Genomic DNA, 110,789 nt, shown 5'->3' with positions numbered 1-110,789 from the left:
GAGCCTGGTCCAGCGTGCCCCACGAATGAGCACCGTCCACGACGTCGTGCACGGCGTGACGCATCGTCGGGAGGACGCCAGGGGCCGTCATCGTCGGCTCTGGTGGCGGCGCAGACGCCCGACGGTGACGTCACCCGGGCACGGGACCGCCAGGAGGTCGCCGATGCGGAGGTCTCCGGGGAGGTCGGCCACGGCGAGATCGGGCCCCTCGTCCTGGAGGCCGATCACCATGGCCACGTCGTGGGCCGTCGAGATCCGCCCGATCAGACGGAGCTCCCGCATGGCGACGGGCACCGCACCGAGTCGGGCGTCCACCTGGACGACGATCGCGCCGGAGGTGTGGCGACAGACGTCGCTGACGGTGACGACGATCGCCGTGGCGTCGTCGACGGTCGACACCCGGCCACCGGAGCGGGGCACGAGGGCAGCGCCCGTGTGGACGCACGGCGTCTCGCAGATGCTCGCCAGACGGACGAGGGACACCCCGCCGATGACGACGTCGTCCAGGGTCGGACGGGTCCGTTCCGGCCAGGCGTCGGGAACGAACGGGTCGGCGATCACCCGTCGCATCGAGGGAAGGATGTCCGTGAGGGTCATGAACGGACCTGACGCGCGACACGGCGGATCGAGGCCGTGTCAGGGGTGGGCGACGAAGAGTGCATGGAACAGTCCTAAGCGGCCCAGCCGCTGAAGTCGGGGCCCCTTGCGACATCCGAACGCCGTGGCCCCACATCCTGACGCAACCAGTGCGGGAGGACCTCGTCACCCCTCGACGCGGGCCGCCATCCGGGCCGCCCAGGAGGTCCGTCATGACGTCATCCTCGCAGCCGCTCGTCGTCGTCCCGGGTCAGTCGTAGACGCGGCCGAGCACCCAACCGCCGTCGGTGCCGAGGACGACCTCGAACATGTGGGTGGTGCCGTCGTCGTCGGTGGCCTGGAAGCGCCAGCCGACGAAGCGCCGGGGCGGGTGCGTGATGAAGGCGGGTGTGACCGCCGGCTCGACCCGCAGCTCGGTCGGGGTGTCGCTCACCCGCCAGCGTCGGCACGACCAGACCAGCCGCGCCGGCAGGTCGCGCTCGAACCACAGCGCGACGGGCTCGTGGGTGGTCTGGGTGCTCATGTCGTCCTCCTGCACGTTCGAACGTGTGTTCGAACGGATCGAGTGTAGGTCAGGCCGAGGGGGCGGGCAACCAGATCACGGTCGTCTTCCCGGACAGGGGGTCGAGCGGGGTGCCCGGCGCTGGATATGATCCGGCGTGACCCGGCGATCCGACGGCCCGGTCGACGAAGGGGAACGACCGTGAGCACACCGATCGAGCCGGGCGTGCCCGACCAGCAGCCCCGACCGCAGGGGTGGCGGAAGCCCGAGCAGCAGCCGCAACCGCAGGGGTGGCCGCAGCCCGAACAGCAGCCGTCCGGCTGGCAGCCGCAGGCCCACCCCCAGCCGCAGTCCCAGGCGCCCTGGCAACCGTGGCCGACGCAGGACCCCTATGCCGCGCCTCCTGCGTTCCTCCCCGCCTTGCCGGTGCAGCCCTCGAGGACGCCGTGGGTCCTCGCGATCGTCGGCGCGGCCGTCGTCGCCCTCATCGTCGGCGGCGGGGCCGGTCTGCTCGGCGGGATGACGCTCGCCGCCGGCTCGGCCGGCTTCGAGGACGGCTACTCCTCCGGCGGGGAGGACCCCACGACGTACTTCGGTTCGGACGCGGTCTACGGCGACTACTACTACGCGCTCGACTTCTCGGGGGTGACCGGCGTGGACGGGCTCGACGTCGGCACCTGCTTCACCGTCGGCGACCTCGGCCGCGAGGGCACCGGCGACGTCGAGACGGCCTCCTGCGACGAGGCCCACGACGAAGAGGCCTACCTGGTGGGCGAGCTGGACGGCGGCGCGTTCCCCGGCGGCTTCGAGGTCCTCGACGAGGCGGCCGCCCTCTGCGACGCGGCCTTCGACGACTACGTCGGGGCCTCGTACGACGAGTCCCTCGCCGACTACGGCGTGCTCGCCCCGACCGAGAAGGGGTGGGCCGACGGCGAGCGCTCGGTCGTCTGCTACGTGTACACCTACGGCACGACCCGCGTCGGAAGCCTGGCGGACTCGGGCGTCTAGGCCGGGACGCCGGGCCCTGCGCCTCTCTCGCAGTGTGTGTCGGCGGCATCGGCACCGACCAGCGACGTCACCACGGTCGGCGCGATCGCCTGCCCCCACCGCCGGTGCATGGTGGCCCACGACAGCAGCTCCTGGTGGTACAGCCCCTCCGAGCGCCACTCGGGGAACGGCACCCACGAGGCGCCGGGCGTGGTGAGGGCGACCCGCGCCGTCAGGGCGTTGAGTCGCTCGATCTGCCGCGTCAGCAGGCGCTTCGCGACCGGGGGGATCGGCCGGAACTCCGCCATCGGCGGGATGCCGACGTAGACGATGCGGCAGTCCGGGCCGGCCGTCTCGCGCACCCGGACGGCGAGTCGACGGAGCGAGGCCTCCCACGAGCTCCCGTCGGTGGCGAGCAGGACGTCGCAGATGCCGAGCAACACCACGGCCGCGTCGGAGGGCTCGGCCGGCAGCTCGACCCGAGCGGCCTCCGCGGCCGTCAGCACCGGCGACGAGACCTCGTGCCATGTGACGCCGCGGCCCCGGCTCGAGCCGACGAGGCGCGCGGTCTGGCTGGCACAGGTGAGGTCGTGGGCGAGCACGCCGAAACCCTCGACGGCGATGCTGCCGACGAAGAGCAGGCGATCGGGGTCGGGGCCGTCGACGGTCATGCGGCGGGCGTCGCGGGGGAAGGGCGCGCGGGCCACCTCGCGCCGGTAGAGCGCGAGGTGCAGGTGGAAGAGGGGCTTGGTGGCCCGGACCACCGCCGCGATGAGGCGGCCGTGTCGGCCGGGGGTCGGGGTCTCGACCAGGGGCATGTGTGTTCGCAATCCGTCCAGAGCAGGAGGCGCGGCCTCCGTCGGTCTCGTCCTGAGGCCTGGGACAGTCTGCCGGTCCCCCGAAAGGAGGACAGGCCCCCGTTGGGGGAGGAACGACCCGCATCGGCCTGGCAGCGGGCCCGGAGGCGCGGCGACGGGAGGTCGAGACGGCTCGGTTGTCCGCAATGCGAACAGCACCGTCGAGTAGCTAGATGAACTAGCTATCCCGTGCTTTCATTCATGTGTACCGACTTCACGGGCGGTACGGGACGCGTGCCATGAGCCGCAGACCACCAGTCCAGCACCACGGGCAGGCAGCACAGGGCTGCCGAGAACGGAACACCATGACACTCCTCACGCCGTCGCGTCGCCGCTCCGACACGGGCAGCAGCCCCTTCTCCGAGGTCCGCGAGACCGAACGCCAGGCGACCCTCTTCGTCATCGCCACGGCGGCCGTCGGCGCCAGCGCCAGCCTCGTCGCCGCACTCTTCCTCAGCAACGGGCTCTTCCTGTGAACGACGACCTGACGTACGTCGAACTCGCCCCCACCGAGCCCCTCGACCTGTCGATGCTCTTCGAGGCCGACGCGGCCTGACCCGGCAGGGACGCGACGTCCATGCGGTTCCGAGCCGGCGCCTCCTACCCTTGACGCCATGCAGACCCTCGACCCGGCGCGCGTCAGCCCGGCCTCACGGCTCGACGACCGCTACGGCCGACGCCCCGGCCGAGCCCGGCGTTCGCGGCTGATCGCCCTCGTCGCGGGCGGTGTCGTGGCGGTCGTGGTCGCTGCCTGGGTCGTGCTCGTCGCCTTCGACGGCGACTCGGCCGAGCTCGAGGTGAGCCACTACGGCTTCACGGTCGCAGGCGACGACGCCGTCGAGGTGCAGTACACGATCAACGTCGCGGGCGGCACCGACGTCGCCTGCGCGGTGCAGGCGCTCAACGAGAACCGCGCGGTGGTCGGGTGGAAGGTCGTCGACCTGCCCGCCGTCGACACGTTCACCCAGACCTACACGACCTCGCTCGTCACCAGCGAGCGTGCCGTCACCGGATCCGCCTACCGCTGCTGGGTGCCCTGACCGGTCGCGAGGCCGACCGGCACCTCCACGGACGACGCGACCCGCGCCTCCTGCAGGAGGCGCGGGTCGCGTTCGTCGGGCGGCGTCACCGCCCGGCCGGGTCAGGAGGCCTGCGGCACCCGGTTCGCCTTCGCGAGGTTGGCGACGAGCTCGTCCTTCGTCTGGCGCACGACGTAGGCCGGACGGTCACGCTCGACGCGCCAGCTCTCGGACAGCGGGCTGACGTCGACGGTGTCGAAGCCGAGCTCGTCGTAGAGGTCGGTCATCAGGGCGACGGCCTCGGGCGAGTCGCTCGACGTGGCCAGGGCGCGGCGGTCGGGGGTGCCGGCCGGGGCGACGTCGGTGGTGATGTCCTTCGCCATGATGTGGTTGAAGCCCTTGACGACCGTGCTGGTCGGCAGGTGGCGCTGCAGCATCTCGGACACCGTGTCGGTGCCGTCGTCGAGGGCGGCGATGTGACCGTCGCGCTCGAAGTAGTAGTTGTTCGTGTCGATCACGGTCTTGCCCGCGAGCGGCTCGACCGGCACCTGGTCGACGTTCTTGAGGGGGACGGTGACGACGACCACGTCGCCTGCCGCACCGGCCTCGGTCGCCGTGGCGGCCCGGGCCTTCGGGCCGAGGTCGGCCACGAGGTCGGCGAGGGTCTCGGGCCCGCGCGAGTTGCTGATCACGACGTCGTGCCCGTGGGCGATGACCGCCCGGGCGACCTGGCTGCCGATGTTGCCTGCTCCGATGATTCCGTAGGTTGTCATGCGCAACTCAACCGGCGGCCCGGTCGATGCCTTCCCGAGGATGCCGTTCTCCCAGGGCATCGCAAGGTCCGGGTCGCTCGCCTCGAGGTCGCGGGTGGTGCTCGCGGGTGGTGCTCGTGACCCCGTCGTGATGCGATCGTCACCCGCGCCACCGTCACCTGATGGCCCCGCATGCGACAGGATGGACCCCACACCAGTCACGAGGGGGAGGCGATGGCCGCGCCACAGCAGGACGACGCGCTCGATCGCGTCCTCGCCGAGCGCTACCGCCTGCAGTCCGTCGTGGGCCGAGGGGGCATGGCGACCGTCTACAAGGCCGTCGACGAGAGCCTCAACCGCACGGTCGCGATCAAGGTCTTCCACAGTGCGATGGTCGACCCGGCCCGGCAAGAGGCCGAGCTCGGCGTGCTGTCCAGCCTCGAGCACCACGGACTCGTCGGTCTCTTCGACGCCGGGGTCGAGCAGGGTCCGAACGGTCCCCAGCGCTTCCTCGTGATGCCGCTGATCGCCGGGCTCAACCTCGAAGACCGTCTGCGGCACGGCGCGCTCGCCGCGCGGCACATCGCCGAGATCGGCTACGACATGGCCGAGGCGCTCGACTACATCCACGGCCACTCGGTCGTGCACCGCGACATCAAGCCGTCGAACATCCTGCTCGTCGACTACGGCGACCACGAGGCGGCCCGTGCCCGGGCCAAGCTCGCCGACTTCGGCATCGCCCTCACCGAGGACGTCGAACGGCTCACCGCCGAGGGGGTCACCACCGGCACCGCCGCGTACCTCAGCCCCGAGCAGGCCGTGGGCGGCGAGGTCGGCCCCCCGAGCGACGTCTACAGCCTCGGCCTCGTCCTGCTGCAGTGCTTCACGCGCCGACGCGAGTTCCCGGGGTCCCTCGTCGAGTCGGCCGTCGCGCGACTGTCCCGCGACCCGGTGCTGCCCGAGCCCCTGCCCGAGCACTGGCGTCACGCCCTGCGCGCCATGACCAGCCGCGATCCCGCACAGCGGCCGACCCGCGCCGAGCTCGTCGCGATGATGCGCGACGTGGTCATCACCGAGACGACGGACCACCGCGACGGTGTGGGCGACCTGTCGACCGGCGACGGCTCGATGCGTGGGGGCGACACCGAGCCGTTCGACCACAGCGAGGTCCTCGACACCCTGCCCAACGAGGCGCTCGACCGCGTCACGGCCATGGCGGCCCGCCTGTTCTCGGCGCCCATCGCGCTGGCGACCGTGATCGACGACGACCGCACGTGGTTCACGACCCACTACGACCCGGCCGTGGGCGACATCGCCCGGCACATCGACCTCTCGCTCGGCGCCGTGCACTCGTCCGAGCCCCTCGTCATCGAGGACGCCGCGACCGATCGACGCGTGGCGAGCAGCCCGCTGGTCACCGGGCCGCTCGGCATGCGGTTCTACGTCAGCGTGCCCCTCACCCGACGTGACGGCCACACGATCGGCACGCTCTCGGTGATCGGACGCGAGCCCGGTACGGCGAGTGACGAGCAGGTCGCCAACCTCACCGACCTCGCCGCGCTCGTGGTGGCCCAACTCGAGCTGCGACAAGAGAGCCTGCGGATCGCCGGCACGACCACCGGCAGCGTGCCGCACGCCTCGCGCGTCGACCTCGACACCGAGTCCTGGAGCCCGTCCGACCGCTGAGCGGGGCGAACGCCGTGGGTGCGGAGGTGCGGCAGACTTGCCCGGTGACCGTCGAGCTCGTGCCCTCCGTCGCGAGCGAGACCACCGCCTCCGTGTCTGCCGCCGTACCCGCCCGCGTCGCGGCCTTCCCCCGCCTGCGCTACATGGGCTCGAAGTACGCGCTGCTGCCCGTGCTGCACGACGTCTTCTCCAGCGTCGCGCCCGTGCCGGTCGGCGACCCCGGAGGCGAAGGAGGCGCGGTTCGGCCCTCGACCGCGATCGACGCCTTCAGCGGGTCGGGCGTCGTCTCGTACCTGATGAAGGCGGAAGGTCGCCGGGTCGTGAGCAACGACTTCCTGGCCTTCCCCGCGGTCATCGCCCGCGCCTCCGTCGTCAACGGGTCGACGACGCTGTCGGACGACCTCGTCGACGCGATCTGCGGCCCGCCCGCCGACGACCGCGACGTCGTCCGCCGCACCTTCGACGGCGTGTTCTTCTCGGCCGACGACCGGGCGTTCCTCGACTCGGCCTGGTCGCACGTCGACCGGCTCGACGGCGCCGAGCGCGACCTGGCGATCGCCGGCCTCGTCCTGGCCGCGGCGCGCAAGCAGCCCCGGGGCGTCTTCACCTTCACCGGGGCGCGCTACGACGACGGGCGTCGCGACCTCCGGATGACCATGGCCGAGCAATTCCGGGCGGCGGTCCGGGCCTACGGCGCGACCGTGTTCGACGACGGCCTCGCGCACGAGGCCGTCGAGGGCGACGTGGCCGACCTGAGGCGAGCGCCCGCCGACCTGGTCTACCTCGATCCGCCCTACGCGCCTCCTCGGGACGACGCGGACTACATGAAGCGGTACCACTTCCTGCAGGGGCTGGCCGTGTACTGGCGGGGGCAGACGATCATGACCGAGACCAAGACGAAGAAGATCGCCAAGCTGTTCACGCCGTTCGCCTACCCTCGGACGGTCGACGACGCCCTCGTGCGCACCTTCGAGCAGTTCGCCGACGCCGGGGCGCTCGTCCTGTCGTACTCGTCGAACGCCGTGCCGAGCCGCGAGCGCATCGAGCAGCTGATGCGCACGGTCAAGCCGCACATCGAGGTGCGCGTGGTCGACCACACCTACAGCTTCGGCACGCACCGCACGGCGACCCGCACGGCGGCCACCGAGTACGTGTTCGTCGGGAGGGACTGACCGTGACGATCCCCACCTTCGACGAGTACGTGGCGTCGCTCGGCCGCATGACCCCGCACGTCGACCCGACGGCCCCCTCGGCGGCGGCGACCGACCTCGGACGGGCCGCGGCGAGCCTCGGTGAGCTGCCCGTCGTCGACCGCGACCACCTGGCCGAGTGGACCCGGCAGCACCCGGCGTGGGTGCCCGCCCTCGGCCTGGCCGTCGGGCTGTCGCAGGAGAAGCTGCGCAACTCGCTGCGGCACGCCTTCGACACCCCGAGCTGGCTGACGCTCGCGCGGGGACGGGCCGACGAGCTGGTCGCCCACCTCGACGACGAGTTCGAACTCGTGCGCCTCGTCGCGTCGCAGCGGCACCGCACGTACGACTTCGGCGACCTGCTGTCGGCACGGGCCGGCACCCGGGCGTCGGCGATCCGGGCCGGGGTGTCGGGCCGCCGGCTCGAGGACGAGATCGAGGCCATCGCCCGCGATCTCGGGCTCGCCTGCGGCACGCGGACGCGGTTCACCGGTCGGGCGAACCGCACGGCGCCGTGCGACCTGGTGATCCCCTCGGCGGAGGAGCCCGCGATCGTGGTCGCGGCGAAGGGGTTCGACTCGACCGGCTCGAAGCTGACCGATGCCGTGCGCGAGATCGAGGAGATGGCCGACGTCCGGCTGCCGCGCCAGACCGTCATGGCCGTGATCGACGGCATCGGGTGGAAGAGCCGCCAGGCCGACCTCAAGCGCATCCACCAGCTCTGGGTCGACCAGCAGATCGACGGGCTCTACACGCTGTCGACGCTCGACCGGTTCCGGGCCGACCTGGCCGACGCCGCACGGCTGCGCCGCCTCATCCCATAGGCCCGGCGCCGAGGCGGCCGAGGCGGTCAGGCGGCGGCGGGGGCGGCCGGGCTCGTGCCGACCCCGTGCCGGTCGAAGGCCCGGCCGAGGTCGAGCAGCGTGTCGGCGAGGGCGCCGTGTTGCGACGCCGGCACGACGTCGGCGAACGCGGCGGCGTAGGCGCTCGCGATGGCGGTCGTGACCTCGACGCCGCGCGGCGTGCGGCTGACGATGACGCTGCGACGGTCGTCGGGGTTGCGGCGACGGTCGAGGTGGCCGGCGTCGACCAGGCGGTCGACGAGGTTGGTCATCGCGCCCGACGACAGGTCGAGCTGGGCCGCTGCCCGCTTGGGGGTGACCAGGTCGTCGGTGGCCCACACGTAGAAGAGGAACCGGATGTCGGTGTCGCCCAGCCCGAACAGGTCGCCCTGGTGGTCGAGCACGCGTGAGTGGTTCAGCATCAGCAGACGGAACGAGTCGAGCAGGCGGGGGAGGTCGCCGGGGGCGAGGTCGGCGCGGCCGGAGCCGGCGGGGCCGGGATCGGCAGGGGTCGTGACGAGCATGGGGTCCTCCGTGACGCGTGTGGGCGTGCCGTCCATGGCACCGGCTCAGTCAACAAGAATCTCGACGATCGTGACACCCCCACCACTGGGGACATGGTTCGGCTTGCGTGCCTCTCCAGCTGCAAGTAATTTGATTGTCGTACCACTTGAGAACAACGATCACTCGAAACCAGAACGGTTCGGGAGGTGAGCTTCTCACCGGCGAGGCTCCTGAGCCTCCTCGCCGGGGTGGCCCCCGACATCCCTTCGTCCCCCTTCTCGCCCTGGAGCACACCATGTCCCGTCCCACCCCCCGCATCGCCCGCATCGCCGCCTGGATCGCCATCCCCGCCGCCCTCGTCGCCTCGGGCATCGTCGTCTCGACGGCGTCGTACTCGGCCTTCTCGTCGACCACGGTCAACCCCACCAGCAACTGGACCGCCGGCACCGTCGCCCTGACCGACGACGACAGCAACACCGCGCTCTTCACCGCCACGAACCTCAAGCCCGGCCAGACCGGCAGCAACTGCATCGCCGTCACCAGCACCGGCTCGCTCGCCTCGGCCGTCAAGCTCTACGGCACGGGCGCCGCCACGACCAACAACCTGGCGTCGAACATCACGCTGAGCGTCGTGCAGGGCACCGGCGGCGGCTTCGGCTCGTGCACCGGCTTCACCCCGCTCTCGTCGGGCTCGAGCCTCTACAGCGGCACGCTGGCCGCCTTCGGCACCAGCTACACCAACTACTCCAACGGCGTCGGCACCTGGGCCCCCACCGGCACCGCGTCCGAGACCCGCACCTACCAGGTGACCTACACCGTCTCGAACACCGCCCCCAACACGACCCAGGGCGGCACCGCGAGCCTCGGCCTCACCTGGGAGGCCCAGAACAGCTGAGGCCCGACCCCCGGCTGAACACCGCACCACCGCACCAGGCGGCCCGACACCGCACCACCCGCACCATCCCCGAGCAGAGGCACCCATGAGCACGATCGACCTGAAGCTGCGGCCCGCCGCCGCAGCCGCGGCCTCGATCACCGTGCCCCTGGGTGCCTCTCGTTCGTGGTTCGACTGGACGCGCCTGGCCCTCGGCACCGCGTCGCGCGTCGTGCTGTACTCCCTGCTCGGCCTGATGGTCTACGCGGCCGCTCCCGCCGCCCTCGGCTGGAGCCCCACCACCGTGATGACCGGCTCGATGGAGCCCCGCATCCACCCCGGCGACGTCGTCGTCGCGAAGCCCGTGGCGGCGTCCGACGTGCACCGCGGCCAGGTGCTGCTCTTCGACGACCCCGACCAGGCCGGGCACCTGCGCCTGCACCGCTACCACGACAACGGCCAGGCCGGGCAGATCGTCACCAAGGGCGACGCCAACCCGAGCGTCGACTCGACGCCGATCGACCGCAGCGCCGTGATCGGCGTCGGCTTCCTGCGCGTGCCCTACGTCGGCACGCCCTTCGTCTGGGCGGCGGGCCACCAGTACGGCCACCTGCTGGTCACCGGCGGACTGCTGATCCTCGTCGTCCTGCTCAGCCGCAACGACCGGTACCTGTTGCGTGACGACCGTGACGAGCGCCCCGCGTCGCCTCGGGTGACCGCCCCCGCCGGCCGCCGCGTGCAGCGACGACGCGAGCGGCGCCTCCGTCGCCTCCGGACCGCAGGAGGCGCGATCGGCCTGGCAGCGATCGGTGGCGGTCTCGCGCTCACCCTCGTCGTCTCGGGCGGCGCGCACGCGGCGTTCGCCGCGCCCACCGCGAACCCGACGTCGAGCTTCGGTGCCGGGAACTACGACTGCCTGCAGGACACCTACAACTCGCAGACCTCGTACGGCTTCGCGTACAACGAGACGTCGGGCACGACCACCGCCGACGGCAGCTCGTTCGCCCGCGTGGGCACCCTGAGCGGCGGGGCGACCTTCGTCGCCGGCTCGTGCGCCACCAACCAGAGCCCCTACCTGCAGCTCGACGGCACCGGGCAGGTGACGACCGCGGTCAACCTCACCGGTCAGGCCGCATTCACGATCGAGACCTGGTTCCGCACGACCAGCGCCGCCGGAGGCACCCTGGCCGCGTTCACCGCTGCGCAGACGGGCACGAACACGACCGCCGACCGTGCGCTCTACCTGACCACGGCGGGCAAGATCGCCCTCGGCGTGCGCCCCACCTCGACCACGACGAAGGCCACGACCACGTCGGCCTCGTACAACGACGGCGCCTGGCACCACGTGGTCGCCACCCTCTCGGGCTCGAGCACGATCATCTACGTCGACGGTGTCGCGGTCGTCACCGACACCACGAACAAGACCGTGCCGACGGCCACCGGTTACTGGCGCGTGGGCTACGCCCCGCTCGGTGGCCTGCCCTCGGCTCCCACGAACGGCTTCTTCGCCGGCTCGGTCGACGGCACGACGATCTACAACAACTCGGCCCAGACCGCCTCGGCCGTGCAGGCCCGCTACGCGGCCGGCCGCTGACCCACCGCAGCCGCCCGGTCAGCCGGCCAGCGCCTCCTCGATGACCGCGACGACCTCGGGGGCGTCGGGTTCGGTCGTCGGACGGAAGCGGTGCACGGTGCCGCCCGGGGTGATGACGAACTTCTCGAAGTTCCACTTGACGCGGCCGGCCTTGCCCTCGGCGTCGGTGGCCTTCTTCAGCTCGGTGTAGAGCGGGTGCTCGCCCCGACCGTTGACCTTGACCTTCTCCATCATCGGGAAGGTCACGCCCCAGGTCGCGGAGCAGTACTCCTCGATGGCCTCGCCGCTCGAGAGCTCCTGGAAGAACTGGTTGCTGGGGAAGCCCAGCACCGTGAAGCCTTGCTCGCCGTACTGCTTCTGCAGCGCCTCGAGCTTCTCGTACTGGGGGGCGAGGCCGCAGCGCGACGCCACGTTCACGACCATCACGACCTTGTCGGCGTAGGCGCCGAACGTGGTGGACTCGCCGCGGATCGTGGTCAGGGTGATGTCGTCGAGGCTCATGGGGTCGACCGTAGGCCCGCCTGCTGCGAGCCCGCTCGCCGACCCGCTCGCTGGCCCGCTCGCCGGCGTGCTCGCTGGCCCACTCGTCGGCGCGCTCGCCGGCCCGCTCGTCGGCGCGAGCCTGCTCGGTCGCGCCTCCGTTCCTTCCTGCTCCGTCCCGCCGCGAGCTCCGGGCGACGGCCACGTGTCCCCCCCCCCCCCCCCCCCCCCCCCCCCCCCGGTCGCCGCCTTGCGCCCCTCGCCCTGTCTCGTCAGCCTGCCGCAGTCGGCAACTCCTGACCCGTGTGTCGCCGAGGTGAGGCGAGCCGCCAGGCCCTGCGTCCTCGTGGTCCGAGCACTCGCGGCAGTGAGGAGTTCCCGACACCTGCGACGGGTCGCGGACCGCCCGCCGTCCGGATAAGAGCCCTGATCGCGCTGACCGTCACGCCCCACATGTCTTGCACCATCACCGTCCCCGCGCGGAACGGGACAAGACCGTCGCGAGCGATGTCGGCGTCCTTGAGTCGGTCCTTGTCGAAACGTGTCTCGTGGTGCGCTCGTCCATCGGTCTCGAGACCGATGATCCCGTCGACGACCATGTCGATGATCTTCGCGGTGCCGGAGATAGGCACCTGGCGGGCGACGTGATGCCCAGCCCGCCGCAACCTCGTGCCCGCCGCGCTCTCGAGGATGCTCTCGGCGCCCGGATCGCTCCAGGCTACGAGGCCGGCAGCGTCGGCACGTCTTCGGGACAGCACCTCGGCTGCGTCGTCGTCGTCTTCGACGATGCCGGCCCGTCTGGCCCAGTCGACGAGGATGACCGCATCCTCGAACGATCGGGTCTCGACGACTGCCCGAGCCAGGGCGTCACGAGGGTCGACGGCCCAGGTCGAACCCCGATCAGAGAGTTCGAGCGGGTCCCACACGACTCGGACTCCACGCCGCCGTCGCAGCCGCGAAGCCGTCACGGGTACCGACACCGTGACCGGCGGACGGGTCCACGTCCATGCCCCAAGCTGATGCAACGCGGATGCGCCGGTGAGTCGACCACCCACGGCGACCGCGACGTAGCGAGGGTCTCCACGCTCCCAGGTGGAGTACCACCCACGCCGGGGTCTGCTGACCGTGCGTGAACGGACCGCGACGGTCAGGTGTCGGTCGGTGGCGCCCAGGGCGACCAGGTCGTGTTTGTGGAGGAGTCCTCCGGCGGCTGAGACGAATTCGGCGATCGTTGTCATGGTCCACGAGCGTGTCGACGACACGGGCCTCGGGTGGCGCCGGAGTCCGTTGATGTTGAGAGACATCCCGGCGACGCCGTCCGGGAGGATGCGTCGCCCGAGTCCAGGCGAAGGTGCGTCGCGTCGCCCGGGTGACCGGCGCTCCTGCTCCGGGTTCCGAGAACGCCTGACGCGCGCTTCGACCTCCGCGGCTTCTGCCGACTGCGAGGTTGCCGGCCGACGCGACCGGGTCGACCCCTCGTCGAGAAGTCCTGCCTTCAGCCGCGGATCGCAGTGGAGCGAGGGATGGTCGTGCATGCGTTGCAGCACGGGTCAGGAGTTGCCGCCGCTTGCGGGCGAGGGCGCGGGCGCGGGCGCGGGCGCGGGTGTGAGTGGGTGCGGGTGTGGTTGCGGGTGCGGGTGCGGGCGTGGTCACGGAGGAGGGCTGGCTACTCGGGACGGCAGTCGCTGTCAACCCCCCTCCGACCGACTGGTGCGGCATTTGGAGCGCGTGCAACAATTCGCTGAGATGGCTGCCCAGGACGACAAGATCCGCTTCGACGCGCGCGGACGAGATCTGGACGAGGCCGTCGAGATCATGAGTGCCGGGTACAACGGTCGTGGTTTCCAGGTCGCCCCCACCGAGGCGCCTTTCGCGTTCCGGCACACCATCGTCGGCGACGGGGCCATGACCCTGCGCTCGACGTTGTTCATGGGGCGCGTCGACGGGCAGGCCGCCGCGGGGGACGAGCACGTCGTGAACTGGCTGCTCGACGGACGCTCGACCGTCGACAACGGTCGCGACGAGGTGGCCGGCTCCGTCGGGCGACCGATCCTCTTCCCCGAGGGGCGCGAGTTCGAGTTCACCACCGAGGACGTCAACCAGAGCCTGCTGCACCTCTCGAAGTCGGTCGTCGACGAGGTCGCGGCCGAGCGTCACGGCATCATGCCCGGCACGATCCGGTTCGACCACGCCGCCCCCGTCTCGTCCGCCGCCGTGCAGGCCTGGCACGCCACCGTCCGACTGATCGGTCGCGCCTACCTGGGCTCGGGTGAGCCCAGCGACCTGATGCGCACCGAGATGGCCCGGATGGCCGCCGGCGCCCTGCTCGACACCTTCGCCCACACGTCGAGCCCGATGCCCGCAGCCCTGCTCGCGCCGCGCAACGCGAGCCTGCGCCTGGCCGTCGAGTACATGCACGCCAGCGCGCACCTGCCGATCTCGGCCGTCGACATCGCCCGGGAGGCGGGGCTCACCCCGCGGGGGCTGCAACAGGCTTTCAGTCGTCACCTCGACACCACGCCCACGGCCTACCTGCGCGAGATCCGCCTCGAGCGCGTGCACGAGGCCCTGCGCGAAGCCACCCCGGACGCGACGACCGTCGCCGACGTCGCCCGGCACTGGGCGTTCGCCCACCTCGGCAGGTTCTCGGCCGCGTACCAGCAGCGGTTCGGCGAGTACCCCCGCGAGACGCTGCACCGCGGCTGACGTCGGGGGTGCCCGGAGCACGTGGTCCCCTCGCTGCCGAACGCGCCTCCTGGGCTGGTGCCGACGGTCAGCGACCGAGCGCGGCGTAGACGCGCAGCGCACCGGGGACGACCTCGACCGTGACCGGCAGGGGCCCGACGCGCTCGCCGTCGGCGTAGGCGGCGACCCCGTCGGCCTCGATCACGGCCCGACGCACGCGGTGCACGGTCACGTTCGGGTGGCTCAGGTGGGTGCCGCGGAACACGCTCGGGAACAGCCGCACGAACTGCCAGCGCGTCAGCCGCTCGACCACGAGCACGTCGAGCAGTCCGTCGTCGAGCACGGCGTCGGGCGTGACCTTCATGCCGCCGCCGAGCGACTGGCCGTTGCCGACCGAGATGAGGGTGCCCTCGACGGTCGAGGCGACCCCGTCGAGCTCGAGGCGGTAGGCGATCTTCGGCAGACGCACCAGCTCGATCGCGAGGGCGACGTCGTAGCGTCGGCGACCCTTGGGCCAGCTCAGCCGGTTGGCCCGCTCGTTCACGACGGCGTCGAAGCCCGCCGAGACCATGCAGGCGAACCAGGTGGCCCGGCCGTCGGCCTGCAGCACGCGTCCGGCGTCGATGGTGGTCGGCTCGCCCTCGAGCAGTCGGACGAGGAGGCGCGTGGCAGCCTCGGCATCGTCGTGGGGCAGCCCGAAGGCCCGGGCCGTGTCGTTGCCGGTGCCCGTCGGCACCAGTCCCAGCGGCACGTCCGTGCCCGCGACGAGGTTGGCCCCGAGGTTCACCATGCCGTCGCCGCCGACGACGATCAGGGCGTCAGGGCGTCCGCCGTGGTCGGGGTCGAGTTCGCGGCGGGCCGCGGCCACGAGGTCGTCGTAGCTCGACTCGGTGAGCGGGACGACCGTGTGGCCGGCGTCTCGGAGCCCGGCGAGCACCCCGTCGGCGAGGTGCTTCCGGCCGCCGGCGGAGGCGCCGGGGTTGATCGCCACGACCAGGCGGAGGGGCGTCGGGGTCATGGGGTCGATCTTGCCAGCCCCGAGCCCGCACGGCTCGGGCGGCCCGCCGCGGGTGGCGGGCATACTGGACGCTGACCACCTGACGAGAGGCACCCTCACCATGAGCAGCACCCACGGCACCACGACGACCGCGACCCCGGCCCCCTACGAGCCGACGATCCGCGAGTCGCCCAACCGCGGGGCCGGCCTGTTCGTCGGCACGGTCTTCCTGCTGCTCGGCGCCATCGGGTTCCTGGTCGAAGACATGGGCTCGTTCTTCTCCACGCAGGGCGCGTCGCTCTGGTTCGTCTGGAACCTCAACCCCGCGCTGGTGGTCGTCTGGGTGCTGGCCGGTGCCGCGCTGATCATCGCGGGAGCGTCCTCGCGAGCCAGCGCCCGCTACATCAACACCTGGATCGGCCTGATCTTCGTGGTCTTCGGCATCGCCGGGTTCTTCCTCGAGGGCACCGACGTCAACTTCCTGGCGTTCAACCTCGGCGACAACGTCACGCACCTCGCCGGCGGCCTGCTGCTGCTCGCGACCGCCGTGGGGGCCGAGCGCCGCCGCCGCTGAACCGGGCAGCGCCGCACCCCACGGCGCCGCACCCCGCTGCGCCGCGTCTCGTCGCTCTTCGTCGCGCCTCGCAGGGGGCTGCGGGCTGGCTGCACGTCTACCGGGATCGGCCCCGGGGGCTACCGGCACCGCGCCTCCCTGGCTAGGGTTAGGGTCACCTAACCCAGGTCACCCAGGAGGTGCGCACCATGACCGTCGTCATCCCCTTCTCCGAGGCGGTGCGCGAGCGCACCGCCGAGCGGGTCCCCGCCGACGTCGGCTGCTCGTTCATGACCGACCTGCTGATCGGCCGGGGCACACGTGACGACTACGTGCAGTTGCTCGCCCAGCACTACTTCGTCTACGCCGCCCTCGAGGACGCCGCCGTGCGGTGGTCGGGCGACCCGGTCGTGGCTCCGTTCCTCGCTCCGGGGCTGACCCGGCTGCCGGCCATCGAGGCCGACCTGGCGTTCCTGCTCGGTGACGACTGGCGGGCCCGCATCTCGCCGCTGCCGACCACCCGCGCGTACGTCGACCGCATCGAGCAGGCGTCGAGCTGGGCCGGTGGCTTCATCGCTCACCACTACACGCGCTGCCTCGGCGACCTGTCGGGCGGGCACCTGATCCGCAGCATCCTGCAGCGCCGGTTCGGCTTCGACACGAACGGCGTCGGGTTCTTCCTGTTCGCCGAGATCGCCGAGCCGAAGTCGTTCAAGACGACCTACCGCCGCCAGCTCGACGCGGTGGCCTGGTCGGCCGACGAGCGCGAGCACGTGCTCGACGAGGTCTGCGCCGCGTACCGCTTCAGCACCGACCTGTTCACCGACCTCGCGGCCGCGAAGGCCGCCGCCTAGGCGATCGCCGACGGGCCGAGCCGACGGGCCGAGCCGACGGGTCGGGCCGTCGGGCCGACCCCCCAGGCCGCCGGGCCGACCCCCCGGGCCGACGCTTGGTCGGACCGGACGCTCAGCCCGTGGCAGCAGTCGTCGTGTCGTCGCCCACGCGGGCGTCGGCCGCGGCCTCGATGGCCGGCACGCGCGACGCCTCGCTCATGAAGCGGCGCACGTCGAGGTCGACGATGATGTCGGCCGGCCGCAGCGGGCGCGACAGGTACAGCCCCTCGAGCGAGGTGATGCGGCTGAGGGCGACGTAGGTCTGCCCCGCGCTGAACACCCGCGAGCCGAGGTCGACGATGGCCCGGTCGTAGGTCTTGCCCTGGGACTTGTGGATCGTGACGGCCCAGGCGAGACGCAGCGGGAACTGCGTGAACTCGGCCACGACGTCTTTCTTGAGCTGCTTGGTGGTCGCCGAGTACGAGTACTTGTGCTTCTCCCACACGACGGGCTGCACCTCGTGCACCTCGCCGTCGACCTCGACGAAGACGGTGTCGCGCACCCGGGTGACGACGCCCGTGGTGCCGTTGACCCACCGTTGCTCGGAGTCGTTGCGGAGGAACATCACCCGGGCCCCGACCTTGAGCTCGAGGGCCTCGTCGGCCGGGTAGGCCCGCCCACCGAACTCGCCGCTGACCTCGGCCTTGGCGGTCATCACCTTGCCCGACAGGCGATCGAGCTCGACCTTGTTGATGCGGTTGACCGTGTCGTTGCGTGTGGCCAGGGTGATGGCCCCGCCGTCGGTCGGCACGGGGCGTGCCCCGGCGCCGTTCAGCGCCCCGGCGATCTCGGCCGTGACCCGGCCGTGGCGCACGGCGTTCAGCATCTCTTTGAAGTCGCCCTCGGTCTGACGGTGGATGAAGGCCAGCTCGTAGATGCGCAGGCTCGCTTCGGCCCACACCTTGGCGTCGAAGAACCACATCGAGCGGTAGTTGTCCCGGAAGTACTCGCGCTCTTCGGCGTCGCCCGGCACCGGCGGCAGTTGGTACGGGTCGCCGAACAGCACGACCTGCACGCCGCCGAACGGCTCGTGCTTGCGCTGCCGGGCCTGGCGCAGCGAGCGGTCGATGGCGTCCATCAGGTCGGCGTTGACCATCGAGACCTCGTCGATGACGAGCGTGTCGATGGTGTTGAGCAACTTGCGCAGCTCGGCGTTCTGCTCGATGTCGTGATCGGCGATGAGCCCCACCGAGAGGCGGAACAGCGAGTGGATCGTCTGGCCGCCGACGTTGAGGGCGGCGACGCCCGTGGGGGCGCAGATGACGATCTGCTTCGAGGTGTTCCACGACAGGTGGTTCAGCAGCGTCGACTTGCCCGTGCCGGCCCGGCCCGTGACGAAGATGTGCTCGCGGGTGTTCTCGATCGCGTCGTACAGCGCCTGCTGTTCGGCGGAGAGGGCCACGCTCACGACGACGAGCACCTTTCGGGAGGGGGTGGGGGAGGCCACCAATCTACCCGCGACGGCGGTGGTGCTCGGCAGTTCGTGACCCGCGCCTCCTATTGTTGTCGTCATGTCGTCGTCTGTGGGGGAGGAGACACGTCCACCGCTCGGCTGGCCGTTCGTCGCGATCTGGGGCGGGGCGCTGCTCTTCGTGCTGATCGGTTTCTGGGTCACCGTCGTGGCCCTGAACGCCACCGTCTACAGCGCCGCCGGGTTCGCCCGCGGGTACGTGGCGGCGGTCGACCGCGGCGACACGTCGAGCGCGTTGACCCTCGCGGGCGTCACGCCGACCGACCAGCTGGCCGACGCGCTGCTCGAGGTGCCCTCGCTCGGCGGCGTCGACGACGTGACCGAGGTGGGCGACGTCGACCTCGGTGACGACACCCACGCGATCACGCTCTCGTACTCGATGCAGGGCACGTCGGCCACGGCCGAGGCCCCGGCGCAGTCGCAGTTCGTCGTGCAGCGGGTCGGCACCCGGTTCGGGCTGTTCCACTCGTGGCGCTTCGTGCAGGCGCCCACCGCGCAGCTCGACGTGACGCCCCAGCACGACTCCCGCTTCACGGTGGACGGCCGCGACGTCACGACCGACGCCCCCGACGTCGCGACCCGGTTCACGGTGCTCGCGCCGTCACGGTTCGAGCTCGACCACTCGTCGCGCTACCTCGAGGCGCCGACCGTCGAGGCCGACGTGCTCACCGTCGGGGCGACGTCGGGGGTGTCGATCGAGGTGCAGCCCCGGGACGCGTTCGTCCAGGCCGTCCAGGACATGGTCGACCAGCAGCTCGACGAGCAGTGCGTCACGCAGCAGGTGCTGTTGCCGGCCGGGTGCCCCTTCGGCCGCCAGGTCGACGACCGGGTCACGGACGACCCGACGTGGACGGTGCCGGTGCACCCCGTCGTCTCGATCGTGCCGGGCCCGTCGGGCCAGTGGCAGGTGCCCGGCGTGGCCGGCACGGCCCACCTCGTCGTCGGTGCCCAGTCGCTCTTCGACGGCAAGCGCTACACGATCGACGAGGACGTCCCCTTCACCGTCACGTACCTGATGCGCATCAGCACGTCCGACGAGCTGACGTTCGAGTAGACGAGCGGCCCGGCGGGTCGGCCCGACCGCAGGAGGCGCGGGTCGCCTGCGACGGTCAGCGGACGGAGGCGCGGCGCAGGAACGCGAACGTCCCCGCGATCGCCGCCGCCGCCAGCAGCGCGGCGCTGAGCGCCGCCCACCAGCTCTCGTAGTTCGCGAACACGGCGGGCAGCGAGGGGCCGGCGGCCAGGAGCGCCACGGCCAGCACCAGGACGACGCCGATCGAGATGCCCAGCGGGCCCCGCGGCCCGAACCGCAGCCAGGCCGCTCCGAACACCCCGCCGGCCGTCTGGGCGACGAGGGCGCCGAGGAACACGATCGGGACGAGCACGCCCAGGTCACCGGCACCGAGGACGTTGACGTCGAAGACGTAGAAGCCGCCGAACCAGTGGTCGGTCAGCACCTCGAGCGCGAGCAGGGCGGCGAACACCCCGGTCAGGTAGAGCGAGACGAGGGTGTGGGTCACGGCGGTGCCCAGCGCGAACGCCCGTCGCGTCGCCCCGAACGAGGCGGCGAGGGGGAAGGTCGAGGCGACCGAGGCCACGCCCATGGCGACGAGGTACCCGGACTGGGCCCACACGACGCCCGGATTGAAGCGTGCGCCGGTGGCGTACGAGGCGCCGTCGTCGTAGGCGCCCGAGCGCTGCAGCGTGACCTGGATCACCACGGTGACGGCGAACGTGATGGCGACGATGAGCAACGGCACGAGCAGGACGCCGCGTCGGCGGGCGAACTGCAGGCGGACGACGGGCGGGACGCTCTTCACGAGGTGGCTCCTTCGAGTTCGGTGTCGCGCGAGCCGAGGGCCGCGACGACCTGTTGCAGTGAGACCCCCGAGAGCTCGACGCCCGCCGCGGCGGCGTCGGCTCGCGCGGTGCGGTCGGTGGCGCCGTCCACCACCGCCGTCTTCAGTCCGCCGACCGCGTGCCGGGACAGGAGGCGGCGCCCGACGGCGAACCGGTCGACGGCGGATGCCGTCCCGGCGACCTGGTAGGCGGAAGCCCGGGCCTCGTCGACGTCGGAGTCGAGCCGCACCCGGCCCTCGTCGAGCACGACCACCCGTTCGAGCAGGGCCTCCATCTCGTCGATCAGGTGCGTCGAGAGCAGGATCGTGCGCGGGTGGGCCGAGTAGTCGGCGAGCAGGCGGTCGTAGAACAGCTGACGGGCCGTGGCGTCGAGCCCGAGGTAGGGCTCGTCGAAGATCGTCAGCGGGGCCCGCGAGGCCATGCCGATCACGATCGACGCGGCGGACAGCTGCCCGCGCGACATCTTCTTCAGGTCGGTCTTCTCGGGCACCCGCAGGTCGGCGGCGAGATCACGGGCGAGCGCGGCGTCCCACCCGCGGTGGAAGGCCGGTGCCACCGAGAGCACGTGCTTCAGCCGGAAGCCGTCCGGGTACCGCTGGCTGTCGCGCACGAACGACACCCGTGACAGGACGTCGGCATGGTCCGCGGGCTCTCGGCCGAAGACCCGCACCGCGCCTCCCGACGGCCGTTCCTGGCCGGCGACGCAGGCCATCAGCGTCGTCTTGCCGGCGCCGTTGCGGCCGAGGAGGCCGCAGATGACCCCCTCGTCGACGCTGAGGTCGACGCCGTCCAGGGCGCGCGAGGAGCCGTAACGACGGCTCAGGTCGGTGATCTCGATCACGGGGCTCATGACTGGTCCTCTTGTTCGATCAGGTGGTGGAGGGCGGCGGCGTCGATGCCCAGCGCGCGTGCCTCGGCCACCAGCGGGCGCACGTACTCGTCGGCGAAGCGGGCCCGGCGATGGTCGGCCAGGCGCTCGCGGGCACCGGTCGCGACGAACATGCCGACGCCCCGGCGCTTGTAGAGGATGCCGCGGTCGACCAGCAGGTTGACGGCCTTGCCGGCCGTGGCCGGGTTGATCCGGTAGAACGCGGCGAGCTCGGTGGTCGACGCCACCGGTGCCTCGTCGGCGTAGGTGCCGTCGAGCACGTCCTTCTCGATCTGCGCAGCGAGCTGCTGGAAGATCGGCGTCCCGTCGTCGAGCACGACTGCTCCTTTGGTTAGCTACTTGAGTAGTTAACCTAGGAGGCGCGGGTCGGCCTGTCAAGGACCGTCCCGTTCAGGCGCTGGCGGCTCCCGCCCGCTCGAGGTCGCGCACGTCGTCGACGCCGCCGAAGGTCGTGCGGTAGGCACGCGGGGTCGTGCCGAGCACGCGCGCGAAGTGGTGTCGCAGCACGGCCGCCGAACCGAAGCCGACCTCGTCGGCGATCGCGTCGATGCCGAGCCCCGTGGTCTCGAGCAGCTCCTGCGACCGCAGGAGGCGCTGGCGGGTGAGCCACGCCCCGGGCGTCGCCCCCAGCTCGGCCTTGAAGCGACGGGCGAACGTGCGCGGCGACATGTGCGCCCTCGCAGCCAGCCCCTCGATGCTCAGGTCGTCGCGGAGGTGCCCGAGCATCCAGTCGGTGAGCGGCGCGAGCGAGTCGTCGACCTCGACCGGGAGCGGGGTCTTGATGAACTGGCTCTGGCCGCCGTCGCGGTGCGGCGGCACGACCATCCGACGGGCGATCACGTTCGCGGCGGCGGCGCCGTGCTCGCGGCGGACGAGGTGCAGGCAGGCGTCGATGCCGGCGGCCGTGCCCGCGCTCGTGATGACGCGGCGGTCCTCGACGAAGAGCACGTCGGCGTCGACCTCGACCGCGGGGTGGTCGCGTTGCAGGGCGTCCGAGTAGCGCCAGTGGGTCGTCGCCCGGCGGCCGTCGAGCAGCCCGGCCTCGGCCAGGACGAACGCCCCGCTGCACACGCTGAGCAACCACGCCCCGCGGGCCTCGGCCGCGACGAGCAGCTCGCGCACGGCCGGCGAGACGAGCTCGGCCTGATCGGGCCGGTTCCAGAGGGCCGGCACGCAGATGACGTCGGCGTCGGCCGCGGCACCCAGGTCGAGGTCGACCGTGATGGAGAAGCCCTGGTTCGTGCGGACGAGCCCCGGGTGCTCGGTCACGATGCGGTGCTCGAACGGAGGCGCGCCCTCGTCGGTCCGGTCGAGGCCGAACACCTCGCAGAGCACCCCGAACTCGAAGGGCGCGACGCCGTCGGCGACGATCGTGGCGACGGTGCGGAACGGGGGCATGGGGTCTCCTGGGCGGGCTGGCTGACCGGGCTGGCGGTGTGGCGGGATCTTGACGAGTGATGGCCAGACTGCCACTCGTGGCAGGACCTGTCCACTCGTAGAGTTCCTGCCATGACCGCCGAACCCCGACCGACCGCCGCCGTCCTCGACGACCTGCTCGCGCCTCCTACGCCCGTGGCAGCCCGCGCCCTCGAGGCGGCCGCCGTCGTGTCGAGCCCGGCCCTCCTCGCGCACAGCCGACGCTCGGCGGCGCTCGCCGTGGCCCTGGGGCGACGCGAGGGGCTGGCGTTCGACCACGAGTTGCTGTTCGTGGCGGCGGCGCTGCACGACGTCGGGCTGGCCGGCCCGTTCGACAGCCACGCCGAGCCCTTCGAACGGGCCGGGGGAGAGGTCGCGCGCGTGTTCGCGACCGGGGCGGAGTGGTCGTCCGACCGGTCGCAGCGGGTGGTCGACGTCATCGTGCGGCACATGTGGCCCGCGGTCTCGCCCGGCCTCGACGTCGAGGGGCACCTGCTCGAGCGCGCGACGAGCCTCGACGTGTCGGGGGTGGGCGGCGACGACTGGCCGGTCGAGCTCGTCGGCGCCCTCGTCGAGCGGGTGCCGCGCGACGGCTTCGGCGCCGAGTTCGGCGGGCTGATGTCGGCGCAGGCGCACCGGAAGCCCGGGTCCGAGGCCGGCCGGACGATCCGGGGCGGCATGCGCGACCGGATCGTCGCGAACCCGCTCGACCGCCTCTGACCCCGCCGTCCGCGCACCCGGAGCCCCGGCGCCCGGGCCCCTCCCGCGATCGCCCTCCATCGGTTAGAATGATGCAAACGTATGAATTTGGAGAGCACCCGCATGGCACACCCCCTCGAGTTCGGCCTCGACACCTTCGGCGACATCACCGACCGCCTCGACGGCAGCCCGGTCACGCACGCCCAGGCCATCCGCAACCTGGTGGAGCAGGCCGTGCTCGCCGATCAGGTGGGCCTCGACTTCATCGGCGTCGGCGAGCACCACCGCGAGGACTTCGCCGTCTCGGCCCCCGAGGTCGTGCTCGCCGCCATCGCCGCCCGCACGAAGACGATCCGCCTGGGCTCGGCCGTCACCGTCCTCAGCTCGGACGACCCCGTGCGCGTGTTCCAGCGCTTCGCCACGGTCGACGCGATCTCGAACGGCCGCGCCGAGGTCATCCTCGGCCGTGGCTCGTTCACCGAGTCGTTCCCGCTCTTCGGCCTCGACCTGCAGGACTACGAGGTGCTCTTCGAGGAGAAGATCCAGCTCTTCGCCGAGCTGCTGAAGGAGGGCCCGACGACCTGGTCGGGCACCGTCCGGGCCGGTCTCGACGCACAAGAGGTCTACCCCAAGACCGAGGGCGGCTCGATCCGCACCTGGGTCGGCGTCGGCGGATCGCCGCAGTCGGTCATCCGCGCCGCGCACTACGGCTTCCCGCTCTTCCTCGCGATCATCGGCGGCCAGCCCGCCCAGTTCGCGCCCTACGCCGACCTCTACCGACGTGCCCTCGGCGAGTTCGGCCACGACTCGCAGCCGATCGCGATGCACTCGCCCGGTTTCGTGGCCGAGACCGACGCCGAAGCCAAGGAGGCGCTGTTCCCGTATCAAGAGGAGCAGACGAACCAGCTCGGTCGCGAACGCGGCTGGCCCCCCTACAGCCGTGCGCAGTACGAGGCCAGTGCCAGCTCGACCGGTGCGCTCTACGTGGGGTCCCCCGAGACCGTCGCCACGAAGATCGCGCAGAACATGCGCCTCCTCGGCGCCACGCGCTTCGACATGCGGTACAGCATGGGCCGCCTGCCGCACGAACTCATGATGCGCAGCATCGAGCTGTACGGCACGAAGGTCGTGCCGCTGGTGCGCGAGATGCTCGCCTGACCCGACCCGCGCCTCCTCGGGGCGTCAGCGGGTGCGCTCGCGCTGGTGCGACAGTGCCTCGAGCTGCTCGTTGTAGGCCCTGAGCTCGGCGTCGTCGTCTCGCTCGGCCTGGCGGTCCTTGCGGACGGCTTCACGACCGTCGCTGCGGCTCCACATGATCGCCACCGCGACGGCCATGACGATCGTCGGGATCTCGCCGACGCTCCAGGCGATGCCGCCGGCCACGTACTGGTCTTGCATCGGGGTGGGCCCCCAGGTGCGACCCATGGCGCCGTACCAGTCGGCGAGGAAGAGCCCCGTGGCGCTCATGATGCCCAGGCCGAAGAACGCGTGGAACGCCATGGTCCCGAGCAACACGACGAGTCGGGCGGGGTAGGGGAGTCGACCCTTGACCGGGTCGATGCCGATCATCGACTGCACGAAGAGGTAGCCGGTGATCAGGAAGTGCACGATCATCCAGTAGTGGCCGATGTGCGTGGTGGTCGCCCAGCTGAACAACGGCGTGTAGTAGAACGCCCACAGCGAGCCCGCGAACAGCACCGCCGAGATGATCGGGTTGCTGACGAACGTCGCGAACCGCGAGTGCACCAGGATCATGATCCACTCGCGACCGCCCCGCGTGCCGTCGCTGCGCTTCTTGATGGTGCGCAGTGCGAGCGTGACCGGGGCGCCGGGCACGAGCAGCACGGGCACGAGCATGCCCAGCGCCATGTGCGCGAGCATGTGCGTGCTGAAGAGGTACTCCTCGTAGACGTTCGGTGCACCGCAGGTGATGTAGAACAGCACGACGAGGCCCGCCACCCACGAGACGGTCCGGCCGACCGGCCAGCGGTCGCCGCGGCGGTGCAGGCGCACGACGCCGGCCAGGTAGAAGAAGACGCCGAAGGCGCAGAGCAGGCCCCAGAGCAGGTCGACGTTCCACTCGGTGAGGTAGCGCAGGGGCGTCAGCTCGGGCGGCAGGGCCTCTTCGGTGAGGATGACCGCGGCGGTCGGATCGGCGAGGTCGCTCGCGGCGACCTGCTCGACCGGGGTGGCCGTCCGGGCGAGGGCGGCCGCGACGCCCGAGGCGAGCCCCATGAACGCGAGCTCGGCGGTGACGAACCACCAGAAGAGCTTCGCCGTCGCGGTGGGGTGGGTGGCGAGGCGGCCGACGAGCCAGCGGCGCTGCACGACGCCGAACAAGCCCAGCGCGACGAGGGCGAACGTCTTGACCAGCACGAGCACGCCGTAGCCCGACGTCAGGGCCGACCAGTCGCCGATGCGGATCGCGGCGCTGCCGATGCCCGACACCGCGACGACCACGAAGCAGACGATGGCCACGCTCGAGTAACGCGCGAGCACGACCGCGAGGCGTCCGCTCGAGAGGTGTCCGCGCAGCAGCACGATGGCGAGCAGGCCACCCAGCCAGACGGAGGCCCCCACCAGGTGCAGGGCGAGGTCGGTGACGGCGGCGTCGTGCCCGCTCGTGCCGGCCGCGTGGCCCTGCTCGGCGATGGGGATGAGCCCACCGGCGGCGAGCACCGTCACGGCGACGATCAACCAGATGTTGCGGACGATGAAGCAGAGCACCGTGACGGTCGCCGCGATCAGCGTCGTGATGAGCCAGGCGGTGCCGAGCTCGGTGTTCGTCAGGAAGAACGCGAGCGTCCGCCCGAACTGGTCGTCGAAGGTGACCGGGACGTTGGCGACGCTGAGGAACGTGAAGAAGGTGGTGATCGCCGAGGCGACGGCCCAGAAGCCGGCGGCGGCCGCGGCGACGTCCATGGCGCGGTCGTACTCGGCCTCGCGTCGCGTGAGTGCGAAGCAGGTCAGGAAGAGTGTGCCGATGGTGAGGGCCGCGCCGATGTTGCCCAGCATCTTGGCCATGGGCAGGCCGTAGCGCACGACCTCGCCGGGGTCGACGACGAGGGGCGCGTCGGCCGCCCCGCCGAACTGCAGTGCGGCGAGGAGGGACGCGAACGCCACCAGCACGAGCAGTGCGGGCGCCGTGGTGCGAGCGAGTCTGGGCATCGTCTACCAGGGTAAGTCGGATCGCCTGGTGAACAGGCGGGGGTGAGGGTCGTCGCTCGACGTCGAGTGATCGGAACGAGAGAAGGGGCGGGACGACCGATGGTCGTCACGCCCCTTCTCGGGTGCTCGTGAGAGCGAGGACTACTTGACGGCAGCCTTGAGCTTGCTGCCGGCGCTGACCTTGACGCTGTCGCTGGCGGCGATCTCGAGGGCCTCACCCGTCTGCGGGTTGCGGCCGGTGCGAGCGGCGCGGTGCGTCTTCTCGAAGGCGATCCACCCGGGGATGGTGACCTTCGTGCCGTCGGCGACCGACTTCGAGACGACGGAGAAGAACGCGTCGACGACGCCGCTGACGGCGGCCTGGCTCTGGCCGGACTCGGATGCGACAGCTGCGACGAGCTCGGTACGGTTCAGTGACTTGTCAGCCATGTAAATGTCCTCCTCGGACTTCATTCGGTGTGACGAGACACGGCGTTCACCATGCCTGTGCGATCGAGACCAGAGAGCCGAGGGCCCTGTGGAACCGGTTGAAACCTACCAGGAAGACTTCGTGATGCCCGGCAACTCGCCACGGTGGGCCATGTCGCGGAAACGCACGCGGCTGATGCCGTAGGCCTTGAGGTGACCGCGGGGGCGGCCGTCGACCGAGTCGCGGTTGCGGAGGCGGACCGGCGACGCGTTGCGCGGCAGCTTCTGCAGACCGAGGCGAGCGGCCTCGCGGCTCTCGTCGGAACCGTTCGGGTCGATCAGGGCCTTCTTCAGCTCGAGACGCTTCTCGGCGTAGCGGGCCACGATCTCGGCGCGCTGGTTGTTCTTGGCGATCATGCTCTTCTTGGCCATTTTTAGCGCTCCTCGCGGAATTCGACGTGCTTGCGAATCACCGGGTCGTACTTCTTCAGCACGAGACGGTCGGGGTTGTTGCGACGGTTCTTCTTGGTCACGTACGTGAAACCGGTGCCCGCCGTCGAGCGGAGCTTGATGATGGGACGGACGTCCTGTTGACGAGCCATTAGATCTTCTCCCCACGAGCGAGCAGGTCCTTGACGACCGACTCGATGCCACGAGCGTCGATGACCTTGATGCCCTTGGCGCTGAGCTGCAGCGTCACGTTACGACGAAGCGACGGCACGTAGTACGTCTTCTTCTGGATGTTCGGGTCGAAACGACGCTTGGTGCGTCGGTGCGAGTGCGAGATGTTGTGTCCGAAGCCGGGAACGGCTCCGGTCACCTGGCAGGTTGCTGCCATGGTTTTCCTCCGTAGATACCGTGAGGGCCGGAGCCCTCACCCAAGGTCACTTGTCGGCGCGCCGGTCCCCCTTGCCCGATCGAAGGATCGGGCGATGGTGCCGGGAGGCGGTGCACATGGGCGCAGAGAGCACCCAACCAAAGGGAGAGCTTACGCGACACGCCCGGACCCACGCAACCCGCGCCTCCTCGGCCTGACGGATCGGGGACGAGGAGGCGCGGCTCAGCGGATCGCGGAGGCGTCGGCGGCCGCGCGGGCCTCGGCCGTGCACGCCGGGCACAGGCCGAACACGTCGACCACGTGCTGCGCCTCGGTGAACCCGTGCGTCGCGGCGACGTGCTGGGCCCAGGTCTCGACCTCGTCGGCCTCGATCTCGACGGTGGTGCCGCAGTTGCGGCAGATGAGGTGGTGGTGGTGCGTGCCCGGGGTGCAGGCGCGGTAGAGGCTCTCGCCCTCTTGCTGCAGCGAGTCGGCCGAGCCGTCGGCGGCGAGGTCGGCGAGGGCCCGGTAGACCGTGGCCAGGCCGATGCCGGTCTCGCGCAGGTGGGCGTGCAGTGCCTGGGCGCTGACGAACCCCTCGCTCGTGCCGAGTGCTTCTCGCACGGCCTCGCGTTGCCACGTGTTGCGTCGGACCACCACGTCGTCCTGCCTCTCTGTGTCAGACCCCGGTCGAGTCTCGGACCCCGGTCGGGGCCAAGGGTACCCGCGGGCCCCTGCGCGGCTTCCCGGCGGCGGTCGTCCGACGCCAGCCGACCAGGCGGCAGACGAGCCAGATCGTGAACGAGATCGTGGTGACGTAGGGGCTGATCGGCAGGCCGCCGCCGAGGGCGAGCAGGATGCCGCCGACGACCGAGACGACGGCGAACGTCACGCTGAGGACGGGCACGAGTCGCGGGTTCACGGTCAGCCTCAGCGCGGCGGCGGCGGGCGTCACGAGCAGCGAGAGGACGAGCAGCGCCCCGATGATCTGCACCGACACCGCGACCGACAGGCCGAGCACGAGCATGAACACGATGCCGAGCGTGCGCACGGGCACGCCGGCCGCTGCGGCGACGTCGGGGTCGACGCTGGCGAAGGTCAGCGGACGCCAGATCACGATCAGCGTGACGATCACGACGGCCGAGATGGCGACCAGCCAGCCCAGCTGCGGGTTGTCGACCGACACGATCTGGCCGGTCAGCAGCCCGAACTTGTTGGCCGACCGTCCCCGGTAGAGCGCCAGGAAGAGGATGCCGAGGCCCAGGCCGAACGGCATGAGCACCGCGATGATCGAGTTGCGCTCGCGCGCCCGGGTGCCCAGCAGTCCGATCAGCAGGGCCGCGAGCAGGCTGCCGACGAGCGAACCGCTGACGACGTTGACGCCGAGCAGCAGGGCGGCGGCGGCGCCGGCGAACGAGAGTTCGCTGATGCCGTGCACCGCGAAGGGCATGTTGCGCGTGATGACGAACGGGCCGATCAGGCCGCCCACCAGGCCGAGCACCGCGCCCGCGACGACGCTGTTCCGGACCAGCACGAGCAGCTCGCCGAAGTCCTGGAAGCTGAACAGCTGCGACCACAGGTCGGTCATCGGACGAGCCCTTCGTCGTCGTGGTGCTCGTCGACGTGGTGGTCGTGGCCGTCGTGGCTGCCGACGATCACGATGCGACCCATGGTGCGGATCACGTCGACCGGGGTGCCGTAGAGGTCGCTCAGCACGTCGGCGCGCAGCACCTCGTCGGGCGTGCCGATGCGGAAGCGACCGCCGGCGAGGTAGAGCACCCGGTCGACGACGTCGAGGATGGGATTGACGTCGTGCGTCACGAACACGACCGCGGCGTTGCGGGCCCGTCGCTGCTCGTCAATCAGCCGGGTGACCTCGCGCTGGTGGCGCAGGTCGAGCGAGATGAGGGGTTCGTCACAGAGCAGCAGGGCCGGTTCGGCGGCCAGGGCCTGGCCGACGCGGGTGCGCTGTTGCTCGCCGCCGCTGAGGCTGGCGACCGGCGAGGTCGCGAACGACGTCGCACCGACGTCGTCGACCAGGGCGTCGATGCGCGCCCGTTCGGCGGCCGACTCGCGGCGCAGCCCCCAGCGGTGACCCGTGACGCCGAGCGCGATCATGTCGCGGGCGCGCAGCGGGGTGCCGGATTCCATCAGCCGTTGCTGCGGCACGTAGCCGATGCGGCGGTGGCCGCGCCCGACCGGTCGGCCGAGGAACTCGATGCTGCCCTCGGTCAGCTGCTGCTGGCCGAGGATCGTGCGCAGCATCGTCGTCTTGCCCGCGCCGTTCGGCCCGAGCACCGCGATGAACTCGCCCGGCCGCACGTCGAGGTCGAGCCCCGACCAGAGCGTGCGGGCGCCGAACGAGACCCCGGCGTCGCGGAGGCGCAGCACGGCGTCGCCGCCGCCACCGGCCGAGGAGGCGCGGGTGGCGGCGGCGACGGAGGTCGCGCCGGACGGGTCGGTCACTTGCCGAGCGCCTCCGAGATCGCGTCGATGTTGCTCTGTTGCCATGCCACGTAGTCTTCCCCCTCGGGCAGCAGCTCGGTGACCGGCACGATGGCGACGCCCGCGTCGGTCGCGGCCTTCTCGACCTGCTCGGTCTCGGGGCTCGAGGTCTGCTCGTTGTAGGCGAGCAGGTCGACCTTCCCGTCGGTGAAGAGTTTCAGGGTCTCGTTGAGCACGGCGGGCGAGACGTCGTCGCCCTCCTCGATGGCCTCGGAGAACTCGGCGGGCGTCACGTTGACCAGGCCCATGGCGTCGAAGAGGTAGCCGGGCACGGGCTCGGTGTAGGCGACCGGGTCGCCGTCGTGGGCCGTCTTGATCGACGCGGCCTGCGCCTCCAGGTCGGCGATCTTCGTGCCGAAGGCCTCGGCGTTCGCGGTGAAGGTGTCGGCGTTCGCCGTGTCGACCCGGCCGAACTCGTCGGCCAGGGCCGTGGCGAGCTTCGCCATGCTCGGCAGGCTGTAGAAGACGTGCTCGTTGAACGCGCCGTGGTCGTGGTCGTCGGCGCCGTGCTCGTCGGCTTCGGGCGTGGCGTCGTCGCTCGCGGCGTCGGTGGCCTCGTCGGCGTGGTCGTCGTGCCCCGCCTCGGGGTCGAGCCCCGAGACGTCGACCGCGTCGACCACGGTGGCGTCGGTGCCGCTCGCGTCGACCATCGTGTCGACGAACGAGTCGTAGCCGCCGCCGTTCTCGACGACCACGTCGGCCTTCGAGACGGCCAGCTGCGTGCGGGCGTCGGCCTCGTACGAGTGCGGGTCCTGCGAGGGGTCGCTGATGATGCTCGTGACGTCGACCAGGTCGCCGCCGACCGTCCGGGCGATGTCGCCGTAGACGTTGGTGGACGTGACCACCGAGATCGCGCCTCCGTCGGCGGCCTCGCTCGAGCCGGAGGCGCCCGTGGCGCAACCGCTCAGCACGAGGGCCGCGGCGGCGGGCAGGACGAGCAGGGTCGGCAGCGAGCGCTTCTTCATGTCGGTCACGCTATTGCTACTGATAATGATTGTCAAAACGAGGAGGCGCGGCCCGGCCGAGCGCGCCTCCTCGGTTGTCGAGACCCCAGGAATGCGCCGAGACCCCCGTGCGCGCACGGGGGTCTCGGTCACTTCCTGGGGTTTCGCGGGGCTTAGGCCTTCGTGGCGGCCTCGACGGACTCGGCGCCGGCCGCGTCGTCATCCTCGCGACCGGGTGTCTTGAGGTTCCACTTCTTGATGACGAAGCTGAACAGGACGTAGTAGACGACCGCGTAGCCGAGCCCGATCGGGATCAGCCAGATCGAGTTCTGCGAGATGTTGAAGTTCAGCACGTAGTCGATCAAGCCCGCCGAGAAGGTGAACCCGGTGTGGATGTCGAGCGCGTTGACCAGCATCATCGACGTGCCGGTCAGCACCGCGTGGATCACGTACAGCGGCCAGGCGACGAACATGAACGAGAACTCGAGCGGCTCGGTGATGCCCGTGATGAACGCGGTCAGCGCGGTCGACAGCATGATGCCGCCGATCAGCTTCTTCTTCTCGGGGCGGGCGTGGCGCCAGATGGCCAGGGCTGCCGCGGGCAGGGCGAACATGAAGATCGGGAAGAACCCGGTCATGAACACCCCGGCGCTCGGGTCGCCGGCGAAGAAGCGGTTCAGGTCGCCGCGCACGACCTCGCCGCTCGCGTTGGTGTAGTCGCCGACGAGGAACCAGACGACCGAGTTGAGGATGTGGTGCAGGCCCGTGGGGATCAACAGGCGGTTGGCGACGCCGTAGACGCCGCTGCCGACCACGTCGTTCGACGCCACGGCCTGGCCGATGCCGGTGAGGGCGTTGTTGAACAACGGGTAGATGAACGACATGACCACGCCGACGACCAGGCCGGTGACGGCCGTGAGGATCGGCACCATGCGGCGGCCCGAGAAGAACCCGAGGAAGTCGGGCAGCTTCGTCCGGTGGAACCGCTGCCAGATGATCGCCGACAGGATGCCCATCACGATGCCGGCCAGCACGCCGTAGTTGATGACCTCGGGGTCGCCCGTCGGGGTCTCGCGACCGGCGAGCACGACCGGGGACATGGCCGTGAAGACGCCGTCGACGACCATGTAGCCGACGACCGCGGCCAGGGCCGTCGAGCCGTCCGACTTCTTCGCCCAGCCGATCGCGATGCCGACCGCGAAGATCAGCGGCAGCCAGGTGAAGACCGCCTGCCCGGCCGCCCCGATCACCGAGGCACCGGTCTCGAAGCCCGGGATCGCCCCGAGCAGGTCGTCCTGCCCGAGTCGCAGCAGGATGCCCGCGGCGGGCAGCACGGCGATCGGCAGCATGAGGCTGCGCCCGAGGCGCTGCAGCACCGCGAAGGCGGCCGAGCCCCTCTTCTTGGTCGGGGCCGACTCGGTCGTCGTCGTCATCAGGTGGTCCTCTCGTCGGTGAGCAGCCGTGGTGCGGGGGTGGGTGTCGTGCGGGTGGAGGCGGTTCGGGAGGCGCGGGTCGCGTCGAGCGCGGAGCCAGCCCGGTCCTGTCCGGTCATGACCAGTGAGTGGTAGTTTCCTCAGACCGACGGGTGGTGTCAACTAGGACGACCACCTCGTCACCGCGAGCGACCGACCCACGGAGGAGAACAGCTCATGTCGAAAGCACAGGCCATGATCGACGGACTCGGCGGCGCCGACAACATCGAGGAGATCGAGGGCTGCATCACGCGCCTCCGCACCGACGTGCGGGACATCTCGCTCGTCGACGACGCCGCCCTGAAGGCGGCCGGTGCCACCGCCGTCGTCCACGCGGGCGGCAGCGTCCAGGTGATCGTCGGCACGATCGCCGACTCGCTCGCCGAAGACATCAACGACCTGCTGCCGTGACCACGGTCGTCTCGCCCGTCGCCGGCCGGGTGACGGCGCTCGCCGAGGTGCCCGACGCCGTGTTCGCGGGGCAGCTCGTGGGCGCGGGCGTCGCGGTCGAGCCGAGCGCGCCTCCTGCCGGTGGCCTGGTCGCCGTCGTCTCGCCCGTCGCGGGCGAGATCGTCAAGCTGCACCCGCATGCGTTCGTCGTCGTGGGCGGGTCGGGCACGGGCCTGCTCGTGCACGTCGGCATCGACACGGTGAAGCTCGGCGGCACGGGCTTCGAACTCGCCGTCGCCGAGGGCGCGACCGTCGCGGCGGGCGACCTCGTCGTCCAGTTCGACCCGACCGTCGTGGCCGCGGCGGGCTACTCGGCCGTCATCCCGGTCGTCGTGCTCGACAGCGCCCCCGACAGCGTCCCGCAGCACGCCGTCGGCACGACCGTCGCCATGGGCGAGCCCCTCTTCGACCTCTGAGGCCGGCACCACGATGCTCGCGGCCCGACGGGGCGCCGCGTGTCGTGCACCACACCCGGTCTGGACGCGGTGCGGTGCACGAGATGCGGTGCCGTGCGGCCGTGGCCGGGTGTCACACCGGGGTGGTGCCCGACTCGACCTGCATCTTCAGGCGGTAGCGGTCCGAGCGGTACCAGCTCTTGGCGTGTTCGAGCGGGACGTCGCCCGCGAACGAGATCCGGTCGAAGTACATGACCGGGGCACCCTCTCGCGTGCCAAGCAGGGTCGCGACGTCGGCGTCGGCCCCCTCGGCGCTGACCGTCTGCGTCGCGCGCGTGATCGGCGTCGCGTAGTCGCCGTCGAGCGTGCGGTACAACGACCGGCTCAGGTCGTGGTCGAGCAGCCCGGGCAGGCGGTCGGCGGGGTACCAGCCGTCGTCGATGCTGACCGGCACGCCGTCGGCCAGGCGCAGGCGCTTGACGTGGAACGCCGAGGCGCCGGCCTCGAGCCCGAGCGCGGCGGCCGTCTCGGGCGGGGGAGTCGTCTCGGCCTTCACCAGCACGACCGTGCTCGGCACGTGACCGAGCTTGGTCATCTCGTCGGTGAACGAGGCGAGGTGCAGCGTCGACTGCACGACGCGGTGCGCCACGAAGGTGCCCTTGCCTCGCACGCGGGTCAACCAGCCCTCGTTCACGAGCTGCCCCACGGCCTCGCGCACGGTGATGCGGCTGACGCCGTACTCGAGCATGAGCTGGCGCTCGCTCGCGATCGCCGAGCCGGGCTGCGAACCGGCCGCGAGCCGCTGCACGATGGAGCGCAACTGCTCGTGCTTCGGCACGGCTCCGTCGGTGATGTGGTCGGTCATGGGCCCCTCGTCGGTCGCGCCCGAGGGTGGTCCCATCTGGTCATGACCGGTCGTCCTGCACTCGACGTTAGTCCACGCCGCCCGTCCCCAGCCAGGCGAGGACCCGGCGGGGGGTGCGGTTCACAGGAGCGGACGAGGAGGCGCGGCTCAGTCGAGCAGGAGCGCCGGCTCTTCGAGGACGCTCGCCACGTCGGCCACGAACCGGCTGGCGACGTCGCCGTCGACCACGCGGTGGTCGAAGCTCGCCCCGATCGTCGTCACCATGCGGGAGCGCACCTCGCCGTCGACGACCCAGGCCTTGGGCTTGATCGTGCCGAGGGCCACGATCGCGACCTCGCCCGGGTTGAGGATCGGCGTGCCGGTGTCCATGCCGAAGACGCCGATGTTGGTGATCGTGATGGTGCCGTCCCTCATGTCGGCCGGCGTCGTCTTGCCGTCGCGCGCGGTCAGCGTCAGCTGCTCGAGGGCCTGGGCCAACTCGAGCAGGCTCATCGACTGGGCCTCTTTGACGTTCGGCACGATCAGGCCACGCGGGGTGGCCGCGGCGATGCCGAGGTTGACGAAGTGCCGCACGAGGATCTCGCGGTCGGTCCAGGCCGAGTTGACCATCGGGTTGCGACGCACGGCCCAGATGATCGCCTTGGCCATGATCAGCAGCGGCGAGACCTTGACGCCGGCGAACTGCGGCGACGCCTTCAGTCGCTTGACGAACTCCATCGTGCGGGTGGCGTCGACGTCGACGAACAGGCTGACGTGCGGTGCGGTGAACGCCGACGACGTCATGGCCGCGGCGATGGCTTTGCGGACGCCCTTGACCGGGATGCGCTCGACGCGCTCCTCGCCCCACTCGGGCGTCTCGATGTTGCGGAAGACGCTGGCCTGCTGGGCGTGACGGATGACGTCGTCGCGCGTGACCTCGCCGGCCAGGCCGGTCGGCTGGACGACGGCGAGGTCGACCTCGAGGTCTTTGGCCAGCTTGCGGATCGGCGGCTTGGCGATGATCGGCAGGGCCTGGGCGGCGGGCACCGACGTGGTGGGGCGCCGCCGGGCCTGCTCGGCGACGCGCAGCTGCCGGGCGTCGACCTCGGTCTGCGACGGACGACGGCGGCGGGTCGCGCCGTGACCGCCCGCGGCGCCGTAGCCCACGAGCACGGCGCCCGAACCGGAGTCGGCAGCGGCCTCGGGTGCGGCCTCGGGTGCGTGCGCCACCGAGCCGGTGTCGCCGTCGGCGCTGACCGCGTCGGCCGAGCGGGCCGGGGCAGCAGGGGCCGAGCCCTGTGCCGGCGCCGGGGCGGTGGGGGCTGCGGGTTCGGCCTGACGGGCACGCTGCGCCGAGAGTGCCTCTTCGTTCTGCGACACGACCTGCGCCGTGCGCGCGAGCCCGCCCGACTCGAGCGACTCGGACGCGGCAGCACGACCCGACGGGGTCGCGGGTGCCGACGAGTCGCCGACCCGGATGATCGGGGTGCCGACGTCGACCGTGGTGCCCGGTTCGACGAGGATGCTCTCGACCACGCCGGCGTAGGGCGACGGCAACTCGACGAGCGACTTCGCGGTCTCGATCTCGACGAGCACCTGGTTGATCTCGACGCTGTCGCCGGGGGCGACCTTCCACTCGACGATCTCGGCCTCGGTCAGGCCCTCGCCGACGTCGGGCAGGGTGAATTCGCTGGTCATGTCGTGACTCCTAGTAGGCCAGGGCCCGGTCGACCGCCTCGAGCACGCGGTCGGCGTCGGGCAGGTACTGCGTCTCGAGCTTGGCAGGAGGGAAGGGAGCGTCGAAGCCGCTGACGCGCAGCACGGGCGCCTCGAGCGAGTAGAAGGCCTTCTCGGCGACGGTGGCGGCGATCTCGGAGCCGACCGAGACGAAACCGGGGGCCTCCTGTGCCACGACGAGGCGCCCGGTCTTGCGGACCGACTCGAGGATGGGCCCGTAGTCGACCGGTGAGAGCGACCGCAGGTCGACGACCTCGGCCGAGACGCCCTCGGCCGCCGCGATCTCGGCCGCCTGGAGCAGCACGCTGACCATCGCGCCGTGCCCCAGCAGGGTCACCTCGGCGCCCGTCCGGACGACGCGGCTCGCGTGCAACGGCGCCTGCGGGTCGCCCAGGTCGACCTCGCCCTTGGGCCAGTAGCGGCTCTTGGGCTCGAAGAACATGACGGGGTCGTTCGACGCGATGGCCTCTTGGATCATCCAGTAGGCGTCGTGCGGTGTGCTCGGGCTGACGACGCGCAGGCCCGCCGTGTGGGCGAAGTACGCCTCGGGGCTCTCCTGGTGGTGCTCGACCGCGCCGATGTGTCCGCCGTACGGCACCCGGATCACGACCGGCATCGTGACCGCACCCTCGTGACGGTTCGTCATCTTGGCGAGCTGCGACGTGATCTGGTCGAAGCCAGGGTAGATGAAGCCGTCGAACTGGATCTCGCAGACCGGGCGGAAGCCGCCCATGGCGAGTCCGATCGCGGTGCCCACGATGCCCGACTCGGCGAGCGGGGTGTCGATGACGCGCTTCTCGCCGAACTCGGCCTGCAGCCCCTCGGTCACGCGGAAGACGCCACCGAGCGTGCCGATGTCTTCTCCCATCAGGAGCACGCGGGGGTCGTCGGCCATGGCCTTGCGGAGTCCGGCGTTGATCGCCTTGCCGAGCGGCATGGTCTGCACGGAGGCGCGGGTCGGCTCGACCGTGCCGGTCGGGTTCTCGACGGTGTCGGTCATGCTGCCCCCTCGTCGGTGGTCGCGGTCTCGCCCGCGCCGCCGAAGCTCTGCTCGTAGGTCGCCAGCCACTGCTTCTGTTCGGTCATCAGCGGGTGCGGCTCGGAGTACACGTGGTCGAAGATGAGGCCGCGGTCGGGGTTCGGCAGCGAGACCGTGCGCCGTCGGACGTCGGCTCCGAGGTCGTCGCCCTCGGTCTCGAGGTCGGCGAAGAACGCGTCGCCCTCGCCTCGGTTCCGCAGGAAGGCCTCGAACCGCGTGATCGGGTCACGGGCGATCCACGACTGCAGCTCGTCGTCGGTGCGGTACTTGGTGGGGTCGTCGGACGAGGTGTGTGCGCCGACGCGGTAGGTGAGCGCCTCGATGAAGCGCGGCCCGCCGCCGCCGCGGGCGGCCTCGAGGTCGCGGCGGCTGACGGCGTAGCTCGCGAGCACGTCGTTGCCGTCGACCTGCGTGCCGGGGATGCCGAAGCCGCCGGCTCGGGCGACGAGGGGCGTGCGCGACTGACGTGCGACCGGCACGCTGATCGCCCACTGGTTGTTCTGCAGGAAGAACAGCTCGGGGGTCTGGAAGCTCGCGGCGAACACCAGGGCCTCGCTGACGTCGCCCTGGCTGGTCGCGCCGTCGCCGAAGAACGTCACGACGGCCTGGTCGACCTCGGGATCGCCCGTGCCGCTCTTGCCGTCGAGGCCGAGCCCCATGGCGAAACCCGTCGCGTGCAGCGTCTGCGAGCCGATCACCAGCGTGTAGATGTGGAAGTTCTGGTGCTCGGCGGGGTTCCAGCCGCCGTGCGTGTGCCCACGCAGCAGGCGCAGGATGTCGACCGGGTCGATGCCGCGGGACAGGGCGACGGCGTGCTCGCGGTAGGACGGGAACAGGTGGTCCTGTGGGCGGGTGGCGTGGGCCAGGCCGACCTGGGCGCCCTCTTGGCCGTGGCTCGGCACCCACAGGGCGAGCTGACCCTGGCGGGCCAGGGCCGCGGCCTCGCGGTCGAACCGACGGGTCAGCACCATGTCGCGGTGGAGGGCGCGGAGTCCGTCGTCGCCGAGGGCGTCGACGTAGGGGCGGAACTCGTCGGCCGCAGCCGACTCGACCGCCTCGCCCGACGGCGACAGGAGCTGGACGGGCGGCGGCGCGTCGGTCGCTTCGGAGGAAGACATGGCGTCCAATCTATTCCGCGGCATATGCCGTCACCGGGATGTGAGGTCGACGATCTGCTGGGCGGCGTGCAGCAGCTTGTCGACCGACGACGGTTCGCCGATCGTGACGCGGACGCCCTCGCCCGCGAACGGCCGGACGACGACCCCGTGGTCGGCGAACACCTGGGCCGCGGCGGCCGTGTGCTCGCCCGTCGCGAGCCAGACGAAGTTGCCCTGGGCCTCGGGGACCGTCCACCCCTGGTCGATCAGGGCACGTCGCACCTGGTCGCGCAGCAGGACGATGCGGTCGACCCGGCCGAGCAGTTCGTCGGCGTGGTCGAGCGAGGCGAGGGCGGCGGCCGCGCCCTGCTCGGTGACGGCGAGGGGGATGGCCGTGGCCCGCGCGGCGTCGAGCAGGTAGGAGGCGCCGATCGCGTACCCGACGCGGAGTGCGGCCAGCCCGTACGCCTTCGAGAAGGTGCGCAGCAGGACGAGGTTCGGGTGCAGCTCGGTGAGGGTCTCGCCGTCGACGGCCGTGCTGTCGGTGACGAACTCGGCGTACGCCTCGTCGAGCAGCACGAGCACGTCGTCGGGCACCGCGGCCATGAACGACTCGAACTCGCTCGTCGACACCGTGGTGCCCGTCGGGTTGTTGGGGGAGCAGACGATGACGACCCGGGTGCGGTCGGTGACGGCCGCGGCCATGGCCTCGAGGTCGTGGCCCCCGTCGGCCCGCAGCGGCACCTGGACGCTCGTCGCGCCGGCCACCGTGACGAGGCCCGGGTAGGCCTCGAACGAGCGCCAGGCGTAGACGACCTCGTCGCCGACCGAGGCGGCGGCGAGCACGAACTGGGCCAGCAAGGAGACCGAGCCCGCGCCGACGTGCACCTCGTCGACGGTGACGCCGAAGCGCGTGGCGAGGGCCGTCCGCAGGGCCGTCGCCGAGGCGTCGGGGTAGCGGTTGAGCGAGACGGCGCCGCGGACGGCCTCGACGACCGAGGGGAGGGGCTCGAACGGGTTCTCGTTCGACGACAGCTTGAAGGCGTCGGGGGACGCCTGCTTGCCCTGGCGGTAGGGCGGCAGGGCGGCGATCTCGGGACGGAGTCGGACGGGAGTGGTCACGCGGCCAGCCTATGGGGCGGGGCCTGCGTCGCGTCAGGGCACCGCGCCTCCTCGGGGAATCCGATCGGGCACTACCGCGTGTGGACGAGAGGTCGGCATGATGGGGGCATGACCCGATTCGTCGTGAGGCTGCTCATCAACGCGGTGGCCCTCTGGCTCACCACGCTGCTCGTGTCGGGGGTGACGGTGACGCCCTACGGCGCCGGGGGCACGCTCGAGACGATCGTGACCTTCCTGCTGCTCGCCCTGGTCTTCGGCGTCGTGAACGGTGTCGTCGGCACGGCGATCCGGGTCGTGGCGTTCCCCCTGTACATCCTGACGCTCGGCTTGATCGCCCTGGTCGTGAACGGCCTGCTGCTGCTGATCGTGGCGTGGATCTCGGGCCTGTTCGGCTTCGGGCTGACGATCGACGGCTTCTGGTGGGGTGTGATCGGTGCCGTCGTGCTCGCCGTCTTCGCCTGGGCCATCGGCGTCGTCGTCCGCCCCGTGGTCGGGCGGGGTGACCGTCAGCGGTGAACCGGTTCCGCATCTGCTTCGTCTGCACCGGCAACATCTGCCGTTCGCCCATGGCCGAGACCGTGCTGCGCGCGCTCGCCGACGACGCCGGCCTCGGTGACCGGGTCGAGGTCACCAGCGCGGGCACCGGCGACTGGCACGTCGGCGAAGGGGCCGATCCCCGCACCGTCCAGGCCCTCGAGCGCCGCGGCTACGATGGTTCGCGGCACCGGGCGAAGCAGTTCGAGGCCGACGACTTCGCGCGCTACGACCTCGTGGTGGCGTTCGATCGCGGCCAAGAACGCATCCTCCGGGCCTGGGCAGGCGACGACGCCGACCGCTCGAAGGTGCAGCTGCTGCTCACCTTCGCTCCCGACGCGGCGCCGGCGGGCGGCGGTCTCGACGTCCCCGACCCGTACTACTCCGACGCAGGACTCTTCGACGAGGTGCTCGACATGGTCGAGCGCGCCTGTTCGGCCCTCTTCCGCCAGATCGAACCCGCACTCCGCAAGGGACAGTCATGACGTTGCCTCCTCAGCCCCTCAGCCCGCTCGACGGCCGTTACCGTTCGTCGGTCGGCACGCTGGGGGACCACCTCAGCGAGGCGGGGCTCAACCGGGCACGCGTGCACGTCGAGGTCGAGTGGCTGATCGCCCAGACCGACCGCGGCGCGTTCGGCTCGACCCCGCTCGACGACGAGCAGAAGCGGGCCCTGCGGGCCGTCGTCACCGACTTCGGCCAGGCCGCGATCGACGAGCTCGCCGGCCTCGAGGCGACGACCCGACACGACGTCAAGGCGGTCGAGTACTTCGTCCGGGCCCGTCTGGCCGAGCTCGGGCTCGACGGGATCGCCGAACTCACCCACTTCGCCTGCACCAGCGAGGACATCAACAACCTCTCGTACGCCGTCACCGTCAAGGCGGCCCTGTTCGACGTCTGGCTGCCGGCCTTCGACGCCGTGCTCGCCGCCCTCACCACCTGGGCGACCGATGCCCGCGACGTGCCGATGCTCGCGCACACCCACGGGCAGCCGGCGACGCCGACCACGGTCGGAAAGGAGTTCGCCGTCTTCGCGCACCGCCTCCAGCGCCTGCGCTCGCAGATCGTCGGCACCGAGTTCCTCGGCAAGTTCAGCGGGGCGACCGGCACGTTCTCGGCCCACGTCGTGGCCGACCCCGGGCTGGACTGGCCCGCGACGGCCCGCGCCTTCGTCGAGGACGCCCTGGGGCTGACCTTCAACCCGCTGACGACGCAGATCGAGTCGCACGACTGGCAGGCCGAGCTCTACTCGCGCGTCGCCCACGCCAACCGCGTGCTGCACAACCTCGCCACCGACGTGTGGTCGTACATCTCGATGGGCTACTTCACGCAGATCCCGCAGGCGGGGGCGACCGGGTCGTCGACCATGCCGCACAAGATCAACCCGATCCGCTTCGAGAACGCCGAGGCGAACCTCGAGATCTCGTCGGCGCTCTTCGACTCGCTGGCCTCGACCCTGGTCACCAGCCGCCAGCAGCGCGACCTCACGGACTCGTCGGCCCAGCGCAACATCGGGGTCGCCTTCGGCCACTCGATGCTCGCGCTCGACAACCTGCGTCGCGGCCTCGGCGAGATCGCCGTCGGCACCGTGACGCTCGAGTCCGACCTCGACTCCAATTGGGAGGTCCTCGGCGAGGCGATCCAGACCGTGATCCGCGCCGAGGTCGTCGCCGGACGATCGTCGATCGACGACCCGTACGCGATGCTCAAAGAGCTGACCCGTGGCAAGCGCGTCGGGCAGGCCGAACTGGTCGCGTTCGTCGAGGGCCTCGACGTGTCCGACGAGGCGAAGCAGCGCCTCGTGGCCCTGACCCCGGCGACCTACACGGGCATCGCGTCGCAGCTGGTCGACCACCTGGCCTGAGCCCGGGAGGCGCGGGTCGGCCCGCCGGGACGACCCACGCACCAGCGTGCCCCGGCCCGCAGGCCACGACCGGGGGTCAGGCGTGCGTCAGTGGCCGCGCGGCTTGTCGGCGTCGTCGATCTCGTGTCGCTCGTCGTCGTTGGGCTTGGCCGCGAGGGCGAGCATGGCGATGGTGACGAGCGCGACGATGAAGCCGATGCAGAGGAAGATCAGCGCGAGTTGCAGGTCGCGCGTCGTCATGAGGACGACGAGGCCGACGAAGGCGGCGAAGACCCCCGACAGTCCGAGGAACTCGGCGGGGCGGAACCGGTCGCGCCAGGTGGGGTGGGTCATGACGTTCGTGCCTTGTCGTCGGGGGTGTCGGCAGCGGCCGGGTGCCCGGTCTGCCATTTGAGCGAGAGGCCGGCGATCACGAGGAACACGCCGACCAGGGCGCCGTAGGCGCCCAGGATGCCGACGAGCACGGTCGAGGACGTCAGTTCGCCCTCGATCTGCTCGATGCCGCCGAGCTGCTGGCTGTAGTCCGGCGGGACGACGAGGAAGACCAGGGCCAGTGCCAGGGTCAGCACGCCGACGGTCGTCCAATCACGGGCGAGCGGCGAACGACGACGACGGCGCAGGCCGGTGAGCAGTTCGAGGACGCCCGTCAGCACGGCCCAGGCCGTGACGAAGGCGACCAGCACGGGCAGCTGCCCGTGCGAGAAGACGAGGCAGAGGGCCCCGATCACGGCCCCGACGACGCCCTGCAGCACGGCGATGGTGCGGCTCGAGCGGTCGGACAGGCGCAGGGCCGACCCCACGGCGAGCACGACGCCGCCGACGACCGCCGCCGAGCCGAAGGCGAGCAGGCCGACCTGAGGTGAGTGGTCGGGGGTGAAGGTGATGGCCGCGGCGGCCGCGAGGGCGGGGACGGCACGCAGCACGGGGACGGGCCAGTACGCGGAGAGCGACGGGTCGACGCCCCGGTCCGAGGGGTCGGACGACGCCACGGGGTCGGTCGCGCCGGAGTCGTGGTGCGCAGGCGTCACGAGACCTCTTTCACGGGTGGGGGACCCGCCGAGTTTACCGCGCGCTCCTGAACGCCAGGCGGCGGGCGGTGCCGAAGGTCAGCGGCCAGCCGCGGCCCTTGAGCGTCGTGAGCTGACGCGCCATGCCGGAGGGCGTCACGCGGAGCACCCCCTCGGACTCGAGCGACAACCCGGTGAGCACGCCGTCCATCGCGCGTCGGGTGGAGGCCAGCGCGTCGGTCGTGTCGAGCCCGGTCGCGATCAGCACGCCGGCCGGCAGTCGACTGACCCGGGTGTAGGCGGTCGTCGTGTCGGCCCAGGTGGACCGCCAGTCGCGTCCGACCTCTTTGACGCACTCGATCAGGCGGACCGTCGCGACGTCGGGGTCGGGATCGTCGACGGTGAGCAGTCGGTAGTACGTGCGCCGGACGCCCTCGGTGCTCATGAAGAGCAGGTCGACGTAGCCCGTCACGACCGACGCGGGCCGCGGCCCGGCGCCGACGACGGTGCCGCCCGTGATCCACGAGCCGTGGCCGTCCTTGGCGTCGGGCCAGATCTCGACGAGCACCTCGAGCCCCGAGATCTCGATCTCGTGCGCCGGTGCGTCCGACGCGGCGGCCCTGAGGGCGCAGTCCCGGAGCCCGTAGCCCTGGCGGGCGTCGCGTTCGCCCGTCCGGTACGGCACCTGCTCGAGGTCGTGCACCACCCCGCTGAGTCGCTCGACGAAACCGGCTGTCACCTACGATAGATTACGTGTGACATATGGCGAGACGCAAACGTGTCACGGTCGGCGATCTCTCGACACCTTCCCAGCCCGCGCCGTTACGTTCGCAGCATCTGCGGGCCGCCTCCGGCCCATCCACCCGGCTGGGAAGTCGCCCAGCCGCGGGAGCCCGATGACCGCCACCGTCCCCACGACCACCCGAACCACGCAGCCGCGCATCGTCCACGCGCCGGCGGGTGCGGCACCCGCAGGGTTCCGCCCCACCGTCGCCGGCCAGGTCGGCAAGCCGACCAGCACCTACTCGAGCCTGCTCAAGTCCGTTCGTGAGGCAGGCCTGCTGCAGCGTCGCACCGGCTTCTACGTGACGGTCTTCGTGGTGCTCGTCGCCTGCCTCGGCGGCGCGGCCACCGGCTTCGTCCTGCTGGGCTCGAGCTGGTTCCAGTTGCTGATCGCCGGTGCCCTGGGCATCATCCTCACGCAGTTCGCCTTCCTCACGCACGAGGCCGCGCACCGCCAGGTGTTCGAGTCGGGCACGCGCAACGACAAGGTCGGTCGCGTGCTGGCCGCCGGTGTCGTCGGCATCAGCTACGCGTGGTGGATGACCAAGCACAGTCGCCACCACGCCAACCCGAACACCAAGGGCAAAGACCCCGACATCGCGTTCGACACGATCTCGTTCCTCGAAGAGGACGCGGCGAAGCAGCGCGGCGTGCTCGGCTTCATCACCCGCCGCCAGGGCTACTTCTTCTTCCCGCTGCTGCTCGGCGAGGGCGTCAACTTGCACGTGACGTCGTTCCGCACGCTGCTCGGTCGCGACAAGATCGAGGGCCGGGCGCTCGAGATCACGCTGATCGCCGTGCGGCTGGTCGCCTACTTCGGCGTCGTCTTCTGGTTCCTGCCGGTCGGCATGGCCTTCGCCTTCGTCGGCGTGCAGATGGCCGTCTTCGGTCTCTACATGGGGTCGTCGTTCGCCCCGAACCACAAGGGCATGCCGATCATCCCCGAGGGGGCCAAGGTCGACTTCCTCAGCAAGCAGGTCCTCACCTCGCGCAACATCACGGGTCGGCACTCGACCGCGTTCATGGGCGGGCTGAACTACCAGATCGAGCACCACCTCTTCCCGAGCATGGCGCGTCCGAACCTGCGTGCGGCCAGCGCCCTGGTCAAGGCGCACTGCGCCGAACACGGCATCCCCTACACCGAGACCACGATCGGCAAGTCGTACGCGATCGTCATCCGGTACCTCAACCGCGTCGGCCTCTCGGCCCGCGACCCGTTCGACTGCCCCGCGGCGTACGCGCTGCGTCCCCGCTAGTCGGCGACGAGCACGACGAGCGCAGGAGGCGCGGGCCGGGTCAGGCGGACCGGCTCGCGCCTTCGTCGTCCTCGAAGAAGTCCTCGTAGCGGACGGGACGTGCGTCGTCGGACGCGGCCCGCGCCTCCCGGGCCGGCGAGGGGTGGTCGCGGCCGCCGGCCGACCGGGACGGGTGCTTGGGGTAGGGGTGGATCGCGAGTGGGGACGCCGTCGCGTCCCTCGTGTAACTGGAATCCACGGTCGCCTCCCGTCACGGGCCGGACGTCGCATCCGGTGCCTCGACCGCCACGATACGAGTGGTCGACGGCGCTCGCGAGGGGCTTGTCAGACCCCCCGGCGAGGGCTAGCTTCGAAGGTCCGGCACTCTCAGGCGGGCCAGGCGGCCAGCTGCCAGCCCAACCAGGGCGAGAAGGCGAACGGCGCGGCCGCGACGGCGTCGCGCAGCTCGGCGGGCTCGACCCAGGCCCATTCGGCGACCTCGTCGGGCGAGGGGTCGGGCAGGCCCACGGCGCGGGCCGTGAAGACCGGGCAGATCTCGTTCTCGACCACGCCCGAGGCGTCGGTGGCGAGGTACCGGAACTCGGGCAGGATCACCTCGACGTCGCGGACCTCCATGCCGAGCTCTTGGTGGGCGCGGCGCATCAGCGCCTCGGCCGGCGTCTCGCCGGGGGCGGGGTGGCCGCAGAACGAATTGGTCCAGACGCCGGGCCAGGTCTTCTTCGACAGGGCGCGACGGGTGACGAGGACGCGGCCGAGGTCGTCGGTGACGTGGCAGCTGAAGGCCAGGTGCAACGGCGTCGTGGCGGTGTGGACGGTCGCCTTCGCGGTCGTGCCGATGGGCGTGCCCTCGTCGTCGAGCAGCACCACGAGCTCGTCGTGCGCGCCCGGGCGGTCACCGGACGTCGGCTGGGGATGCGTCGAGATCTCACGGGTCATGAGAGGTAGTCTGCCCTGGTGGACGGTGATCACCTGCACGCAGGCACGCGGGCGAGACACGATCGTGTCGACGCCGTCCTCGACGACTTCTTCGCGTTGGCCAAACGCCGGGCCGAGTCCGTGGGCTGGCGTTACGTCGACCTGTGGTCGGTGCTCGAGCGCAACAGCGCCGGGGGCAAGCGCTTCCGGCCCCGCATGGTCTTCACGGTCTACGACGCCCTCGGGGGTGCCGACGACGAGGCCGTGGCCCGCGTCGGCGCGGCCTTCGAACTGCTCCACACGGCCCTGATCGTCCACGACGACGTGATCGACCGTGACTTCTCGCGACGCGGCATCCCCAACGTCTCGGGCAGCTACCGCGACACCGCGACGACGGCCGGCATCCCGACCCCCGCGGCCGAGCACCGGGGCATGTCGGCCGCCGTCATCGCCGGCGACCTCGCCCTGACCGGTGCCAGCCGCATGCTGCTGGGCATCGGCTGCGCCGACCACGTCCGCACGCGGCTGCTCGACCTGCTCGACGAGGCGATCTTCGTCAGCGCGGGTGGCGAGATGGTCGACGTCGAGTTCTCGCTCTCCGCCGACCTGCCGACCGTCGACGAGATCCTCGAGATGGAACGCGCAAAGACGGCCGTCTACTCGTTCGAGGCGCCGCTGCAGGCGGGCGCGGTCCTGGCCGGGGCGGGCGAAGCCGTCGTCACGGCGGTCGGCGACTTCGGCCGCGAGGTCGGGGTCGCGTACCAGGTGGTCGACGACCTGCTCGGGGTCTTCGGCACCGAAGAGGCCACCGGCAAGACCACACGCGGCGACCTGCGCGAGGGCAAGCGCACGGTGCTCGTCGCCCACGCGGCGACCACCGACGAGTGGTTCACGATCCAGCCGTTCATCGGCAAGGCCGACCTCAGCGAGGCCGAGGCCGAGCACGTCCGCGGTCGCCTCGAGGTCTGCGGCGCCCGCGCCTTCGCCGAGGGGCTCGTCGAGCAGCACGCCCGCCGCGCGCTGGACGTGCTCGACCGTCCCGAGGTGCCCGAGTCGTTGCGTGAGGCGCTGACGCCGGTCGTCCAGGACGTCCTCGAGAGGGTGCGATGACGGGCCTGTCGCTGTACGACTCCGTGGCCGACGCGACCGCGGGCGGCGTGATCCGCCGTTACTCGACGTCCTTCGGCCTGGCCTCGCGCCTGCTGGGCGGCGAGGTGCGGCAGCACGTCGAGAACGTGTACGCGCTCGTCCGCGTCGCGGACGAGATCGTCGACGGCCCCGCGACCGAGGCCGGACTGGGCGCCGAGGCGGCGGGCCGGTTGCTCGACGGCTTCGAGGCCGAGACCGAGCGGGCCCTGGTCGAGGGCTTCAGCCCGAACCTGGTCGTGCACGCCTTCGCCCGCACCGCCCGCGCCACCGGTTTCGGTGCCGAGTTGACGGCACCCTTCTTCGCCTCGATGCGGGCCGACCTCAGCGCCCGCGAGCACGACCAGGCCTCGTTCGACGCGTACGTGTACGGCTCGGCCGAGGTCGTCGGCCTGATGTGCCTCAAGGCGTTCCTGCAGGGGCATCCCTTCCCGCCGAGCACGGTCGCCGAGCTCGAAGAGGGGGCCCGCCGCCTGGGCGCCGCCTTCCAGAAGGTGAACTTCCTGCGTGACCTCGCGGCCGACTTCGAGCAGCTCGGCCGCAGCTACTTCCCCGGGGTCGACGTGACCACGTTCGACGAGCAGACGAAGACGAGACTGGTGCGAGACATCGACGACGACCTCCGCGTGAGCGGCGAGATCATCCCCGTGCTGCCGACGACCTCGCGTCGGGCGGTGGCGCTGGCCCACGGCCTGTTCGCCGAGCTGAACCGGCGTCTCGAGGCGACCCCCGCCTCCTCGCTCGTCAGGGCGCGCGTGCGCGTGCCGAACCCGGTCAAGGTCCGCATCGCCGCGGGGGCCGCGGCCGGCCGCGTCACGCGTCTGCCCGAGGCCCGCGCATGAGCCGCGACACGGTCGACCGCGGGGCCACGGGCGCCGGCACCGGTGCGCCCGACGAGTCGCACGGCCTCAGCGTCACCCGCCACGGTCGCCGCGTCGTCGTGATCGGCGGCGGCATCAGCGGCCTGGCCTCGGCCGCGCTGCTCGCCCGCGAGGGACACGAGGTCACGCTGCTCGAGAAGAACGACGAGGTCGGTGGCCGCGCCGGGTCGTGGAGCCACGAGGGCTTCCGCTTCGACCTCGGCCCGAGCTGGTACCTCATGCCCGAGGTCTTCGACCACTTCTTCCGCCTGATGGGCACGTCGGCGGCCGAGCGCCTCGACCTCGTCGAGCTCGACCCGGGCTACCGGGTGCTGTTCGAGCCGACGCCCGACGACCCCGCGGCCAGCGCCCCGATCGACGTGCCGCGCGGTCTCGAGGAGAACGTCGAGCTCTTCGACCGCGTCGAACCCGGCAGCGGCGAGCGCATGCGCCGGTACCTGCGCTCGGCCCGCGACACCTACGACATCGCCAAACGACGGTTCCTCTACACGAGCTTCGGCAGCCTCACGCCTCTGCTGCGCGGCGACGTGCTGGTGCGCCTGCCCAAGCTGGCGCGGCTGCTTCTGACGAGCCTCGACTCGTACGCGTCCCGCACGGTGACCGACCCGCGCCTCCGTCAGATCCTGGGGTACCCCGCGGTCTTCCTCGGCTCGTCGCCGTTCGACACCCCGAGCATGTACCACCTGATGAGCACGCTCGACCTCGACGACGGCGTGCTGTACCCGCAGGGCGGCCTGATCTCGGTGATCGAGGCGATCCGCGACGTGGCCGTCGAGGCCGGGGTGACCGTCGTGACCGGCGCGGCCGTCACGCGGATCGTCACGCAGCCGCTCGGGGCCGAGGGCGCGGCCCTGCCGCGTGGCTCGAAGGCGACCGCCGAGGCGACAGGGGTCGACTGGACCGACGCCGAGGGCGCGACGCACCGCGTCGACGCCGACCTCGTGGTCAGCGCGGCCGACCTGCACCACACCGAGACGCAGTTGCTGCCGCGCGAGCTGCGCACCTACGATTCGTCGTACTGGGCGACGAAGAACCCCGGGCCGAGCGCCCTGCTGCTCTACCTGGGCGTCGAGGGCGAGATCCCCGAGCTCGAGCACCACACGCTGCTCTTCGCCCGCGACTGGCACGAGAACTTCGAGCGCATCTTCGGTGCCGACAAGCGCATCCCCGACCCGCCGTCGCTGTACGTCTGCAAACCGAGCACGGTCGATCCGTCGACGGCCCCGGCCGGTCACACGAACCTCTTCGTCCTCGTGCCGCTGCCCGCCGACCCGGCGCTGGGCTCGGGCGACGTCGACGGTGACGGCGACCCGATGATCGAGCGCCTCGCCGACGGCGTCATCGCCCAGATCGCCGAGTGGGCGCACGTGCCCGACCTCGCCGACCGCGTCGTCGTGCGGCGCACCCGTGGTCCGCGCGACTTCGTCGACGACGTCAACGCCTGGAGCGGCAGCATGCTCGGGCCCGCACACACGCTCGCCCAGAGCGCCCTGTTCCGCACCGGCAACGTCTCGACCCGCGTCGACTCGCTGTTCTACGCCGGCGGTTCGGTCCGCCCGGGCATCGGCCTGCCGATGTGCCTGATCAGCGCCGAGGTGCTGCTGAAGAACCTGCGCGGCGACACGAGCACCGAGCCGCTCCCCGAGCCGTCGGCGGCCCGGTCGACGCCGTCCGAGTCCGCCGCCGGCTGATGGGGTTCCTGTACCTCGCGGCGTTGCTCGTCTCGTTGTTCGGCATGGTGATGCTCGACCGCAGGTTCCATCTGTTCTTCTGGCGCGACGTCCCCCGGGCGGCGGTGACGCTGCTGGTCGGCGTCGTGTTCTTCCTCATCTGGGACGTCGTCGGCATCGACCTCGGCATCTTCTTCCGCGGCGAGACCCCGTTCATGACCGGCGTCCTGGTGGCGACCGAGCTGCCCCTCGAAGAGGTCTTCTTCCTCGCGCTGCTCTGCTACCTGACGATGAACCTGCTGGCCGGAGCCCGGATGGCGGCGGCGGTCGTGCTCGACCGGCGTGACGCGAGCCGCGCCGGTCGCCCGGTGGACGGCGTGCCGTCGTGACCTACTGGGCCGTCAACGCGGTGTTCCTGTCGATCGTCGCCGTCCTCGGGGTGTTGGCGCTGGTGGCCGCAGGGGTGCGTGCCCGGGCCGCGCGCGCCTCCTCGTCCCCGGCCGAGACGTCGCGGCGGCGGCGCGAACGGCTGCTGGGGGCGGGTCTCGCGACCGGGGTGCTGCTCGTGATGACCGCCGTGTTCGACAACGTCATGATCGGCATCGGGCTGGTCGGCTACGACGCCGCCCGCATCAGCGGCGTGTTCGTCGGCATCGCCCCGCTCGAGGACTTCGCCTACTCGATCGCGGCGCTCGTCCTGTTGCCGTCGGTGTGGGTGCTCCTCGGCGGACCGAAGACGCCCCGGGCGCCCGCTGCGCCGGCGGCCGGCGGGTCGACGCCCGTGAAGGAGGCGCGCTCGTGAACACGCTCAAGGCCCTGTTCGTCTCGTCCCGGCCCCTGAGCTGGATCAACACGGCGTTCCCGTTCGCGGCGGCGTACGTGCTGACGTCGCTGCTCGCGCCGACGACGACCGGGTACCTCGGCTCGTACCAGCCGCTGTCCCGGGTCGACGTGACGCCCGACGGCACGGAGGCCGTCATCTTCTCCGCAGCCGAGAACGCGCTCGGCCCGGTGGACTGGCTCGTGCTGATCGTCGGCGCCCTCTATTTCCTGATCCCCTACAACCTCGCGATGTACGGCATCAACGACGTCTTCGACTACGAGAGCGACCTGCACAACCCGCGCAAGGGCGGCGTCGAGGGCGCGCTGCTCGACCGCAGCCTGCACCGCACGACGCTGCGCGCCGCGGTCATCACGAACGTCCCGTTCCTCGTGTTCCTCGTCGCGGTGGGCGACCCGCTGAGCTGGTTCGTGCTGGCCGTCAGCGTCTTCGCCGTGATCGCCTACTCGGCTCCCGGCCTGCGCTTCAAGGAGCGCCCCTTCGTCGACTCGATCACCTCGAGCACGCACTTCGTGAGCCCCGCCGTCTACGGTCTCGTGCTGGCCGGGGCGACCTTCACGCCCCAGCTGTGGGCGCTGCTGGGCGCGTTCTTCCTCTGGGGCGTCGCGAGTCACGCGTTCGGTGCCGTGCAGGACGTGCTGGCCGACCGCGAGGGCGGCATCTCGTCGATCGCGACCGAGATCGGGGCCCGCGCGACGGTGCGCCTCTCGGTGGTGGCCTACCTGCTGGCCGGCGTGCTGCTGACCCTCACCGAATGGCCGGGCCCGCTGGCGGCCCTGCTGACCCTGCCCTACGCGATCAGCTGCGCCCCGTGGTGGAACGTGACCGACGACCGGGCCGAAGAGGTCAATCGCGGGTGGCGGCGCTTCTTGGCGCTCAACTTCGTCAGCGGGTTCGTCGTGACGATGCTGATGATCTGGTGGGTGTTCCTGCGGGGCTGACGCCGCGCCTCCTGCGCTCGTCGCCCCTCGGCCCGCCGGGTCGGGCGGGCCGGACGCTCAGGGACGCCAGCCGAGGTTGAGCGCCGCCGTGCGGAGGAACCGCACGGTGGTCGCGTAGGCGCCCGGTTCGGCCCCCTGGACCGTCGCGTCGCGGATGCCCTCGACGACGTCGACGAGCTTGCGGTGCGCGAGGCCCCCGCGCTCGGTCAGGGCGTAGCGGCCGTCACCGATCCCGTCGGTCGTGAGGTCCACCCAGCCGCTCTCGACCAGCTCGGCCAGGTGGTCCGAGCTGGACTCGCCCGTGGCCGGGTCGAGGAAGGGCGCGACGGCCCCGTCGAGGGCGGCGCGGGTCGCCGGGCCGCGTTCGAGCAGGTTCAGCAGTTGCCATTGACGGCGCGTCACCCCGTGCTCGTCGAGGACCTCCTCGAAACGCCGGTCGATCAGCCCGTCCACGAGCCTCAGCCAGAAGCCGATCGGGCGCCCCCGGTCGACGGCCAGGTCGTCGTCGACGCTGCCGAGGTCGGGAGGTGCGTGCCTGTCGTCGGTCGGCGGAGTGACCTCGCCTCCGTCTGCGGAACGTCGTCGGTCCATGGACGGCACCGTACACCGGTCGGACCTCCGCCTCGAGAGGGATCTTCCGATGGATTCACCTACCGGAAAGACAACGGCAAGGGTGCGGCCTTACATTCGAGGCGTGACCACCTCGAGCGCCGTCGCGCCTGCGCCCCTCCCCACGCGACTGCGCCGCACCTGGTCGCGCGTCCAGGCCCATCCGCGCGGCCTGCTGTACGGCTTCGTCGCCGTGCACGCCGCCGTGTTCCTCGCTCTCACGCCGCTGATGATCGGCGGCGGGGTCACCGGCGACCTGCCGCTCTACCGCCTCTGGGCGACGGGGGCCCTGAGCGACGGGGTCTGGCCCGTCCTCGATTTCTCGTGGGTCTACCCGGCCGGGGCCGTCGTGCCGATCGTGCTGCCGAACGTCTTCGGCGAACAGCACTACCAGTTCGTCTGGCTGGCGCTGCTGACCGCCCTCAACGCCGTCGCGCTCTGGCTGGTGACCGACCGCGGCCGACGCACGGTCGACAACCGGGCCGCCTGGTGGTGGCTGCTCGTGACGCTCGTTCTCAGCCCCGTCGCGTTCCTGCGGCTCGAGGGGTTCAGTGCGCCGTTGGTCGTCGCCGCCCTGATGCTGCTGTCGACGCGTCCGCGGGTGGCCGGGCTGCTGCTCGCCGCGGCGACCTGGATCAAGGTCTGGCCCGCCGCCGTCATCGCGGCGGTCGTGGTCGGGTCACGTCACCGGGCGGTCGTGCTGCGCGGGGGCGTGCTCGTCACCATGGTCGTCGTGTCGTGCGTGTTGCTCGGCCGGGGCGCCGACGACATCACGAGCTTCGTGACGATGCAGTCGGGGCGGGCCCTGCAACTCGAGGCGACGCTCTCGACGCCCTGGCTCTGGATGGCCATGTTGCGCGTCCCCGGCGCCTCGGTCTACCAGAACGTCGCCCTCGCCACGCGCGAGGTGATGGGCCCGGGCGACACCTGGATGATCAACGAGAGCACCCAGGTCATGCTCGCGGTCCTCGTGCTCCTGGCCGGCGTGCTGGCCGTGGCCAGCTTCGGGCTGCCCCGGTGGGGAGGACCCAGGAGGCGCGGGTCGGCAACGTCCACCGACGTCGCGGCCGTCGTCTCGGCTCGAGCCCGCGGCGACGAGTTCGGCACGGTGCTGCTCGGCGCCCTGACCCTCACCCTCGCCTTCGTCGTCTTCAACAAGGTGGGCTCGCCGCAGTACCTGCTCTGGATCGTGCCGATCGTGGCCGTCGGGTACGCCTCGCGCCCCGAGGCGTTCCGGACGCCGGCCGTGTTGACCGCCTGGGCCTCGGGGCTCACGACGCTCGTCTTCCCGATCCTCTACCGATCGCTGATCGAGCTCAACCCGGTGGCCGTGCTCCTCCTCGGCGCCCGCAACGCCCTGCTCGTGGTCCTGTTCTGCTGGTGCACGGCTCGACTCGTGCGGCTGGCGGTCGCCACGGTGCGCAGCGACGCGCTCGAGCTGCGCGTCCCGCTGGTGGCGACCCGCGCCTCCTGACCGCGGCGTCGGGGCGACCCGCGCCTCCTGACCGCGGCGTCAGGGCGGCTCGTCCCCTGCGAGCCGACGGGTGGCGTCGTCCACGGTTGCCCGGCCAATCTGGGCCGCGTGCGCCGGGTCGTGCCAGCGTGGGAGGCCTACCTGCCACCACGAGCCAAGGAGCACCCATGAAAGGCAAGATCCTCTTCGTCGCAGGAGCGGCCGTCGGATACGTCCTCGGAGCCCGCGCGGGTCGCGGCGCGTACGTCAAGATCAAGGACCAGGCCGAGAGCCTGTGGGAGAACCCCACCGTCCAGAAGGGCGTGCAGCAGGCCGAGGGCTTCGTGAAGGAGAACGCTCCGATCGTCGCCAAGAAGGCGCAGGACGTCGCGAACGACGCCGCCCACGCGGTCGGCTCCAAGGCGAAGTCCGTCTCGGGCAAGGGCTCGGACGCCACCGACAAGGCCGCCGCCAAGGCGACCGAGGCGGCGCACAAGGCCGCCGACAAGGTGAACGAGAGGGCCGACGACGTCAAGAAGCAGACCTCGGGCACCAGCCCCGACGACGACAAGCTGCCGGGGGTGACGGTCGGTGAGTGACCTGAAGGCACCCGAACAGAGCACCAAACGTTCGCTCGGCTCGCTGATCGGCAGCCTGCCCGAGTTGATCTCGCGGCTGATCCGCGGCGAGATCGCACTCGCCAAGACCGAGCTCGCCACGAAGGCCAAAGAGGCCGGGGTGGGTGTCGGGTTGTTGGTCGGCGCCGCCCTGTTCGGCTTCTTCCTGCTCGCCGTGCTCATCACGGCCGGCGTCCTGGGGTTGTCGAACGTCGTCGCCCCCTGGCTCGCGGCGCTGATCGTGGCCGCCGTGTTGCTCGTCATCACGGCCGTGCTGGCGCTGCTCGGCATCAAGGCCCTCAAGAAGGGCGTGCCGCCGACCCCCGAGAAGGCCGTCGCCAGCGTGAAGGCCGACGTCAGCGCGTTGAAAGGGCAGGGCAGCTATGACTCCGAGAAGCACTGACGCGAGCGATCGCGAGAACCACGCCACAGCGAAGCGCGGCAAGGGCGACGAGCCCGACCCCCGGGCCGAACTCGCCGAGGCCCGTGCCGCCGAAGAGCGCGCCGACGCCCACGGCAGCACGTCGCCCGACAAGGACGCCGAGAACGCCGCCGGGCCCCGTGCCGGGGCGAGCATCCCCGAGATCGAGCTCGACCTCGCCCGCACCCGTGAGGAGTTCGCCGCCACGCTCGACGCCATCGAGGACAAGTTGAGCGTCCCCGCCCACGCCCGTCGCCTCAAGGCGAGCGTGAAGCGCCGCCTCGACAGCGACCCGAAGCCCGTCGTGGCCGCCGCCGCGGCCGGCACCGTCGGCGTCGTCGCGCTCGTCGCCGGCATCGTCAAGACGATCAGGCGTTGACCCGTGGCCCAGAAGAGCACCGAGCGCGAGCAGCAGTCGCCCGACGAGGACGACTCGCGCAAGCCGCAGGACCTGACGGACGTCTCCAAGCCCTCGTGGGGATACGTGCTGGGCAAGACCCTGCGCGAGTTCACCCGTGACCAGTGCACCGACCTCGCCGCCGCGCTGACGTACTACGCGGTGCTCGCGATCTTCCCGGCGTTGCTGGCGATCGTGTCTCTGCTCGGCGTCGTGGGGCAGGCGGATTCCACCGCCAAGACCCTGCTCGACCTCGTCTCGCAGTTCGGGTCCGAGGACGTCGCCGCTCTGCTGCGCGGGCCCGTCGAGCAGTTGACCCAGTCGTCGGCCGCCGGGGTCGCCCTGGTCGTCGGTGTGGCGGGTGCTCTCTGGTCGGCCTCCGGTTACGTGGGCGCCTTCGGGCGGGCCATGAACCGCGTCTACGGCATCGACGAGGGGCGTCCGATCTGGAAGCTCCGTCCGACCATGCTCGGCGTCACGGCGTTCACGGTCGTGCTCATCGTGGTCGCCGCGCTCATCCTGGTCATCAGCGGCCCCGTGGCCGAGACGGTCGGCGACCTCGTCGGTCTGGGCAGCACCGCGGTCTTCGTCTGGGACATCGCCAAGCTGCCGATCCTGGCGATCATCGCCATCGTGATCGTCGCGGTGCTCTACTACTGGGCTCCGAACGTCAAGCAGCCGAAGTTCAAGTGGATGAGCCTCGGCTCGCTCGTGGCGCTCGTCATCTGGCTGGTCGCGTCCGTGGGGTTCGCGTTCTACATCGCGAACTTCTCGAACTACAACAAGACGTACGGCTCGCTCGGTGCGGTCATCGTCTTCCTGCTGTGGCTCTGGATCACGAACAACGCCCTGCTCTTCGGGGCCGAGTTCGACGCCGAGCTCGAGCGCGGTCGCGAGCTGCAGGCCGGCCTCCGGGCCGAGCGCGACATCCTGCTGCCGCCCCGCGACACCGCGCAGAGCGAGAAGAAGGCCGCGGCCCTCGCCAAGGACGAGCTCGCCGGCATGCGCCTGCGGCAGGCGGCCGCGGCGACCATCGAGAAGAACGGCGACGAGGTGCCCGAGCCGGACGGCGAGGGCGGCTCCGAGGCGTCCGAGTCCGACCGGAAGAAAGACGAGCGTGCCGAGGGCGGACACTCGAAGGGCGACGGCTCGAAGGGCGACCGCGACGACTAGGTGACGTCCCCGCACGACGCGACCCGCGCCTCCTCGGCTCTCACGAGCTCGGGAGGCGCGGGTCGCGTCTCGTGCGGCGGCAACGGTCACCGGGTCGCGTACGCCCCGTCCGGCGTGCCGAACCCGACCTGCGCGGACGCGTTGAGCGTGCCGAACCCGACCTGCGCGGACGCGTTGAGCGTGCCGAACCCGACAACGCGGCCGCGACACGCCGCCCGACAGGGGCTGCGGACGGCGTGTCGTGCTCGGGTGGTCGCGAATTGCACACCGAGGTGGAGAGACCGTTCGTCGGAGGGGTGGGTCAGAACGAGAAGCCGAGCTCGGACGGGTAGTCGCCGCGCGCGGTGAGGGTCGTGGCGGCGTCGCGCAGGTGCGACAGCGTCAGGCCCATCGTGGTCGGGCCGAAGCTGACCCGCGAGACGCCGAGCTCGGCCAGGCGGGCGAGCGGGACGGACGACGGGTTCGAGATGACGCTGACCTTGCCGTGGATCCGGTCGAGGGCGGCCTTGACGAGGTCTTCGGTGCCCAGGCCGAGGACGAAGGCGCAGTCGGCTCCGGCGTCGAGGTAGGCGTTGGCACGGGTGACGGCGTCGTCGAACGAGTCGGGGTCTCCGGCCAGGGAGTCGACCCGGGCGTTGATCACGATCGGCACCCCGGCACGGTCACCGGCGCGGCGGGCGGCGGCGATCTTCGAGACCTGCGTGTCGATGTCGTACAGGGGCGCCTTGGCCTGGCCGATGCTGTCCTCGATGTTGAGGCCGGCGGCGCCCTCTTCGATCAGGCGGAAGACGTTGTCGAGCGTGCCGGCGGCGTCGGTCGCGTAGGCCTTCTCGAAGTCGACCGAGACGGGCAGGTCGACCGAGCGGATCACGATGCGGACGGCGGCCAGCATGTCGTCGACGTCGAGCCCTTCGCCGTCCTCCACGCCGTGGGCCTCGCTGATCGAGTGGGAGGCGGTGGCCAGGGCCTTCACGCCCGGTGCGCCCGCGACGATGCGCGCGGTGATGCTGTCCCAGACGTTCGTCACGATCAGCGGGTCGCCGGGGACGTGCAGGGAGCGGAGGAGTTCGGCCTTCTCGGCCGTGCTGGAGATCGACATGCGCCCAGCCAATCAGCCCGGGCTGGCAGGCACCAGCCCGGGCCGGCTCGGATCAGGCCGCGGCGAGGGCCGAGGTGGGCGGGATGCGGGCGGCGCGCGAGGCCGGGTACAGACCGCTGACGCCCCCGATCGCGACCGTCGCTCCGAGGCCGCCGACCACGGCCCAGGCCGGCACGACCACCGGCCAGTCCTGGCTGAGCGCGAACGCCGTCGTGACCGCCGCCCCGAGGGCGACGCCCACCGCGCCTCCGAGCAGGGACAGCAACAGCGACTCGACCAGGAACTGGTCGCGGATGTGCCGTCGTTTGGCCCCCAGCGCACGTCGCACGCCGACCTCGGCGCGTCGTTCGAGCACGGTGATGACCATCGTGTTCGCGACGCCGATGCCGCCGACGAGCAGCGCCACCCCACCGATGCCGAGGAGCAGGCCGGTGAACGACGACTCGGAGGCCTGTCGGGCGGCCAGGGCGTCGGAGGGCCGGCTGACCACCACGGCCGAGGGTGAGGCCGGGTTCACCGTGCGGGCGAGCAGGTCGCGCACGGCCGGCACCTGTGCGGGGTCGGCCCGGGCGAACAGCTGCGTCGGACGGCCGTCCCAGCCGAACTCGGCCGCGGCGGTGGCGTTCGGGACGAACGCCGACGTGTTCAGCCCGGGTGCCAGCGGCATCGGTTCGAGCACTCCCACCACGGCGACCCAGCGTCCACCGATCCACACCCGCGTGTCGGGCCGCACCTCGTCGATGCCGAGCGTGGCGGCGGCCGTCGCGCCGAGCACGACCTGGGGGGCGTCCTCCGCCGCCGCGCCGAACCACGTGCCCGAGGCCGGTTCGGCACGGAGCACGTCGTCGAGGTCGCCGACCACCACGTCGAGCGAGATGCCGCCCGAGGCGACGGCCGGCACCCGGTCGCTTCGGTAGACCTTCTGCCCGGGGATGCGCCCGACGCCCGCGGCCGCCTCGACGTCCGGGCGTCGTTCGAGCACGGGCACCGCGGACTCGGGCAGCGGCACGTCCGTGCCGAGGGCGTCCTGACCGGGACTGACCTGCAGCAGGTTCGTGCCGAGGCCGTCGAGCACCCGGGCCAGGGCCGCCTGGCTCGACGACGAGATCCCGACGACCGCGATCATCGCCGCGATGCCGATGGCGATGCCGAGCGCCGAGAGGACCACCCGGGTCGGCCGCGTGCGCAAGCCGAAGACGCCGAGCCCGAGCAGGTCACGGGCCGAGAGGCGGCCGACGCGACCTCGGGTCGCGGCGCTCATCGGAGCGCTCCCGTCGCGGCTGCGGGTGGCGCTGCACGGGACGTCACGGCTGCGTGCGGCGCGGCGGCGGACGGATTGGTCGCGGCTGCTCCCGGGCCGCCGGGGATGGCCGCCGCGAGCCCCCGCGCGTCCAGGCCCGTGACGTCGTCCACCTCGCCGTCGCGCATGCGCACCTGGCGGGGCAGCGAGGCCGCGAGGTCGAGGTCGTGCGTGATGACGACGACGGTCGTGCCCGCCGTGTTGAGGTCGTTCAGCAGCTGCAGGACGGCCGCCCCCGACGTCGAGTCGAGGGCGCCCGTGGGTTCGTCGGCGAGCAGCAGGGTGGGCTCGCCGACGATCGCCCGGGCGATGGCCACGCGCTGCTTCTCGCCGCCGGACAGCTCGTGCGGCCGGTGGTCGACGCGGTGGCCGAGGCCCACGCGCTCGAGGGCGGCACGGGCCCGCACCCGACGTTCGCGTCTGGCGACGCCTGCGTAGAGCAGACCGTCGGCGACGTTCTCGGCGGCCGTCGCCCCGACCGCGAGGTGGAAGTGCTGGAACACGAACCCGATGTGCTCGGCCCGCAGGCGGGACAGGTCGTCGTCGCCCAGGGACGCGACGTCGTGGCCGGCGAGGCGCAGCGTGCCCGCCGTGGGTCGGTCGAGCGTGCCCATCACGTTGAGCATCGTCGACTTGCCCGAGCCGCTCGGGCCGACGACCGCGACGAACTCGCCACGCCGCACGTCGAGGTCGATGCCGCGCAGGGCGGCCAGCTCGCCGTAGACCTTCGTCACGCCCCGCAGTTCGAGGACGGTCTCGGGCGCACCGCCGGGCAGGCCGCCGCCGCGCAGGGTCCCGCTCACGAGGGCACCACGACCTCGTCGCCCTCGGCCAGGCCCTCACCCGACACCTCGACGCGCCCCTGCGCGAAGAAGCCCGTCGTGACGGGGACGAGATCGGTCGAGCCGTCGTCCTGCACGACCTCGACGGTGTAGCCGTCCGTCCCGGCGAGCAGGGCGGTCACCGGTACCGACAGGACGCCGTCGCGGCGTTCACCGTCCACGACGAGGTCCACCCGGGTCGAGGTGGACGTCCCCTCGGGCGGGGCGGTCTCGAGGCCGACGGTGACCGTCACCCCGTCGTCGCCACCGTTCGCCGATTCGTCGCCCGCCCCTCCGGACGGCTCGCCGATCGACCGCACCGTGCCGGGGACCTCGCTGCCATCGGGCAGCGCCACCTGGACGGGCACCCCGCCCTGGAACCGGACGAGGTCCGCCGCCGAGACCGACGCCGTGGCCACGAGGGTCGTCGACGTGTAGCCGTAGACGGGCTCGCCGGCCGGGTCGCCCACGCGTCCGGTGACCTCGGCGACGCGGACGTCGCCGGGGACGAACGCGACGTCGCGGGCACCGAGGACTCCGGTGCGCTCGCGGCCGCGGTCCTTCTGCCACCGCGTCACGGCGGCTCGGGTGCGGGCGTCGAAGCGGTCGTCGTCGGCGACGTCGTAGCCGAGTGCGCGGAGGTTGTCCTTCAGCTGGTCGACGTCCGCCCCGCGCAGACCCTGCTCGAGGTCGCGCCAGAGCGGGACGCCGCCGTGCATGGCCCGAACCTCGCGTTCGTCGACCGAGTAGAGCACGCCGTCACGACCGATCACGTCGCCGAAGGAGGGCAGACCGGTGACCACGCCCCCGCCCGCGGCGTCGCCTGTCCGCTCGCCGGCCGCACCCGCGCCTCCGCTCGTGGCGCTCCGCAGCGGTACGGGCGTGCCGTAGCCGAGGGTGGCGGGGATGCGCTTGCCGTCGACGAGGTCGCCGAGGACGACGGGCGTCGTCGAGCGGGCGGCCGCGGCCTGGGAGGCGTCGGGGGCGCCGGCCTCGGCGTCGCCGGCCGGCGAGCAGCCGGCCAGGGTGCCCGCGCAGAGGGCTGCGGTCACCACGGCGACCGCGGCAGGACGCAGGAGGCGCGCCGTCCGTCGGTGCGTCGCGCGCGTCATCCGGGTGGACGCCTCACGGAGCGTCATTCGCCGGACCCGGTCGCGTTCGGACCGAACTCGTTGCTGCAGGCGAAGAAGGCCTCCTGCTCGGGAGACGCGCCGGACGTCGACAGCTGCACGCCGGGGAAGTCGCCGTCGACGGGGTCGGGGAAGTCCTCGAAGCCCTTCTCGCGGACGCACTCGGCGACCTTCAGCTGGCTCTGCTGCCACTCGGCGACCTCGGCGTCGGAGGGCTCCTGCGACCCGCCACCCTGCGCCTCGGGCAGCTTCGACCGGCAGGCGTCGAAGTCCTCGGCGTAGCGGTCGGGGTCGGCGCCCTCCGGCGGAGCGACCACCACGCCCTTGCTGAGGTCGGGGTCGGGGACGTTGTAGCCGGCGTCACGGAGGCACTCTCCGAGCTGCGACGAGGCACTCGCGGTGCCCGCGACGGACGGACTGCTCGTCGAGCCCGGTGCGTCGGTCGTGCTGCAGCCGGCGAGCAGGGCGGGCAGGAGGACGGCCGTCGCGGCCAGGGCCGAGCCGAAGCAGCGGCGCGACGGGGTGCGGCGGCGGGTGGGGGTGGAGGAGGGCATGGTGTCTCGTCTTTCTCTCGGGGGACGGTGCGTCCGGGGATCAGGGGCGTCCGGGGGATCGGATGCGTCCCGGTCGACCACTTCACCGGGTGGGGCGTTTCGCCACCGGCACTGCGACGCTTATCTCGGCGAAACATGCGACATGTAAGATTAGGAGTCGTATTGTTCGGAGGCAGGGAGGCACGATGCGCATCTTGGTGGTCGACGACGAGGTGGCCCTGGCCGACCTCGTGGCCGCGGGGTTGACCCGGCAGGCGATGGCGGTCGACGTGGCGTACCGCGGCGACGACGCCGACGAGCTGCTCGCCGTGAACGACTACGACGTGGTCGTCCTCGACCGCGACCTGCCCGGCCTGCACGGCGACGCGGTCGCCCGGGGCATCGCCGAGCGGGGGTCGAGCACCCGCATCCTGATGCTCACGGCGGCCGGCGGTCTGCACGACCGTGTCGGCGGCCTCGAACTCGGGGCCGACGACTACCTCGCGAAACCGTTCGAGTACCCCGAGCTCGTCGCCCGGGTCCGCGCACTGGGTCGCCGGAGCGGTGCGGCGACGCCACCCGTGCTGCGGTCGGGCGACCTCGTGCTCGACACGAATCGGCACCTCGCCACCCGGGGCGGGCTCGACCTCGGCCTGTCCACCAAAGAACTCATGGTGCTCGAGGTGCTGCTGCAGGCCGACGGGCGCGTCGTCAGCGCCGAAGAGCTGCTCGAGAAGGTCTGGGACGTCAACATCGACCCGTTCACCAACGCGGTCCGGGTCACCGTCAGCAAGCTGCGACGCAAGCTGGGCGAGCCCGACCCGATCCGCACGGTGCCGGGGCGCGGGTACCAGCTGTGAGACGCCTCAGCATCGGTCTGCGTACGGCGCTGACCTTCGGGACGGTCTTCGTCGTGCTGGCTGGCCTGGTGCTCTGGGGGGTGTCGGTCGCGACCTCGCGGGGTGTGTCGCTCTCCCTGCAGCAGGTCGACGGTTCCGCGCCCCCGGCGACGGTGTCCGACGAACTCGGCTCGCCCGTGCCGGGCGGTCCGGGCGAAGCGGATCGCGGTGGCGACCGTCCGGCGGTCCCGTCGGACGGTGTGTCCGTCGCGTCCCCGGGGCTGGTCGTCGCCGGGGTGTTCCGGCAGCAGCAACTGCTTTGGTCGGGGGTGGGCATCGGGGTGGCGGGTGTCGTGGCGGCCGGTGTCGGCTGGTTCGTCAGTCGGCGCCTGCTGCGGCCGATCGACGACATCGTCGCCGCGACCCGACGCATCACGGCCAGCACCCTGCACGAACGCATCGGCGCCACGGGGCCCAGCGACGAGCTCACCCGGGTGGCGGCGACGATCGACGACCTCCTCGACCGGCTCGAGTCGTCGTTCGAGGCCCAGCGGAGGTTCGTGGCCTTCGCCTCGCACGAACTCCGCACGCCCCTGGCGGTGCAGCGCGCCGCCCTGCAGATCGGCCTCCACGACCCCACCCCCGAGCAACTCGTCGCCACGCGCGAGCAGCTGCTCGAGGTCAACCGACGCAGCGAGCACCTGGTCGAGAGCCTGCTCGCGCTCGCGACGGCCGACCGCGGCGTCGCAGCCGACGTGACGGGCCCGGTCGACCTCGGTGCCGTGGTCGACGAGGTGGTGACGAGCGTGGCCGACGCGGCCCGCGCCTCCTCGGTGCACGTGGTCGTCGAACACGGCACGTTCCGACCGGTGACCGGCGACGCCGTGCTGGTGGGGCAGCTGGTCCGCAACCTCGTGGCGAACGCCGTGGAGTACAACGAGCCCGACGGGTGGGTGCGCGTGCACGGGGGTGACGAGGCGGTGCTCGTTGTCGAGAACTCGGGGCCGGTCGTGCCGACCGAGGTGGCGGCGACGCTGACGCAGGCGTTCGTCCGGGGCGGCGGGCGTCCGGCGGATGCGGCCGCCCCGCCCGGTTCGGCCGACGGGGACGCAGGAGGCGCGTCGCCGGTCCGTCACAGCGGCCTCGGTCTGGCCATCGTCGCCTCGATCGCCCGCGCGCACGGGTGGTCTCTGCAGGTCGACCCACGCGACGAGGGCGGGCTCCGGGTCAGGGTCGGATGAGCCCGGCCCCGCCCCGAGACGACACGACGTGCCGCTCACATCCGGACGTGAGCGGCACGTCGTGACATCTCGGCGCCCGGGGGTGGGGCCGGCCCGGGTCGGGGCCCGGCCCGGGCGCGGACGGACCCGGGGCGGCTAGTCGCGGCGGAGGACGAGCTCGGTCAGGGGGAGGCGCTCGCGGGGGGCGGTCTCGCGCTCGGCGAGGGCCTCGATCAGCTTGTCGGCCTCGTCGACGACGCCGACGGCCGTGACGGTGACGGGCTTCAGGTTGTCGGTCAGGCCGAACGCGGCGACGATCTCGTCCCACTCGACGCCGGCCATCTGGTGCGTGTGGAAGCCCTCGGCGTGTGCCTGCACCGTGAGGTGGGCGACGGCCTGTCCGAGGTCGTACTCGGCCCACTGGCGCACCTCGCCCTCGACGGTGGAGGTCTCGGCGATCGCGACGACGAGTGCCGACGCGTTGCCGGCCCAGGCGGCGTTGAAGCCCATGAGCGCCTTGACGATGGTGTCGAACGTGGCGGTCCCGCGGCGACCGACGACGAAGCGGCGGGGCTGCGTGTTCGCGGCCGACGGGGCCCAGCGGGCGGCCTCGAGCAGGGCGTCGAGCTGACGGTCCGAGATCTCGGCGGTCGGGTCGAACGAGCGGGGGCTCCAGCGCTCGTCGAGCAGGGGCACGAGCGGCACGCTCGTCTCGGCGGTGCGGAGGGTGGAGGGGGCGGCGGTGGACGGTGCCGCGGTGGTCTCGGAGATCGACATGACGACGCTTTCTTCTGGGAACGGGCTGGGGGAGCGAGGCGCGTCATCGAGCCACGACCACGGTAACCCTCGGTGTGCGCGAGTGATTCCCGACCTCAGGAGGCGCGGGTCGCCTCGGCGACGATCGCCGCCACCCGGCCCGGCACCGTCTCGTCCTGCAGGCTCGTCGTGTCGCCCAGGGGCCGCCCGTCGACGATGTCGGCGAGCAGCCGTCGCATGATCTTGCCCGAGCGGGTCTTGGGTAGGTCGGGCACGACGAACACGGTCGCCGGCTTGGCGATCGGGCCGATCTGGTCGGCCACGTGGGCGCGCAGCACGGGTGACAGCGACCCCGCGAGCGGAGCCCACACCGACGGCTCCGCGGCGTCTCCGGCGTCTCGCACCGCGCCTCCTGCCGGTCGCGTCGACGGCACGACGAACGCGGCGATCGCCTGGCCGGTGCGCTCGTCGGTCACACCGACGACGGCCGCCTCGGCGACCGCCGGGTGCGACACGAGCGACGACTCGATCTCGATGGTCGACAGGCGGTGACCCGACACGTTGATCACGTCGTCGACCCGGCCGAGCACCCAGATGTCGCCGTCGGCGTCGTACTTCGCGCCGTCGCCGGAGAAGAACCAGCCCTGCCGCCAGTAGGTAGCCCAGTAGCTGTCGCGGTACCGCTCGGGGTCGCCCCAGACCGTGCGGGCGAGCGCGGGCCCGGTCCGCTGCACGACGAGGTAGCCGCCGCTGCCGTTCGGGACGCGCTCGCCGGAGTCGTCGACCACGGCGGTCGAGAGCCCGGGCAGGGCCCGCAACGACGAGCCCGGCTTGAGGGTGTCGGCCCCGGGCAGCGGGGCCATGACGGCCGCCCCGGTCTCGGACTGCCACCAGGTGTCGACGATCGGGCACTCGCCCCGGCCGAACTGTTCGTGGAACCAGACCCAGGCCTCGGGGTTGATCGCCTCGCCGACCGTGCCGAGCAGGCGCAGCGACGAGAGGTCGTAGGTGTCGGGCAGCCCGTCGGGGAACCAGGACGAGAGCGTGCGCACCAGCGTCGGGGCCGTGTAGTACGTCGTGACGCCGTACCGCTCGATGATCTCGAGGTGTCGGGCCGGATGCGGGGTGTCGGGGGTGCCCTCGTAGATCACCTGGGTCAGCCCGTTCGAGAGCGGGCCGTAGATCTCGTAGGTGTGCGCCGTGACCCAGGCGAGGTCGGCGGTGCACCAGTGCACGTCGTCGGGCTTCGCGTCGAAGACGGCCCAGTGCGTCCACTTCGCCTGCGTCAGGTAGCCACCGCTCGTGTGCACGAGCCCCTTGGGCTTCCCGGTGGTGCCGCTCGTGTACATGATGAACAGCGGCGTCTCGGCGCCGAAGTACTCGGGCTCGTCGGTGTCGGGCTGCGGGTCGACGACGTCGTGCCACCACAGGTCGCGGCCGTCCGTCCACGGCACGTCGGGCGTCTGCTCGCCGGTGCGCCGCACGACGAGCACGTGCTCGATCTCGTTCTCGCCGCTGACCGCGTGGTCGGCGTTCGCCTTGACCGGCACCGCGCCTCCGCGTCGGAACTGCCCGTCGGTCGTCACGAGCAGCTTGGCGCGGGTGTCTTCGACCCGGAACTTGAGTGCCTCACCCGAGAACCCGCCGAAGACGAGCGAGTGGATCGCCCCGAGTCGCGCGATGGCGAGCGTCACCACGATCGTCTCGGCGATCACCGGCAGGTAGACGACCACCCGGTCTCCCTTCCCCACACCGAGCGACCGGAGGCCGTTCGCCGCCTTGACGACCTCGCGCTGCAGCTGCGCGTACGTGATGTCGCGGCGGTCGCCCGGTTCGCCCTCGACGTGCAGGGCGACCTTGTCGCCGAGGCCGGCGTCGACGTGCCGGTCGACGCAGTTGACGGCGACGTTGAGCGTGCCGTCGGCGAACCAGGTCGCCTCGGGCACCGTGAGCTCGCCCCCCGGCCCCTCGGTGACGGGTCTCCAGGTGTGGGCGACCGTCCACGGCGTGTGCCAGTCGAGCCGTTGCGACGCCTCGGCCCAGAACGCGACGGGGTCGGCGGCCGCCCGCGCGTGCTCGGCGGACGTGACGTTGGCCCCCTCGACGAGCGCAGGAGGCGCGGCGAAGGTCCGTCGCTCGTCGAGCAGGTTCGAGATGGTGTCGCTGGTGGCCATGCGTCCCACGCTACGGGCGGCTCGGCGGCGACGGCTGCCTCGGGGCAACGCTGCGTAACGCGCGAGCGATCGGGAGGGCGGGGACGAGGCGTGCGGCGGCCGAGGCAGGACGACGATGATGACGCCCGGTGCCCGCCACGCCGGGGCGAACGGCAGGTCGGACGCCCGGCGCCGGGCACCGGCCGACCTAGGATGGTCCGCGACCCGCCGCCGCCCGCCTGGAGGACCACTCGTGACCAAGGCCCCGACCGTGTACGACGTGGCCGCCCACGCCGACGTGTCGATCGCGACGGTGTCGAGGGTGCTGCGCCGTCCCGACGACGTGCGCCCCGAGACCCGCAGCCGGGTGCTCGAGTCGGTGCGTGCCCTCGGGTACGTGCCGAGCGGCGCGGCCCGCGGCCTCGCCGGGCGACGCACGGGTGTGCTCGGTCTCTTCCTGCCGGGCCACGACGGCATCGACGGCCCCGAGCCCGACTGGGCCCGGGTGTCCGACGCGTCCCGCATCCCGCTGATCGACGACCGCGAGCGGGTGCAGGCGTCGGCCGTCGTCGACCCGGGCCGCGGTGTGCCCACCCTCACCGCGCCTCCTGCGCCCGATCACGGGTCCAACCCGGCGAACCTCTACTTCGACGAGGTGCTGCGCGGCGCCGAGGTCGAGGCCTGGCGACGGGGCTTCGCCCTCATGGTCGCGGCCGGGCGGGGGTCGAGCCGCGAGGTGATGGTCAACGACATCGCGGGCCGGGTCGACGGGCTCGCGGTGCTGGCCCAGACGGTGCCGGGCGACCTGCTCGCGCACGTCTCGCGACGCATCCCCGTCGTCGTGCTCGCCGACTCGAGACCGGGTGACGACCTCGACCACGTCGGCGTCGACAACGTCGCCGGCATGCACGCCCTGACCGACTTCGTGCTGGGACCGTGGGGGGTGAACGACGTCGCCTACGTCGCCGGACCGTCCGACTCGCCCGACGAACTCGATCGTCACGCCGGTTTCGACCGGGCCGTCGAGGCGCACCGCGCCGCCGGGGCGCGCGTCACGGTCCGGGTCGAACCGGGCGAGTTCTCCCGCGCCGGCGGTCGTCGCGCCGCCGCGGCCCTGCTCGAGGCCGGCGACCTGCCCCGGGCCGTCCTCTGCGCGAACGACCAGTCGGCGCTCGGCGTCCTCGACGTGTTCGGTGAGCAGGGCGTCGACGTGCCCGGTCGCGTGCTCGTGACGGGTTTCGACGGCATCGACGCCGGCCGGTTCTCCCGGCCCCGGCTCACCACCGTGCGCCAGCCGATGGGCGAGCTCGGCCGCATCGCCGTCCGGACCGTCGTGCAGCGCCTCACCGACCCGGGGGCGCCTCCGCAGCGGGTCACCCTGCCGGTCGAGGTGCTGCTGCGCGAGAGCTGCCCCGCGCTCTGAGCGCCGCCCCGTCCGAGCCGGCCCTACCCGAGCCGGCCCTACCCGAGCCCGCCCTGCCCGGTGTCGGCGCCGGTGACGCTTCCGTCGTCCGGCCCGAAGACGAAGTAGTGCACGCGTTCGGCGTCGACCCCGTGGCCGATCAGGGCCGCCCGGGCGATCGCCATGAAGGGCACCGGTCCGCACAGGAACACCCGGTGCGACGCGGTCAGGTCGACCCGGGCCAGGTCGATCGGGTCGAGGTAGACACCCGGCCCGTCGATCGACGCCTCGGCCAGCGCGCTGAGCGCCGACAGCGACCCCTGCGTGTAGCTGACCCGCAGCGTCGCGTTCGGCATCGACGCGACCAGTGCCTCGAGCTCGACGCGGTGCGCGTGCCGCTCGGGCGTGCGTTCGAAGTGCAGCACCGTCACGACGCGGTCGGGCTCGGTGCGGGCCAGGTGGTCGAGCATGCCGAGCACGGGCGTGCAGCCGATGCCCGCCGAGACGAACAGCAGCGGGGCGTCGTCGAGGTCGTCGATGGTCAGCGACCCGATCGGCGGAGAGACGCTCACCACGTCGCCGACCCGCAGCTCGCCCATCAGGTGCGTCGACACCTCGCCGTCGGGCGCGGGCGGTTCGCCGACCAGCAGGCGCGCGCTGATGCGCCACTGCTCGTCGTGACCGCCGCGCAGGCTGTACTGCCGGATCTGCCGGGCCCCGTCGGCCAGCCGCACCTGCACCGACGCGAACTGGCCGGCGCGGTACCGGGGCAGGGCCTCGCTGTCGGCCGAGACCAGGGTGAGCGCGACCACGTCCTCGGCCTCGACGCGGTGTTCGGTGACGAGGGCCTCACGCCACTCCTCACCCGGCTCGAGGTCGGCCTGCCGGTAGATCGCCTCGACCGTCGTCACCATCTCGTCGCGGGCCTGACGGTAGACGGCCGCCCAGGCGTCGGCGACCTCGGCCGTGGCGTCCGGGCCGAGGGCGACGGTGAACGCCTCGCCGAGGTGCCGCTCGAACAGGTCGTACTCGTCGCGGGTGACGCCGAGCGCGGCGTGCCGCTGGGCGAGCCGCGAGACGATCTCGCCGGGGGTCGCCGGCGCGAGGGTCGGCGCCCCGGCCTGGCGGGCGGCGTCCCCGCCCGACACTCGGCCCCCCGCGGAGGCGCGGTGCCGGTGGGCGCCCTCGCCTCGCGTCGACCCCGGGGCCGCGTCGAGGACGGCCTGCGCGAGCGCGACGATCGTGCGGGCGAGCTCGCGCTGCTGCCGCCCCTGCGCGAGGTCGCCCCGGTTGAACTGGTCGCGCAGCAGGTCGGGTCGGGTGGCGAACAGGCGGCGGTAGAAGTCGTCGGCGATGTCGTACGCCCGCTCGGCGACGACGGGCAGCGAGGCGCGGAGTGCGCGCAGCTGCGTCGTGCTGGCCATGCGGGTCCCTCCGGTCGGCCGGGGCGCCGCGACCGGCACCCGACGCCGATTCTGGCGTGCGGGCCCGGGCGTCCCCTGACGGTTGGTTCGGCGTCGAACGACCTCGCGCCTCCTCGTCCCCAGGCTCTCGTGACGTCTCGCCGACCTCCATCGCTTGCGTCCACGCGATGTATGCGCTTACAGTGGGCGCAGCTCACCTCGACGACGAATGAGAGAACGTGGCGATGACGCACGCGACACCCCCTCGGCGACACCCGCGCCGACGCTTCCGCACGCTCGCGGCCCTGGCAGCGGCCACTGCCGCCGTGCTCGTGGCCACCGGCTGCAGCATCCAGATCCGCAGCCAGCCCGACCCCAGCATCGGGGCCGACACGATGCTGATCAACGCCGACAAGGGCAACCCGCAGTTCGAGCGGAACTTCAACCCGTTCCTCACGAACAAGCGCACCGCCTCGACCTGGATCTACGAGCCCCTGCTCGAGATCAACCCGCTCGACGGCGAGATCACGCCCTGGCTCGCGAGCGAGACCGTCCTGCCCGACGCGCGCACGATCGACATGACGATCCGCGACGGCGTCGAGTGGTCCGACGGCACGCCGATGACCCCGGCCGACGTCGTCTACACGTTCGACCTGATCAAGGCGAACCCCACGCTCGACCTCAAGGGTGCCTGGCAGCACATCGACACGATCGAGCAGCAGGGCGACCACGTGGTCTTCCACCTGCAGACCGACGACGTCCCCGCGATGGAGATCATCGGTCAGACGACGATCGTGCCCGAGCACCTGTGGAAGGACGTCGACGACCCCACGACCTTCCGCAACCCCGACCCGGTCGGCACCGGCCCGTTCACGCTCGGCAACTACTCGCCGCAGCAGTACTCGATGGACAAGAACGAGACGTACTGGCAGGCCGACGAGATCGAGATCGGCCACTTGATCCTGCCCGCCACGAACAACCAGCTCGACACCGTCACGCGCGGTTACGACTGGTCGTACTCCTTCATCAGCGACGTCGAGGGCACCTGGGGCGCCGCCAGCCCCGACAACCACTTCTGGTTCCCGCCGGGCGGCGTGATCGGTCTCGTGCCGAACCTCACCAAGGCACCCTTCGACGACGTGAACGTGCGGCGTGGCATCGCGCTGGCGCTCGACCGCGGACCCATCGCCGAGTCCGCCACCGAGGGCTACCTCGAGCCCGCCGGCCAGACAGGGCTCATCCTGCCGAACCAGCAGGACGACCTCGACCCGTCGATCCCGAACGCCGGCATCCTCGAGCAGGACGTCGACGGCGCCCTCGCGGCCTTCGCCGAGTCGGGCTACACGCAGCAGGGCGACGAGCTGGTCGGCCCCGACGGCACGCAGCTGAAGATCACGATCCTCACCGCCAACGGCTACACCGACTGGCTGCGGGCCGTGCAGGAGGTGCGGAGCCAGTTGGGCGCGATCGGCATCGACGTGCAGATCCAGGCTCCCCAGCCGGCCGGCTACCAGTCGGCCATCGCCAACGGCGAGTTCGACATGGCGATGGGCGGCATGGGCAACGGGAACGTCTACCAGGCCTACAACAACCTGCTGAACAGCGACTTCGCGACCCCGGTCGGCGAGACCACGGCGGCCAACTACGAGCGCTTCAGCGACCCCGCGGTCGACCAGCTGCTCGACGACTGGAAGGCCACGACCGATCCCGAGCAGCAGAAGCAGTACAGCTACCAGCTGCAGAACGTCGTCTACGACCAGCTGCCCGTGATCGGCCTCTACTACGGCGGGCTCTGGGGTCTGTTCAACGACTCGAAGTTCACCGGCTGGCCCACCGCCGAGAACCCGTACATGGCTCCGCAGAACTACGACCAGGCACCGCTGCTGATCTTCACGAAGCTCACGCGCGTCGACCAGGAAGAGGGCGACCAGTGAAGTACGCAGCCCAGAAACTCGGCCTGTTCGTCCTCACCCTGTGGGCCGCGGTCACCCTGAACTTCATCCTGCCGCGGCTGATGCCCGGCAGCCCGACCGACGCCGCGATCGCGAAGTTGTCGCTGAACGGTCCGGTCAGCGCGGCGACCCGTGCCGCCATCGAGGCCCAGCTCGGCGTGCCGGACGGCAACGTGCTGCAGCAGTACGTCAGCTACCTCGGCCAGGTGGTGCGTCTCGACTTCGGCACCAGCTACACGTTCTTCCCCGAGACGGTCGGCCACCTGGTCGGCCAGGCCCTGCCGTTCACCCTGATCCTCGTCGGGGTCTGCACGATCATCGCCTTCGTGCTCGGCACCCTGATCGGCGTCGCCGCGGCGTGGAAGCGCGGCACCTGGCTCGACTCGTTGCCCACGCTGTCGGGCAGCTTCATGAGCACGTTCCCGTACTTCTGGACGGCCCTGCTGCTGCTGTTCTTCCTGGGCTACGTGCTGCACTGGTTCCCCACCACGGGGGCCTACGGCGCGACGACCACGCCCGGGTTCACGCCGGCCTTCGTCGGCGACGCCCTGCAGCACGCGGTGCTCCCGGCCATCACGATCCTGCTGACGAGCCTCGGCGGCTGGATCCTCGGCATGCGCAACGCGATGATCTCGACGCTGGGTGACGACTACGTCACCTTCGCCGAGGCCAACGGCCTGAAGGGCCGCACGGTCGCCGTGCGCTACGCCGCCCGCAACGCGATCCTGCCGAACCTGACCGGCTTCGGCCTCGCCCTGGGCGGCGTGGTCGGCGGCTCGATCCTCGTCGAGCAGGTGTTCGGCTACCCCGGCATCGGCTACCTGCTGTTCAACGCCGTCATCGGCCAGGACTACCCGCTGATGCAGGCCCTCTTCCTGATGATCACGGTCAGCGTGCTCGTCGCCAACTTCCTCGTCGACATCTTGTACGGCGTGCTCGACCCAAGGACCCGCCGATGACCTCCACCGTGTCCGTCCACCTGCCCGAGGGCGCGCCTCCCACCGGCCCCGCCGAGCAGAAGGCGCCCAGTCGCTGGCTCACCATCGGCCGCATGGCCGCGACCATCTGGTCGAACCCCAAGGCGAAGATCGGCGTCGTCATCTTCAGCGTCTTCGTGCTCGTCGCGATCTTCGCGCCGCTGCTCGCCCCCTACGGCGGCAGCGAGAACGGCTTCGAGCGCAACGCCGACGCGAGCTGGGCCCACTGGATGGGCACCACGGCCGCCGGTGAGGACGTCCTGAGCCAGCTGATCCACGGCGCCCGCATCAGCGTCTTCGTCGGCGTCGTGGCCGGTGTGCTGTCGACGCTGGTCGCCGTCGCGATCGGGCTGAGCTGGGGCTACATGAAGGGCTTCGGCGGCGACGTCGTGGGGTTCATCGTGAACCTGTTCCTCGTCATCCCGGGTCTGCCGCTGATGATCGTCATCGCGGCCTACCTGCAGAACGGCGGCATCACCGTGATCCTCGCGGTGATCGTCATCACCGGCTGGGCCTGGGGAGCGCGCGTGCTGCGCAGCCAGACGCAGTCGCTGCGATCACGCGACTTCGTCACGGCGGCGCGGTTCTCGGGCGAGAGCGCGGGACGCATCGTGTTCCGCGAGATCCTGCCCAACATGACCTCGCTGATCACCGGCTCGTTCTTCGGCGCCGCGACCAGTGCCATCCTCGCCGAGGCCGGCCTCGAGTTCCTGGGGCTCGGCGACTCGTCGATCGTCAGCTGGGGCACCATCCTCTACTGGGCGCAGAACTCGAACGCCCTGCTCACCGGCCAGTGGATCTTGCTCTTTGCACCCGGTCTCTGCATCGCCCTGCTGGCGATGAGCCTGACCCTGATCAACTTCGGCGTCGACGCCGTCGGCAACCCGCGACTTCGCGAAGGTGCGAAGCAGAAGAAGGAGGCGCGCAAGTGACCGCCACGGATCTCACCGACCAGCCCACCGCCTCCTCGTCTTCCGCCGAGGACGTGCTGCTCGACGTCCGCGACCTCAGCGTCGTCTACGAGAGTGCCGGCGCCGAGCCCGTGCAGGCCGTCGACCACGTGTCGTTCCAGTTGAGGCGGGGCGAGTTCGTCGGCCTGGTCGGTGAGTCCGGCTCGGGCAAGTCGACGCTCGGCTACGCGCTGACCCGGCTGCAGAAGCCGCCGGCGCGCACCAACGGGGGCAGCATCTGGTTCGACGGTGCCGACGTCCGCGACCTCGACACCGAAGCCCTGCGTCAGCAGCGTCAGGGCGGCTTCGCGATGGTGTTGCAGTCGGGCATGAACGCGCTGAACCCGGTGCGCACGATCCGCAACCACTTCGTCGACGTGTTCAAGGCCCACGGCCACGTGCCGCGCGACCGCTGGCACGCCCGCGCCGCCGAGCTGGTCGCCAAGGTCGAGCTCGACCCGGGCGTCCTCGCCCGGTTCCCCGGCGAGCTGTCCGGCGGCATGCGCCAGCGCGTCTCGATCGCCCTCGCCCTGTCGCTCGAGCCGCAGCTGATGGTCTTCGACGAGCCGACCACCGCGCTCGACGTGCTCGTGCAGCACGCCGTGATGGACACGATCATCTCGCTGCAGCAGAGCGAGGGCTTCACGGCCGTGCTGATCAGCCACGACCTCGGCATCGTGCTCGAGTCGGCGCAGCGCGTGCTCGTCATGCACGAGGGCCGCATCGTCGAGGACGGCCGCTCGGCCGACGTGCTCGCCGACCCGCAGGACGACTACACGCGCATGTTGCTGTCGCACTACGCCGACCCGCGTGCCGAGGTCGTCTCGCTGCCCGGGTTCGAGGACCGCTCGGTCCGCCGGGCACGGGGCGACCGCCGCGTCGACACCACGACCTCGGTGCCGACCGTCGCCACGCGCGGCCAGCGCACGGCACAGCACGCGATCACCGTGAGCGGCGTGACCAAGACCTACGCGCCTCCTCGTCGGGGGGACGACCCCGTGCGGGCCGTCCGCGACGTGTCGTTCACGCTCGAACCGGGTCAGTCGCTCGCCCTCGTCGGGCAGAGCGGCTCGGGCAAGAGCACGATCGCCAAGCTCGTCACGGGCGTCGAGAAGCCGACGAGCGGCAGCGTCACGTTCGGCGACACCGACGTCACGAGCCTGCGCGGCCGCGCCCTGCGCAGCTTCCGCAGCGACGTGCAGATGGTCTTCCAGGACCCCTACGCCGCGCTCAACCCGCTGCACACGGTCGAGTACACGCTCACGCGCCCCGTCGTGAACTACACCGGACTGACCGGTCAGGAGGCGCGGCGCCGGGTGCTCGAGCTGCTCGAGACGGTCGGTCTGACGCCGGTCGAGCAGTTCGCGGCGAAGCTGCCGCACCAGCTGTCGGGTGGCCAGCGGCAGCGCGTCGTGATCGCCCGGGCGCTCGCGAGCGACCCGCAGGTGATCATCGCCGACGAGCCCGTCTCGATGCTCGACGTCTCCTTGCGCGCCGGCGTGCTCGCGCTGCTCGAGGACCTCCGCGAGCAGTGGGGTGTCTCGATGCTCTACATCACCCACGACCTGCTCAGTGCCCGGCTGATCACCGACGACATCATGGTGCTCAACCAGGGAGCCGTGGTCGAGCGGGGGCACACCGCCGAGGTGCTGCAGCGGCCGACCGACCCGTACACGGTGCGGCTGCTCGACGCGGTGCCGAACCCGCGTCGCTCGCACCGCGCCTCCTGACCTCCCCTCTCGCTCCACCCGAAAGGAACCACCCTGTGCTGACCTTCCCCGACGGCTTCCTGTGGGGAGCCGCCACCGCCGCCCACCAGATCGAGGGCAACAACGTCAACAGCAACTGGTGGGTGCACGAGAACGCCCCCGGCACGACCATCGTCGAACCGAGCGGTGACGCGGCCGACAGCTACCACCGGTTCCGCGACGACATCCGGCTGCTCGCCGAGCTCGGCCTGAACAGCTACCGGTTCAGCATCGAGTGGGCCCGCATCGAGCCCGAACGCGGCATGGTCAGCAAGGCCCAGGTCGCTCACTACCGCCGCATGGTCGAGACGTGCCACGAGTTCGGCATCGAGCCGATCGTCACGCTGATGCACTTCACCGTGCCGCGCTGGTTCGAGCGCGACGGCTTCTGGCGCGCGCCCGACGCCGCCGACCTGTTCGCGCGCTACACCGAGCTCGCGCTGCCCGTCGTCAGCGAGGGGGTGCGGTACGTCTGCACGATCAACGAGCCGAACATCGCCGCCATGCTCGCCGGGGGAGAGGACGCCTCGAACCTCGTCGCCTACGGGCTGCCGAACCCCGACCTCGAGGTCGCCGACGCCCTGCTCGCCTCGCACAAGCGCAGTCGCGAGGTCTTGTCGCAGGTGTCCGGCCTGAAGTCCGGCTGGACGGTCGCCACCCAGGCCTTCAAGGCCGTCGACGAGCCGGGTGCCGCCGAGAAGACGCGCGAGTACGGCTACGTCCGTGACGACTGGTACAGCGAGATGGCGGCCGGCGACGACTTCGTCGGCGTGCAGGCCTACACGCAGACCTTCGTCGGCCCCGAGGGGCCCCGGCCCGTCGCCCAGGGGCTCGAGACGACGCTGACCGGGTGGGAGTTCTACCCGCCGGCCGCCGCCGAGGGCATCCGCAGCGCGTGGGAGCTGTCCGGACACGTGCCGGTCATGGTCACCGAGAACGGCATCGCCACCGCCGACGACACCCGACGCATCGCCTACACGCAGGGCGCGCTCGAGCACGTCCACGACACCATCGACGAGGGCATCGAGGTGCTCGGCTACCAGCACTGGAGCGCCCTCGACAACTACGAGTGGGCCAGCGGGTTCCGCCCCACCTTCGGCCTGATCGGCTGGGACCGCGAGACCTTCGAGCGCACCCCCAAGCCGAGCGCCCGCTGGTACGGCGGCGTCGCCCGTGCGAACGGGCTCGAGCGGGCGTAGCGCGGCAGCCGAGATGTCACGACGTGCCGCTCACCTCCGGAGGTGAGCGGCACGTCGTGACAGCCCGCCGGGGGGCGCAGGGCGCGGGGACGCAGGAGGCGCGGGTCACCCGACCCGCGCCTCCTGCGTCCCTGCGCCCTCGTGCGGTGCCGGCCTAGAAGTACGTGATGCCGTGCAGGGGTCGCTCGGGCAGCAGCATCGCCCGGAGCTTCTGCACGGCGCCCTTGCGTCGCTCGCGCACCAGGCCGGCCGCGGCCAGCGTGACCGGGTCGAAGCCGCCGAGCCAGAGCGAGCCGAGGGTCGCGACGTCGAGCTCGAGGTCGGCGCGGCGCACGGCGGCCTTCTTGACCGTGGCCTCGCCGGCCTCGCTCGTGACGCGGTACGTGCCGGCCGCGTGGCCCAGTGCGTCGCCGATCGCGATCGTGACGACCCCGTCGGCCGCCCACGGTCGGGCTTGCAGCGCGGCGATCGGGTCGAGGATGCGGAACCACACGTGGTCCTCGTCGTGGCGGATCGTCACGGCGCGACCGTCGACCAGCGCGTGGGAGAGCGGGTCGTGCTGAGGGGCGTTCGGGTAGCGGATCGACGAGACCAGGTCGACGGCGAGCAGCAGCTGCCAGAGGCCGAGGTAGGCGTCGTCGGTCGCGGCCACGAGGTCGACGACGACGAGGGTCTGCGTGCCCGTGGCACCCGGCCCACCGCCGACCGACTCGACCCGGTACGTGACGTAGCCGTCGACGGTGCCGGTCGCGTCGCGGTGCACGGCGGCCCGGACGGCGGGGTCGGGCGTGCCGTCGAGGCGCTCGCGGCCCAGGGCGTGGTTCCAGGCGCCCTCGTGACGGTCGATCGAGCCGGGGCTGCGGACGTGGAACCGTGCGAACACGTCGGATGCGACCTCGGCGAGCGAGGCCGTGGTGACGAGGTCGGTGCTGCCCTCGGGCTCGCTGAGCAAGCCGCCCGCACGTCGCACGTCGACCTCGATCGTGCGCTCACGGACGCCCACGCCGAACCCGAAGCGCCGGTAGATCGACGCCTCGCTCGCGGTGAGTGCGGCGACCGGGGTGCCGGAGGCCTTGGCACGGGCGAGGTCGTCGGTGATCATGCGGCGGAGGATGCCCTTGCGCCGGTGGGTCGGCTGCACGGTCACGCCGGCGACGAGGTCGGCCTCGACCAGGCGGCCGCCGCCGACGTGCAGGGTCTTGTCGAACGAGGCGAAGGTGGCGACCGGGCGTCCCTCGGCGTCGAGTGAGCCGGGGTTCGCCTCGCGGCGGTACACGCCGGTGAGACGTCGGCCGTCGGCGGTGAGGCGGCGTGCGGCCCGGCCGAGGGCGGCGTCGTCCGCGGCGGCCTCGTGGAAGCCCATGGACTCGGCAGCGACCCAGGCGGCGGTCGCGGCGTCGGCCCGCGGTTCGTCGGCCGGCCCCTCGGGGTCGAGCGCGGCCGTGAAGGTGCGGAGGTCGTAGTCGTCGTCGAGGGTGCTCACCGGGCCAGCCTACGGACCGCCGCCGACGTTGTCGTCGTCCGTCAGGCGGAACTCGGTCGAGGTGATCGCGATGCGCCCGCGAGGTGCGGGCGGGGTGTCCCTGGGGTGACGCGAGGCGGGTCCGGGCGGGACGGCTTCCGACGGCCGCACGACCTTGTCGTCGTGGCAGATGTGAAATATCATGTGAGGATGTTTCTTGATCAGATGATCCCCGAGGCCGACCGGCCCGTCGGGGACGCCCTCAGCAGGCTGGGGCTCGACGGCCCCGCCGGCGCGTCGGAACCCGACGATCGATCGCACGCGGCATCGGGCGCGCACCGGCCGAGACGACGACGACGACGGCGGCGGCGCCGCCGTCCGGCGGTCCTGACCCTCGTGGCGGCCCTGGTCGTCTTCGTCGGGCTGCCGGCGCTCGTGCTCGCCGCCGGCGCCGGGTACCTCGGCCACCTCGTCCGCACCTGGGACGACGGTGCGAGCACGATCCGGGCCGCCTTCCCCGCCGAGGCGGGTCGCCCGGCGCCGGTCGACGACGGGTCGCTCGACATCCTGCTGCTCGGTTCGGACACGAGGGAGGCGGGTGCCTCGGGGAGGTCCGACTCGATGATGCTGGTCCACCTGCCGGCCGATCGCGACGCCGTCTACGTCATGTCGATCCTGAGGGACACCTGGGTCGACGTGCCCGGGCACGGCCAGGCCAAGATCAACGCGGCCTACAGCTGGGGCGGCGTCCCCCTGACGGTGCAGACCGTCGAACAACTGCTGCAGACCCGCATCGATCACGTCGCCGAGATCGACTTCGCGGGCTTCGAGGCGATGACCGACGCCCTGGGTGGCGTCGACGTGGTGTCCGAACGGGCGTTCCGTGCGGGCGGTCACGACATCGCTGCCGGCCCGAACCACCTCGACGGTGAGCAGGCCCTCGACTTCGTCCGCGAACGGAAGTCGTTCGCCGAGGCCGACCACCAGCGGGTGCGCAACCAGCAGGCCTTCGTGCGGGGCCTCGCCGACGGGTTGCTCGATCGCTCGACGCTGACCGACCCCGGCGCGCTCTCGTCGTTCGTGGCCGCGACGGCCGAGCACGTCGCCGTGGACGCCGGACTGACCCCGACCCGCATGGCGGAGATCGCCTGGAGCTCCCGCGGGCTGACGTCGGCGGGCATCCGGTCGTTCACGATGGCGACCTCGGGGGGTGGCACGTCGGCGGACGGGCAGTCCTACGTCGCGTTCGACGTCGACCGGCTGTACGCCCTGCGCGAGGCCCTGCGCGACGACACGGTCGGCGACTACCTGGCCCGCGCCTCCTCGGTGCCGACGGGCTGACGCCTCGGTCGCGGGCCCGGGGGGTGCCCGTGACGCGGAACGGCCGCTCCCGTCGGGGAGCGGCCGTTCGTGTCGTGCGGCGGTGGCGGTGCCGCCGCACGCGTCAGCGTCGCGGTGCGAAGCCGAGCACGGTGGCGACCGTCTCGGTGTCGGTGCCCTTGTCCTGGGTGAAGTACAGGTGCCAGGTCGAGCTGCCGAGGGTCGTGCGGTGCCACGACCAGGTGTCGTCCTCGCCGACGATCTCTTCGCCGAGGGGGGTGCCGAACTTGTTCTCGACGGTGACGGTCTTGCCGGCCGTGCCGGTGCCTTCGAAGGTGAAGGCCTGACCCGCCGTGTAGCCGAGCGTGGGGTCGGTGGGGTTCGTCACGGTGATCGGGGCGACGACCTCGGGCGCCGGGGCGAAACGGTGCACCTGGGCGACGGTCTGGGTCGGCAGGCCGGCGTCCTGGATGAAGTCCAGGTACCAGATCGACGTGCCCATGGTGCTGCGGGTCCACGACCAGGTGTGGTCGTCGTCGACGGGCCTCTCGCCGAGGTGGGTGCCGTACTTGTTCTGGACGGTGATCGTGTGGCCGGCCTCGCCGGTGCCCTCGAAGGTGAAGGCGCGGTTCGCGCGGTACCCGGTGGACGGGTCGGCGGGGTTGGTGACCGTCACCGGGGCGACGGGCGCAGGGGTCTCGTCGTCGGTGACGACGAAGGACCGGCTCGACACGGGGGTGCCGGCCGAAGCCCAGAAGGGCGTCTCGGTGACGGTGACGGTGTGGGCGCCGGTGACGACGGGGGCGGGGGTCGTGCAGGTCCAGGTGCCGTCGGCTCGGACGTCGGCGTCGCAGATCTCGCCGGTACGGCTGACGTCGTCCGCCACCACGATCGTCGAGCCGGGGATGCCCTCACCGGTGAGCGTGACGCTGCCCTGACGGACCTCGGCCCCCTCGGCGGGGGAGGTGATCTCGAGCGGGAACGTCTCGGGTGCCGTGTTGCCCCCGGTCGTCGCGACGGTCAGGGGTGTCGCGTCGGACAGGCTGGCGCCCCGCGTGGTGAACAGCTCGACCTCTCGCCCGGCGAGCTCGGCGGGCAGGGTCATCACGAAAGCACCGTCGTAGAGCGCGCCCGCGCCGGTGACGTACTGGCCGTCGACCTTGGCGATCACGCCCGGCACGTCGTACTCGGTGGCGAAGTAGCTCGTGGTGCCCTCGACCGAGAACCGACCACCGGGTCCTTCGGAGACGGCGTGCACGATCGGGGCGACCAGCGGCGAGGGCGCGGGGGCTGCGACGGCGGTCAGCGGCAGCTCGAGCGACCGGCCCTCGACGTCCCCGAAGAGACCGGTGACGGTGGCGGTCTCGCCGGCCAGCGAGCCGTCGACGACGAACGAGAAGCGGCCGTTGATGCCGCGCGTGGTCTCGCTGTGCTCGCCGACCTCGAGGCGGGCTTCGCCGGCGCGGTTCGAGATGAACCGGACGACGAGGTCACCGTCGGCGTCGCGGGTGACCGACGACAGCAGGGGCAGTGACGGCGGGCGGACGTCGCCGGCCTCGACCGAGAACGAGGTCGTCTCGGCCTGCGGTGCCGCCGAGGCCCACATGGGTGTCTCGGTGACGGTCGCGGAGACGTCGCCGCCGGGCAGGGCGGACGACGTGCAGCTCCAGTCGCCGTCGGCGGCGACGACGGTCTCGCAGAGGGTCGAGGAGGTGCGGCTCGTCTGGCCGTCGCGGGTCACGACGATCGTCGAGTTGGGGATGCCGGCGCCGGCGAAGGTGGCCGTGCGGCCGGTGACGACCGAGCCCGCCGCGGGTGACGCGATGTCGAGCGGGAACTTCTCGTAGGCGTAGTTGCCGGGCGTCGGCGTGCCGTAGAAGTAGGTGGGGTCGCTCTTGAGCCCCGAGCGCCAGGCGCGGACCTCGATCAGGGAGGCGCTGTACTCCGAGCTGATCGGCAGGGCGAAGCCGCCGTTCTCGTCGGGGGCCGAGCGGATCTCGCGGCCGTCGACCGAGGCGATCACCTCGGTGCGGTCGAAGGTGAGGGGGTCGTAGGTGACGGTTCCCTCGATGGTGAGCGTGTCGTCGTCGTACTGCGACACGGCGTGGACGTCGGGGGCGTTCGGGACGACCGTCGACCCGTCGTCCTCCTTCGGCTCGACGACGAAGGGCACCGACTCGGACGGGCCGCCCGGGCCCGTGGCTCGGATCGTCGCGTCCTTGCCGAGGTTGCCCTTCTCGATCAGGACGCTGAACCGGCCCTGGACGACCTGGGCGGCGCCGCCCGTGCCGCCGGGCACCAGGACGAGCACCGACGTGGCGTCCTGGGCGATGCCGTTGACGGCGACGTGCGTCGCGTCGCGGTCGACGATCTCGCTGATGTACGGGGCGGAGGTGCGCAGCACCTGTCCGCCGTCGGCCTCGGTCGAGGCGGGCCCGGAGGCCGGTCCGGTGGTGGGGGACGCGGCGGCGACCCCCGGGGTCAGTGCGCCCAGGGCGAGCGCGGCGAGGCTGGCCGAGGCCAGTCCGGTGGTGATCTTCGACATGTCTTCTCTCAGGTGGAACGGAAAGGAAGACCGATCGGGGCGGCCGGTGACATTCTACATTCGCCCGCGCCGACCTCGGCGACTCAGTCGATGGCTCGCTGTTCCGCCTTCACGGGCAGCATCAGCACCAGCCCCGCCAGCAGGACGAGGGCGATGCCGACGATGCCGTAGCGGGTGTCGCCCGTCGCGCTGACGAACAGGGTGAAGAGCCCGGGTGCCAGGAAGCTCACGGCCCGGCCGGTCGTGGCGTACAGCCCGAAGATCTCGCCCTCACGGCCGGGGGGCGTGACCCGTGCCAGGAACGATCGGCTCGCCGACTGGATCGGGCCGACGAACAGGGCGAGGGCCAGGCCGAACACCCAGAACAGGTTCGTCGCGGTGCCGATGGCGAGGACGGCGAAGGCGGCCGCGACCAAACCGATCAGGGAGCCCACGATGATCGTCTTCGCCCCCAGCCGGTCGTCGAGCCAGCCGCCGACGAACGTGCCGATGCCGGCGACCAGGTTCGCACCGACCGCGAAGTAGATGACCATGCTCGGCGAGAAGCCGAACACCTGCGCCGCGATGATCGCGCCGAAGGTGAACACGGCGGCGAGGCCGTCGCGGAAGACGGCACTGGCCACGAGGAACAACAGCACCTGGCGGTTCGTGCGCCACAGCCTCGCGATCGTCGAACCCAGGAGGCGGTACGAGCGCCACAGTCCCACCCGGGTGCGTGCGGTGGTGGCGGGCAGCTCGGGCACCGAGAGCAGCACCGGCACCGCGAAGACGGCGAACCACGCGGCGGCGACGACGATCGAGAGGCGGACGTCCCACGCGCCTCCGTCCGTCCCTGTGGCGACGCCGAGCAGCCCACCACGGCCTTCGACCCCGAAGCTCTGCAGGAACGCCACGAGCAACAGCAGCAGCAGCACGATCCCGCCGACGTACCCGAGGCCCCAGCCGAAGCCCGAGACCTTGCCGATGGTCTTCGGGGTCGAGACCTGCACGAGCATGGCGTTGTAGTTGACGCTAGCGAACTCGAAGAAGAGGTTGCCGACGGCCAGCAGGGCCGCGCCGAAGACGAGGTACCCCGGCGCCGGCGCGACGAAGACCATCGCGGCCATGGCGAGGACGACCAGGCCGGTGTTCACCGCGAGCCACAGCTTGCGTCGGCCCGAGCCGTCGCTGCGCTGGCCGAGCACGGGTGCCAGCAGGGCGATGAGCACGCCGGCGATGGTGAGGGCCGTCGAGATGACCGTCGCGTTCTCGGCCTTCGCCAGCACGAGGGCCGGGTTGCGGGTGTCGTCACCGGCCGCGGCGACGACGTCGGGGTCGACGAAGGCTCCGCTCGCCAGGTAGGTGCTGAAGACGAACGAGGTGACGACGGCGTTGAACGCAGCCGATCCCCAGTCCCAGAGGGCCCACGAGACCACGCGGCGGCGCGGGATCGGGGTGCTGTCGGCGAGCGTCTGCGCTGCGGTCATGGGGGTCAACCTAGTGGGCGTCCGTGACCGACGGGGGCGCGCCTCCTCGTCCGGCTCGGTCGCGGCGGCCCCCGTTCAAGAGTTGAGCCTTTCTGGCTCAACTTTCAGGTTCACAGCTTGACCTCGACGGCAGCGTGAGTAAAGTTGAGCCTGGCCGACTCAAGGCCGGCCCCCAAGGCTTTCGTCACACCGCACCACGAAGGAGAAAAGCACATGGCACGTGCAGTAGGAATCGACCTCGGTACCACCAACTCGGTCGTCAGCGTCCTCGAGGGTGGCGAGCCCACCGTCATCGCGAACGCCGAGGGTCTGCGCACGACCCCCTCGGTCGTCGCCTTCACGAAGGACGGCGAGGTGCTGGTCGGCGAGACCGCCAAGCGCCAGGCCGTCACCAACGTCGACCGCACCATCGCGTCGGTCAAGCGTCACGTCGGCACCGACTGGAAGGTCGAGATCGACGACAAGAAGTACACGCCGCAAGAGATCAGCGCGCGCATCCTCGGCAAGCTGAAGCGCGACGCCGAGCAGTACCTGGGCGAAGAGGTGACCGACGCGGTCGTCACCGTCCCGGCGTACTTCAACGACTCCGAGCGCCAGGCCACCAAAGAGGCCGGCGAGATCGCGGGCCTCAACGTCCTGCGCATCATCAACGAGCCGACGGCTGCCGCCCTCGCCTACGGCCTCGACAAGGGCAAGGAAGACGAGCTCATCCTGGTCTTCGACCTCGGTGGCGGAACGTTCGACGTCTCGCTGCTCGAAGTGGGCAAGGACGAAGACTTCTCGACCATCCAGGTGCGCAGCACCTCGGGTGACAACCGCCTCGGTGGCGACGACTGGGACAACCGCATCGTCGAGCACCTCATCAAGAAGTTCAAGGACGCGCACGGCGTCGACCTGTCGACCGACAAGATCGCGAAGCAGCGCCTCAAAGAAGCCGCCGAGCAGGCCAAGAAAGAGCTGTCGTCGAGCACCTCGACCAGCATCCAGCTGCCCTACCTCACGCTGACCGCCGACGGCCCGCTCAACCTCGACGAGACCATCTCGCGCTCGCAGTTCGAGCAGTGGACGAGCGACCTGCTCGACCGCACCAAGAAGCCGTTCAACGACGTCATCAAAGAGGCCGGCGTGAAGGTGGGAGACATCGCCCACGTCGTGCTCGTCGGTGGTTCGACCCGCATGCCGGCCGTCACCGAGGTCGTCAAGCAGCTCACCGGTGGCCAGGAGCCCAACAAGGGCGTCAACCCCGACGAGGTCGTGGCCGTGGGCGCGGCCCTCCAGGCCGGCGTGCTGAAGGGCGAGCGCAAGGACGTCCTGCTCATCGACGTCACCCCGCTCAGCCTCGGCATCGAGACCAAGGGTGGCGCGATGACCAAGCTCATCGAACGCAACACGGCCATCCCGACCAAGCGCAGCGAGACCTTCACCACGGCCGACGACAACCAGCCGTCCGTCGCGATCCAGGTCTTCCAGGGCGAGCGCGAGTTCACGCGGGACAACAAGAACCTGGGCACCTTCGAGCTGACCGGCATCGCTCCGGCTCCGCGCGGCGTGCCGCAGATCGAGGTCACGTTCGACATCGACGCCAACGGCATCGTGCACGTGTCCGCGAAGGACAAGGGCACCGGCAAAGAGCAGTCGATGGTCATCTCGGGCGGCTCGTCGCTGTCGAAGGACGACATCGAGCGCATGGTCCGCGAGGCGGAAGAGAACGCCGCCGAAGACAAGGCACGTCGTGAGGCCAACGAGACCCGCAACTCGGCCGAGCAGCTCGTCTACTCGATCGAGAAGCTGATCAAGGAGAACGACGAGAAGCTGCCCGCGGACGTCAAGTCCGAGGTGCAGGCCGACGTCGACTCGCTGAAGTCGGCCCTCGCCGGCGACGACGAGTCCGCGATCAAGCCCGCCTTCGACAAGCTCAACGAGAGCCAGCAGAAGCTCGGCCAGGCGATCTACTCGCAGAGCCAGGCCGACCAGGCCGGTGCCGCGGGTGCCGAGGGCGCTCCCGCCGACGGCCAGGCGCAGGGTGACGACGAGGACATCGTCGACGCCGAGGTCGTGGACGACGACGACAACGACAAGAAGTAGAGGCGGTCGGCATGACTGACGAGAACAAGACGCCCGACGACGAGCCGCGTCCCGCGACTCCGTCCGAAGACGGGGGCACGGCCGACGTCGTCGACCCCGACGAGCTCGTCGACGCCGAGGCGCCCGACGTCGAGGTCCCGGCTGACGCCGCGGCCCCGGCGGGGGCCAAGGCGGCGGCCGAGTCGATGGCCGACGCTCCCGAGGGCACCGAGACGCTGAGCGCCGACGACGAGGCCATCCTCGACGCCGCCAACGCCGACCTGGTGGCCGACATGCGACAGGACATGCTGAGGGCCCAGGCCGAGCTGGTGAACTTCCGGAGGCGCGTCGAGCGTGACCGCGAGGCCAACCGCGAGGCCGTGGTCGCCGAGGTCGTCCGCTCGCTGCTGCCCGCGCTCGACGACCTCGCCCGTGCCGAACAGCACGGCGACCTCGCCGAAGGCCCGATGACCGTCATCGCGCAGAAGATCCGCGGGGGGCTCGACAAGTTCGGCCTCACGCAGATCGGTGCTAAGGGCGACGTCTTCGACCCCAGCAAGCACGATGCCCTGGTCCAGCTGCCGAGCGCCGACGTCACGGTCAACACCGTGGCCGACGTGATCGAGCCGGGCTACACCATCGGCGACCGCGTCATCCGCGCCGCCAAGGTCGCGGTGCACACCCCGCAGTAGCACCCCGGTGACGGGTGGCCTCCGGGCTGCCCGTCACCACCCCCTGCGACGCGAGTCGCAACCGGCGGTGGGCTCCTCGACGAGGTGCCCGCCGCCTCCCCCGTTCTCTTCCGGTCGCTGCCAGACAGCGACCTCCAGTCAAGGAAGGAGGTGCCGCATGGCGAGTCAGGACTGGTTCGACAAGGACTTCTACGCCGTCCTCGGTGTCTCCAAAGACGTCACGCCCGCCGAGCTGAAGAAGGTCTACCGCAAGCTGGCGCGCAAGTACCACCCCGACTCGAACCCCGGCGACGCCGCGAGCGAGGCGAAGTTCAAAGAGATCTCCGAGGCGCACTCGGTGCTGTCCGACCCCGAGCAGCGTCGCGAGTACGACCAGGTCCGGGCCATGGGCGGCGGTGCCCGCTTCGCGGCCGGCAGCGGTGGCCCCGGAGGTGCGGGTGGCGGATTCGAGGACGTCTTCGGTGGCATGTTCAACCAGGGCGGCCAGCGCACGCAGTTCCGCCAGGGTGGCGGTGGCGGCGGCTTCGACGACATCTTCGGCGGCATGTTCGGCGGTGGTGGCTTCGGACAGACGAGCGGCGGCTACCGCGGCTTCGGCGGCCCTCAGAAGGGCCGTGACATGACGGCCACCACGACGCTCGACTTCCAGACCGCGATCGTCGGCGAGACCATCACGCTGCAGGCGTCGAACGGCAAGCCGATGAAGGTCCGCATCCCGGCCGGCGTCCACGACGGTCAGAAGATCAAGCTGCGCGGTCGGGGCGAGCAGAGCCCCGACGGCGGTGAGGCCGGCGACATGGTGTTGACCGTCGCCGTCCGCAAGCACCCCGTGTTCGACCTCGACGGCAAGAACCTCCGACTCGACGTGCCCGTGACGTTCGCCGAGGCGACCCTCGGCGCGACGATCGAGGTGCCGACGCTCGGTGGCGACCCCGTGCGACTGCGCGTCGCGCCGGGCACTCCCTCGGGCCGCGTGCTGCGCGTCAAGGGGCGCGGCGTGCACGCGAAGGACGGCGTGGGTGACCTGCTCGCCACCGTCCAGGTCGCGGTACCCGCACACCTCAACGACAAGGCACGCGAGGCCGTCGAGGCCTTGGCCGCCGCCCTGCCGTCCGAGAACCCGCGCGACGACCTCATCGCCCGGGCACGAGCCTGACGAGACCGACCCGACCCGCGCCTCCTCGGCGGCAGGTCCCGAGCGACGAGACAGGAGACGAGATGGACCGACCGGACCCCACCCAGTGGCCGATGGACGAGCACTCGCCCCTCTTCGCCATCGCGACCGCCGCCGAGCTCTCGGGCCTGCACGCCCAGACGCTGCGGCAGTACGACCGGCTCGGGCTCGTCGTGCCCCAGCGGACGGCGGGCAAGTCGCGGCGTTATTCGATGCGCGACGTCGTGCAGCTGCGCGAGATCGCGCGCCTCGGCGGCGAGGGCATCTCGCTCGAGGGGATCAAGCGAATCCTCGAGCTCGAGAACCAGGTCACCGCGCTGCAGTCGCGCGTGCGAGAGCTCGAGCGGGCACTGGCGGACGAGATGGTCAACCGCCCCGGTGCCAGGGTCTTCGCCGCGGGCGAGAGCGGTGTCGTCCCGCTGCGTCACGGCACCCGGCCGTCGCGGCAGACCTCCGTCGTCGTCTGGCGTCCGCTGCGCTAGACGTGACCGAGGCGTCACGACGTGTCGCTCATCTCGGGCGGGGCGGCGAGCGGCATGTCGCGACTTCTCGACGGGCGCCGCTAGCGTTGCCGGGTGATCGACTTCGCGCAGCTCCGCCGGTGGCCCGACGTCGAGGCCCCCGAACTGCTGGCCCACGACGCCACCGACCGGCTGCTGCTCGACACCTCCCAGGAGGCGCTGGTCGCGCACCCGGGGCACGTCGCCGTCGTCGGCGACCGCTACGGGGCGCTGGCCCTGGGCGTGGCCGACCTCGTGGCCGACGGCGTCGAGGGCACCCCGGACGGTGGGGAGTCGTCCGCACCGATGCCGGTGCGTGTGCACCAGGACGCCCTCTCGGGTGAACTCGCCCTCGCCGCCAACGCGCGCGTGGCGGCCCCGGGCGCCCGGTGGTCCTGGCACGCCCTCGACGCTTCACTCGTCGCCGGCGCCCGGGTGGTCCTCGTCCAGCTGCCCCGCGGGCTCGACGCCCTCGACGAGATCGCCGAGGTCGTCGCCGCACACGCCCACCCCGAGGTGAAGCTGTTCGCGGGCGGGCGGATCAAGCACATGACCCCGGCCATGAACGAGGTCCTCGGTCGGCACTTCGGTGACGTCCGAGCCGGGCTGGCGCGCCAGAAGTCGCGGGTGCTCGTCGCGACGGCCCCCCGCGCCTCCGACGCCGGCCGCTGGCCGCGGACCGAGCGGCACGGCGACCTGGTCGTCGCCGCCCACGGTGCCGCCTTCGCGGGCGCCACGATCGACATCGGCACCCGGGCCCTGCTGGCCGCCCTGGACGCCGAGCGGCCCGCCGCGCGCGACGTCGTCGACCTCGGCTGCGGCACGGGCGTCCTCGCCGCGTCGTACGCCCTCGCCCACCCCGACACCGTCGTCGTCGCCACCGACCAGTCCGCGGCGGCCGTGGCCTCGGCGTCGGCGACCGTCGCCGCGAACGGCCTCGCCGGTCGGGTGGAGGTGCGGCGCGACGACGCTGGTGCGTCGCTGCCCGGCGGCTCGGCCGACCTCGTCTTGCTCAACCCGCCGTTCCACGTCGGGGCGACGGTGCACGCCGGCATCGCCCACAAGCTCTTCGACGCGGCCGCGAGGTTGCTGCGTCCGGGCGGCGAGCTCTGGTGCGTGTGGAATTCCCCCCTCGGCTACCGGTCCACGCTCGAACGGGTCGTGGGTCCGACCCGCCAGGTGTCGCGGGGCCCGAAGTTCACCGTCACGGTGTCGACCCGTCGCTGACCGGGTCGTGTCGCCCCACGCCGGGGCGGCTTCGCCTCACTCGACCTCGTCGAGCCGGAGCGAGGCATCGACGTAGGCCAGCAGGGCGTGCGCGTAGGCCGTCTCGGCATCGTCGGCGGCGTGCACCTCGTCACCGCGGGGGGAGCTCGCGTCGAGGATGCGCACCTGGTAGCCGACCTGCTCGCCGTCGACCACGACCCGGTCGAGCGACACGAACGACCGCCCGAGCAGCTCGCGGAGCTGATCCTCGCGAGGGAGCCAGAGGGCGTCCTCGACGGCCACGGAGTCGAGCGCCCATTCCGTGGTGCCGTTGAAGCCGAGCACGGTACCGGTCGGATGCTCGTGGGCCTCGATCGTCATGTCGCTCAGTGTGAAGACGTCGCCGACGCCCTCGTCCGCTCCTTGGTCGCCCTCGGTCTCGAGGAGGCGTTCGACGACGAAGCGGTCACCGGCGGAGGGCCGCCAACGCAGACCGGCGGCACGGAGGCGGCGGGCGAGATCGACGGAGATCATCGACCCAGCATGCCGACCTCGCCGGTGAGCACGCCGGGAGCGCACTCCGATCTCGGGTGGATGCCGGAGGAGGGCTCAGGGGGTAGCGTGTCGATCGTACACCTAACAGTCGTGATATCCATCACATCCCCCCTTCACGAGGAACATCTTGAGACCGACATCTGACCGTCCACCACTTCTCTCCGCCGAGCGCGACGCCACCGGGCCCGCGGGCCGTGCCGCGGCCCACCCCCGGCCGGGGCGCCGCGCCTTCCTCGTCGGCGCCCTGGCAGCGGCGGGGGCCGGCGTCGTCGAGGTCGCCGGGCGGCCGGACGCCGCCGTGGCCGCCGGTGCCGCTCCCGCCACGATGCCGACCCTCACGGTCGTGGTCGCCTCGTCGTCCTTCCCGACCGTCGCACAGGCCCTCGCCGCCGTGCCCCCGGGGGGCACGCTGCTCGTCGACCGGTCGGAGGCGATCGCGTCGCCGCTGATCGTCGATCGATCCATGACCGTCCTGTTCGCGCCGACGGTCCGCCTCACGGCGACCGCGCACATCACGATGATCGACGTCCACGCCTCCGACGTGCGCGTCGTCGATGCCGCGCTCGTCGGGGCCGGGACGTCCCGGGCGGCGAGCGGAAAGGGGGTCGTGGCGACGGGGACGGCGACCGCTCCGCTCGAGCGGCTGTCGATCGAGGACTGCACCTTCACGGGGCTGTCCCACTCGGCCGTCGTCGCGACGTCGGTGGTCGGTCTCGAGGTCGTCGGCTGCCGTGTGGACGACGTGGGCTACGCCGGCGTCGTGCTCGTCTCGTGCACCGACGCGGTCGTGCGGGGCTGCACCGTCGCCGACGTCCGACAGCCTGCCGGCTTCGTCAACTCGTACGGCATCGCGGTGACGCGGGACGAGACGAAGTCGCTCGTCGATTCACCCCGGTCGGCCCGGGTCACGATCGACGGCAACACCGTCCGCGGCGTCCGGCTCTGGGAAGGCATCGACACGCACGCGGGGCAGCAGATCGTGATCCGTGACAACACCGTCTCGGGGTGCTCGGTGGGCATCGCCGTGGTGCCGTGTCAGAACGATGCGACACCGCAGGAGTACGTCTACGCCCCGGTCGACGTCGTGGTCGCCCGCAACCACGTCGAGCGGGGCGACTCGCCCGGGACGGGTTCGGGCATCGTGGTCAAGGGCGCCGGCTCGACCGTCGCTTCGGGGGCGGAGCGGGCGTCGGCGGTCGTCGAGGACAACGTCGTCGTCGGAATGGGCGGTGGCGACCGCGAAGCGGGCGTGCTGCTCTACCTGACCCGCGACGTCGTCGTCCGGGGCAACCTGCTCTCGGGCTGTGTCGGCCGCGGGGTGTGTCTCTACCATTCGAACGATGCCACGATGCTCGTGGGCAATCGCGTCGAGGGTGTCGTGCTGGCCGCCGGTGCCACGGTCGCGGCTGCCGTCGAGGTGCGCAGTTCGGCCAACACGGCCACGCTCGTGGGCAACTCGTACGCCCCGGGGTCGCACCTCCCCGGCTCGGCGGCCTCGGTGCGTGGAGTCGCCGTTCCGGGGTCGGGCAACGTGCTCGACCTGCTGCGCAACGACTGGACGGCGACGGTGCTGCCCGTCTGGGGCCGGTCCAGCACGATCACCCGCTTCGCCGACGGCGCCTGACGGCTGGTGCCGAGGAGGTGCGGGTCCGCTCGTCACCGCACCCGCGCCTCCTCGTCGTGGTCACGGGCGCGGCGCGAACGCTCCGTAGTCGACCGTGCGAGGTGGCCACCCCGGTGTCGTCTCGACGAAGGTCAGGTAGTAGATCGATGGTCCGGCCAGGAGGTACGAGAGCGACCAGGTGCTGGCGTCGGTGACCTCGACGGGGCCGGTGATCTTGGTGCCCCATCGGTTCTCGACGTGGACCTGGCCCCGAGGGTCACCTGTTCCGGTGAAGGTGGTCACGCTGCCGGATTCGTAACCGGCGCCCCGGTCGGGGGAGACGACCTGGAACACGGCGCGCTGCTCCGGGGGGCGGATGACGAAGGGGCCGTCGGACTTCTTCTCTGACCCGAGCTGCTGGTTGACGAAGAGCGTGTACACGCTGGGTGCGACGAGGATGCGGTCGTGGTGCCACAGCCCCTGGGCGTCGACGGGGATGCCCTTGGCGATCTCGGTGCCCCAGGCGTTCGTGAGGGTCACCGTCGCGGACGGGGTGGCGGTGCCTTCGATGCGGGTCGGTACTCCGGAGGTGTATTCGGCAGGCCCGGAGACCGTGCCGGGCCGGAGGGCCGGGACGGGTGGTGTCACCCCGCCCAGGGTGATGGTCGCGGTGGTGCGGTTGTCACCACGACCGACCTGAACCACCTCGAGATCGTGGCCCGAGTCGTCGAGGGGGGCCGTGGTGAGGCGCCACGTACCCGAGACCAGCACGGTGGTCGCCGGGGCAAGCCACGAGGTCGAGCCCTTCTCGCGCACACGCACCTCGCCGCGGGGCACACCTGAACCGACGAGCGTGACGGGCCCGCCGAGGTGCTCGGTGCCGTCAGTCGGGGTGGTGATGCTGACGGGGGCGCCGTAGTCGAGGTCGACATCGAGCCGATCGAGTTCGTCGCCGTCGACGGACTGACGCACGGTGAGACGGTGAACGCCCCCGGCGTCCGGAGCCAGCACCGTCGTCTCGAAGGAGCCCGACGACGCGGCGCGGGTGGTGCCGATGACTCGATCGGCATCGTTGACGACGTCGATGTCGGCTCGAGGGGTCGCCGTGCCGGTGACGCGGGCGCGTTCGGTGCGGAGGGGGGAGAAGGTCGCCTCAACTGCCAGGGGCTGGCCCACGAAGAAGTCGAGCTCGTCGGTGTCGACGAGGCGCTCGTCCACGTACTCGGCGAGTGTGACGCTGCCGGGGCCGAGCGCCTGCTCTGTCAGCTCGGCCTGCCAGGCGCCGGTGCCGTCGGCGTCGACCTCGAACCGGTCGTCGACGAGGATCGTGGCCAGGGGCGTCGCGGTTCCCGCGACGTGGACGGTGCGGGTCTCGAGCTCGATCGACGTGACCCGGGCCGACAGGGCGAGCGGTGCAGGCGTCGCTGGGGCGGTCGGAGCCGCTGAGGCGGGAGGGGTTGCCCCGGCAGCCCAGGCGGGTGGGGGAGGCACGAAGGTGATGGTGGCCGTCACGGCGGTGGTGACGGCGGCAGCCAGCACGGAGGCGCGGCGGGGGACGATCATCGGGGTGTCCAATCTGCTGGGTGCGAGTGCTGCTTCGAGCAAATATTAATACCACACGTTTGACATGTCGTTTGCGACGCGCAGGTCTCCTGGAGGTGCCGGCGGGCGGGCAGCTGTGAGGCGGCCCGCCCGCCGGGTGTCCGTGCCGAACTCAGCGGCGGGGCTGGAAGTTCAGGACGGTCGCCTGGGTCTCGGCGGGGGTGCCCTTGTCTTGGATGAAGTTGATCGTCCAGGTCGAGGTGCCCATGTTCGCGCGGGTCCAGGACCAGGTGCCCCGGTCGGTGACGCGGGTGGCGTCGAGGCGGGTGCCGTACCGGTTCTCGATCTGTAGCAGTTTGCCCTTCTCGGCGGTGCCGGTGAAGGTGAACGAGGTGTTCGGGACGTAGCCCTGGGCGATGGTCGCCGCGTCGGGGTTCGTGACGGCCACCGGGGCCGTGGCGGTGGTGCGAGGCGTGAAGTTCGCGACAGTGGCCTTCGTCTCGGCGGGGGTGCCCTTGTCTTGGATGAAGTTGATCGTCCAGGTCGAGGTGCCCATGTTCGCGCGGGTCCAGGACCAGGTGCCCCGGTCGGTGACGCGGGTGGCGTCGAGGCGGGTGCCGTACCGGTTCTCGATCTGTAGCAGTTTGCCCTTCTCGGCGGTGCCGGTGAAGGTGAACGAGGTGTTCGGGGTGTAGCCCTGGGCGATGGTCGCCGCGTCGGGGTTCGTGACCTCGACGGGCGCGATCTCGCCGGCTTCGGGGTTGAGGGTGACGGTGTCGAGGGTGGTGTTGTTGCCCTTGCCGGTCTGGGTGACCTCGAGGACGTGCTTGCGGTCGTCGACGTTGGTCGTGTCGAGGGTCCAGGTGCCGCTCTGCAGCACTTGCTTGGTGCCGAGGACGGTGGTGCTGCCCTGTTCGCGGACGACGACCTGCGCACCGGGCTCGCCGCGGCCGGTCATGCGGACCGGGCCGCCGTCGTGGGCCATGCCCTCGACCGGGGCCGTGATCTGCACGGCGGCGCCGTAGGCGACGGTGCGGATGATCTCTCCGTTGTCTTCACCGTCGATCTGCTGGTAGATGCGCACGTCCTAGTCGCCACCGGCGTTCGGGGCCGGGATCGGGGTCGACCAGATGCCCGAGCCCGGGCGGGCGTCGGTGCGGGCGATCTCGGTGCCGTCGACGTCGGTGACGATCACCGTCGCGCCGGGCTGCGCGGCGCCCGAGAGCATGGCGTCCTGGCCGAGGTCCACCGGGAACGACACGGCCGCCGACACCGGGCGCACCTCGAGGACGACGTCGAGGGTGGTCTCGTCGGTCTTGACGCCGTTCTCGTACTGCTCGAGCGTCACCGGGTTCGACCCCAGCTTCAGGCCCTCCAGTTCGAACGACCACGCGCCGTCACGGTTGGCCTGGACCTCGTCGACGCCTCCCAGGATGACCCACGAGCCTGGCGCGGCCGTGCCCGAGATCTGCGCGGACCGCGCCCTGACGTCGACGCCGTCGACCATTCCGGACAGCGCTGCCACCTCGACGGAGAAGACCTGGAAGGCCGTCACCTGCTTCGTGGACGTCGCGTCGCGCTGGACTCGGAGGTGCCCGCCGGACAGTGTCGTCGAAGGGGGTGAGGACGCCAGTCGCAAGGTGGCCCGGATCTTGTCTCCGGCCGTGGCCACGGTCGTGTCGGTGCCGCGGGTGGCCCGGCGGCCGTCCGCCGAGACGGACCAGCCGCCGGGAATCGCCTCGATGGTCGTGCCCTGCGGCGCCAGGAACTCCTGCTTGCCTTGTGCGCTCGCCTTCACGATGGTGGCTTCGACCTGGACGGTCCCGCTCCGGACGCCCGTGACGGTGGGGATGGCGACGTCGGAGCCGTAGGGGGTGAGCAGCTCGGCGGCCGTCGCGTCACCGACGCTCTCGGCCTGGCCGAAGAGCTGCGTGCCGTGGTTGTCACTGCCCACGAAGGCATCCGGTGCTTTCAGGGCGACCAGTCCATCGCCCTTCGAGTACGAGTTGGAGATCGGCTTCCAGCGGAACTGCTGCACGTCGCTCCCGTCGCAGAACTCGGCCGTGTACCTCTGTCGAGAGTCGTTGTGTGCGCGGTAGGTCAGGCACAGGTCGGCGTCACCTCCGACCCAGCGGATCTCTCCCGGCGCGTCCTTCGTGGGGACCGACCAGGTCTGCGCGACCTGCTCGGCGGCTGCCCGGGTGGTCTCCTTGACCACGGGCACGGTGGATCCCCGGGTCGGTGTGCCGACTGCCTTCCAGTCGGTGGACTCGTTCTGGGTGACGTAGGGGCCGATGAGGCCGGATGATGCCGCCGTCGGCTGAGGGGGCTCGGCGTGGGCGGCGGGGGCATGGGCGAGCGCGGCGACGAGCGTCGCCGTGGCCAGACCGATCGCGCCGTAGCGCCGGGCTGTCGTCGTCATGTGCAAGGTGTGCTCTTTCTGTCGTGGCATGCGGCGCGTGGTCGAGGGCCGCTGGCCAAAACAGTACACATGAAATGCGACATGGAGGGGCTGGTGTCGTCGTATGAAGGGGAACGGCGCGTGGGTCGCGGGGTGGCGACCCACGCGCCGTCGGTCGCGTGGTGAGGTCGGGGTTCGGGTCAGCCTGCTCGGGTGACGGTGTTGGTGTCGTTGTCGGTGTTGACGACGGGGTCGGCGTCGGTGGTGTGGGTGATGGTGTTGCCGGTGCCTTCGAGGTCGATCTGACCGACGGTGCCGAGGTCGACGGTGTTGTCGTTGCCCATGATGACGAGGGTGTCGGCGGGGCCGGCGGTGAGGGTGCCGCCGTTGCCGTTGACGACGATCGTCGCGCACCCCTCGGGCAGTGACTTCTCGGTCTCACCGGTCTCGTCGAATTGCATCCAGGCGACGCCGTCGACGCAGGTGTCGTCCGCGGGCGCGGCGTCGGCCGTCGGGGTGGGGGTCGGTGCCGGTTCGTCGGAGGAGCTGCAGCCGGCGAGCAATCCTGCGAGGGCTCCGGTGAGCGCGATGGTCGTGAACAGCGAGGTCTTGGTCATGGGTTGTCCTGGTCTGGGTGGACGCGGTGTCGCGTCGGGGTGGGTGTGAGGGAGGAGGGCCGCCTCGGGGGCGGCCCTCCTGGTGCCGGTCGCGGTGGCGATCAGCAGGTGCGGGCCGGGTGGGTCAGCTGCGGGGCTTGAAGTCCGCGACTGTTGCCTTGGCTTCGGCCGGGGTGCCTTGGTCCTGGACGAAGTTGATCGTCCAGGTCGAGGTGCCCATGTTGCCGCGGGTCCAGGACCAGTCACCGTTGGTGGTGACGGGTGCGTCGCCGAGCTTGGTGCCGAACTTGTTCTCGACCCGCAGGGTCTTGCCCGGGGTCGCGGCGCCGGTGAAGGTGAACGAGGTGTTCGGGGTGTAGCCCTGGGCGATGGTCGCCGCGTCGGGGTTGGTCACGGTGACGAGGGGTGCCGGGGCGGGGGTGTCGGTGCGGGGCTTGAAGTTCGCGACAGTGGCTTTGGCCTCGGCCGGGGTGCCCTTGTCCTGGACGAAGTTGATCGTCCAGGTCGAGGTGCCCATGTTGCCGCGGGTCCAGGACCAGTCACCGTTGGTGGTGACGGGTGCGTCGCCGAGCTTGGTGCCGAACTTGTTCTCGACCCGCAGGGTCTTGCCCGGGGTCGCGGCGCCGGTGAAGGTAAATCCGGTGTTCGGGGTGTAGCCCTGGGCGATGGTCGCCGCGTCCGGGTTCGTCACCGTGACCATGGGCGCCGGGGCGACGGCGGTGGGTGCGAAGTTCGCGACAGTGGCTTTGGCCTCGGCCGGGGTGCCCTTGTCCTGGACGAAGTTGATCGTCCAGATCGAGGTGCCCATGTTGCCGCGGGTCCACGACCAGTCGCCGTTGGTGGTGACGGGTGCGTCGCCGAGTTCGGTGCCGTATTTGTTCTCGACCTTGAGGGTCTTGCCCGGGGTCGCGGCGCCGGTGAAGGTGAACGAGGTGTTCGGCACGTAGCCGTCCTTCGGGTCGGCGGGGTTGGTCACCGTGACCACCGGGGTCGGGGCGGGTGCCTCGGCGCCGGGCTTGAAGTTCACCACGGAGGCCTTGGACTCGGTCGCCTGGCCCTTGTCCTGGATGAAGTTGATCGTCCAGGTCGAGGTGCCCATGTTCGCGCGGGTCCAGGACCAGGTGCCCTGGTCGGTGACGCGGGCCTCGTCGAGCTTGGTGCCGTACTTGTTCTCGACCTGCAGGGTCTTGCCCTTCTCGGCGGTGCCTTCGAAGGTGAACGAGGTGTTCGGGGTGTAGCCCTGGGCGATGGTCGCCGCGTCGGGGTTCGTGACGGCCACCGGGGCGACGACTCCGGCTTCGGGGTTGAGGGTGACGGTGTCGAGGGTGGTGTTGTTGCCCTTGCCGGTCTGGGTGACCTCGAGGACGTGCTTGCGGTCGTCGACGTTGGTCGTGTCGAGGGTCCAGGTGCCGCTCTGCAGCACCTGCTTGGTGCCGAGGACGGTGGTGCTGCCCTGTTCGCGGACGACGACCTGCGCGCCGGGCTCGCCGCGGCCGGTCATGCGGACCGGGCCGCCGTCGTGGGCCATGCCCTCGACCGGGGCCGTGATCTGCACGGCGGCGCCGTAGGCGACGGTGCGGATGATCTCGCCGTTGTCTTCACCGTCGATCTGCTGGTAGATGCGCACGTCGTAGTCGCCGCCGGCGTTCGGGGCCGGGATCGGGGTCGACCAGATGCCGGCACCGGCACTGGCGTTGGTGCGGGCGATCTCGGTGCCGTCGACGTCGGTGACGATCACGGTCGCGCCGGGCTGGGCGGCACCCGAGAGCACGGCGTCCTGCTCGAGGTCGGTCGGGAACGACACCGCCGCCGACACCGGACGCACCTCGAGGACGACATCCAGAGTCGACTCCTCGGTCTTGACGCCGTTCTCGAACTGCTCGAGTTCCACCGAGTTCGACCCCAGCTTCAAACCCGACACTTGATATGACCATGACCCGTCGGCGGCCACTTCGACCTCTTCGTCACCGTTCACGATGATGAACGAACCGGGTGTGGCCATTCCACCGATCGAAGCCAGGCGTGCGGGAAGGTCGATGGAGTTGACCTTGCCCACGAGGGCGTAGAGGGCTGAAAGGTCGGACTCGAGGGTGAGCGGCGTTCCGTTGAGCAGTCTGAGGTAATTGCTATAGGAATTCTCGCCAACGCCTCCGATGGCCTTGCTGGGGAAGCTTGCACTTCGAAGTGTCGTGCCGTCGAACCACCACTGCGTCGCGACATCGGACGTGTCGCACTCTGCGCCATCCCAAGTCCGCATCTGGACGATGCCGGCGATCTCTACGGGGGGGATGTACAAGCAAGCCGGGTTCCCGTCGGACGGTCGGGTCGTGAGCAGTGCGAAGAGGCCGTTGTCGAGTGGCTTGACGCCGAGTCGAGGAGCGCCTTGTGTCGCTGAGGCGAGGTCCGGGTATGTCACGTTGCTCCGAGGGCCCGTGCTGGCGGCGGCAGTGTGATACTTGGCGCCGTCCTTGAAAATGACCTGAACGGTCGCTTCGGCGTCCGGTGTGGCGGGTGCGGCAAGGGCCGCGGGCCCGAAGCTGAGGCCGGTCACGATCGTGGCTGCGGCGAGCCCGATCGCGCCGGTGCGCTTGAGTGTCTTCTTCATGCGTGAGGTGTTCTTTCCTGTCTGGGCAGCGAGACGCCGCCAGGTGAACGAGTACTGAAATGTTAGGCACAAAACAAGACATGTACAACATGACGAGCGTCAGGTCTTGCCCGCCGAGCGATCAGGCGTAAACTTGAGCCAGTTCCACTCAAGTTCCGAGAAAGGCACATCCATGGCGAACATGCAGGGCGCTCCGGCTTCCGACGAGAAGCAGAAGTCGGCGCTCGAGAAGTACGGGGTCGACCTCACCGCCATCGCCCGCAGCGGCAAGCTCGATCCCGTCATCGGCCGCGACGCCGAGATCCGGCGCATCAGCCAGGTGCTCACCCGTCGCACCAAGAACAACCCCGTCCTGATCGGCGAGCCCGGCGTCGGCAAGACCGCCGTGGTCGAGGGGCTGGCCCAGCGCATCGTCGAGGGCGACGTGGCCGACAGTCTCAAAGACAAGCGGCTGATCAGCCTCGACCTCGCCGCCCTCGTCGCCGGCGCGAAGTACCGGGGCGAGTTCGAAGAACGCCTCAAGGACGTCCTCAAGGAGATCACCAAGAGCGACGGCCAGGTCATCACCTTCATCGACGAGCTGCACACCCTGATGGGTGCCGGCGGCGGCGAGGGATCGGTCGCCGCGTCGAACATGCTCAAGCCGATGCTCGCCCGAGGTGAGCTGCGCCTCATCGGTGCGACCACCCTCGACGAGTATCGCCAGTACATCGAGAAGGACGCCGCCCTCGAGCGCCGCTTCCAACAGGTGTACGTCGGTGAGCCGAGCGTCGAGGACACCGTCGCGATCCTCCGCGGGCTCAAAGAGCGGTACGAGGCGCACCACGGGGTCACGATCACCGACGGTGCTCTGGTGGCCGCCGCCTCCCTGTCCAATCGGTACATCCCCAGTCGACAGCTGCCCGACAAAGCCATCGACCTCGTCGACGAGGCCGGCTCGCGCCTCAAGATGGAAATCGACTCGTCGCCGGTCGAACTCGACCAGCTCTACCGCGGTCTCGTCCGCCTGCAGATCGAAGAGCTGGCGCTCAAGAAGGAGAAGGACGACGCCTCGCAGGCCCGCCTCGCCACCCTGCGCGAGACCATCGCCCAGCAGCAGGCCGCCTACGACGACCTGAACGCCCGGTGGCAGGCCGAGAAGGCCGCCCTGCAAGGCGTCGGCACGCTGCGCAGCGACCTCAACGAGGCGCGCATCGACGCCGATCGTGCCCTGCGCGAGGGGCGTTACGAAGACGCCGCCCGCATCAGCTACGAGCGCATCCCCGACATCGAGAAGCGCCTCGCCGACGCCGAGTCGTTCGAGAAAAGCGGCGACCGACTCGTCAGCGACGCCGTCACCGACTCCGACATCGCCGAGGTCGTCGCCGCGTGGACGGGCATCCCGGTCGGTCGCCTGCTCAGCGGCGAGACCGAGAAGCTGCTGCACCTCGAGAGCGAACTCGGGAGGCGCCTCATCGGTCAGAAGGCGGCCGTCCAGGCCGTCAGCGAGGCCGTCCGGCGCACCCGCGCGGGCATCAGCGACCCCGATCGCCCGACCGGCTCGTTCCTCTTCCTCGGCCCGACCGGAGTCGGCAAGACCGAGCTCGCCAAGGCTCTCGCCGACTTCCTCTTCGACGACGAGAAGGCCCTCGTCCGCATCGACATGAGCGAGTACGGCGAGAAGCACAGCGTGTCCCGGCTCGTGGGCGCGCCTCCCGGCTACGTCGGCTACGAGGCCGGTGGGCAGCTCACCGAAGCCGTCCGTCGCCGCCCCTACAGCGTCGTGCTGATGGACGAGGTCGAGAAGGCCCATCCCGAGGTGTTCGACATCCTGCTGCAGGTGCTCGACGACGGGCGGCTGACCGACGGCCAGGGCCGCACCGTCGACTTCCGCAACACGATCCTCGTGCTCACGTCGAACCTCGGCTCGCAGGTCATCACCGACCCCGGCCTCAGCGACCCCGAGAAGGAAGAGCTCGTCCAGGGTCTCGTGCGCCAGGCGTTCAAGCCCGAGTTCGTCAACCGGCTCGACGACATCGTCGTGTTCTCGACCCTCAGCGCCGACGACCTCGGCCAGATCGTCTCCCTCTACGTCGACCGCCTCGGACGTCGCCTCACCGACCGTCGCCTCTCGCTCGCCGTCACCCCCGACGCGCGTGCCTGGCTCGCCGAGCGCGGCTACGACCCGATCTACGGTGCCCGACCGTTGCGCCGCCTGATGCAACGCCAGATCGACGACAAGCTCGCGATGGCCCTGCTCGGGGGCGAGATCGTCGACGGCGACACCGTGCGGGTGGACGTCTCGCCCGACGGCGAGGGGCTGACCGTCTCGCGGTACGACGCGACCGAGCCCTCGGCTTCCGATCTCGGCGACCTCGACTGACCCCAGCCACTATCGTGTGACATGTCAGTGCTAGTCTCGTGCGGTTCGGTTTCGTTGCACGAAAGGCTCGCATGTCCGCTTCCCCGTCTTCCTCCGCCCGCCGACGGAAGGGCTTGGCCGCGACACGGGTCGCGGTTGCGACAGGGCTGTCGGCTCTCCTCTTCGCGGCCGCGGCCGCGCCCCCGGCGGTCGCCGGATCGCCCAGTGAACCGATGCCCGACCGCGCTCGAGCGACTGGGTCGGCTGTCACGCCGACCCGTGAACCGGCCGACCCCCGGCCCCTCTTCGTCGAGGACTTCGAGAACGATCCGTCGTCGACGGCCCGACTCATCACCGACTACGTCGGCTCGACAGGAACGCGCTACTCGGCCGACCCGATCTGGGCCGATGCGGTTCGCTGCAACGGCCTCGTGGTGGGGGCGGGCGCGACGACCCCCGGTTGTGCGGCCGGTCCGGCCCTCCGCTCCCTCGCTCAGGCACTCGGCGTCATCGGTGGCGACGGTGACCCGAAGGGCAACCGCGCGATCTCGGCGTACACCAACGGTGGTGCGCCCGGTGCGGACAAGGTCCAACTCGAGACCGTCGCTCCCGTACCGGTCGACGTGGCGAACCGGTTCGTGACGTTCTCCGTCGATACCGTGGCCGCCAACTGCTCGGCTCCCGACGACCCGTTGCTCTCGTTCTCGTTGCTCGACGGCGACATCGAGACGCCCGTGTCCGACACTCCCATCAACCCCTGCCTCGACCCCGACCTCGAGGAGTTCGTCGTCGACGGCCACACGATCCGCGGCGGCACGGTCGCCAGCAAGGGTGCCCTGCTCTTCTCGGGCACCGAGCTGGGCGTCCGGCTGCGCAACCTCCAGGGCGGGGGCGCGGGAAACGACGGAGCCTTCGACAACGTCCGAGTCGTGGACGCCACCCCGCAGGCCGACCTGTCCCTGCCCGCCGCGGCCGTGGTGGGCGACGTGGTCGATCTCGTCCTCGACGTCACCAACACCAGCGAGGCCGGTGCCAAGCCTGGCTGGTCGTTCGCGCAGACCTTGCCCGACGGGCTGACCGTCGCATCGTCCGGTGAGGCCACCTCGACCTGTTCGTCCGCCGACGTCACGGCTCCGTCCGGGACCGACGCGATCCGCGTCCAGGCCGACTTCGCCGAGGGTGACGTCGCGTGCCGGGTCGTCGTCCCCGTCCTCGCCTCCGCGTCCGGCAGTCACGTGGTCGCGGCGTCGCAGAGCACCCTGTCAGGGCTGCTGCCTGCCGCCGATCGGACGATCGCGGTCGACCCCGAGGCGGCCTCCATCGACACGCGGCTCGACGCTCGCCTCGACGACGTCGCCGAGGGTGGCGCGGCCGGCGTCGCCGACGTCGGTGACCGGCTCACCTGGGTGCAGACCGTCGTCAACGTGGGCAACGCCCCGGTGCACGCCCTGGCCAGCACGCGCCGGGGCATGTCATGCGACGCCACCGACCTGCCCGTCGGTGCCCGCGCCTCCTGCACGTCACCGACCTACCTGGTCGATCAGGAAGCCGTCGACGAGGGTGGCCCCCTGACGGCGACGGTCCGGGCCGGCGCGGTCTCGCGCCTCGGCATCGTCCTGTCGACGGACGAGGCCCGAGCCGAGGTCCCCGTGACCGACCCCGCCGGTTCGGTGGGCATCGTCAGCTCGGTCACCGTCCGCGATGCCGACGGTGCCGATCGCACCGGCGAGGACGCACGTCCCGGCGACGTCGTCGACGCGCGGTACACGCTGACCAACCAGGGCACGGTCACCCTGACCGACGTCGCGCTGCAGGTCGTGGACGGGCTGCCGCAGGTGGGCCGGGCGGGCGCGGCCGACGAGTCGGGCGCCGCGATCGACACCGACTGCGAGGGGGAACGTCTGGTGCCGGGTGATTCGTTCGACTGCATCATCGCGCCGCAGACGATCGTCGAGGACGACCTCGGCTCACCGTTGACGTGGCTGTCCGCCACGGCGACCGGGTTCCGCCCCGACGGCACCCTCGTGCAGGCCCCGCGGGCTTCCGATCCGATCGGGCTCGTCAAGCCGGCCCCCGCGCTCTCGGCGACGGCCGTCGTCACCAAGGCAGGCGGACGCGTGAACGAGATCGCGGTCGGAGACGCCTGGCGGGGACGGGTCCGGGTGGTCAACACCGGCAACGTCGAGGTGTCCGGCCTGTGGGCTTCGGGCTTCACCTGCGACGTCGACCGTCTCGGGCTCGGACGGGCGACCCACTGCACGAGTGCTCCGAGCATCGTGACCTCCGCCGACGCCCGCACCGGCCGAGTCACCGTCTCGGCCACCGTCCGGGGCGTCGACCGGTGGGGCAGCCGTGTCACGGCCACCTCGTCCGCCGAGGCGTCCGTCCCCGGCGAGGCCGTCGCGCCGGCGCAGGCCGCGCCGGTCGCTGCGGCGCTGGCCTTCACGGGTTCGCCCCTGGGGCTCTCAGCGATCGGGCTCGGCGTGTTGCTCTCCGCCGCCGGGGCCCGGGCCGTCGTGGCGGCCCGACGACGACCCGGGGTCGATGCCTCGGACGGCTGATGCGATCGGCCGGGTCGGGAGCGCGACCGGCCGGTGATGACGTCGTGCCGCCCACCCCGCCGAGGTGTGCGGCAGGTCGCCGTGTCGGACGGGCTCCGTCGTGGTGGCCTCCCACACCTGAGGGCTGGTCGGATCGACGTTCTGCATGTAACATTTTGTACATGCAGATAATGAGCGTCGTCGGCGCCCGACCCCAGTTCGTCAAGTTGGCGCCCATGGCGCGCGCCTTCGCCGGCCGGTGTGACCACGTGGTGGTCCACACCGGCCAGCACTACGACGCGGCGATGTCCGACGTCTTCTTCGACGAACTCGAGATCCCGCGACCCGACGAGCAACTCGACATCGGGTCGGCGTCACACGGTGCCCAGACCGGGCGCATGCTCGAGGCCGTCGAGGGGGTGCTGCACCGACGTCGTCCTGACGCCGTCCTCGTCTACGGTGACACGAACTCCACGCTCGCCGCGACGTTGGCGGCCGTCAAGCTGGGCATTCCCGTCGCGCACCTCGAGGCCGGGCTCCGCTCGTTCGACCGGGCCATGCCCGAAGAGCACAACCGCGTCATGACCGACCACGCCGCCGACCTCTGTCTCGCGCCCTCCGAGACGGCCCTCGGGCACCTGCGAGACGAGGGGCTCGAGCGGCGCTCCGTGCTGGTCGGCGACGTCATGACCGACGTCCTCTTCGCGGTCCGCGACCGTCTCGCCCACCAGGAGGCGCGGGTCGGCCCGGCGAGCGAGGCCGCGGCCCGAGGTCCCTACGTGCTCGCCACGCTCCACCGCCCGTCGAACACCGACGATCCCCGGCGGCTGAGAGAGGTGCTCGACGGCCTCGCCGGCGTCGCCGAGACCGGGCGCACCGTGCTGTTGCTGGCGCATCCGCGGTTGCGGGCGCGCGCCTCCTCCTGGGGGATCGAGCTGTCGAGACCGGGCATGGTCGTGGCGCCGCCGGTCGGGTACCTCGACCTCGTCGGGCTGCTCGACGGGGCCTCGGGTGTCGTGACCGACTCGGGCGGGTTGCAGAAAGAGGCGTTCCTCCTGCGCCGACCGTGTGTCACCGTCCGGGCGGACACCGAATGGGGCGAGACCGTGAGGCTCGGCTGGAACGACCTCGTCGGCGACAGCCCTCTCGACATCGCCGCGCGGCTGGCGGCGCTGCCGTGTCCCGAGACCGCCGCAGCGCCGTACGGGGACGGCCGCGCAGCCGCCAGGGTGCTCGACGCCATGCTGTCCCGCTTCTGAGCACAGGGCATGAAAGCTTGTGCCCCGTCCTTGATCCACATAACATGTAAAACATCGTCTACCCGGCGTCGACACCCGAAAGGCCCCGATCCATGCGCGTGACCGACATCCTGCGAGCCCTGCTCGCCAGCTGGCTGCTCGTGGTCGTCGGTCTCGTGGTCGGGGGTGGCCTCGGCTACGCCGTCTCGGCCGTGGCGACCCCGACCTACGTCAGCAGCGCGAAGATCTTCGTCGCCGTTCGAGGGCAATCCGACACCACGGCGATGGAGATCGCCTCGGGGTCGAACGCGGCCCAGCAGAAGATCAAGACCTACACGACGCTCGTCACGACTCCTCGCGTGCTCGACCCCGTCGTCGCCGACCGGGGGCCGAGCGTCACGGTCGACGAGCTCGCCGGCCAGGTGACGGCGAGCTCGCCGACGGCCAGCACCCTGATGACCGTGGCCGTCACCGACGTCGACCCGCAGCGCGCGGCCGAGTTGGCCAACGCCGTCACCGAGAGCCTGCGCACCGTGGTGACGACCGAACTCGAGCCCGAGTTCGCCCCCGGCGTCCCGTCCGTCACGATGGAGGTCGTCGAGCCCGCCGCGCCGGCGCTCTCGCCGGCGACCCCCCGCACCGTCGCCAACGTCGCGCTCGGCCTCCTGCTGGGCCTCGCAGCCGGTGCCGCGGCGGCCCTCGCCCGGCGGGCGCTCGACACGAAGGTCAGGGGGCGCGACGATCTCGTCGTCGAGGGCGAGCTGGCCGTCGTCGGCGAGATCCCGTTCGATCCTCAGGTGCGGCGGCGACCGGTGGTCGCCCGCGACGGCGGTGCCAGCGTCCAGGCCGAGGCGTTCCGCATGCTGCGGACCAACATCCGGTTCCTGGGTGCGGGGGCGGCGGCGCGCTCGTTCGCCGTCAGTTCGGCCGGGCCGAGCGAGGGCAAGACCACGACCACGGCGAATCTCGCGGTCTCGCTCGCCGAAGCCGGGCTGCGGACCGTCGTGGTCGACGCCGACATGAGGCGGCCCAACCTGGCGAAGATCCTCGGCATCGAGGGCGCGGTGGGGCTGTCCGACGTCCTGATCGGGCGCTTCGAGCTCGACGAGGTACTGCAGTCCTGGGGGCACGACGGTCTCACCGTGCTGCCGGCCGGCGAGGTACCGCCGAACCCCAGCGAACTGCTGGGCTCAGGGGCCATGCGCGCGCTGCTCGACGACCTGGGGGGCCGGTACGACGTGGTCGTCGTCGACACCCCGCCCCTGCTGTCGGTCACCGACGCCGCGCTCATCAGCGAGATGGTCACGGGTGTCCTCCTCGTGGTCGCCTCCGGGCGCACCCGCCGTGCGCAGGTCGCCTCGGCGCTCGAACGCCTCGACGCCGTCGGCGGCACGCCGCGCGCCGCCGTGCTGACCATGGGGCGTCGGCGCCGGGCCGACTCCCGTTACTACTACTACAGCGAGATCGATGTCCCGCGTCGTTCCCTGCGGGGGCTCCTCCGCCGGGCCTGAACGACGCGGTCCCTGTCCATCCTGTCGGCCGTGCGGCCGACGGCGTCGCTCGACGACCCTGGGTCCGAGCTCGGGCCGAGCCGCGCCTCCAGACGGGCGACCGCTCGCCGTTGCCGGTCCTCGACGCCCTCTTCCTGTCACCTCCGAACGAACGGAACGCCATGACCACATCACCTCCCGACATCGTCCATGTGTCGAGCGCCCACCCCTGGACCGACAACCGCGTCCACCTGCGCGAGGCCGCCGGTGCCGCGGCCGCGGGGTACTCGGTGCGCCTGATCGCCGTCGAGAGCGACGTCACCACCCGAGAGACGGGCGTCGAGGTCGTGACGATCCCCCGCCGCCGTCGTCGTGCCCGCATGACGTTCGGCTCGGCCCAGGCCGTCGGGCTCGCCGTGCGCTCGAGGGCGCGGCTGTGTCACCTGCACGACCCCGAGCTCGTGTGGGCGGTGCCCCTGCTGCGCGTCCTCGGACGCCGCGTGGTCTTCGACGCCCACGAGGACCTTCCCGACCAGGTGGCGTCGAAGGCGTACGTCTCGCGTCGCACGGCGCGTCCCGCGCGTGCGCTCGCCCGGCTCGTCGTGCGCGTCGTGTCGACGGCCGACCGGGTCGTGGCCGCCACCGAGACGATCGCCGACGCCTACCCGGCGGGCAAGACGGTGCTCGTGCGCAACTACCCGCGCCTCCGGGCGGAAGAGGCGTCGGCGATCGAGCCGAGCCGCCGACCCCCGGCCGTGGCGTACGTCGGGGCACTGACCGCGAACCGCGGGTCGGCGGTGGTGGCCGGGCTGACCGGCTCGCCGGCTTTCCCCCACGGCTGGCGGCTCGAGCTGGCCGGACACGTCTCGGCGCCCGAAGCCGCCGAGCTGACCGCCCGACCGCGGACCGACGATCTGCCCGTGGTCTTCCACGGCCGGCTGTCGCCAGAGGCCACGCGCGACCTGCTCTTGGGGGCCCGGGTGGGGGTCGTCGTCTTCGAGCCGACCGCCGCGCACCTGAACTCGCTGCCCACCAAGCTGTTCGAGTACATGGCAGCGGGACTCGCCGTGGTCGTCAGCGACTTCCCGCTCTGGCGGAGGCTCCTGGGGCACCTCGACTGCGCCACCTTCGTCGACCCCACCGACGTCGACGCCGTGGCCGGAGCCGTCGCGGCCTACGACTCCGACCCCGACCTGCTCGACCGTCACGGCCGGAACGGGCGACGTGCCGCTCTCGAGACCTTCAGCTGGGACGGCGAGGAGGTGACGCTCCTCCGGCTCTACCGCGACCTGATCGGCAACTCGACACCCGGCAGCCGCGCCCCCGAGGGGGGATCGTGAACGCCGCGCGTCGACCCGCTGCCGCGCCCCTGCACGTGCTCGTCGTCTGCACGGGCAACCTCTGCCGGTCGCCGCTCTTCGCCGCCCTGCTCGCTCGTGACGTCGACGATGCGCGGGTGACCGTCACGAGTCGGGGCACGCTGGCCACCCCCGGCGCGGTCGTGCCCGCGGCGACGCTGGCGGCAGGGACGCGCCTCGGGGTCGACCTCGAGGGGCATGTCGCCCGGCCGCTCTCGAGCGTCGACCTCGAGGACGCCGACCTCGTGCTCACGGCCGGTCGCCGTCATCGCCGAGACGTCGTGCGGATGTCCCCTGCGGCCGCCTCGAAAGCGTTCACCATCGTCGAGTTCGCGCGGCTGGCCGAGGCGGCGCTCACCGAGGGGGCGGCCTGGGCCGCCGACGAAGGGGCGGTCGACTCCGGCCCGGGGCGATCCGGTGTCGCGCTCGAGTCCTTGCTCCGCATGCGGGGCAGCGTGCTGCGTCCCGACGACCCCGAGGACGACGACGTCGTCGACCCCATGGGGCGACGGGCGGGTGTGCATCTGCGCGTCGCCCGCCGGCTGGCGACCGCGGCCACGACGATCGCCTCGGCGCTCGGCCCCGTCATGGTCGACCCGTCCGCCGGAGGGCCCAGCCGTGCTCGCCGATTCGAACCGGGGGCCCGAGATGTCACGGAGCCGGCTCGAACGGTCTCGAGGTCGTCGGAGGCGGCCTTCGTCGCGGTCCCCCCTCCCGTCCCCGCTCGAGTGGGTCGCGGCGCCGTCCCGAGAGGTCGCCGCGCGCGACGAGACGGTGACGCGCGGGGGTTCGCCACGGCCTGACGCGCGACGCTGAGGGGGCCGCTGGTCAGTCCTCGTCGGCCCAGCGGCGCACGACGGCCCCTTTGTTCCACACGGCGAGGTCCGTCTCACGCCAGTCGTTGGCCAGCAGGTCGAACACGTTGTCGGGGTTCGCCACGGCGAGGCCCCGCACCGGGCCGGTGGTGCCCTCTCCGCGGGCGACGCTCGTCGCCGACACGGTGACCGTGTTCGCGCCGCTCCGGGCCTCGACGACCGACATCGCGCCTCCGGCCGTGGAGGCCTCGAGGCCGGAGGCCGACGTCCGCGTCAACGTCAGGGCGTCGTTGGAGTGGTACACCAGCACGCCCCGGTCGACGCACCGCTCGAGGGTGGTGCCGCTCACGACGACGCCGCGGGTGAGGTAGAGGACGATCCCGGCCTCGGTGCCTCCGCCGTGGCCGCGGACGGTGTTGCCGGTGACGAACCCCGTCGCCCGTTCGACGTCGTCGCCCACGGTCGTTCCGGCGCCTTTGACGAGGATGCCGGCACCGGGCGACGCCAGGTCGACGCGCTCGACGAGATTGCCGGCGACGACGAACGCGGTGGGAGCGTGTCGGTACGAACGGTCGACCTCGTCGCGGCAGGGCACGACGGCGATCCCTACCCTGCAGTCCCGCACGACGTTGTCGCGGATGACCACCCGATCGCCGGCGTGGGTGTCGAGCCCCTCCCAGAGCCGGACGCCGGTGACCGTGTTGCCCTCGACGACCACGCGCGTCGACCGGCCGGACACCGTCATCGGCACGGTGTCGTCGCGGGTCACGATCACGCCGTAACTGTTCACGTACGGACTCGGCTGGTGGACGTCGGTCACGTCGCATCGGCGGACGACGGTGTCGACGCACGAGCGCAGCAGCACGCCCGCGTAGCCGACATCGGTCACGGTGACCCCCTGGACGACCAACCCCGTCGTGTGCTCGGCCCGGATGCCGTCGTGGCTCAGATCGCCGAGCCTGCCGCCCGAGATGCGGACGTCGTCGAGCGGGGCGTCGGGCGTCCCCACGACGTCGATGCCCCGTCCGGCGCCCGTCCGACGACCGCCGGCCCCGGTGACCACGGCGTCGACGACGGCGACGTGCGACGCCGTGATGCGGATGACGCTGAAGTCACCGTTCGCCACCAGGTGGCCCTCACCCGTGAAGCGGAGGGTGACGGGACGGACGACCTCGAGCGGGGCCGTGCGGTCCCAGCGGCGCGTGACGACGAGCTCGCCGCCCTCGGGCACGGCCGCGAGAACGAGGTCGAGGTCGGTGGCGTCCGTGTCGACGACGACGGGCGAGCACGGTGCCGCGTCGGGCCCGGGGGCCCCTGGGCCCGACGCGGCTGCCACCGCCGGGGAGGCGCGGCCCGAGGTGACCACGACGCTCGCCGCCGTGCCCACGCCTGTCAGCAGCAGCGCCCGGCGACCCAGTCGTGGCGAGGTCGAGGGTTCGGTGACATGAGGTGCATGAGCATGAGGCATGAAAGCACTCTAGCGCGACGGTGGCTCCCATCCCGTCCGCGGAGCCACGGCGAGCACCAGGGTGCCGAGCGCCAGGCCGTGCGAGAGCATCGCGGTCGGCAGCGATGTGTTCGACAGGGTGATGCTCGGCATCATCATGACCATGGCGCCGACGGTCAGGGGCAGCCCGCGGGCTGACCAGTCGACGAAGCGCAGGAACGCCAGCAGGACGACGCCGGTGCCCAGGACCCCGAGGTGGCCGAAGTTGGCGAACCCGTCCGCGAAGAGGTTCGCGTTCGCCGCCAGCGCGCCCCCGGGTTGCAGGTACTGCCCGACCTCCAACGGGATGGACCGGTCGTAGGGGTAGTCGACCCACCATCGGAGGACGGACTGGCCGAGCATGGCGGGCGGGTTCTCGCCGAAGAACTCGACGTAGACGCTCGTCAGCACCCCGGGCGTGATGAGGAACCGGCGGGCGAACAGGGACGTCCAGAGGATGCCGCCCTGCAGGTCGTCGGCAGCGGCCGCCAGCACCATCAGGACGACCGGGCCCACGAGGTAGGCGACGCCGGGTGCGCGCGTCCGGTCTCGTGCGACGCGGGTGGCCAGGGCGATGAGCACGACGGCCGGGAACGAGAACAGGATCGTCTTGAAACCGGTGCCCGAGTACAGCAGCAGCTGCCCGATCACGCCCACGGCGATCAACGGCACGTTGCGTCGGCTCAGGCCCCGGGCCATCATCACCGTGTTGACGACGTTCGCCTGGCCGCTGAGCAGGTAGCCCAGGAGGCCGTTGTCGCCCTGCACCTCTTCTTTGTAGACGGCGCGGACGTCGTAGACGTCGTCCAAGGCGACGAAACGGAGCGACAGGCCGGTGGTCGCGGCCATCACGCCGTAGGTCAGGGCCGAGTGCAGTCCGCAGACCGCCCACAGGGCAGCACTCGGTGGGAGACGTCGTCCGGGATGCGAGCCGGGTCCAGGGGCGAAGGGGCCGAGGTCGAGCGGCCCCTCGCCCTTCGATGAGCATCCCGCGAGGGCCGCCGATCGTCCGCGCCCGTCCAGGAGGCGCGTGCCGACGGTCGCGACGCCGAACGCCACGCCCACCGTCACGCTGGCCAGCACCGCGTCGTCGGCCTCGAGGTAACCGGTGTACGCCACCATCAGCAGGGCCGGAGCGACGCCGACGGCGAAGAGCACCCAGAGCATGACGTGGGACACGCGTTGCGGCCGAGCGGGCAGCGTGATCGCGACGGCGCACGCGACCGCGATCGTGGCCACCGTCGCTTGCGGGCTCGCCTCGCGGTACGTGAAGCCGGCGTACGCGAACGGGACGGTGATCAGGTTCGCGTAGACCCAGTGCAGCGACAGCGCGTAGACGATCGTGCCGATCGAGACGCCTGCGGCGTGCCGCAGCAGGGCGGCGGACGATCGGGGGAGCGTCGACCCGGGGAGGCCGTGCGCGGCCGTCACCACGGCGCCGCTCATCGACCGGTCCCCGGCCGACGCGGGGGTGGAGGCGGGGTCGCGATCGCCCGGTCGAGGGCCGCGGCGAGTCGGACGACGAGGACGTCGTAGTCGTAGTGCGCCAGCACGTGCCGGCGGCCCCGGGCGCCGTGCTCGAGGCGTTCGGGCGCGCTCATGGTCGCCACGCGGCAGATGGCGTCGGCCAGGGCCGGCACGTCGTCGCCCGGCACACGCACGCCGGCCCCGGAGTCGGTGACCGGGTCACGCGGCACCGAGGCGCCCAGCACGACCGGCTTGGCGAGCAAGAGGTACTCGAAGAACTTGTTCAGCGACGTGCCGTGCCGGTAGAGCTCGAGAGGGCGCAGGTTGGCGATCAGGGCATCGGCTCGGCGGCCGACGGCTCGGGCTTCGCTCTGGGGGAGGTGTCCCTCGAAGACGATGCGGGAGGCGTGACGGCTGGCGGCCGCCCGCTCTTCGAGTCGCTGGCGATCGGGGCCCGTGCCCACGAGCCGCAGCACGAGGCGTCGACCGGTGAGGCGGTCGGCCGCGACGCAGAACGCGTCGACGACCGGGGCGAGGCTGTTGGCGGTGCCCATCGAGCCCAGGTAGGCGATCTCGAAGGTGTGATCGGTGTCGGTGTCGGTGTCGGTGTCGCCGATCGTCGCGCCGCGGTCGTCCTCGATCTCGTCGACCAGCTGGCGCGACACCCCGTTCGGGACCCAGGCGAACGGCGCCTCGAGTCCGCGCGCCGAGTAGTACCGGCCGGCACCCTCGAGGGGCGACACCACGACGACGGCTCGGCGGACGCAGTGCCGCTCGATGGCCGCGAGCGCCAGGGCGATCGGCGAGCGTCGACCGATCGAGCCGAACTGGACGAGCGTCTCGGGCCAGAGGTCACGGGGCTCGTACACGAAGGGGACGCGCGATCGTCTCGCGATCAGCGAGGCGGCCCAGGCGGCCAGTGGGTGGACCGAACCGCCCACGACGACGTCCGGGCGAGGTAGGCCGT

Annotated in this window: 108 protein-coding genes (2 of these 108 running past the window's edge); 52 read left to right on the top strand and 56 right to left on the bottom strand. The window is 71.5% G+C overall.

Annotated features, from left to right (window positions below; all coding sequences use genetic code 11):
* From AC1MBW_RS05890 to AC1MBW_RS05880, 3 genes are all read right to left on the bottom strand, one after another.
* Window positions 1-91, bottom strand: the beginning of a protein-coding gene (locus tag AC1MBW_RS05890) for a DUF6611 family protein (RefSeq protein WP_480025782.1). It extends 446 nt beyond the left edge of the window; 91 of the gene's 537 nt are visible here — the first part of the coding sequence; its start codon is at window positions 89-91; its stop codon lies beyond the left edge, outside the window.
* Entirely contained in the window at window positions 88-597 is a 510-nt protein-coding gene (locus AC1MBW_RS05885) for a hypothetical protein (protein WP_480025781.1), read from the bottom strand. The genes AC1MBW_RS05890 and AC1MBW_RS05885 overlap by 4 nt, the downstream gene beginning before the upstream one ends.
* 250 nt (window positions 598-847) lie before the next feature.
* Entirely contained in the window at window positions 848-1,120 is a 273-nt protein-coding gene (locus AC1MBW_RS05880) for a hypothetical protein (protein WP_071257780.1), read from the bottom strand.
* A gap of 180 nt (window positions 1,121-1,300) precedes the next feature.
* Here AC1MBW_RS05880 and AC1MBW_RS05875 point away from each other — a divergent pair, with 180 nt between their 5' ends.
* Window positions 1,301-2,107, top strand: coding sequence for a septum formation family protein (locus tag AC1MBW_RS05875; RefSeq protein ID WP_480025780.1), 807 nt, complete (start codon window positions 1,301-1,303; stop codon window positions 2,105-2,107).
* Here the strand turns inward: AC1MBW_RS05875 and AC1MBW_RS05870 are convergent.
* The gene (locus AC1MBW_RS05870) at window positions 2,104-2,904 is read right to left on the bottom strand and encodes a GDSL-type esterase/lipase family protein (protein ID WP_480025779.1); all 801 of its coding nucleotides are present in this window, start codon (window positions 2,902-2,904) and stop codon (window positions 2,104-2,106) included. The two genes, AC1MBW_RS05875 and AC1MBW_RS05870, sit on opposite strands and share 4 nt — an antisense overlap.
* 344 nt (window positions 2,905-3,248) lie before the next feature.
* Between AC1MBW_RS05870 and AC1MBW_RS05865 the strand changes: the two genes are divergently transcribed.
* Window positions 3,249-3,419 carry a hypothetical protein gene (locus tag AC1MBW_RS05865; protein ID WP_161805498.1) on the top strand — a complete coding sequence of 57 codons (171 nt, stop codon included), beginning with the start codon at window positions 3,249-3,251 and terminating at the stop codon, window positions 3,417-3,419.
* Window positions 3,420-3,557: 138 nt separating this feature from the next.
* Window positions 3,558-3,983, top strand: a complete 426-nt coding sequence (locus AC1MBW_RS05860) for a DUF4307 domain-containing protein (RefSeq protein WP_055976393.1) — start codon at window positions 3,558-3,560, stop codon at window positions 3,981-3,983.
* A 101-nt stretch (window positions 3,984-4,084) separates the two neighbouring features.
* Here the strand turns inward: AC1MBW_RS05860 and AC1MBW_RS05855 are convergent, their stop codons facing one another.
* Window positions 4,085-4,795 carry an NADPH-dependent F420 reductase gene (locus AC1MBW_RS05855; protein ID WP_480025778.1) on the bottom strand — a complete coding sequence of 237 codons (711 nt, stop codon included), beginning with the start codon at window positions 4,793-4,795 and terminating at the stop codon, window positions 4,085-4,087.
* A gap of 153 nt (window positions 4,796-4,948) precedes the next feature.
* Between AC1MBW_RS05855 and AC1MBW_RS05850 the strand changes: the two genes are divergently transcribed.
* Genes AC1MBW_RS05850 through AC1MBW_RS05840 form a run of 3 tightly spaced genes read left to right on the top strand, consistent with a single transcriptional unit; the run spans window position 4,949 to window position 8,414 of the window.
* On the top strand, window positions 4,949-6,400 hold the full coding sequence (locus tag AC1MBW_RS05850; protein ID WP_161805499.1) for a protein kinase domain-containing protein: 1,452 nt from the start codon (window positions 4,949-4,951) through the stop codon (window positions 6,398-6,400).
* A 44-nt stretch (window positions 6,401-6,444) separates the two neighbouring features.
* The gene (locus tag AC1MBW_RS05845) at window positions 6,445-7,572 is read left to right on the top strand and encodes a DNA adenine methylase (protein ID WP_480025777.1); all 1,128 of its coding nucleotides are present in this window, start codon (window positions 6,445-6,447) and stop codon (window positions 7,570-7,572) included.
* Window positions 7,573-7,574: 2 nt separating this feature from the next.
* Window positions 7,575-8,414, top strand: a complete 840-nt coding sequence (locus tag AC1MBW_RS05840; RefSeq protein WP_231567108.1) for a hypothetical protein — start codon at window positions 7,575-7,577, stop codon at window positions 8,412-8,414.
* Between the two features lie 26 nt (window positions 8,415-8,440).
* On the opposite strand, the gene AC1MBW_RS05835 is transcribed toward AC1MBW_RS05840, so the two are convergent.
* Window positions 8,441-8,956 carry a MarR family transcriptional regulator gene (locus AC1MBW_RS05835; protein ID WP_480025776.1) on the bottom strand — a complete coding sequence of 172 codons (516 nt, stop codon included), beginning with the start codon at window positions 8,954-8,956 and terminating at the stop codon, window positions 8,441-8,443.
* 275 nt (window positions 8,957-9,231) lie between these two features.
* Between AC1MBW_RS05835 and AC1MBW_RS05830 the strand changes: the two genes are divergently transcribed.
* Complete coding sequence (locus AC1MBW_RS05830) at window positions 9,232-9,831, top strand: hypothetical protein (protein WP_055977732.1); 600 nt, start codon at window positions 9,232-9,234, stop codon at window positions 9,829-9,831.
* 85 nt (window positions 9,832-9,916) lie between these two features.
* Window positions 9,917-11,404: a signal peptidase I gene (locus AC1MBW_RS05825; protein ID WP_480025775.1), complete on the top strand. Its 1,488-nt coding sequence runs from the start codon at window positions 9,917-9,919 to the stop codon at window positions 11,402-11,404.
* An 18-nt stretch (window positions 11,405-11,422) separates the two neighbouring features.
* Here the strand turns inward: AC1MBW_RS05825 and AC1MBW_RS05820 are convergent, their stop codons facing one another.
* Both AC1MBW_RS05820 and AC1MBW_RS05815 read right to left on the bottom strand, forming a co-directional pair.
* Window positions 11,423-11,905, bottom strand: coding sequence for a glutathione peroxidase (locus AC1MBW_RS05820; RefSeq protein ID WP_054145871.1), 483 nt, complete (start codon window positions 11,903-11,905; stop codon window positions 11,423-11,425).
* Between the two features lie 251 nt (window positions 11,906-12,156).
* Window positions 12,157-13,122: a hypothetical protein gene (locus AC1MBW_RS05815; protein ID WP_480025774.1), complete on the bottom strand. Its 966-nt coding sequence runs from the start codon at window positions 13,120-13,122 to the stop codon at window positions 12,157-12,159.
* A 508-nt stretch (window positions 13,123-13,630) separates the two neighbouring features.
* Between AC1MBW_RS05815 and AC1MBW_RS05810 the strand changes: the two genes are divergently transcribed.
* Complete coding sequence (locus AC1MBW_RS05810) at window positions 13,631-14,590, top strand: AraC family transcriptional regulator (RefSeq protein WP_480025773.1); 960 nt, start codon at window positions 13,631-13,633, stop codon at window positions 14,588-14,590.
* A 67-nt stretch (window positions 14,591-14,657) separates the two neighbouring features.
* Here the strand turns inward: AC1MBW_RS05810 and AC1MBW_RS05805 are convergent, their stop codons facing one another.
* Window positions 14,658-15,587 carry a diacylglycerol kinase family protein gene (locus AC1MBW_RS05805; protein ID WP_480025772.1) on the bottom strand — a complete coding sequence of 310 codons (930 nt, stop codon included), beginning with the start codon at window positions 15,585-15,587 and terminating at the stop codon, window positions 14,658-14,660.
* A gap of 100 nt (window positions 15,588-15,687) precedes the next feature.
* Here AC1MBW_RS05805 and AC1MBW_RS05800 point away from each other — a divergent pair, with 100 nt between their 5' ends.
* Together AC1MBW_RS05800 and AC1MBW_RS05795 are read left to right on the top strand one after the other, a co-directional pair.
* On the top strand, window positions 15,688-16,140 hold the full coding sequence (locus AC1MBW_RS05800) for a DUF4383 domain-containing protein (protein WP_177174788.1): 453 nt from the start codon (window positions 15,688-15,690) through the stop codon (window positions 16,138-16,140).
* Window positions 16,141-16,328: 188 nt separating this feature from the next.
* Entirely contained in the window at window positions 16,329-16,973 is a 645-nt protein-coding gene (locus tag AC1MBW_RS05795) for a biliverdin-producing heme oxygenase (RefSeq protein WP_480025771.1), read from the top strand.
* A 112-nt stretch (window positions 16,974-17,085) separates the two neighbouring features.
* Here the strand turns inward: AC1MBW_RS05795 and AC1MBW_RS05790 are convergent, their stop codons facing one another.
* A complete protein-coding gene (locus AC1MBW_RS05790; protein ID WP_480026078.1) occupies window positions 17,086-18,420 on the bottom strand; it encodes an ATP-dependent DNA helicase in 1,335 nt (444 codons plus the stop codon).
* 103 nt (window positions 18,421-18,523) lie between these two features.
* Between AC1MBW_RS05790 and AC1MBW_RS05785 the strand changes: the two genes are divergently transcribed.
* Window positions 18,524-19,537 carry a hypothetical protein gene (locus tag AC1MBW_RS05785; RefSeq protein WP_480025770.1) on the top strand — a complete coding sequence of 338 codons (1,014 nt, stop codon included), beginning with the start codon at window positions 18,524-18,526 and terminating at the stop codon, window positions 19,535-19,537.
* A 55-nt stretch (window positions 19,538-19,592) separates the two neighbouring features.
* On the opposite strand, the gene AC1MBW_RS05780 is transcribed toward AC1MBW_RS05785, so the two are convergent.
* The 4 genes from AC1MBW_RS05780 to AC1MBW_RS05765 form a co-directional block, all read right to left on the bottom strand.
* Window positions 19,593-20,303, bottom strand: coding sequence for a hypothetical protein (locus AC1MBW_RS05780; RefSeq protein WP_480025769.1), 711 nt, complete (start codon window positions 20,301-20,303; stop codon window positions 19,593-19,595).
* A complete protein-coding gene (locus AC1MBW_RS05775; protein ID WP_480025768.1) occupies window positions 20,300-21,193 on the bottom strand; it encodes an ATP-binding cassette domain-containing protein in 894 nt (297 codons plus the stop codon). The genes AC1MBW_RS05780 and AC1MBW_RS05775 overlap by 4 nt, the downstream gene beginning before the upstream one ends.
* On the bottom strand, window positions 21,190-21,549 hold the full coding sequence (locus AC1MBW_RS05770; protein ID WP_054145880.1) for a GntR family transcriptional regulator: 360 nt from the start codon (window positions 21,547-21,549) through the stop codon (window positions 21,190-21,192). Before AC1MBW_RS05770 ends, AC1MBW_RS05775 begins: the two co-directional genes overlap by 4 nt.
* A gap of 73 nt (window positions 21,550-21,622) precedes the next feature.
* Window positions 21,623-22,630 carry a GlxA family transcriptional regulator gene (locus tag AC1MBW_RS05765; RefSeq protein WP_054145881.1) on the bottom strand — a complete coding sequence of 336 codons (1,008 nt, stop codon included), beginning with the start codon at window positions 22,628-22,630 and terminating at the stop codon, window positions 21,623-21,625.
* 111 nt (window positions 22,631-22,741) lie between these two features.
* Between AC1MBW_RS05765 and AC1MBW_RS05760 the strand changes: the two genes are divergently transcribed.
* Both AC1MBW_RS05760 and AC1MBW_RS05755 read left to right on the top strand, forming a co-directional pair.
* Entirely contained in the window at window positions 22,742-23,368 is a 627-nt protein-coding gene (locus tag AC1MBW_RS05760; RefSeq protein WP_480025767.1) for an HD domain-containing protein, read from the top strand.
* A gap of 102 nt (window positions 23,369-23,470) precedes the next feature.
* Complete coding sequence (locus AC1MBW_RS05755; protein WP_054145882.1) at window positions 23,471-24,505, top strand: LLM class flavin-dependent oxidoreductase; 1,035 nt, start codon at window positions 23,471-23,473, stop codon at window positions 24,503-24,505.
* Between the two features lie 24 nt (window positions 24,506-24,529).
* Here AC1MBW_RS05755 and AC1MBW_RS05750 read toward each other — a convergent pair whose 3' ends face one another.
* From AC1MBW_RS05750 to AC1MBW_RS05705, 10 genes are all read right to left on the bottom strand, one after another.
* Window positions 24,530-26,515, bottom strand: a complete 1,986-nt coding sequence (locus tag AC1MBW_RS05750) for a bifunctional copper resistance protein CopD/cytochrome c oxidase assembly protein (RefSeq protein ID WP_480025766.1) — start codon at window positions 26,513-26,515, stop codon at window positions 24,530-24,532.
* 141 nt (window positions 26,516-26,656) lie between these two features.
* Window positions 26,657-26,944, bottom strand: coding sequence for an HU family DNA-binding protein (locus AC1MBW_RS05745; protein WP_043595940.1), 288 nt, complete (start codon window positions 26,942-26,944; stop codon window positions 26,657-26,659).
* 105 nt (window positions 26,945-27,049) lie between these two features.
* The gene (gene rpsN / locus AC1MBW_RS05740) at window positions 27,050-27,355 is read right to left on the bottom strand and encodes a 30S ribosomal protein S14 (RefSeq protein WP_043595941.1); all 306 of its coding nucleotides are present in this window, start codon (window positions 27,353-27,355) and stop codon (window positions 27,050-27,052) included.
* 2 nt (window positions 27,356-27,357) lie between these two features.
* The gene (rpmG, locus tag AC1MBW_RS05735; protein WP_043595944.1) at window positions 27,358-27,525 is read right to left on the bottom strand and encodes a 50S ribosomal protein L33; all 168 of its coding nucleotides are present in this window, start codon (window positions 27,523-27,525) and stop codon (window positions 27,358-27,360) included.
* The gene (gene rpmB, locus AC1MBW_RS05730; protein ID WP_043595945.1) at window positions 27,525-27,761 is read right to left on the bottom strand and encodes a 50S ribosomal protein L28; all 237 of its coding nucleotides are present in this window, start codon (window positions 27,759-27,761) and stop codon (window positions 27,525-27,527) included. The genes rpmG and rpmB overlap by 1 nt, the downstream gene beginning before the upstream one ends.
* A gap of 222 nt (window positions 27,762-27,983) precedes the next feature.
* Window positions 27,984-28,397 (bottom strand): Fur family transcriptional regulator, encoded by a 414-nt coding sequence (locus AC1MBW_RS05725; RefSeq protein ID WP_054145907.1) that lies wholly within the window; start codon window positions 28,395-28,397, stop codon window positions 27,984-27,986.
* Between the two features lie 22 nt (window positions 28,398-28,419).
* Window positions 28,420-29,328 carry a metal ABC transporter permease gene (locus tag AC1MBW_RS05720; RefSeq protein ID WP_054145884.1) on the bottom strand — a complete coding sequence of 303 codons (909 nt, stop codon included), beginning with the start codon at window positions 29,326-29,328 and terminating at the stop codon, window positions 28,420-28,422.
* Window positions 29,325-30,206 (bottom strand): metal ABC transporter ATP-binding protein, encoded by an 882-nt coding sequence (locus tag AC1MBW_RS05715; RefSeq protein ID WP_480025765.1) that lies wholly within the window; start codon window positions 30,204-30,206, stop codon window positions 29,325-29,327. Before AC1MBW_RS05715 ends, AC1MBW_RS05720 begins: the two co-directional genes overlap by 4 nt.
* On the bottom strand, window positions 30,203-31,210 hold the full coding sequence (locus AC1MBW_RS05710) for a metal ABC transporter solute-binding protein, Zn/Mn family (RefSeq protein WP_480025764.1): 1,008 nt from the start codon (window positions 31,208-31,210) through the stop codon (window positions 30,203-30,205). The genes AC1MBW_RS05715 and AC1MBW_RS05710 overlap by 4 nt, the downstream gene beginning before the upstream one ends.
* A gap of 152 nt (window positions 31,211-31,362) precedes the next feature.
* Entirely contained in the window at window positions 31,363-32,622 is a 1,260-nt protein-coding gene (locus AC1MBW_RS05705; protein WP_054145885.1) for a PTS transporter subunit EIIC, read from the bottom strand.
* Window positions 32,623-32,838: 216 nt separating this feature from the next.
* On the opposite strand from AC1MBW_RS05705, the gene AC1MBW_RS05700 reads away from it, so the two are divergent.
* Together AC1MBW_RS05700 and AC1MBW_RS05695 are read left to right on the top strand one after the other, a co-directional pair.
* Window positions 32,839-33,072, top strand: a complete 234-nt coding sequence (locus AC1MBW_RS05700; RefSeq protein ID WP_054145886.1) for a PTS sugar transporter subunit IIB — start codon at window positions 32,839-32,841, stop codon at window positions 33,070-33,072.
* Window positions 33,069-33,527 (top strand): PTS sugar transporter subunit IIA, encoded by a 459-nt coding sequence (locus tag AC1MBW_RS05695; protein ID WP_480025763.1) that lies wholly within the window; start codon window positions 33,069-33,071, stop codon window positions 33,525-33,527. Before AC1MBW_RS05700 ends, AC1MBW_RS05695 begins: the two co-directional genes overlap by 4 nt.
* Window positions 33,528-33,639: 112 nt before the next feature.
* On the opposite strand, the gene AC1MBW_RS05690 is transcribed toward AC1MBW_RS05695, so the two are convergent.
* The 5 genes from AC1MBW_RS05690 to AC1MBW_RS05670 form a co-directional block, all read right to left on the bottom strand.
* Window positions 33,640-34,371, bottom strand: coding sequence for a GntR family transcriptional regulator (locus AC1MBW_RS05690; protein WP_054145910.1), 732 nt, complete (start codon window positions 34,369-34,371; stop codon window positions 33,640-33,642).
* Window positions 34,372-34,518: 147 nt separating this feature from the next.
* Window positions 34,519-36,048: a dihydrolipoamide acetyltransferase family protein gene (locus tag AC1MBW_RS05685; RefSeq protein WP_480025762.1), complete on the bottom strand. Its 1,530-nt coding sequence runs from the start codon at window positions 36,046-36,048 to the stop codon at window positions 34,519-34,521.
* Window positions 36,049-36,058: 10 nt separating this feature from the next.
* A complete protein-coding gene (locus AC1MBW_RS05680; protein WP_480025761.1) occupies window positions 36,059-37,087 on the bottom strand; it encodes an alpha-ketoacid dehydrogenase subunit beta in 1,029 nt (342 codons plus the stop codon).
* Window positions 37,084-38,244 carry a thiamine pyrophosphate-dependent dehydrogenase E1 component subunit alpha gene (locus AC1MBW_RS05675; RefSeq protein WP_054145890.1) on the bottom strand — a complete coding sequence of 387 codons (1,161 nt, stop codon included), beginning with the start codon at window positions 38,242-38,244 and terminating at the stop codon, window positions 37,084-37,086. Before AC1MBW_RS05675 ends, AC1MBW_RS05680 begins: the two co-directional genes overlap by 4 nt.
* 30 nt (window positions 38,245-38,274) lie before the next feature.
* Entirely contained in the window at window positions 38,275-39,345 is a 1,071-nt protein-coding gene (locus AC1MBW_RS05670; protein ID WP_071255582.1) for a histidinol-phosphate transaminase, read from the bottom strand.
* Between the two features lie 108 nt (window positions 39,346-39,453).
* On the opposite strand from AC1MBW_RS05670, the gene AC1MBW_RS05665 reads away from it, so the two are divergent.
* The 3 genes from AC1MBW_RS05665 to purB are packed head-to-tail and all read left to right on the top strand — an operon-like array spanning window position 39,454 to window position 41,743.
* The gene (locus AC1MBW_RS05665; protein WP_054145892.1) at window positions 39,454-39,861 is read left to right on the top strand and encodes a phage holin family protein; all 408 of its coding nucleotides are present in this window, start codon (window positions 39,454-39,456) and stop codon (window positions 39,859-39,861) included.
* Window positions 39,858-40,364, top strand: a complete 507-nt coding sequence (locus tag AC1MBW_RS05660; RefSeq protein WP_255349752.1) for a low molecular weight protein-tyrosine-phosphatase — start codon at window positions 39,858-39,860, stop codon at window positions 40,362-40,364. The genes AC1MBW_RS05665 and AC1MBW_RS05660 overlap by 4 nt, the downstream gene beginning before the upstream one ends.
* Window positions 40,361-41,743, top strand: a complete 1,383-nt coding sequence (gene purB, locus AC1MBW_RS05655; protein WP_054145893.1) for an adenylosuccinate lyase — start codon at window positions 40,361-40,363, stop codon at window positions 41,741-41,743. Before AC1MBW_RS05660 ends, purB begins: the two co-directional genes overlap by 4 nt.
* An 87-nt stretch (window positions 41,744-41,830) precedes the next feature.
* On the opposite strand, the gene AC1MBW_RS05650 is transcribed toward purB, so the two are convergent.
* Genes AC1MBW_RS05650 through AC1MBW_RS05640 form a run of 3 tightly spaced genes read right to left on the bottom strand, consistent with a single transcriptional unit; the run spans window position 41,831 to window position 43,489 of the window.
* On the bottom strand, window positions 41,831-42,076 hold the full coding sequence (locus AC1MBW_RS05650; RefSeq protein WP_043594098.1) for a hypothetical protein: 246 nt from the start codon (window positions 42,074-42,076) through the stop codon (window positions 41,831-41,833).
* The gene (locus tag AC1MBW_RS05645; protein WP_480025760.1) at window positions 42,073-42,771 is read right to left on the bottom strand and encodes a DUF308 domain-containing protein; all 699 of its coding nucleotides are present in this window, start codon (window positions 42,769-42,771) and stop codon (window positions 42,073-42,075) included. The genes AC1MBW_RS05650 and AC1MBW_RS05645 overlap by 4 nt, the downstream gene beginning before the upstream one ends.
* A 34-nt stretch (window positions 42,772-42,805) precedes the next feature.
* Window positions 42,806-43,489: a hypothetical protein gene (locus tag AC1MBW_RS05640; protein ID WP_152970210.1), complete on the bottom strand. Its 684-nt coding sequence runs from the start codon at window positions 43,487-43,489 to the stop codon at window positions 42,806-42,808.
* 157 nt (window positions 43,490-43,646) lie between these two features.
* Here AC1MBW_RS05640 and AC1MBW_RS05635 point away from each other — a divergent pair, with 157 nt between their 5' ends.
* On the top strand, window positions 43,647-44,789 hold the full coding sequence (locus AC1MBW_RS05635) for a fatty acid desaturase family protein (RefSeq protein WP_054145896.1): 1,143 nt from the start codon (window positions 43,647-43,649) through the stop codon (window positions 44,787-44,789).
* A 40-nt stretch (window positions 44,790-44,829) separates the two neighbouring features.
* Here AC1MBW_RS05635 and AC1MBW_RS05630 read toward each other — a convergent pair whose 3' ends face one another.
* Together AC1MBW_RS05630 and idi are read right to left on the bottom strand one after the other, a co-directional pair.
* Window positions 44,830-45,027, bottom strand: coding sequence for a hypothetical protein (locus tag AC1MBW_RS05630; RefSeq protein ID WP_480025759.1), 198 nt, complete (start codon window positions 45,025-45,027; stop codon window positions 44,830-44,832).
* 128 nt (window positions 45,028-45,155) lie between these two features.
* Complete coding sequence (idi, locus tag AC1MBW_RS05625) at window positions 45,156-45,725, bottom strand: isopentenyl-diphosphate Delta-isomerase (RefSeq protein ID WP_043594089.1); 570 nt, start codon at window positions 45,723-45,725, stop codon at window positions 45,156-45,158.
* An 18-nt stretch (window positions 45,726-45,743) separates the two neighbouring features.
* On the opposite strand from idi, the gene AC1MBW_RS05620 reads away from it, so the two are divergent.
* Genes AC1MBW_RS05620 through AC1MBW_RS05595 form a run of 6 tightly spaced genes read left to right on the top strand, consistent with a single transcriptional unit; the run spans window position 45,744 to window position 51,183 of the window.
* Window positions 45,744-46,814, top strand: a complete 1,071-nt coding sequence (locus AC1MBW_RS05620; RefSeq protein ID WP_082383296.1) for a polyprenyl synthetase family protein — start codon at window positions 45,744-45,746, stop codon at window positions 46,812-46,814.
* Window positions 46,811-47,692, top strand: coding sequence for a phytoene/squalene synthase family protein (locus AC1MBW_RS05615; RefSeq protein ID WP_480025758.1), 882 nt, complete (start codon window positions 46,811-46,813; stop codon window positions 47,690-47,692). The genes AC1MBW_RS05620 and AC1MBW_RS05615 overlap by 4 nt, the downstream gene beginning before the upstream one ends.
* Complete coding sequence (gene crtI / locus AC1MBW_RS05610) at window positions 47,689-49,422, top strand: phytoene desaturase family protein (RefSeq protein WP_480025757.1); 1,734 nt, start codon at window positions 47,689-47,691, stop codon at window positions 49,420-49,422. Before AC1MBW_RS05615 ends, crtI begins: the two co-directional genes overlap by 4 nt.
* The gene (locus tag AC1MBW_RS05605; protein WP_480025756.1) at window positions 49,422-49,790 is read left to right on the top strand and encodes a lycopene cyclase domain-containing protein; all 369 of its coding nucleotides are present in this window, start codon (window positions 49,422-49,424) and stop codon (window positions 49,788-49,790) included. Before crtI ends, AC1MBW_RS05605 begins: the two co-directional genes overlap by 1 nt.
* Window positions 49,787-50,203, top strand: a complete 417-nt coding sequence (locus AC1MBW_RS05600; protein WP_480025755.1) for a lycopene cyclase domain-containing protein — start codon at window positions 49,787-49,789, stop codon at window positions 50,201-50,203. The genes AC1MBW_RS05605 and AC1MBW_RS05600 overlap by 4 nt, the downstream gene beginning before the upstream one ends.
* Entirely contained in the window at window positions 50,200-51,183 is a 984-nt protein-coding gene (locus AC1MBW_RS05595; protein ID WP_480025754.1) for a prenyltransferase, read from the top strand. Before AC1MBW_RS05600 ends, AC1MBW_RS05595 begins: the two co-directional genes overlap by 4 nt.
* A 57-nt stretch (window positions 51,184-51,240) precedes the next feature.
* Here AC1MBW_RS05595 and AC1MBW_RS05590 read toward each other — a convergent pair whose 3' ends face one another.
* Complete coding sequence (locus AC1MBW_RS05590; protein ID WP_480025753.1) at window positions 51,241-51,774, bottom strand: MarR family winged helix-turn-helix transcriptional regulator; 534 nt, start codon at window positions 51,772-51,774, stop codon at window positions 51,241-51,243.
* Window positions 51,775-51,877: 103 nt separating this feature from the next.
* On the opposite strand from AC1MBW_RS05590, the gene AC1MBW_RS05585 reads away from it, so the two are divergent.
* From AC1MBW_RS05585 to AC1MBW_RS05565, 5 genes are all read left to right on the top strand, one after another.
* Entirely contained in the window at window positions 51,878-53,266 is a 1,389-nt protein-coding gene (locus AC1MBW_RS05585) for a glycosyltransferase 87 family protein (protein WP_480025752.1), read from the top strand.
* A gap of 167 nt (window positions 53,267-53,433) precedes the next feature.
* Window positions 53,434-53,844, top strand: coding sequence for a YtxH domain-containing protein (locus AC1MBW_RS05580; RefSeq protein WP_480025751.1), 411 nt, complete (start codon window positions 53,434-53,436; stop codon window positions 53,842-53,844).
* A complete protein-coding gene (locus tag AC1MBW_RS05575) occupies window positions 53,837-54,265 on the top strand; it encodes a phage holin family protein (RefSeq protein WP_480025750.1) in 429 nt (142 codons plus the stop codon). Before AC1MBW_RS05580 ends, AC1MBW_RS05575 begins: the two co-directional genes overlap by 8 nt.
* Complete coding sequence (locus AC1MBW_RS05570; protein ID WP_480025749.1) at window positions 54,246-54,662, top strand: DUF3618 domain-containing protein; 417 nt, start codon at window positions 54,246-54,248, stop codon at window positions 54,660-54,662. The genes AC1MBW_RS05575 and AC1MBW_RS05570 overlap by 20 nt, the downstream gene beginning before the upstream one ends.
* Before the next feature lie 3 nt (window positions 54,663-54,665).
* Window positions 54,666-55,853, top strand: coding sequence for a YihY/virulence factor BrkB family protein (locus AC1MBW_RS05565; RefSeq protein WP_480025748.1), 1,188 nt, complete (start codon window positions 54,666-54,668; stop codon window positions 55,851-55,853).
* Window positions 55,854-56,154: 301 nt separating this feature from the next.
* Here AC1MBW_RS05565 and AC1MBW_RS05560 read toward each other — a convergent pair whose 3' ends face one another.
* The 5 genes from AC1MBW_RS05560 to AC1MBW_RS05540 are packed head-to-tail and all read right to left on the bottom strand — an operon-like array spanning window position 56,155 to window position 60,757.
* Window positions 56,155-56,952 (bottom strand): isocitrate lyase/PEP mutase family protein, encoded by a 798-nt coding sequence (locus tag AC1MBW_RS05560; RefSeq protein ID WP_054145466.1) that lies wholly within the window; start codon window positions 56,950-56,952, stop codon window positions 56,155-56,157.
* A 52-nt stretch (window positions 56,953-57,004) separates the two neighbouring features.
* Window positions 57,005-58,213 (bottom strand): ABC transporter permease, encoded by a 1,209-nt coding sequence (locus AC1MBW_RS05555; protein ID WP_480025747.1) that lies wholly within the window; start codon window positions 58,211-58,213, stop codon window positions 57,005-57,007.
* The gene (locus AC1MBW_RS05550) at window positions 58,210-59,055 is read right to left on the bottom strand and encodes an ABC transporter ATP-binding protein (RefSeq protein WP_480025746.1); all 846 of its coding nucleotides are present in this window, start codon (window positions 59,053-59,055) and stop codon (window positions 58,210-58,212) included. The genes AC1MBW_RS05555 and AC1MBW_RS05550 overlap by 4 nt, the downstream gene beginning before the upstream one ends.
* Window positions 59,052-60,185: a peptidoglycan-binding protein gene (locus AC1MBW_RS05545; RefSeq protein ID WP_480025745.1), complete on the bottom strand. Its 1,134-nt coding sequence runs from the start codon at window positions 60,183-60,185 to the stop codon at window positions 59,052-59,054. The genes AC1MBW_RS05550 and AC1MBW_RS05545 overlap by 4 nt, the downstream gene beginning before the upstream one ends.
* 23 nt (window positions 60,186-60,208) lie before the next feature.
* Window positions 60,209-60,757, bottom strand: coding sequence for a hypothetical protein (locus tag AC1MBW_RS05540; RefSeq protein WP_480025744.1), 549 nt, complete (start codon window positions 60,755-60,757; stop codon window positions 60,209-60,211).
* Between the two features lie 185 nt (window positions 60,758-60,942).
* Here AC1MBW_RS05540 and AC1MBW_RS05535 point away from each other — a divergent pair, with 185 nt between their 5' ends.
* On the top strand, window positions 60,943-61,596 hold the full coding sequence (locus AC1MBW_RS05535; RefSeq protein WP_054147049.1) for a response regulator transcription factor: 654 nt from the start codon (window positions 60,943-60,945) through the stop codon (window positions 61,594-61,596).
* Window positions 61,593-62,816, top strand: a complete 1,224-nt coding sequence (locus AC1MBW_RS05530) for a sensor histidine kinase (RefSeq protein WP_480025743.1) — start codon at window positions 61,593-61,595, stop codon at window positions 62,814-62,816. The genes AC1MBW_RS05535 and AC1MBW_RS05530 overlap by 4 nt, the downstream gene beginning before the upstream one ends.
* A gap of 135 nt (window positions 62,817-62,951) precedes the next feature.
* Here AC1MBW_RS05530 and AC1MBW_RS05525 read toward each other — a convergent pair whose 3' ends face one another.
* Both AC1MBW_RS05525 and acs read right to left on the bottom strand, forming a co-directional pair.
* The gene (locus AC1MBW_RS05525; protein WP_054147048.1) at window positions 62,952-63,572 is read right to left on the bottom strand and encodes a nitroreductase family protein; all 621 of its coding nucleotides are present in this window, start codon (window positions 63,570-63,572) and stop codon (window positions 62,952-62,954) included.
* 95 nt (window positions 63,573-63,667) lie between these two features.
* Window positions 63,668-65,725, bottom strand: coding sequence for an acetate--CoA ligase (gene acs, locus AC1MBW_RS05520; protein ID WP_480025742.1), 2,058 nt, complete (start codon window positions 65,723-65,725; stop codon window positions 63,668-63,670).
* 232 nt (window positions 65,726-65,957) lie between these two features.
* On the opposite strand from acs, the gene AC1MBW_RS05515 reads away from it, so the two are divergent.
* Complete coding sequence (locus tag AC1MBW_RS05515) at window positions 65,958-67,127, top strand: LacI family DNA-binding transcriptional regulator (RefSeq protein ID WP_480025741.1); 1,170 nt, start codon at window positions 65,958-65,960, stop codon at window positions 67,125-67,127.
* Between the two features lie 38 nt (window positions 67,128-67,165).
* On the opposite strand, the gene AC1MBW_RS05510 is transcribed toward AC1MBW_RS05515, so the two are convergent.
* On the bottom strand, window positions 67,166-68,530 hold the full coding sequence (locus AC1MBW_RS05510) for a globin domain-containing protein (RefSeq protein WP_480025740.1): 1,365 nt from the start codon (window positions 68,528-68,530) through the stop codon (window positions 67,166-67,168).
* Window positions 68,531-68,754: 224 nt separating this feature from the next.
* On the opposite strand from AC1MBW_RS05510, the gene AC1MBW_RS05505 reads away from it, so the two are divergent.
* The 5 genes from AC1MBW_RS05505 to AC1MBW_RS05485 are packed head-to-tail and all read left to right on the top strand — an operon-like array spanning window position 68,755 to window position 75,335.
* Window positions 68,755-70,443, top strand: a complete 1,689-nt coding sequence (locus AC1MBW_RS05505) for an ABC transporter substrate-binding protein (protein WP_480025739.1) — start codon at window positions 68,755-68,757, stop codon at window positions 70,441-70,443.
* Window positions 70,440-71,420 carry an ABC transporter permease gene (locus AC1MBW_RS05500; protein WP_043594062.1) on the top strand — a complete coding sequence of 327 codons (981 nt, stop codon included), beginning with the start codon at window positions 70,440-70,442 and terminating at the stop codon, window positions 71,418-71,420. The genes AC1MBW_RS05505 and AC1MBW_RS05500 overlap by 4 nt, the downstream gene beginning before the upstream one ends.
* Window positions 71,417-72,370, top strand: a complete 954-nt coding sequence (locus AC1MBW_RS05495) for an ABC transporter permease (protein ID WP_480025738.1) — start codon at window positions 71,417-71,419, stop codon at window positions 72,368-72,370. The genes AC1MBW_RS05500 and AC1MBW_RS05495 overlap by 4 nt, the downstream gene beginning before the upstream one ends.
* On the top strand, window positions 72,367-74,118 hold the full coding sequence (locus tag AC1MBW_RS05490) for an ABC transporter ATP-binding protein (protein WP_480025737.1): 1,752 nt from the start codon (window positions 72,367-72,369) through the stop codon (window positions 74,116-74,118). Before AC1MBW_RS05495 ends, AC1MBW_RS05490 begins: the two co-directional genes overlap by 4 nt.
* Window positions 74,119-74,153: 35 nt before the next feature.
* The gene (locus AC1MBW_RS05485) at window positions 74,154-75,335 is read left to right on the top strand and encodes a glycoside hydrolase family 1 protein (RefSeq protein WP_480025736.1); all 1,182 of its coding nucleotides are present in this window, start codon (window positions 74,154-74,156) and stop codon (window positions 75,333-75,335) included.
* 154 nt (window positions 75,336-75,489) lie between these two features.
* Here the strand turns inward: AC1MBW_RS05485 and AC1MBW_RS05480 are convergent, their stop codons facing one another.
* Together AC1MBW_RS05480 and AC1MBW_RS05475 are read right to left on the bottom strand one after the other, a co-directional pair.
* Window positions 75,490-76,818 (bottom strand): GNAT family N-acetyltransferase, encoded by a 1,329-nt coding sequence (locus AC1MBW_RS05480; protein WP_480025735.1) that lies wholly within the window; start codon window positions 76,816-76,818, stop codon window positions 75,490-75,492.
* Window positions 76,819-76,827: 9 nt separating this feature from the next.
* Window positions 76,828-77,001 (bottom strand): hypothetical protein, encoded by a 174-nt coding sequence (locus AC1MBW_RS05475; protein WP_480025734.1) that lies wholly within the window; start codon window positions 76,999-77,001, stop codon window positions 76,828-76,830.
* A 6-nt stretch (window positions 77,002-77,007) separates the two neighbouring features.
* Between AC1MBW_RS05475 and AC1MBW_RS05470 the strand changes: the two genes are divergently transcribed.
* On the top strand, window positions 77,008-78,138 hold the full coding sequence (locus AC1MBW_RS05470; protein ID WP_480025733.1) for an LCP family protein: 1,131 nt from the start codon (window positions 77,008-77,010) through the stop codon (window positions 78,136-78,138).
* A gap of 103 nt (window positions 78,139-78,241) precedes the next feature.
* On the opposite strand, the gene AC1MBW_RS05465 is transcribed toward AC1MBW_RS05470, so the two are convergent.
* On the bottom strand, window positions 78,242-80,662 hold the full coding sequence (locus tag AC1MBW_RS05465; protein ID WP_480025732.1) for an Ig-like domain-containing protein: 2,421 nt from the start codon (window positions 80,660-80,662) through the stop codon (window positions 78,242-78,244).
* Window positions 80,663-80,745: 83 nt separating this feature from the next.
* Window positions 80,746-82,128, bottom strand: a complete 1,383-nt coding sequence (locus AC1MBW_RS05460; protein WP_480025731.1) for an MFS transporter — start codon at window positions 82,126-82,128, stop codon at window positions 80,746-80,748.
* A gap of 213 nt (window positions 82,129-82,341) precedes the next feature.
* Here AC1MBW_RS05460 and dnaK point away from each other — a divergent pair, with 213 nt between their 5' ends.
* The 5 genes from dnaK (at window position 82,342) to AC1MBW_RS05435 (ending at window position 87,785) form a co-directional block, all read left to right on the top strand.
* Window positions 82,342-84,213 carry a molecular chaperone DnaK gene (gene dnaK, locus AC1MBW_RS05455; RefSeq protein WP_054147035.1) on the top strand — a complete coding sequence of 624 codons (1,872 nt, stop codon included), beginning with the start codon at window positions 82,342-82,344 and terminating at the stop codon, window positions 84,211-84,213.
* An 11-nt stretch (window positions 84,214-84,224) separates the two neighbouring features.
* The gene (locus AC1MBW_RS05450; protein WP_480025730.1) at window positions 84,225-84,884 is read left to right on the top strand and encodes a nucleotide exchange factor GrpE; all 660 of its coding nucleotides are present in this window, start codon (window positions 84,225-84,227) and stop codon (window positions 84,882-84,884) included.
* 157 nt (window positions 84,885-85,041) lie between these two features.
* On the top strand, window positions 85,042-86,040 hold the full coding sequence (locus tag AC1MBW_RS05445) for a DnaJ C-terminal domain-containing protein (RefSeq protein ID WP_480025729.1): 999 nt from the start codon (window positions 85,042-85,044) through the stop codon (window positions 86,038-86,040).
* Between the two features lie 92 nt (window positions 86,041-86,132).
* Window positions 86,133-86,540, top strand: coding sequence for a heat shock protein transcriptional repressor HspR (locus tag AC1MBW_RS05440; RefSeq protein WP_043597756.1), 408 nt, complete (start codon window positions 86,133-86,135; stop codon window positions 86,538-86,540).
* Window positions 86,541-86,633: 93 nt separating this feature from the next.
* Window positions 86,634-87,785 carry a class I SAM-dependent methyltransferase gene (locus tag AC1MBW_RS05435; protein WP_480025728.1) on the top strand — a complete coding sequence of 384 codons (1,152 nt, stop codon included), beginning with the start codon at window positions 86,634-86,636 and terminating at the stop codon, window positions 87,783-87,785.
* A 36-nt stretch (window positions 87,786-87,821) separates the two neighbouring features.
* Here AC1MBW_RS05435 and AC1MBW_RS05430 read toward each other — a convergent pair whose 3' ends face one another.
* A complete protein-coding gene (locus AC1MBW_RS05430; RefSeq protein WP_480025727.1) occupies window positions 87,822-88,298 on the bottom strand; it encodes a pilus assembly protein CpaE in 477 nt (158 codons plus the stop codon).
* A gap of 148 nt (window positions 88,299-88,446) precedes the next feature.
* Here AC1MBW_RS05430 and AC1MBW_RS05425 point away from each other — a divergent pair, with 148 nt between their 5' ends.
* Window positions 88,447-89,943: a right-handed parallel beta-helix repeat-containing protein gene (locus AC1MBW_RS05425; RefSeq protein ID WP_480025726.1), complete on the top strand. Its 1,497-nt coding sequence runs from the start codon at window positions 88,447-88,449 to the stop codon at window positions 89,941-89,943.
* Between the two features lie 60 nt (window positions 89,944-90,003).
* Here AC1MBW_RS05425 and AC1MBW_RS05420 read toward each other — a convergent pair whose 3' ends face one another.
* The 5 genes from AC1MBW_RS05420 to AC1MBW_RS05400 form a co-directional block, all read right to left on the bottom strand.
* Window positions 90,004-91,485 carry a hypothetical protein gene (locus AC1MBW_RS05420; protein ID WP_480025725.1) on the bottom strand — a complete coding sequence of 494 codons (1,482 nt, stop codon included), beginning with the start codon at window positions 91,483-91,485 and terminating at the stop codon, window positions 90,004-90,006.
* 151 nt (window positions 91,486-91,636) lie between these two features.
* Window positions 91,637-92,548, bottom strand: coding sequence for an Ig-like domain-containing protein (locus AC1MBW_RS05415; RefSeq protein WP_480025724.1), 912 nt, complete (start codon window positions 92,546-92,548; stop codon window positions 91,637-91,639).
* Window positions 92,549-92,551: 3 nt separating this feature from the next.
* Window positions 92,552-93,886, bottom strand: coding sequence for a hypothetical protein (locus tag AC1MBW_RS05410; protein WP_480025723.1), 1,335 nt, complete (start codon window positions 93,884-93,886; stop codon window positions 92,552-92,554).
* Between the two features lie 179 nt (window positions 93,887-94,065).
* The gene (locus tag AC1MBW_RS05405; protein WP_480025722.1) at window positions 94,066-94,482 is read right to left on the bottom strand and encodes a DUF3060 domain-containing protein; all 417 of its coding nucleotides are present in this window, start codon (window positions 94,480-94,482) and stop codon (window positions 94,066-94,068) included.
* A gap of 124 nt (window positions 94,483-94,606) precedes the next feature.
* The gene (locus AC1MBW_RS05400; RefSeq protein ID WP_480025721.1) at window positions 94,607-96,484 is read right to left on the bottom strand and encodes a hypothetical protein; all 1,878 of its coding nucleotides are present in this window, start codon (window positions 96,482-96,484) and stop codon (window positions 94,607-94,609) included.
* 775 nt (window positions 96,485-97,259) lie between these two features.
* Here AC1MBW_RS05400 and AC1MBW_RS05395 point away from each other — a divergent pair.
* The 6 genes from AC1MBW_RS05395 (at window position 97,260) to AC1MBW_RS05370 (ending at window position 106,857) form a co-directional block, all read left to right on the top strand.
* Complete coding sequence (locus AC1MBW_RS05395) at window positions 97,260-99,449, top strand: ATP-dependent Clp protease ATP-binding subunit (RefSeq protein WP_480025720.1); 2,190 nt, start codon at window positions 97,260-97,262, stop codon at window positions 99,447-99,449.
* Window positions 99,450-99,661: 212 nt separating this feature from the next.
* Complete coding sequence (locus AC1MBW_RS05390) at window positions 99,662-101,989, top strand: DUF7933 domain-containing protein (RefSeq protein ID WP_480025719.1); 2,328 nt, start codon at window positions 99,662-99,664, stop codon at window positions 101,987-101,989.
* Between the two features lie 161 nt (window positions 101,990-102,150).
* Entirely contained in the window at window positions 102,151-103,227 is a 1,077-nt protein-coding gene (wecB, locus tag AC1MBW_RS05385; protein ID WP_480025718.1) for a non-hydrolyzing UDP-N-acetylglucosamine 2-epimerase, read from the top strand.
* A gap of 92 nt (window positions 103,228-103,319) precedes the next feature.
* Complete coding sequence (locus tag AC1MBW_RS05380; protein ID WP_480025717.1) at window positions 103,320-104,717, top strand: tyrosine-protein kinase domain-containing protein; 1,398 nt, start codon at window positions 103,320-103,322, stop codon at window positions 104,715-104,717.
* A gap of 161 nt (window positions 104,718-104,878) precedes the next feature.
* Window positions 104,879-106,036: a glycosyltransferase gene (locus AC1MBW_RS05375; protein ID WP_480025716.1), complete on the top strand. Its 1,158-nt coding sequence runs from the start codon at window positions 104,879-104,881 to the stop codon at window positions 106,034-106,036.
* A complete protein-coding gene (locus tag AC1MBW_RS05370) occupies window positions 106,033-106,857 on the top strand; it encodes an arsenate reductase/protein-tyrosine-phosphatase family protein (RefSeq protein WP_480025715.1) in 825 nt (274 codons plus the stop codon). The genes AC1MBW_RS05375 and AC1MBW_RS05370 overlap by 4 nt, the downstream gene beginning before the upstream one ends.
* 25 nt (window positions 106,858-106,882) lie before the next feature.
* Here AC1MBW_RS05370 and AC1MBW_RS05365 read toward each other — a convergent pair whose 3' ends face one another.
* The 3 genes in view from AC1MBW_RS05365 to AC1MBW_RS05355 are tightly spaced (at most 9 nt apart) and all read right to left on the bottom strand, a layout consistent with a single transcriptional unit that may run on beyond the window.
* Window positions 106,883-108,337 carry a right-handed parallel beta-helix repeat-containing protein gene (locus AC1MBW_RS05365; protein WP_480025714.1) on the bottom strand — a complete coding sequence of 485 codons (1,455 nt, stop codon included), beginning with the start codon at window positions 108,335-108,337 and terminating at the stop codon, window positions 106,883-106,885.
* A 9-nt stretch (window positions 108,338-108,346) separates the two neighbouring features.
* Window positions 108,347-109,801, bottom strand: coding sequence for a hypothetical protein (locus AC1MBW_RS05360; RefSeq protein WP_480025713.1), 1,455 nt, complete (start codon window positions 109,799-109,801; stop codon window positions 108,347-108,349).
* A protein-coding gene (locus AC1MBW_RS05355; RefSeq protein ID WP_480025712.1) for a glycosyltransferase family 4 protein crosses the window boundary here: on the bottom strand, window positions 109,798-110,789 show its 3' portion. 313 nt of this gene lie beyond the right edge of the window; the window shows 992 of its 1,305 coding nt (coding positions 314-1,305); its start codon lies off the right edge, out of view — the gene reads right to left on this strand; the stop codon is at window positions 109,798-109,800. Before AC1MBW_RS05355 ends, AC1MBW_RS05360 begins: the two co-directional genes overlap by 4 nt.

Source organism: Frigoribacterium sp. AP1 (genome assembly GCF_056680555.1).
Note: the sequence above shows the minus strand (reverse complement) of the source record. Positions and strands in the feature narration are given on the sequence as shown.

Excerpts from the sequence above, each read along its gene's own strand:
- AC1MBW_RS05885 (WP_480025781.1), bottom strand. The coding sequence starts at position 597 with ATGACCCTCACGGACATCCTTCCCTCGATGCGACGGGTGATCGCCGAC.
- AC1MBW_RS05880 (WP_071257780.1), bottom strand. The coding sequence starts at position 1,120 with ATGAGCACCCAGACCACCCACGAGCCCGTCGCGCTGTGGTTCGAGCGC.
- AC1MBW_RS05870 (WP_480025779.1), bottom strand. The coding sequence starts at position 2,904 with ATGCCCCTGGTCGAGACCCCGACCCCCGGCCGACACGGCCGCCTCATC.
- AC1MBW_RS05865 (WP_161805498.1), top strand. The coding sequence starts at position 3,249 with ATGACACTCCTCACGCCGTCGCGTCGCCGCTCCGACACGGGCAGCAGC.
- AC1MBW_RS05860 (WP_055976393.1), top strand. The coding sequence starts at position 3,558 with ATGCAGACCCTCGACCCGGCGCGCGTCAGCCCGGCCTCACGGCTCGAC.
- AC1MBW_RS05855 (WP_480025778.1), bottom strand. The coding sequence starts at position 4,795 with ATGCCCTGGGAGAACGGCATCCTCGGGAAGGCATCGACCGGGCCGCCG.
- AC1MBW_RS05850 (WP_161805499.1), top strand. The coding sequence starts at position 4,949 with ATGGCCGCGCCACAGCAGGACGACGCGCTCGATCGCGTCCTCGCCGAG.
- AC1MBW_RS05835 (WP_480025776.1), bottom strand. The coding sequence starts at position 8,956 with ATGCTCGTCACGACCCCTGCCGATCCCGGCCCCGCCGGCTCCGGCCGC.
- AC1MBW_RS05830 (WP_055977732.1), top strand. The coding sequence starts at position 9,232 with ATGTCCCGTCCCACCCCCCGCATCGCCCGCATCGCCGCCTGGATCGCC.
- AC1MBW_RS05825 (WP_480025775.1), top strand. The coding sequence starts at position 9,917 with ATGAGCACGATCGACCTGAAGCTGCGGCCCGCCGCCGCAGCCGCGGCC.
- AC1MBW_RS05820 (WP_054145871.1), bottom strand. The coding sequence starts at position 11,905 with ATGAGCCTCGACGACATCACCCTGACCACGATCCGCGGCGAGTCCACC.
- AC1MBW_RS05815 (WP_480025774.1), bottom strand. The coding sequence starts at position 13,122 with ATGACAACGATCGCCGAATTCGTCTCAGCCGCCGGAGGACTCCTCCAC.
- AC1MBW_RS05810 (WP_480025773.1), top strand. The coding sequence starts at position 13,631 with ATGGCTGCCCAGGACGACAAGATCCGCTTCGACGCGCGCGGACGAGAT.
- AC1MBW_RS05805 (WP_480025772.1), bottom strand. The coding sequence starts at position 15,587 with ATGACCCCGACGCCCCTCCGCCTGGTCGTGGCGATCAACCCCGGCGCC.
- AC1MBW_RS05800 (WP_177174788.1), top strand. The coding sequence starts at position 15,688 with ATGAGCAGCACCCACGGCACCACGACGACCGCGACCCCGGCCCCCTAC.
- AC1MBW_RS05795 (WP_480025771.1), top strand. The coding sequence starts at position 16,329 with ATGACCGTCGTCATCCCCTTCTCCGAGGCGGTGCGCGAGCGCACCGCC.
- AC1MBW_RS05785 (WP_480025770.1), top strand. The coding sequence starts at position 18,524 with ATGTCGTCGTCTGTGGGGGAGGAGACACGTCCACCGCTCGGCTGGCCG.
- AC1MBW_RS05775 (WP_480025768.1), bottom strand. The coding sequence starts at position 21,193 with ATGAGCCCCGTGATCGAGATCACCGACCTGAGCCGTCGTTACGGCTCC.
- AC1MBW_RS05765 (WP_054145881.1), bottom strand. The coding sequence starts at position 22,630 with ATGCCCCCGTTCCGCACCGTCGCCACGATCGTCGCCGACGGCGTCGCG.
- AC1MBW_RS05760 (WP_480025767.1), top strand. The coding sequence starts at position 22,742 with ATGACCGCCGAACCCCGACCGACCGCCGCCGTCCTCGACGACCTGCTC.
- AC1MBW_RS05755 (WP_054145882.1), top strand. The coding sequence starts at position 23,471 with ATGGCACACCCCCTCGAGTTCGGCCTCGACACCTTCGGCGACATCACC.
- AC1MBW_RS05750 (WP_480025766.1), bottom strand. The coding sequence starts at position 26,515 with ATGCCCAGACTCGCTCGCACCACGGCGCCCGCACTGCTCGTGCTGGTG.
- AC1MBW_RS05745 (WP_043595940.1), bottom strand. The coding sequence starts at position 26,944 with ATGGCTGACAAGTCACTGAACCGTACCGAGCTCGTCGCAGCTGTCGCA.
- rpsN (WP_043595941.1), bottom strand. The coding sequence starts at position 27,355 with ATGGCCAAGAAGAGCATGATCGCCAAGAACAACCAGCGCGCCGAGATC.
- rpmG (WP_043595944.1), bottom strand. The coding sequence starts at position 27,525 with ATGGCTCGTCAACAGGACGTCCGTCCCATCATCAAGCTCCGCTCGACG.
- rpmB (WP_043595945.1), bottom strand. The coding sequence starts at position 27,761 with ATGGCAGCAACCTGCCAGGTGACCGGAGCCGTTCCCGGCTTCGGACAC.
- AC1MBW_RS05720 (WP_054145884.1), bottom strand. The coding sequence starts at position 29,328 with ATGACCGACCTGTGGTCGCAGCTGTTCAGCTTCCAGGACTTCGGCGAG.
- AC1MBW_RS05710 (WP_480025764.1), bottom strand. The coding sequence starts at position 31,210 with ATGAAGAAGCGCTCGCTGCCGACCCTGCTCGTCCTGCCCGCCGCCGCG.
- AC1MBW_RS05705 (WP_054145885.1), bottom strand. The coding sequence starts at position 32,622 with ATGACGACGACGACCGAGTCGGCCCCGACCAAGAAGAGGGGCTCGGCC.
- AC1MBW_RS05700 (WP_054145886.1), top strand. The coding sequence starts at position 32,839 with ATGTCGAAAGCACAGGCCATGATCGACGGACTCGGCGGCGCCGACAAC.
- AC1MBW_RS05690 (WP_054145910.1), bottom strand. The coding sequence starts at position 34,371 with ATGACCGACCACATCACCGACGGAGCCGTGCCGAAGCACGAGCAGTTG.
- AC1MBW_RS05685 (WP_480025762.1), bottom strand. The coding sequence starts at position 36,048 with ATGACCAGCGAATTCACCCTGCCCGACGTCGGCGAGGGCCTGACCGAG.
- AC1MBW_RS05680 (WP_480025761.1), bottom strand. The coding sequence starts at position 37,087 with ATGACCGACACCGTCGAGAACCCGACCGGCACGGTCGAGCCGACCCGC.
- AC1MBW_RS05675 (WP_054145890.1), bottom strand. The coding sequence starts at position 38,244 with ATGTCTTCCTCCGAAGCGACCGACGCGCCGCCGCCCGTCCAGCTCCTG.
- AC1MBW_RS05665 (WP_054145892.1), top strand. The coding sequence starts at position 39,454 with ATGACCCGATTCGTCGTGAGGCTGCTCATCAACGCGGTGGCCCTCTGG.
- purB (WP_054145893.1), top strand. The coding sequence starts at position 40,361 with ATGACGTTGCCTCCTCAGCCCCTCAGCCCGCTCGACGGCCGTTACCGT.
- AC1MBW_RS05650 (WP_043594098.1), bottom strand. The coding sequence starts at position 42,076 with ATGACCCACCCCACCTGGCGCGACCGGTTCCGCCCCGCCGAGTTCCTC.
- AC1MBW_RS05635 (WP_054145896.1), top strand. The coding sequence starts at position 43,647 with ATGACCGCCACCGTCCCCACGACCACCCGAACCACGCAGCCGCGCATC.
- idi (WP_043594089.1), bottom strand. The coding sequence starts at position 45,725 with ATGACCCGTGAGATCTCGACGCATCCCCAGCCGACGTCCGGTGACCGC.
- AC1MBW_RS05615 (WP_480025758.1), top strand. The coding sequence starts at position 46,811 with ATGACGGGCCTGTCGCTGTACGACTCCGTGGCCGACGCGACCGCGGGC.
- crtI (WP_480025757.1), top strand. The coding sequence starts at position 47,689 with ATGAGCCGCGACACGGTCGACCGCGGGGCCACGGGCGCCGGCACCGGT.
- AC1MBW_RS05605 (WP_480025756.1), top strand. The coding sequence starts at position 49,422 with ATGGGGTTCCTGTACCTCGCGGCGTTGCTCGTCTCGTTGTTCGGCATG.
- AC1MBW_RS05590 (WP_480025753.1), bottom strand. The coding sequence starts at position 51,774 with ATGGACCGACGACGTTCCGCAGACGGAGGCGAGGTCACTCCGCCGACC.
- AC1MBW_RS05580 (WP_480025751.1), top strand. The coding sequence starts at position 53,434 with ATGAAAGGCAAGATCCTCTTCGTCGCAGGAGCGGCCGTCGGATACGTC.
- AC1MBW_RS05570 (WP_480025749.1), top strand. The coding sequence starts at position 54,246 with ATGACTCCGAGAAGCACTGACGCGAGCGATCGCGAGAACCACGCCACA.
- AC1MBW_RS05560 (WP_054145466.1), bottom strand. The coding sequence starts at position 56,952 with ATGTCGATCTCCAGCACGGCCGAGAAGGCCGAACTCCTCCGCTCCCTG.
- AC1MBW_RS05555 (WP_480025747.1), bottom strand. The coding sequence starts at position 58,213 with ATGAGCGCCGCGACCCGAGGTCGCGTCGGCCGCCTCTCGGCCCGTGAC.
- AC1MBW_RS05545 (WP_480025745.1), bottom strand. The coding sequence starts at position 60,185 with ATGACGCGCGCGACGCACCGACGGACGGCGCGCCTCCTGCGTCCTGCC.
- AC1MBW_RS05540 (WP_480025744.1), bottom strand. The coding sequence starts at position 60,757 with ATGCCCTCCTCCACCCCCACCCGCCGCCGCACCCCGTCGCGCCGCTGC.
- AC1MBW_RS05535 (WP_054147049.1), top strand. The coding sequence starts at position 60,943 with ATGCGCATCTTGGTGGTCGACGACGAGGTGGCCCTGGCCGACCTCGTG.
- AC1MBW_RS05525 (WP_054147048.1), bottom strand. The coding sequence starts at position 63,572 with ATGTCGATCTCCGAGACCACCGCGGCACCGTCCACCGCCGCCCCCTCC.
- acs (WP_480025742.1), bottom strand. The coding sequence starts at position 65,725 with ATGGCCACCAGCGACACCATCTCGAACCTGCTCGACGAGCGACGGACC.
- AC1MBW_RS05510 (WP_480025740.1), bottom strand. The coding sequence starts at position 68,530 with ATGGCCAGCACGACGCAGCTGCGCGCACTCCGCGCCTCGCTGCCCGTC.
- AC1MBW_RS05505 (WP_480025739.1), top strand. The coding sequence starts at position 68,755 with ATGACGCACGCGACACCCCCTCGGCGACACCCGCGCCGACGCTTCCGC.
- AC1MBW_RS05495 (WP_480025738.1), top strand. The coding sequence starts at position 71,417 with ATGACCTCCACCGTGTCCGTCCACCTGCCCGAGGGCGCGCCTCCCACC.
- AC1MBW_RS05475 (WP_480025734.1), bottom strand. The coding sequence starts at position 77,001 with ATGATATTTCACATCTGCCACGACGACAAGGTCGTGCGGCCGTCGGAA.
- AC1MBW_RS05470 (WP_480025733.1), top strand. The coding sequence starts at position 77,008 with ATGTTTCTTGATCAGATGATCCCCGAGGCCGACCGGCCCGTCGGGGAC.
- AC1MBW_RS05465 (WP_480025732.1), bottom strand. The coding sequence starts at position 80,662 with ATGTCGAAGATCACCACCGGACTGGCCTCGGCCAGCCTCGCCGCGCTC.
- AC1MBW_RS05460 (WP_480025731.1), bottom strand. The coding sequence starts at position 82,128 with ATGACCGCAGCGCAGACGCTCGCCGACAGCACCCCGATCCCGCGCCGC.
- dnaK (WP_054147035.1), top strand. The coding sequence starts at position 82,342 with ATGGCACGTGCAGTAGGAATCGACCTCGGTACCACCAACTCGGTCGTC.
- AC1MBW_RS05450 (WP_480025730.1), top strand. The coding sequence starts at position 84,225 with ATGACTGACGAGAACAAGACGCCCGACGACGAGCCGCGTCCCGCGACT.
- AC1MBW_RS05445 (WP_480025729.1), top strand. The coding sequence starts at position 85,042 with ATGGCGAGTCAGGACTGGTTCGACAAGGACTTCTACGCCGTCCTCGGT.
- AC1MBW_RS05440 (WP_043597756.1), top strand. The coding sequence starts at position 86,133 with ATGGACGAGCACTCGCCCCTCTTCGCCATCGCGACCGCCGCCGAGCTC.
- AC1MBW_RS05430 (WP_480025727.1), bottom strand. The coding sequence starts at position 88,298 with ATGATCTCCGTCGATCTCGCCCGCCGCCTCCGTGCCGCCGGTCTGCGT.
- AC1MBW_RS05420 (WP_480025725.1), bottom strand. The coding sequence starts at position 91,485 with ATGATCGTCCCCCGCCGCGCCTCCGTGCTGGCTGCCGCCGTCACCACC.
- AC1MBW_RS05410 (WP_480025723.1), bottom strand. The coding sequence starts at position 93,886 with ATGACGACGACAGCCCGGCGCTACGGCGCGATCGGTCTGGCCACGGCG.
- AC1MBW_RS05405 (WP_480025722.1), bottom strand. The coding sequence starts at position 94,482 with ATGACCAAGACCTCGCTGTTCACGACCATCGCGCTCACCGGAGCCCTC.
- AC1MBW_RS05400 (WP_480025721.1), bottom strand. The coding sequence starts at position 96,484 with ATGGCCACACCCGGTTCGTTCATCATCGTGAACGGTGACGAAGAGGTC.
- AC1MBW_RS05395 (WP_480025720.1), top strand. The coding sequence starts at position 97,260 with ATGGCGAACATGCAGGGCGCTCCGGCTTCCGACGAGAAGCAGAAGTCG.
- AC1MBW_RS05390 (WP_480025719.1), top strand. The coding sequence starts at position 99,662 with ATGCCCGACCGCGCTCGAGCGACTGGGTCGGCTGTCACGCCGACCCGT.
- wecB (WP_480025718.1), top strand. The coding sequence starts at position 102,151 with ATGCAGATAATGAGCGTCGTCGGCGCCCGACCCCAGTTCGTCAAGTTG.
- AC1MBW_RS05380 (WP_480025717.1), top strand. The coding sequence starts at position 103,320 with ATGCGCGTGACCGACATCCTGCGAGCCCTGCTCGCCAGCTGGCTGCTC.
- AC1MBW_RS05375 (WP_480025716.1), top strand. The coding sequence starts at position 104,879 with ATGACCACATCACCTCCCGACATCGTCCATGTGTCGAGCGCCCACCCC.
- AC1MBW_RS05365 (WP_480025714.1), bottom strand. The coding sequence starts at position 108,337 with ATGCCTCATGCTCATGCACCTCATGTCACCGAACCCTCGACCTCGCCA.
- AC1MBW_RS05360 (WP_480025713.1), bottom strand. The coding sequence starts at position 109,801 with ATGAGCGGCGCCGTGGTGACGGCCGCGCACGGCCTCCCCGGGTCGACG.